The organism is Photobacterium lucens (genome assembly GCF_009873615.1).
Taxonomy (GTDB): Bacteria; Pseudomonadota; Gammaproteobacteria; order Enterobacterales; family Vibrionaceae; genus Photobacterium; species Photobacterium lucens.
The window spans coordinates 1-96,517 of record NZ_SSMG01000127.1; the positions used below are offsets into that span (position 1 = coordinate 1).

At 44.0% G+C, this 96,517-nt stretch carries 91 protein-coding genes, 1 tRNA gene, 1 rRNA gene and 2 riboswitches; of the genes, 30 read left to right on the forward strand and 63 right to left on the reverse strand.

Features of this window, described 5'->3' with window-relative positions; all coding sequences use genetic code 11:
* Positions 1–542 precede the first annotated feature (542 nt).
* Positions 543–1,001 carry an RNA recognition motif domain-containing protein gene (locus tag E5A76_RS05990; RefSeq protein ID WP_053986602.1) on the forward strand — a complete coding sequence of 153 codons (459 nt, stop codon included), beginning with the start codon at positions 543–545 and terminating at the stop codon, positions 999–1,001.
* On the opposite strand, the gene murI is transcribed toward E5A76_RS05990, so the two are convergent.
* The 3 genes from murI to btuB are packed head-to-tail and all read right to left on the reverse strand — an operon-like array spanning position 970 to position 4,411.
* A complete protein-coding gene (gene murI, locus E5A76_RS05995) occupies positions 970–1,779 on the reverse strand; it encodes a glutamate racemase (protein WP_161118390.1) in 810 nt (269 codons plus the stop codon). The genes E5A76_RS05990 and murI overlap by 32 nt on opposite strands.
* Before the next feature lie 39 nt (positions 1,780–1,818).
* On the reverse strand, positions 1,819–2,502 hold the full coding sequence (locus tag E5A76_RS06000; RefSeq protein ID WP_161118438.1) for a Dph6-related ATP pyrophosphatase: 684 nt from the start codon (positions 2,500–2,502) through the stop codon (positions 1,819–1,821).
* 49 nt (positions 2,503–2,551) lie between these two features.
* Positions 2,552–4,411, reverse strand: coding sequence for a TonB-dependent vitamin B12 receptor (gene btuB / locus E5A76_RS06005; protein ID WP_161118391.1), 1,860 nt, complete (start codon positions 4,409–4,411; stop codon positions 2,552–2,554).
* A gap of 32 nt (positions 4,412–4,443) precedes the next feature.
* A riboswitch (cobalamin riboswitch) is annotated at positions 4,444–4,679 on the reverse strand.
* A 147-nt stretch (positions 4,680–4,826) separates the two neighbouring features.
* Here btuB and trmA point away from each other — a divergent pair.
* Positions 4,827–5,933: a tRNA (uridine(54)-C5)-methyltransferase TrmA gene (gene trmA / locus E5A76_RS06010; RefSeq protein ID WP_045064506.1), complete on the forward strand. Its 1,107-nt coding sequence runs from the start codon at positions 4,827–4,829 to the stop codon at positions 5,931–5,933.
* Between the two features lie 73 nt (positions 5,934–6,006).
* On the opposite strand, the gene E5A76_RS06015 is transcribed toward trmA, so the two are convergent.
* Together E5A76_RS06015 and fabR are read right to left on the reverse strand one after the other, a co-directional pair.
* Positions 6,007–6,387 (reverse strand): YijD family membrane protein, encoded by a 381-nt coding sequence (locus tag E5A76_RS06015; RefSeq protein ID WP_107167136.1) that lies wholly within the window; start codon positions 6,385–6,387, stop codon positions 6,007–6,009.
* A gap of 27 nt (positions 6,388–6,414) precedes the next feature.
* Complete coding sequence (gene fabR / locus E5A76_RS06020) at positions 6,415–7,047, reverse strand: HTH-type transcriptional repressor FabR (protein WP_008985935.1); 633 nt, start codon at positions 7,045–7,047, stop codon at positions 6,415–6,417.
* Between the two features lie 299 nt (positions 7,048–7,346).
* On the opposite strand from fabR, the gene sthA reads away from it, so the two are divergent.
* Positions 7,347–8,762: a Si-specific NAD(P)(+) transhydrogenase gene (sthA, locus tag E5A76_RS06025; RefSeq protein WP_161118392.1), complete on the forward strand. Its 1,416-nt coding sequence runs from the start codon at positions 7,347–7,349 to the stop codon at positions 8,760–8,762.
* Between the two features lie 63 nt (positions 8,763–8,825).
* On the opposite strand, the gene cysQ is transcribed toward sthA, so the two are convergent.
* The 14 genes from cysQ to gspC form a co-directional block, all read right to left on the reverse strand.
* Positions 8,826–9,659 (reverse strand): 3'(2'),5'-bisphosphate nucleotidase CysQ, encoded by an 834-nt coding sequence (gene cysQ, locus E5A76_RS06030; RefSeq protein WP_161118393.1) that lies wholly within the window; start codon positions 9,657–9,659, stop codon positions 8,826–8,828.
* Positions 9,660–9,662: 3 nt separating this feature from the next.
* Entirely contained in the window at positions 9,663–10,220 is a 558-nt protein-coding gene (nudE, locus tag E5A76_RS06035; protein ID WP_161118394.1) for an ADP compounds hydrolase NudE, read from the reverse strand.
* Between the two features lie 168 nt (positions 10,221–10,388).
* Complete coding sequence (locus E5A76_RS06040) at positions 10,389–11,147, reverse strand: type II secretion system protein N (protein ID WP_161118395.1); 759 nt, start codon at positions 11,145–11,147, stop codon at positions 10,389–10,391.
* A gap of 2 nt (positions 11,148–11,149) precedes the next feature.
* On the reverse strand, positions 11,150–11,632 hold the full coding sequence (locus E5A76_RS06045; protein WP_053986610.1) for a type II secretion system protein M: 483 nt from the start codon (positions 11,630–11,632) through the stop codon (positions 11,150–11,152).
* Positions 11,632–12,927: a type II secretion system protein GspL gene (gene gspL, locus E5A76_RS06050; RefSeq protein WP_316247322.1), complete on the reverse strand. Its 1,296-nt coding sequence runs from the start codon at positions 12,925–12,927 to the stop codon at positions 11,632–11,634. Before gspL ends, E5A76_RS06045 begins: the two co-directional genes overlap by 1 nt.
* Entirely contained in the window at positions 12,896–13,915 is a 1,020-nt protein-coding gene (gspK, locus tag E5A76_RS06055) for a type II secretion system minor pseudopilin GspK (protein ID WP_053986612.1), read from the reverse strand. The genes gspL and gspK overlap by 32 nt, the downstream gene beginning before the upstream one ends.
* Positions 13,912–14,556: a type II secretion system minor pseudopilin GspJ gene (gene gspJ, locus E5A76_RS06060; RefSeq protein WP_161118397.1), complete on the reverse strand. Its 645-nt coding sequence runs from the start codon at positions 14,554–14,556 to the stop codon at positions 13,912–13,914. Before gspJ ends, gspK begins: the two co-directional genes overlap by 4 nt.
* Positions 14,543–14,902 carry a type II secretion system minor pseudopilin GspI gene (gene gspI / locus E5A76_RS06065; RefSeq protein ID WP_053986614.1) on the reverse strand — a complete coding sequence of 120 codons (360 nt, stop codon included), beginning with the start codon at positions 14,900–14,902 and terminating at the stop codon, positions 14,543–14,545. The genes gspJ and gspI overlap by 14 nt, the downstream gene beginning before the upstream one ends.
* Entirely contained in the window at positions 14,892–15,476 is a 585-nt protein-coding gene (gene gspH, locus E5A76_RS06070; RefSeq protein WP_053986615.1) for a type II secretion system minor pseudopilin GspH, read from the reverse strand. The genes gspI and gspH overlap by 11 nt, the downstream gene beginning before the upstream one ends.
* A gap of 12 nt (positions 15,477–15,488) precedes the next feature.
* Positions 15,489–15,932 (reverse strand): type II secretion system major pseudopilin GspG, encoded by a 444-nt coding sequence (gene gspG, locus E5A76_RS06075; RefSeq protein WP_053986616.1) that lies wholly within the window; start codon positions 15,930–15,932, stop codon positions 15,489–15,491.
* Between the two features lie 19 nt (positions 15,933–15,951).
* Complete coding sequence (gene gspF, locus E5A76_RS06080; protein ID WP_008985947.1) at positions 15,952–17,178, reverse strand: type II secretion system inner membrane protein GspF; 1,227 nt, start codon at positions 17,176–17,178, stop codon at positions 15,952–15,954.
* Positions 17,178–18,680: a type II secretion system ATPase GspE gene (gene gspE / locus E5A76_RS06085; protein WP_107167127.1), complete on the reverse strand. Its 1,503-nt coding sequence runs from the start codon at positions 18,678–18,680 to the stop codon at positions 17,178–17,180. Before gspE ends, gspF begins: the two co-directional genes overlap by 1 nt.
* Positions 18,680–20,713 (reverse strand): type II secretion system secretin GspD, encoded by a 2,034-nt coding sequence (gspD, locus tag E5A76_RS06090; RefSeq protein WP_161118398.1) that lies wholly within the window; start codon positions 20,711–20,713, stop codon positions 18,680–18,682. The genes gspE and gspD overlap by 1 nt, the downstream gene beginning before the upstream one ends.
* A gap of 50 nt (positions 20,714–20,763) precedes the next feature.
* On the reverse strand, positions 20,764–21,660 hold the full coding sequence (gene gspC / locus E5A76_RS06095) for a type II secretion system protein GspC (RefSeq protein ID WP_161118399.1): 897 nt from the start codon (positions 21,658–21,660) through the stop codon (positions 20,764–20,766).
* A 283-nt stretch (positions 21,661–21,943) separates the two neighbouring features.
* Between gspC and hslR the strand changes: the two genes are divergently transcribed.
* The 4 genes from hslR (at position 21,944) to E5A76_RS06115 (ending at position 27,529) form a co-directional block, all read left to right on the forward strand.
* The gene (gene hslR, locus E5A76_RS06100) at positions 21,944–22,354 is read left to right on the forward strand and encodes a ribosome-associated heat shock protein Hsp15 (protein ID WP_053986620.1); all 411 of its coding nucleotides are present in this window, start codon (positions 21,944–21,946) and stop codon (positions 22,352–22,354) included.
* A 176-nt stretch (positions 22,355–22,530) separates the two neighbouring features.
* On the forward strand, positions 22,531–23,409 hold the full coding sequence (hslO, locus tag E5A76_RS06105; RefSeq protein ID WP_053986621.1) for an Hsp33 family molecular chaperone HslO: 879 nt from the start codon (positions 22,531–22,533) through the stop codon (positions 23,407–23,409).
* 317 nt (positions 23,410–23,726) lie between these two features.
* Complete coding sequence (gene pckA, locus E5A76_RS06110) at positions 23,727–25,358, forward strand: phosphoenolpyruvate carboxykinase (ATP) (RefSeq protein WP_161118400.1); 1,632 nt, start codon at positions 23,727–23,729, stop codon at positions 25,356–25,358.
* 173 nt (positions 25,359–25,531) lie between these two features.
* Positions 25,532–27,529 (forward strand): AsmA family protein, encoded by a 1,998-nt coding sequence (locus E5A76_RS06115; protein ID WP_161118401.1) that lies wholly within the window; start codon positions 25,532–25,534, stop codon positions 27,527–27,529.
* Here E5A76_RS06115 and E5A76_RS06120 read toward each other — a convergent pair.
* Genes E5A76_RS06120 through E5A76_RS06130 form a run of 3 tightly spaced genes read right to left on the reverse strand, consistent with a single transcriptional unit; the run spans position 27,481 to position 29,795 of the window.
* Positions 27,481–28,404 carry a bifunctional GNAT family N-acetyltransferase/hotdog fold thioesterase gene (locus E5A76_RS06120; protein WP_107167121.1) on the reverse strand — a complete coding sequence of 308 codons (924 nt, stop codon included), beginning with the start codon at positions 28,402–28,404 and terminating at the stop codon, positions 27,481–27,483. The two genes, E5A76_RS06115 and E5A76_RS06120, sit on opposite strands and share 49 nt — an antisense overlap.
* Before the next feature lie 44 nt (positions 28,405–28,448).
* The gene (gene dtd / locus E5A76_RS06125; protein WP_161118402.1) at positions 28,449–28,886 is read right to left on the reverse strand and encodes a D-aminoacyl-tRNA deacylase; all 438 of its coding nucleotides are present in this window, start codon (positions 28,884–28,886) and stop codon (positions 28,449–28,451) included.
* The gene (locus E5A76_RS06130) at positions 28,887–29,795 is read right to left on the reverse strand and encodes a virulence factor BrkB family protein (RefSeq protein WP_161118403.1); all 909 of its coding nucleotides are present in this window, start codon (positions 29,793–29,795) and stop codon (positions 28,887–28,889) included.
* A gap of 176 nt (positions 29,796–29,971) precedes the next feature.
* Between E5A76_RS06130 and E5A76_RS06135 the strand changes: the two genes are divergently transcribed.
* Complete coding sequence (locus E5A76_RS06135; protein ID WP_107167120.1) at positions 29,972–30,610, forward strand: DUF2959 domain-containing protein; 639 nt, start codon at positions 29,972–29,974, stop codon at positions 30,608–30,610.
* A gap of 191 nt (positions 30,611–30,801) precedes the next feature.
* Here E5A76_RS06135 and typA read toward each other — a convergent pair whose 3' ends face one another.
* The gene (typA, locus tag E5A76_RS06140; RefSeq protein WP_161118404.1) at positions 30,802–32,631 is read right to left on the reverse strand and encodes a translational GTPase TypA; all 1,830 of its coding nucleotides are present in this window, start codon (positions 32,629–32,631) and stop codon (positions 30,802–30,804) included.
* Between the two features lie 579 nt (positions 32,632–33,210).
* Here typA and glnA point away from each other — a divergent pair.
* The 5 genes from glnA to add all read left to right on the forward strand — a co-directional run bounded on the left by glnA (position 33,211) and on the right by add (position 39,072).
* Positions 33,211–34,620 (forward strand): glutamate--ammonia ligase, encoded by a 1,410-nt coding sequence (gene glnA / locus E5A76_RS06145; RefSeq protein ID WP_008985960.1) that lies wholly within the window; start codon positions 33,211–33,213, stop codon positions 34,618–34,620.
* A gap of 146 nt (positions 34,621–34,766) precedes the next feature.
* Positions 34,767–35,339 carry a DUF4124 domain-containing protein gene (locus tag E5A76_RS06150; protein ID WP_161118405.1) on the forward strand — a complete coding sequence of 191 codons (573 nt, stop codon included), beginning with the start codon at positions 34,767–34,769 and terminating at the stop codon, positions 35,337–35,339.
* 117 nt (positions 35,340–35,456) lie between these two features.
* Positions 35,457–36,515: a nitrogen regulation protein NR(II) gene (gene glnL, locus E5A76_RS06155; protein WP_187695565.1), complete on the forward strand. Its 1,059-nt coding sequence runs from the start codon at positions 35,457–35,459 to the stop codon at positions 36,513–36,515.
* A gap of 19 nt (positions 36,516–36,534) precedes the next feature.
* Entirely contained in the window at positions 36,535–37,950 is a 1,416-nt protein-coding gene (gene glnG, locus E5A76_RS06160) for a nitrogen regulation protein NR(I) (protein ID WP_107167116.1), read from the forward strand.
* Positions 37,951–38,067: 117 nt separating this feature from the next.
* Positions 38,068–39,072, forward strand: coding sequence for an adenosine deaminase (add, locus tag E5A76_RS06165; protein WP_107167115.1), 1,005 nt, complete (start codon positions 38,068–38,070; stop codon positions 39,070–39,072).
* Positions 39,073–39,159: 87 nt separating this feature from the next.
* Here the strand turns inward: add and hemN are convergent, their stop codons facing one another.
* The 5 genes from hemN to E5A76_RS06190 all read right to left on the reverse strand — a co-directional run bounded on the left by hemN (position 39,160) and on the right by E5A76_RS06190 (position 43,914).
* Positions 39,160–40,533: an oxygen-independent coproporphyrinogen III oxidase gene (gene hemN / locus E5A76_RS06170; protein WP_161118407.1), complete on the reverse strand. Its 1,374-nt coding sequence runs from the start codon at positions 40,531–40,533 to the stop codon at positions 39,160–39,162.
* 137 nt (positions 40,534–40,670) lie between these two features.
* Complete coding sequence (locus E5A76_RS06175; protein ID WP_081001617.1) at positions 40,671–41,153, reverse strand: DUF2489 domain-containing protein; 483 nt, start codon at positions 41,151–41,153, stop codon at positions 40,671–40,673.
* Positions 41,154–41,156: 3 nt separating this feature from the next.
* The gene (gene yihI, locus E5A76_RS06180; protein ID WP_053986632.1) at positions 41,157–41,702 is read right to left on the reverse strand and encodes a Der GTPase-activating protein YihI; all 546 of its coding nucleotides are present in this window, start codon (positions 41,700–41,702) and stop codon (positions 41,157–41,159) included.
* The gene (locus E5A76_RS06185) at positions 41,702–42,343 is read right to left on the reverse strand and encodes a class I SAM-dependent methyltransferase (RefSeq protein WP_161118408.1); all 642 of its coding nucleotides are present in this window, start codon (positions 42,341–42,343) and stop codon (positions 41,702–41,704) included. The genes yihI and E5A76_RS06185 overlap by 1 nt, the downstream gene beginning before the upstream one ends.
* 947 nt (positions 42,344–43,290) lie before the next feature.
* Positions 43,291–43,914 (reverse strand): c-type cytochrome, encoded by a 624-nt coding sequence (locus tag E5A76_RS06190; protein WP_053986634.1) that lies wholly within the window; start codon positions 43,912–43,914, stop codon positions 43,291–43,293.
* 157 nt (positions 43,915–44,071) lie between these two features.
* On the opposite strand from E5A76_RS06190, the gene yihA reads away from it, so the two are divergent.
* The gene (yihA, locus tag E5A76_RS06195) at positions 44,072–44,737 is read left to right on the forward strand and encodes a ribosome biogenesis GTP-binding protein YihA/YsxC (protein ID WP_053986635.1); all 666 of its coding nucleotides are present in this window, start codon (positions 44,072–44,074) and stop codon (positions 44,735–44,737) included.
* Between the two features lie 703 nt (positions 44,738–45,440).
* Here yihA and E5A76_RS20820 read toward each other — a convergent pair.
* Both E5A76_RS20820 and polA read right to left on the reverse strand, forming a co-directional pair.
* Positions 45,441–45,488, reverse strand: coding sequence for a hypothetical protein (locus E5A76_RS20820; RefSeq protein WP_438616993.1), 48 nt, complete (start codon positions 45,486–45,488; stop codon positions 45,441–45,443).
* 193 nt (positions 45,489–45,681) lie between these two features.
* Positions 45,682–48,453 carry a DNA polymerase I gene (polA, locus tag E5A76_RS06200; protein WP_161118409.1) on the reverse strand — a complete coding sequence of 924 codons (2,772 nt, stop codon included), beginning with the start codon at positions 48,451–48,453 and terminating at the stop codon, positions 45,682–45,684.
* 423 nt (positions 48,454–48,876) lie between these two features.
* Here polA and E5A76_RS06205 point away from each other — a divergent pair, with 423 nt between their 5' ends.
* Positions 48,877–49,080 carry a hypothetical protein gene (locus E5A76_RS06205; RefSeq protein WP_161118410.1) on the forward strand — a complete coding sequence of 68 codons (204 nt, stop codon included), beginning with the start codon at positions 48,877–48,879 and terminating at the stop codon, positions 49,078–49,080.
* Positions 49,081–49,227: 147 nt separating this feature from the next.
* Here the strand turns inward: E5A76_RS06205 and E5A76_RS06210 are convergent, their stop codons facing one another.
* From E5A76_RS06210 to recQ, 4 genes are all read right to left on the reverse strand, one after another.
* Complete coding sequence (locus E5A76_RS06210; protein ID WP_161118411.1) at positions 49,228–49,671, reverse strand: GNAT family N-acetyltransferase; 444 nt, start codon at positions 49,669–49,671, stop codon at positions 49,228–49,230.
* A 77-nt stretch (positions 49,672–49,748) separates the two neighbouring features.
* Positions 49,749–50,453 (reverse strand): 7-cyano-7-deazaguanine/7-aminomethyl-7-deazaguanine transporter, encoded by a 705-nt coding sequence (locus tag E5A76_RS06215; RefSeq protein WP_161118412.1) that lies wholly within the window; start codon positions 50,451–50,453, stop codon positions 49,749–49,751.
* A gap of 134 nt (positions 50,454–50,587) precedes the next feature.
* Positions 50,588–50,893: a DUF3630 family protein gene (locus tag E5A76_RS06220; protein ID WP_161118413.1), complete on the reverse strand. Its 306-nt coding sequence runs from the start codon at positions 50,891–50,893 to the stop codon at positions 50,588–50,590.
* A 339-nt stretch (positions 50,894–51,232) separates the two neighbouring features.
* Positions 51,233–53,083, reverse strand: coding sequence for an ATP-dependent DNA helicase RecQ (gene recQ / locus E5A76_RS06225; protein WP_161118414.1), 1,851 nt, complete (start codon positions 53,081–53,083; stop codon positions 51,233–51,235).
* 206 nt (positions 53,084–53,289) lie between these two features.
* Between recQ and rarD the strand changes: the two genes are divergently transcribed.
* Entirely contained in the window at positions 53,290–54,213 is a 924-nt protein-coding gene (gene rarD / locus E5A76_RS06230) for an EamA family transporter RarD (protein WP_161118415.1), read from the forward strand.
* Positions 54,214–54,330: 117 nt separating this feature from the next.
* Positions 54,331–56,094, forward strand: a complete 1,764-nt coding sequence (gene ggt / locus E5A76_RS06235) for a gamma-glutamyltransferase (RefSeq protein WP_161118416.1) — start codon at positions 54,331–54,333, stop codon at positions 56,092–56,094.
* Positions 56,095–56,194: 100 nt separating this feature from the next.
* On the opposite strand, the gene uvrD is transcribed toward ggt, so the two are convergent.
* Positions 56,195–58,366 carry a DNA helicase II gene (gene uvrD / locus E5A76_RS06240; protein ID WP_008985978.1) on the reverse strand — a complete coding sequence of 724 codons (2,172 nt, stop codon included), beginning with the start codon at positions 58,364–58,366 and terminating at the stop codon, positions 56,195–56,197.
* Positions 58,367–58,585: 219 nt separating this feature from the next.
* Here uvrD and E5A76_RS06245 point away from each other — a divergent pair, with 219 nt between their 5' ends.
* The 4 genes from E5A76_RS06245 to E5A76_RS06260 are packed head-to-tail and all read left to right on the forward strand — an operon-like array spanning position 58,586 to position 60,966.
* Entirely contained in the window at positions 58,586–58,849 is a 264-nt protein-coding gene (locus E5A76_RS06245; protein ID WP_053986643.1) for a BufA1 family periplasmic bufferin-type metallophore, read from the forward strand.
* A complete protein-coding gene (gene bufB / locus E5A76_RS06250; RefSeq protein ID WP_161118417.1) occupies positions 58,850–59,764 on the forward strand; it encodes an MNIO family bufferin maturase in 915 nt (304 codons plus the stop codon).
* A complete protein-coding gene (locus E5A76_RS06255; RefSeq protein ID WP_161118418.1) occupies positions 59,691–60,518 on the forward strand; it encodes an HvfC/BufC N-terminal domain-containing protein in 828 nt (275 codons plus the stop codon). Before bufB ends, E5A76_RS06255 begins: the two co-directional genes overlap by 74 nt.
* Positions 60,511–60,966 (forward strand): DoxX family protein, encoded by a 456-nt coding sequence (locus E5A76_RS06260; RefSeq protein ID WP_161118419.1) that lies wholly within the window; start codon positions 60,511–60,513, stop codon positions 60,964–60,966. The genes E5A76_RS06255 and E5A76_RS06260 overlap by 8 nt, the downstream gene beginning before the upstream one ends.
* Before the next feature lie 53 nt (positions 60,967–61,019).
* On the opposite strand, the gene yigB is transcribed toward E5A76_RS06260, so the two are convergent.
* The 6 genes from yigB to lptM all read right to left on the reverse strand — a co-directional run bounded on the left by yigB (position 61,020) and on the right by lptM (position 65,696).
* Positions 61,020–61,748 (reverse strand): 5-amino-6-(5-phospho-D-ribitylamino)uracil phosphatase YigB, encoded by a 729-nt coding sequence (gene yigB / locus E5A76_RS06265; protein WP_161118420.1) that lies wholly within the window; start codon positions 61,746–61,748, stop codon positions 61,020–61,022.
* Positions 61,749–61,778: 30 nt separating this feature from the next.
* Positions 61,779–62,687 (reverse strand): tyrosine recombinase XerC, encoded by a 909-nt coding sequence (gene xerC, locus E5A76_RS06270; RefSeq protein WP_107167100.1) that lies wholly within the window; start codon positions 62,685–62,687, stop codon positions 61,779–61,781.
* 2 nt (positions 62,688–62,689) lie between these two features.
* Entirely contained in the window at positions 62,690–63,394 is a 705-nt protein-coding gene (locus E5A76_RS06275) for a DUF484 family protein (protein WP_161118421.1), read from the reverse strand.
* On the reverse strand, positions 63,391–64,221 hold the full coding sequence (gene dapF, locus E5A76_RS06280; protein WP_023931294.1) for a diaminopimelate epimerase: 831 nt from the start codon (positions 64,219–64,221) through the stop codon (positions 63,391–63,393). The genes E5A76_RS06275 and dapF overlap by 4 nt, the downstream gene beginning before the upstream one ends.
* A gap of 37 nt (positions 64,222–64,258) precedes the next feature.
* Positions 64,259–65,509: a diaminopimelate decarboxylase gene (gene lysA / locus E5A76_RS06285; RefSeq protein ID WP_161118422.1), complete on the reverse strand. Its 1,251-nt coding sequence runs from the start codon at positions 65,507–65,509 to the stop codon at positions 64,259–64,261.
* A gap of 70 nt (positions 65,510–65,579) precedes the next feature.
* Positions 65,580–65,696: an LPS translocon maturation chaperone LptM gene (gene lptM, locus E5A76_RS06290; RefSeq protein ID WP_008985988.1), complete on the reverse strand. Its 117-nt coding sequence runs from the start codon at positions 65,694–65,696 to the stop codon at positions 65,580–65,582.
* Between the two features lie 78 nt (positions 65,697–65,774).
* Between lptM and cyaY the strand changes: the two genes are divergently transcribed.
* Positions 65,775–66,086 carry an iron donor protein CyaY gene (cyaY, locus tag E5A76_RS06295; RefSeq protein ID WP_008985989.1) on the forward strand — a complete coding sequence of 104 codons (312 nt, stop codon included), beginning with the start codon at positions 65,775–65,777 and terminating at the stop codon, positions 66,084–66,086.
* Between the two features lie 99 nt (positions 66,087–66,185).
* Here cyaY and E5A76_RS06300 read toward each other — a convergent pair whose 3' ends face one another.
* Entirely contained in the window at positions 66,186–68,741 is a 2,556-nt protein-coding gene (locus E5A76_RS06300; RefSeq protein ID WP_161118423.1) for a class I adenylate cyclase, read from the reverse strand.
* A 395-nt stretch (positions 68,742–69,136) separates the two neighbouring features.
* Between E5A76_RS06300 and hemC the strand changes: the two genes are divergently transcribed.
* From hemC to E5A76_RS06320, 4 genes are read left to right on the forward strand one after another with little or no spacing between them, the layout of a single operon-like run.
* Positions 69,137–70,069: a hydroxymethylbilane synthase gene (hemC, locus tag E5A76_RS06305; RefSeq protein ID WP_053986652.1), complete on the forward strand. Its 933-nt coding sequence runs from the start codon at positions 69,137–69,139 to the stop codon at positions 70,067–70,069.
* Positions 70,069–70,815, forward strand: coding sequence for a uroporphyrinogen-III synthase (locus E5A76_RS06310; RefSeq protein WP_161118424.1), 747 nt, complete (start codon positions 70,069–70,071; stop codon positions 70,813–70,815). The genes hemC and E5A76_RS06310 overlap by 1 nt, the downstream gene beginning before the upstream one ends.
* A gap of 14 nt (positions 70,816–70,829) precedes the next feature.
* On the forward strand, positions 70,830–72,185 hold the full coding sequence (gene hemX / locus E5A76_RS06315; protein WP_161118425.1) for a uroporphyrinogen-III C-methyltransferase: 1,356 nt from the start codon (positions 70,830–70,832) through the stop codon (positions 72,183–72,185).
* The gene (locus E5A76_RS06320) at positions 72,185–73,369 is read left to right on the forward strand and encodes a heme biosynthesis protein HemY (protein WP_161118426.1); all 1,185 of its coding nucleotides are present in this window, start codon (positions 72,185–72,187) and stop codon (positions 73,367–73,369) included. Before hemX ends, E5A76_RS06320 begins: the two co-directional genes overlap by 1 nt.
* Before the next feature lie 346 nt (positions 73,370–73,715).
* On the opposite strand, the gene E5A76_RS06325 is transcribed toward E5A76_RS06320, so the two are convergent.
* Together E5A76_RS06325 and E5A76_RS06330 are read right to left on the reverse strand one after the other, a co-directional pair.
* A complete protein-coding gene (locus tag E5A76_RS06325; protein ID WP_161118427.1) occupies positions 73,716–74,168 on the reverse strand; it encodes a hypothetical protein in 453 nt (150 codons plus the stop codon).
* Positions 74,169–74,289: 121 nt separating this feature from the next.
* The gene (locus E5A76_RS06330; RefSeq protein ID WP_053986657.1) at positions 74,290–75,063 is read right to left on the reverse strand and encodes a class I SAM-dependent methyltransferase; all 774 of its coding nucleotides are present in this window, start codon (positions 75,061–75,063) and stop codon (positions 74,290–74,292) included.
* Between the two features lie 162 nt (positions 75,064–75,225).
* On the opposite strand from E5A76_RS06330, the gene asnC reads away from it, so the two are divergent.
* Complete coding sequence (gene asnC / locus E5A76_RS06335; protein WP_008985997.1) at positions 75,226–75,687, forward strand: transcriptional regulator AsnC; 462 nt, start codon at positions 75,226–75,228, stop codon at positions 75,685–75,687.
* 66 nt (positions 75,688–75,753) lie between these two features.
* Here asnC and hemB read toward each other — a convergent pair whose 3' ends face one another.
* The 9 genes from hemB to rmuC form a co-directional block, all read right to left on the reverse strand.
* The gene (gene hemB, locus E5A76_RS06340; protein ID WP_008985998.1) at positions 75,754–76,803 is read right to left on the reverse strand and encodes a porphobilinogen synthase; all 1,050 of its coding nucleotides are present in this window, start codon (positions 76,801–76,803) and stop codon (positions 75,754–75,756) included.
* Positions 76,804–76,862: 59 nt separating this feature from the next.
* Positions 76,863–77,642 (reverse strand): 3'-5' ssDNA/RNA exonuclease TatD, encoded by a 780-nt coding sequence (gene tatD, locus E5A76_RS06345; RefSeq protein WP_187695567.1) that lies wholly within the window; start codon positions 77,640–77,642, stop codon positions 76,863–76,865.
* Between the two features lie 143 nt (positions 77,643–77,785).
* Positions 77,786–78,550, reverse strand: coding sequence for a Sec-independent protein translocase subunit TatC (gene tatC / locus E5A76_RS06350; protein WP_161118429.1), 765 nt, complete (start codon positions 78,548–78,550; stop codon positions 77,786–77,788).
* A gap of 11 nt (positions 78,551–78,561) precedes the next feature.
* Positions 78,562–78,900 carry a Sec-independent protein translocase protein TatB gene (gene tatB, locus E5A76_RS06355; protein WP_023931280.1) on the reverse strand — a complete coding sequence of 113 codons (339 nt, stop codon included), beginning with the start codon at positions 78,898–78,900 and terminating at the stop codon, positions 78,562–78,564.
* 3 nt (positions 78,901–78,903) lie between these two features.
* Positions 78,904–79,170 carry a Sec-independent protein translocase subunit TatA gene (tatA, locus tag E5A76_RS06360; RefSeq protein WP_107185557.1) on the reverse strand — a complete coding sequence of 89 codons (267 nt, stop codon included), beginning with the start codon at positions 79,168–79,170 and terminating at the stop codon, positions 78,904–78,906.
* A gap of 84 nt (positions 79,171–79,254) precedes the next feature.
* Positions 79,255–80,892 carry a ubiquinone biosynthesis regulatory protein kinase UbiB gene (gene ubiB / locus E5A76_RS06365; protein ID WP_179946558.1) on the reverse strand — a complete coding sequence of 546 codons (1,638 nt, stop codon included), beginning with the start codon at positions 80,890–80,892 and terminating at the stop codon, positions 79,255–79,257.
* A gap of 7 nt (positions 80,893–80,899) precedes the next feature.
* Positions 80,900–81,502 carry a ubiquinone biosynthesis accessory factor UbiJ gene (locus E5A76_RS06370; RefSeq protein WP_053986659.1) on the reverse strand — a complete coding sequence of 201 codons (603 nt, stop codon included), beginning with the start codon at positions 81,500–81,502 and terminating at the stop codon, positions 80,900–80,902.
* A gap of 7 nt (positions 81,503–81,509) precedes the next feature.
* Positions 81,510–82,265, reverse strand: coding sequence for a bifunctional demethylmenaquinone methyltransferase/2-methoxy-6-polyprenyl-1,4-benzoquinol methylase UbiE (ubiE, locus tag E5A76_RS06375; RefSeq protein WP_053986660.1), 756 nt, complete (start codon positions 82,263–82,265; stop codon positions 81,510–81,512).
* A 131-nt stretch (positions 82,266–82,396) separates the two neighbouring features.
* Entirely contained in the window at positions 82,397–83,932 is a 1,536-nt protein-coding gene (gene rmuC, locus E5A76_RS06380; protein ID WP_045066398.1) for a DNA recombination protein RmuC, read from the reverse strand.
* Between the two features lie 215 nt (positions 83,933–84,147).
* Here rmuC and E5A76_RS06385 point away from each other — a divergent pair, with 215 nt between their 5' ends.
* Positions 84,148–85,044 (forward strand): DMT family transporter, encoded by an 897-nt coding sequence (locus E5A76_RS06385; protein ID WP_161118430.1) that lies wholly within the window; start codon positions 84,148–84,150, stop codon positions 85,042–85,044.
* Positions 85,045–85,089: 45 nt separating this feature from the next.
* On the opposite strand, the gene E5A76_RS06390 is transcribed toward E5A76_RS06385, so the two are convergent.
* A complete protein-coding gene (locus E5A76_RS06390) occupies positions 85,090–86,301 on the reverse strand; it encodes a multidrug effflux MFS transporter (RefSeq protein WP_161118431.1) in 1,212 nt (403 codons plus the stop codon).
* A 322-nt stretch (positions 86,302–86,623) separates the two neighbouring features.
* Between E5A76_RS06390 and E5A76_RS06395 the strand changes: the two genes are divergently transcribed.
* Positions 86,624–88,411: an aminopeptidase P family protein gene (locus E5A76_RS06395; RefSeq protein WP_161118432.1), complete on the forward strand. Its 1,788-nt coding sequence runs from the start codon at positions 86,624–86,626 to the stop codon at positions 88,409–88,411.
* A gap of 52 nt (positions 88,412–88,463) precedes the next feature.
* Here E5A76_RS06395 and thiH read toward each other — a convergent pair whose 3' ends face one another.
* The 7 genes from thiH to E5A76_RS06430 form a co-directional block, all read right to left on the reverse strand.
* A complete protein-coding gene (gene thiH, locus E5A76_RS06400; RefSeq protein ID WP_161118433.1) occupies positions 88,464–89,576 on the reverse strand; it encodes a 2-iminoacetate synthase ThiH in 1,113 nt (370 codons plus the stop codon).
* A 9-nt stretch (positions 89,577–89,585) separates the two neighbouring features.
* Complete coding sequence (locus E5A76_RS06405; protein WP_144448326.1) at positions 89,586–90,350, reverse strand: thiazole synthase; 765 nt, start codon at positions 90,348–90,350, stop codon at positions 89,586–89,588.
* Between the two features lies 1 nt (position 90,351).
* On the reverse strand, positions 90,352–90,564 hold the full coding sequence (thiS, locus tag E5A76_RS06410; RefSeq protein WP_144448325.1) for a sulfur carrier protein ThiS: 213 nt from the start codon (positions 90,562–90,564) through the stop codon (positions 90,352–90,354).
* A complete protein-coding gene (locus E5A76_RS06415; RefSeq protein ID WP_161118434.1) occupies positions 90,565–91,350 on the reverse strand; it encodes a HesA/MoeB/ThiF family protein in 786 nt (261 codons plus the stop codon).
* The gene (gene thiE, locus E5A76_RS06420; protein ID WP_161118435.1) at positions 91,340–92,557 is read right to left on the reverse strand and encodes a thiamine phosphate synthase; all 1,218 of its coding nucleotides are present in this window, start codon (positions 92,555–92,557) and stop codon (positions 91,340–91,342) included. The genes E5A76_RS06415 and thiE overlap by 11 nt, the downstream gene beginning before the upstream one ends.
* Entirely contained in the window at positions 92,558–94,480 is a 1,923-nt protein-coding gene (gene thiC, locus E5A76_RS06425; RefSeq protein ID WP_161118436.1) for a phosphomethylpyrimidine synthase ThiC, read from the reverse strand.
* Between the two features lie 119 nt (positions 94,481–94,599).
* Positions 94,600–94,697: riboswitch (TPP riboswitch) on the reverse strand.
* Positions 94,698–94,821: 124 nt separating this feature from the next.
* A complete protein-coding gene (locus E5A76_RS06430) occupies positions 94,822–95,244 on the reverse strand; it encodes a universal stress protein (protein WP_161118437.1) in 423 nt (140 codons plus the stop codon).
* Positions 95,245–95,449: 205 nt separating this feature from the next.
* Here E5A76_RS06430 and crcB point away from each other — a divergent pair, with 205 nt between their 5' ends.
* Positions 95,450–95,833, forward strand: coding sequence for a fluoride efflux transporter CrcB (gene crcB, locus E5A76_RS06435; RefSeq protein ID WP_008986017.1), 384 nt, complete (start codon positions 95,450–95,452; stop codon positions 95,831–95,833).
* Between the two features lie 214 nt (positions 95,834–96,047).
* On the opposite strand, the gene E5A76_RS06440 is transcribed toward crcB, so the two are convergent.
* A tRNA-Asp gene (locus tag E5A76_RS06440) sits at positions 96,048–96,124 on the reverse strand.
* Between the two features lie 136 nt (positions 96,125–96,260).
* Positions 96,261–96,376: ribosomal RNA gene (rrf, locus tag E5A76_RS06445) — 5S ribosomal RNA — on the reverse strand.
* Positions 96,377–96,517: the final 141 nt, after the last annotated feature.

A 96,517-nucleotide genomic window follows, 5' to 3' on the forward strand; every position in this document is an offset into this window, starting at 1 on the left:
ATTGACTGTGCTGATACTTACGTATCAATTGGTCACTAGTATCATTGATAAATCTTTTTGACTAATCATTCAACGAGCGCCCACACAGATTGCATGGTCAAATTGTTAAAGAACGTTGACTACTCAACACTTCGTATTGGTTAGGGCTGCGCATTATACTCAACCTTTAACTATAGTCAAGAATAATTTTTAACTTTAAAACTTATTCTTGACTACCTTTGGCTATCCCAAAGATTTAATCACGATGCGAAATTGTCATCTCGAAAACTTTGAACTCGATCATTTGTTTGTTCGCGCTCCGTTTCGATGGAGCGGCATTATAGAGACTTCGATCACTCTGACAAGTGTTTTTTTAAAAAAAGAATGTATTTGATTGTTATTTCATCTAATGTGATTGATATGCTTGTAATTACAACATTTGCTCCACTGGTTGTTCACCCGCTAGTAATTACAACTCAATGAAAGTAATATCATTGTGAGTTCGATGTTAAAAGAAACAATAACGCATTCTCCTTCCATTTGACGATGTAGCTTAATTAAATATGAAATCAAATAACCAAACCATAATAACCGCTGTAGCCATTGCTATTATCGGTGCCTTAATCTTTAGCTTTATTCATATCCCATCCTCTATTAGCTTTGCTTTAGGTGCTGTACTGACTGGATTAGCACTTAACTTTATGCAAAACGCTAAAAAACCTTCAATGACAGAAACAGAAACTTCTCAAAGCAGCAAAACACTTTATGTCGGCAACCTTCCTTATCGTGCTAATGAGACAGACGTTAAAAACTTATTTGCTGAACACGGTGATGTTTTCGCTGTACGCCTAATGAAAGATAAGCGTACAGGTAAACGTAGAGGGTTTGGCTTTGTGGTAATGAATAGCGCAGATGCTGACGGCGCAATCGAGCAATTAAACAATAAAGAGTATGGCCAACGTACACTGAAAGTACGCGAAGCTAATGAACCTAAGAATACGGATACTGTAGAAACTGAATAGTACCAAGGTGCATTGCTTTTAAACTCTTGTTCAGCGCCGTTACACTTTGTGTAACGGCGCTACTGTATGTAGCGTTCTCAACCTGTGTATCTCTGTGCATCCCTTCTTCATCCGTAAGCTCTAGTAATGAAGCTACACGGTTGGCAATAGCTTTTCCTGAATCGACTATATGGACATCATTATTTAAAACAGCTTGTATCTCATCTTTGATTAGTGGGAAATGAGTGCACCCTAAAATGATACTATCTACTTGCTGTTGCCACGGCGCTAATATCTCACTTAACTCATCCAGTGAGATTGCTTCACCACGTAGTTTTTGCTCAGCCATTTCTACCAAACGCGTAGAGCCGATCATTTTCACTTCACAATCGCTAGCAAATTGGGAGATTAACTGCTGTGTATAGCTACGCTTAACGGTAGCTGGTGTTGCCAATAAACCAATCACTTTGGTTTGGCTTAACTTAGCAGCAGGTTTTATGGCTGGAACTACACCAACAACAGGGATGGTAAGATATTTGCGCAAAGTAGGAAGAACAATGGTACTTGCCGTATTACAAGCTATAACCACTAGATCTGCCTGATACTGTTCTACCAATGTGGATACAATGTAATTGGTTCGCTCAATTAAAACGTCATCAGGTAATTCGCCATACGGAAATGCGGCATTATCAAATGCGTAGATATATTGTACTTGCGGTAAAAGATCGTAGATTTCTTTATAAACAGATAAACCACCTACACCAGAATCAAAAATAACAATCTTTTTCACACGTACCATACCTAATGAACATTACTCCCTATCATGATACTGCTAACTCTAGTCAGAGCAAACTGTCCTGTCACTTAACTGATAGCGCTGATAATAAAATCGTTCGGTTTTATCTATTCCCTGCCATTCAACCTCAAGTGGTGCTTGAAAATAAGGAGCATTCATCACTAAGGAATGAAACTCGCCATTCTCGCCACACGGATCAATATAAGCAGGCAATTCTTCAAGTAACTCTTGATCAAACCATCGACCACAATACTGAGCCCCACACTGGCTAGTATCAACTGTCACAAGTTTGGTTTTAATACCAATTGTGATCATCTCTGTTGCTAACTTATGGCTAGATTCTCCCATTAGCGGGAATACACATTGCCACCCTTCTGGCTCTATATATTGTTTTCGATAATCCGCAATACCGTTACAGAACATATCCCTAAAGGCGACAGCCTGAATATTTAATCCACTGGCTTTTAATCCATTGATCACTGTTTGTTGATATACCTCATTGGAAGGAAACACTTGTGGTAGCTCAATTAGGATCAAAGGTAAGCCAATAAGCCTGGCTTGCTCTTTTAACACGTCAATCGGAGTGGCCTGAAAAGGAACTTCCTCACCGACGTACGTTGTATAAAGCCCGACGACGTTATAGTGAGGATCATTGAGTAAGCGCCATAAAGTTAATGCCGCATCTTTACCTGACGACCAACTGATAATTACATTTATTTTTTTCATCATAAAAAAGACCGCTATTGAAGCGGTCTTTGTCTTAAATATTCACAGATTAAAATTGGTAATTGATGCTCGTATAGTAAGTACGTCCCGGCATTTCATAACCACCAGCCGTCTCGTATTGCTCATCCAGTAAGTTCGCAACACGACCTTTGAGTGCTAACTTCGGCTGTAACCAGTAAGTCAGCGCTAGATCCCATGTGTCGTAAGCAGGCAATTCACCTGTTGGACCATATTGATCAGGTCGTTTACCGTGGTATTGGTAAGTCAGCGCACTATCAAGATCGCCAAAGCTTGCTGTTCCAACCCACTTAAATGAGAACTTCTCACGGCGATCTAAACGTTCACCTTTACTATTACGCGGATCTTTAAAGTCAAAGTTTAGCTGATGCGATAAAAAGCCGGTATCAAAGTCGGCTTCCACCTCAATACCTTTGATCTTGCTCTTTCCTGGTTCGTTATAGTACTTCCAAGACGTGTTATTAAAGCCAATCAGGTTATCAATTTCCATACGGTAACCCGTTACGGCTAAATCAATCAGACTGTAATTCGCTTCAACGGCAATTTCAGCATTCTTTGATTTTTCAGGGCTTAACGTGTCAGTACCATAAGAAGGCGAATATAGCTGGTATAAGTTAGGTGCTTTAAATGCGGTGCCATATGAGGTGCGTAATTGTACTTCATCCGTGATGTACCAACCACCAGCCACGTTATAAGTAAACTGTGAACCGTATTGCTGGTTATCATCTAAGCGCAAGCTTGATTCTAGTGAAAAGTCGTTAACGTTCACTAAACCAATACCGTAGACACCTGTATTATTACGGCTAAATGCATCCGTCGATAACTTGTCTTTCCAAGACTCTTTGCGCCAATCAACCCCACCCACTAACTGTAGATTATCGTTAACGGTAAAATGGTTATTCCACTGTAGATTACGTTGCGTGAATTTCTCATCTTGGCTTGCGATAACCGGTGTCGTTGTCGCTGCTTTGTTGTAATCGTAATTCGTTTGATGTTGGTAATCGGCAATAATCTTTGATTGGTATCGACCTAAATCAAGATCCAATCCTGCGCTGTAATCAAATAGCTCAGGTTCAGATTGCATGTATTGGTGTACTGGCTCACCAGTGGAGAAATCAACGTATGAGCTATCGTATTGATATTGGTTTTTATACCAACGTGTTGCGACAAAACCTTTCAAGGTGTCGCTAAAGCGCTGATGATAAGCAATCATCGCATTACGGCTACCAAAACCATGCTTATCGCCATCATTGATACCAGGTTGTGGTTTAACGTTATAGCCTTCATCATCTTCATAGCCGGCAGCTAACTGTAGTAAGCCATTATCACCGACTTTATATGCCCCTGATGCACTTGCTTCTTGGTAATTATGACTACCAATGCCCACATTCAGTTTGGTTTTTGAAGGAGTATCTACGTCAGCCAGCGTAATAATATTGATCACACCACCAATAGCTTCTGAACCATAAAGTGCGGCACGTGCACCACGGGTAAATTCAATACGCTCGACTTGTGTCAGTGGAATTTGGTTAAAATCCACCGCCCCTTTTGCCGCGCGTGCCATACGAATACCATCGACCAGTACCAATACTTGATCAGAATTAGTACCACGCACCATGATGCTGGCCAGTTGTCCTCGACCACCATTTTGAGTCACTTGCACACCCGGTAATAAGCTGATCACTTCGGTCAGTGTTTTCGCTTGTACTTTATCAATGTCTTGACGAGTAACGACATTAAAAGGGGCTAGAACGGAAGTAATAGGCTGCTCAAAACGGTTAGCCGTAACGACCATAACATCATCAGCTTGGGTTTTATCGTCTGCTGCAATGGAAGAAAAGGATGGGAAATACACCGACGTCACCGCCAGTGCCAAAAGTGTTTTTTTCATTTTAGAATCCTAAGTCGCGTTTATAACAAAGCAAAAGTGCTTTACCGCTGGTTGGTATTCGGACTTAAGAGCATGACCGATAAGGTCGCCTAGGCATCAACTTCCCATCTCAACTACACTTGGATCAACATCCTATATTGATCATGCAGTTAAAACAGTGTTTGGAGGACATCCATGTGCGTTCGTTCTCTATTACCGCTGCGCGTCAGTTACGGATTTTCACCGTATTCCCGTACCATCCTGGTTAACCAGCGCAGCGCAAATGCTAGAGATGTAAGCGTTTTATGTCTAGCTTTCTTTGCTATTAGTTATAAATAAATTACGCGATAAAGACTTTTTCTTGGCGTAACACTGGACATCACGGGGCAATACAATAAAATCTGCGCTCTTATTTTGAGCAGTCGAGGCATACACTATGACATCTACCATCCTTAACACCGCTGATTACCAGCAACAGTTGGATGAAAAGGCAGAGCGTATTCAAAACATTTTCGCTGATTTTGATACTCCTGAACTCGAGGTGTTTGCCTCCCCTGCAGAGCATTACCGCATGCGTGCAGAATTCCGTGTTTGGCATGAAGGTGAAGATCTTTTCTACATCATGTTCAACCAAGAAACACGTGAAAAATACCGTGTTGATCAATTCCCTGCAGCAAGCCGTTTGATCAATGACTTAATGCCAATGTTAGTGGATGCGATCAAACCTATCAAAGCACTACGTCACAAGCTTTTCCAAGTTGATTTCCTATCTACCCTAAGCGGTGAGATCTTAGTATCTATGCTTTACCACCGTCAGCTAGATGATGAATGGACAGCAGAAGCGAAGCAATTAAAGCAACGCTTAAACGATGAAGGCTTTAAGCTAAACATCATTGGTCGTGCACGTAAGATGAAAATCGTACTTGATCAAGACTACGTGATTGAACAGTTAAAAGTTAACGATCGCACATTAACTTACAAGCAAGTAGAGAACAGCTTTACCCAACCTAACGGTGAAGTAGCGCAGAAGATGCTTGAATGGGCAGTAGACTGTACTCAAGACAGTGAAGGCGATCTATTAGAGCTTTACTGTGGTAACGGTAACTTCTCTCTCGCTCTTGCACAAAACTTCGAACGCGTTCTAGCTACCGAACTTGCAAAGCCATCGGTTGATTCTGCGCAATACAACATTGCTGTGAACAATATTGATAACGTGCAAATCATTCGTATGTCAGCGGAAGATTTTACTGATGCAATGGAAGGCAAGCGTGAATTTCGCCGTTTGAAAGATCAAAATGTGGATCTTCAGAGCTACAACTGCAACACGATCTTTGTTGATCCACCGCGATCTGGCATGGATGAAGGCACCTGCCGTATGGTGCAAGGTTATGATCGCATCATGTACATCTCGTGTAACCCTGAAACACTAAAAGAAAACTTAGATATTCTTGGTGAAACACACCGTATTACACGTTTTGCCCTATTTGATCAGTTCCCATATACCCACCACATGGAAGCGGGTGTATTGCTAGAGCGTAAATAAGTCGCATCTTGCAGAGAATAAAAAAGGCGCTGAATGCGCCTTTTTTCTTACATACTTTTTATCGTACTAAAGATTATTTTGCTTCCACTTCAGGCTTCGCTTTTTTATCCATGATGCCCATTTTGTAGCTAACCCAAAATAGTAATGCTAACGCAATCATCAATGGTAGGAAGTTAGAGCCCATCTCCGGCATTGCTGCACGTAAGAAAGCAGAGTAGCCAAATGCCCCCACAAAGAAACACGCAGTCGCAATCGCAGGCGTGCCTTCCGTCATCGGCTTACGTAAGTATTCTTGGTATAAACAGTAAACGGCTAACACAAAAGCAAGCACTGGGAAGATAGAAAACGCCACGCTGCTTGATGTTAGTACTGACCATGTTGCGTAACCGCACACACCAGCAAGTAATGATAGAACTAAAGTTTTACGCTCTGATTTAACTTGTTGCTTGTCCATATCCTTCACCACAAAATCGAAATAAGGTTATAGTTTTTGCCTGAGCTCACGACGCTCACGCTCTTTTCGGTACCAGTAAGCACCCTTTGCAATCATTCTTAATTGCATGATCAATCTTTCAGCATGCTCAGCACGAGCATGGCTATCGAGATCTAACGCTTCTGCCCCTGAGCTAAAGACGAGTGTTACAGATGCCTCTGCTTGGGTATACGCTTCTTCATGCGTTACCCCAGTTTTGGCCTCAAGATACTCGGTTAGTTCAGCGACAAAATGTTGTATTTCACGAGCCACTGCGGCACGAAATGCTGTCGATGTCCCGGAACGTTCACGTAATAGTAGACGAAAGACGTTAGGGCTACTTTCGATAAACTCCATAAACGTCTCAACAGAGGTACGGATCACACTACCTTCTGTTGCAATACGTTGGCGAGCTTGTCGCATTAACTGGCGAAGGATCAAACCACCCTCATCCACCATTGTTAAGCCTAACTCATCCATGTCTTTAAAATGACGATAAAACGACGTAGGGGCAATCCCAGCTTCACGAGCCACTTCTCGTAAACTTAAATTAGAAAAACTTCTATCGGCACTAAGCTGACTAAACGCAGCATCAATCAGTGAACGACGAGTTTTTTCTTTCTGTTGAGCCCTGATCCCCATGGACATCTGATTCTCTGTTATTTTCTTACCATCATACGCTGCATAAGGATAAACAGCGTTAGAAAAGCCATATAGTACTGACTCATAGCCCATCACGCAAAGCTAGATTAACATCATTTAATCATCGACTTCACAATCTATCACGATAAAACTGGGTACCAACACGGGCATTGATAACGTTCAACAAGCAATAGAGCGTGATCCCTCACTAGCTCTGACTATCTATTGATTCTCCTATTGATTACAAATCGTTACACTTACGATGCAAAAATGTTACCAACCCAAATAGGAATAGTACGATGACGGATACGCAGTACAGTAATAACAGTCATTTCGATGTGATTATTATTGGTAGTGGCCCTGGTGGTGAAGGGGCGGCAATGGGACTAACCAAGGCAGGTTTCAACGTCGCTATCATTGAACGCGAAGACAGTGTCGGTGGCGGCTGTACTCACTGGGGCACCATCCCATCAAAAGCGCTGCGTCATGCAGTCAGTCGTATTATTGAATTTAACCAAAACCCACTGTACTGCAAAAACAACTCCACGCTGCATAGTACTTTTAGCCAAATTCTGGGGCATGCTGAAGTGGTAGTGAATAAGCAAACACGTATGCGTCAGGGATTTTATGATCGCAACCAGTGTCAGATCATTCATGGCGAAGCCCGCTTTATTGCTAGCCATGAAGTCGCTGTAACTACGACTGACGGCAGTCTAGAGCATTACAGTGCTGATAAGTTCATTATCGCTACAGGATCTCGTCCATACCATCCTGAAGGCGTTGATTTCGATCATTCACGTATCTACGACAGTGACTCCATCTTACGTTTAGCGCACGATCCTCGTCATATTATTATCTATGGTGCGGGGGTGATTGGCTGTGAATATGCTTCTATCTTCCGAGGATTAGGAGTAAAAGTTGATTTAATTAACACCCGTCAACGCCTGCTTGAGTTTCTTGATAATGAAATCTCCGACTCGCTGTCTTATCACTTATGGAACAATGGCGCGATGATCCGCAATGATGAGATTTTCGAGCATATTGAAGGCACAGATGACGGTGTGATCTTACATTTTCAATCCGGTAAGAAGATGCGTGCCGATTGCTTGCTCTATGCGAACGGTCGAACCGGTAATACTGATAAACTCGGCTTAGAGCATGTTGGCCTAACACCTGACTCTCGCGGGCAACTAAAAGTAAACCGTAGTTATCAAACCGATGTCGATCATGTTTATGCGGTGGGTGATGTGATTGGTTACCCAAGCCTTGCCAGTGCCGCTTATGATCAAGGGCGATTTGTTGCCCAAGCGATCAGTACAGGACAAGCACAAGGTCAGTTAATTGATCATATCCCAACAGGCATTTATACCATTCCAGAGATCAGCTCTGTGGGTAAAACCGAACAGCAATTAACCGCAGAGAAAATTCCGTATGAAGTGGGACGTTCTCAGTTTAAGCATCTCGCCCGTGCGCAAATTGCCGGCACAGAAGTGGGGAGCTTGAAAATTTTATTCCACCGAGAAACCAAAGAGATCTTAGGTATTCACTGCTTTGGTGAACGTGCCGCAGAAATCATTCATATCGGACAAGCGATCATGGAGCAAAAAGGCGAAGGCAATACCATTGATTACTTCGTTAATACTACCTTTAATTATCCAACCATGGCAGAAGCCTACCGTGTCGCAGCCCTTAACGGCTTAAACCGCTTATTTTAATAACGGCGAGTTTAATAGCAGATAATAAAAAACGGAGCGATGTCGCTCCGTTTTTTGTTTTCTTTAATCGGCATTCATCATGCGATCATCGGGCTCTAAGATCTCAGCCCATGGTAAGCCTTCATCACCTAAGGTAATAAAGTTTGGATTCTCTAACGTATTACGCTCGTTGTAAGACAACGGGGTTAAATGAGTATTAAGAATACGACCACCCGCTTCTTCCACAATACATTGCGTTGCTGCGGTATCCCACTCTCCTGTTGGCCCTAAGCGTAAGTAACAATCCACTGCGCCTTCTGCCACTAGGCAAGATTTCAAAGCAGCAGAGCCTAATGGCACCAGCTCATAGTTATAGCTTGGATCTAAGCGTGAGGTAATTGAGCTAATGTCTTGTCGACGGCTGATCGCCACCACGATAGATTTGGTATTTTCTTCATGATGGTGGGTCGCCAGTTTTACCGTCTCACCTTCTGCGCTGATCTTATATGCTCCTTTATCGGCATAAGCGTAGTACGACACACCAGAGACTGGCGCATACACCACCCCCATCACTGGGCGATTGTCTTCTACCAAGGCAATGATTGTCGCAAAGTCACCACTACCCGCAATGAACTCTTGGGTACCATCAAGCGGATCAACTAACCAATAACGTTTCCATTGGCTACGCTCCGCTAAAGGTACCCCAGCATCTTCTTCCGATAACACAGGAATATCTGGCGTTAACTCTGTTAAGCGCTTCATCACTAATTTATGCGCAGCAATATCGGCACTGGTGACTGGCGTATTATCGTCTTTGATCTGTTTCTCAAACTGACCACGCTGGTAGATATCTAAAATAATCTGTCCTGATGCACGAGCTATATCAATCACATCAGGCAGTAAATGAGAATACGCCATACCTTACTCCTCTCGAGCTAATTGCTTTAACGCTAAAAACAATGCGGTAATGCTGCGAGCTTCAGCAAAATCAACATGGGTAACTAGCTCTTCCGCTTGGGCTAATGGCCAACGAACAATGTCTAACGGCTCAGGCTCGTCTCCTTCCAGTTTTTCTGGATACAGATCTTGCGCTAAAAATAATGTCATGCGGCTAGAGAAATACGATGGTGCTAAGACCACTTCTTTTAATGGCTGAAGCTTGTTCGCACCAAAACCGATCTCTTCTTTCAATTCGCGATTTGCCGCTTCAATCGGTGTTTCACCTTGATCAATGAGTCCTTTAGGAAAACCAAGCTCATAACGCTCAGTACCTGCTGAGTACTCACGGATCAACAATAAGTCACCTTGCGCTGTGACGGGAACAATAAGCACCGCATGACGACCACTTGGCTTCATTCTTTCGTAAGTTCGCTCAACCCCATTTGAAAACCGTAAATCCAACGATTCGATTTTAAACAGTCGAGATTGCGCTACAACCTCAGCAGATAAGATCTGAGGTTTCTCTTTACTTGTCGCCATCTTAAAGCCCTATTTCAGTTATCGCGAATAAGAATATTGTTTTATCTCTAAGCTTCATTAAAAGCTAAACGTCGCCATAAATAAAGAGGCAGCCTAAATAGACTGCCTCTTACTATGAACTTTGTGATTAATAACCACTACATAATGCACATAAATGCGATGTTATGATCACAAGCGACCGGAGTAATTGATCTTGTATTGCCCTTTAGAGTCAGGCTCACCTAACCATTTTAATTGCTGAGATAATTGCTCAGGGAACGTCGCTCCCGGCTTAAACCAGCCTGATAAGGTATAGCTGTTATTCTTAGCAAGGTGAGCTTGCCAATCACTGCTAACATCTGCAGATGACTGCGCTGCTTTTGCTGCAATTGCACCTTCCTGACAACTGAGATCAGCAAAAACGGGTCCAGGATTGATATTGCCCATTGGTGACGATGCACTACCTTCTGCCCATGCCAACGTCGCATTTAACGTTTTACAATATGGCGCAGTATAAACATAGTCACGAACCGTTAACTCTAAGTTACCCGTAAGTGTTACAGGTACAGCAGCGTTAGCATACTTCATTGCATTTGCTACTGGCACGGATACCAATAGCTTTTTCGCAAAAGGCCCTGCCATACTGTAACCCACAGTACCACTGCCTTGTAATTGCATATCACTGCCTTGACCAAAACGCACATTAAAAGCCGCTTTGCCCGTAAACAGGCTACCTACAGACATATCCCATGACACTTGACCTAAGTTTTGATTTTGCCAAACCAAATGACTAGCCGAGCCTTGCCACACCGTCCCTTTAATACCTGTTAGTGATAATCCAGCCACTTTTGGTGCTTGTTGCCACGCCCAGTTTGCAGGTACGTGTGCAATCGCACTGGCAATAAATACCAAACCAAATGTTGTGCCAATAGCGAGTTTAAATTTCACTCTTAACCTCGTCCTAACTGTAAGCGATTCACTTCAACCATGCCGTTTTGATCGGTTTTTGAAATATCAATAAATTGGGTTTCAATACCAAAGTTATCTTGCAGGTAAGACAACCAATTCAGTAGTGCATTAAAAGGAACAGGTTTTACCCACACTTGAATTGCATCATTACGCGGTTGCATACGGATCACTTCAATTTTAAAGCGCTCAGTGGTTTCATTCACCACCTGGTTAAGCCCTTTATCGCTGACATTAACCGTACCGCCAGCACGCTTATAAGCGTTAATTTTATTGGCTTTATCTTCTACCCACGACAAAAGCTGACGCTCACTTTGGATACGACTTTGCGCCATCTCAGTACGTTGATTTAATGGCTGCCAGAAACCCCAATACAAGATTGCGAGCAATAATGCTCCACCAGCACCAAGCATCAGGTATTGCTCACGCTGACTCAGGGCTTTCCACCATGACTTGATCTCTGCCATTATGCTTTTCTCCTTAGCACGACGGCACCGCTCACTAAGCCACCTTCTTTACTTAGCTGACCTTGCTCGACGTTAAACTCTTTCGTTAACACGCTGCGTAATTTCTCAAAGTCTTGGAAATCAGGTGCAGTTGCTTGTAAGCGCAATTCTCCACGATTTTGATCGTATTTAAGGTTTACAACCTTCACGCTTGGCACTTGTGAGAACGCAGGCTTAAGCTCACCTAACCACATTAAAATACCACTGTCTGAACCTTTACCACCTAAACTTTTCAGTGCTGCATTCATCTGGTTTTTCAGGTAGCTCTGCGATGGAATACGCTTAAACTGCGGCAACACTTGGCGGAAGATACGTTCACTCTCAGTGCGGTACACTTTCGCTTGTTGCTCTAATTGCTGCAACTCCATCACATGTTGGCCTACCATTGCAGCTAAGACTAAGCTCGCTGCAATCGCCACTTTACGCCACGGTCTTAAATGTTTACGCCAAGCCGCTTGTGGTTTGTAAGGCCCTGAAAGTAAGTTAACTTTACTCTCTGCCGCACCTTGCGCTAATAATTGCATCACAAGCTCAGGAGTTTGCGCTTGCCAACGTCCACTGATCCCCTCTGGTGCTGGTGTATAGTGGTACACAACCACTTGGCTCGGTGGCGCAGTTAACTCTGAAGAGGCAGATTCAATCGCTTCGGACTCAGTCTCTTCGGATTCTTCATCGTCTTCTTCTGCAGTTGCCAATACTGTTGGCGCTTTTTGTGCACTGATCCACGCATCTAACCAGCTTGTCTCTGCACAAATACCCATAACTTCCGATTGACGGATCAACCATTGCCCTTCGATTTCAGCAGCACTATAGCCATTATCGAATAACGGTAAACATAAACAATCAGGCAATAATTTTTTCAGCTCAAAGCCACGCTCTTTAAACGCAGCCAGCCATTGCTCCATCTTTTCATGTTCAATAATGGCAACCGTTGCTACGTCTTCTTCACGGCGTAACAGCTGCACATGCAAGTTGTCCACATCCTGCGCCAATTCTTCTTCTAAGAGATAAGGTAAAACGGCGGTCAATTGGCGGCTACTGCCTGCAGGAATAGTGACTTGGGTTAATAGCATTTCACTGGTTGGGACTAAACCATAAACTGGACGAGAACCCGCATATTCCACTAACTGATCTAATTGAGTGATATCAGCCAATTGGCCAGATGCTATCACCTCATTCTGTTGTGGCGACCAGACCAGCCATTGTGCCGGCATCTCAGGCCGACTACTGAGCCTTATCGTCAGAAATTCGCTCACGGATTCCTCCATAATGGCGACGCACTACCGTCACCTTGTTATTATCATCTCGTTTAAATAGCGTCACCGCACGAAGTCGGGCACGATCTATTTGTATCTCAGCATCTAATGAAAAATAGTTACTGCTTACTGTTAAATATTGTTCTTTTTTCTTTTGATCAGCCGATTCTTTTGAATCGACTTGCGGTAGCACCTTCATAAAGTCTTCGACGCTATCCCAGCCTTTACTGCGCGCATCACGATCTTTAATGATTTTCTGCGCCTGATCTAATGACAGCTCTGGCGAAAATAAGGCTGAGAGCAATACCGCTTGCTTCTCTGTAATAGTATTAACGTTAAGCTTAAATTCCTTGGTTGGCAGAGCACAGACTAAGCCTTTTATTTGATTATAAATATCAGCACTAACGCCATTAATCGCACGTAACTCACTGCGATCAGCGAGCCAACCGTTAGGCGGTAAGTAAGCCGGTTGAAAACCTTCATAGGTGCTATCTTCACCACCATAACTTGATTGCACCGTTGAGTTTTCGTCAATAAACTCCCAACTTGAATCTGCAATTTCTTCCGCCTGATAATCATCAACACCACTGTCGATCATCACGTTTTGAAAGTACGTCACCAAAAACGGTTTTTTACTACCATCAGCTACTGGCTTTACCGCACCTAATGCATTGATGTTAAAACACGCTTGTTTGTCCGTCATGCTACCTGTGACAACAGCGCCATCTAACGGATAGGTTTTATCTTCAATCGCCCATGGCTGGGTTAAATCAATGATCTTGCTGTCTTTGAAAGTCAGCGCTAACCCTTTAGCAGCAAGTGCCTCTACCCCTAAGCTATACCAGTAGGCTTGCTGATGTTGAATCTGGTTTTCAACACGATGAAAGTTATGCTGCAGGCGACCTGTCATTTGCACCGCAATCAAGCTCATCATTGCTACTAGCAACAGCACCACAATCAGTGCAACACCACGTTGTTTCTTCATCATTGCTCTTGCTCCGACTCTTTCGGTAATGCCGAGCTTGGAACAAGGTAAATTCGCTCAATGTCACCCAAATCTTTTAACGTCATGATGACTTTAATGCCTTCAGGCAAGGTATTTTCTTTATTCCACTTCTCATGCCATTTCTTGTCGTAATAAAACTCAAATTTAAGTTCAGTTACGCCAGTTAACAGCACTCTCACTAATGGTTTTTCACCAACCACTGTATCGGGGTAGCGGAACCATACTCGCTCTAACTTATCGTCTTCGATACGATAGCCAACACGGGTAATGTCGCCACGTGGAAACATCGCCTGTGGGTTCTGCCAACCAGAGCGAATAAACATGATCCCTTCACTGCTGGAATCAAGTAAGTATTCACTAGCTTGAAGTAGCTTATTACTTGGCGGCTCACCATCTAAACGACTTTTTCGAGCAACGATTTGACGAAAATCGTTATCCATCATAATGGTAGCGCGTTGAATATCTTTCAGTCGTTGATTGTGATCTTGTGATTGGGCATCACTGCGCATCACGTTATTCATCACTTGATACGCAGAGAGACTCAACATGGCAAACACCGCAATCGCCACCAGCACTTCAAGTAAGGTAAACCCTTGTTGAGAACGATGATTAATTTGCGACATAGGTTTTTACCGTTATGACTGAATGTTCGCGTTGTGGATCACTCGCCACTGAGATCTCGATTTGTTTCAATAATGCTTGCTGAGTTTTCACGCTTTTTACAGTCCAATACCACTCACGCCCTGCCATCATCGACTTACCAGTCTTACTTGAACTTGGGTACTGACCACTCAAATGCAATTGCGCTAATTCATTATCCGCTACCATTGCGGCAAAGGTTTTCTCTTCTAAATAACCTAAGGTGTTAATGTGCTGACTGACTGCTTTCATAATACTGAGGGCTGCAACCGCAAAAATGGCTAATGCCACTAACACTTCTAATAAGGTAAAACCTTGCTTACTTTTCACGTTGTGTTGCCTGCTCTAATGTTTCACCTGGCTTCAGTAACACCAAGTTACCCACCTCATCAGCACTGACTCGCCAAAACTGATTTTCACCGTCAACCTCAAAACTTAAGGTGAAGGGGGTGTATTCACCACTCGCCATCACCACGATTTGCGGTTTTATCTTTTTCTTTTCTTCGTCTGACTTTGTAAATAAGTCCTCATTTTTAAATAAGGAATCTGATTTAAAAAGGCGGTCTTTGTCTTTCCATGCACCACCGATTTCAACGTTAGCGGTAATGGCTTTATCTAATTTCACATCGGTATAGAACTTTGCTCCTTCCAGTGGTTGCCAGCCATCTTGGGTTAATTGAACAAAGTGATATTGGTGTGGCTCAACACGAATGCCGTAGTCCACACCATTAAGCATTGCATCCTCGCCCAACAATTGTGCGAGATGATGAAAGCGTACTGCTTGCTCTTTCACTTCATCACGTTTGTTATCTGGCAATGTCGAGATCACCGCAACCGCACTGGTTGCGAGCAACACCAACACCAACATGATCTCAATGAGAGTAAAACCTGCACTACGCTTCATCTTTTCTACTTACTACTTATTCTTGTAATCCAACATGTTCCAGTTACCGATGTCTGTATTCACACCGTCACCACCTTCTTGACCATCAGCACCAAGGCTGAAAATATCAATTGGGCCGTGTTCACCTGGCATTACGTATTGGTACTCATAACCCCATGGATCTTTAGGTAGACGCTTAATGTAGCCACCGTCACGGTAGTTACGAGGCTCAGGAGAAGACGATGGCTTAGTTACCAATGCTTCTAAACCTTGATCTGTGGTTGGGTAGACGCTGTTATCTAACTTGTACATTTCTAAAGACTGTTCAAGCGCACTGATATCCGTAACCACTTTTTGTTGGTCAGCTTTTTCTTTGTTACCTAACAGATTGGGTACCACTAAACTTGCTAATACGCCCAAGATAACAATTACCACCATTACTTCTAATAGGGTAAAACCACGTTGCTTTTGTTGCATTAAAACCTCCAAGGTAAAACTACATCCCAACCATGTTGTTCAGTTCAATAATTGGCATCAGGGTTGCGATAACAATAAACATTACCACCCCAGCCATGGCGACAATCAATAATGGCTCAAATACACCAAGCGCCATATTAACGAGCGATTCAAAATCGCGATCTTGGTTATCTGCCGCGCGGGTTAGCATTTGCTCTAACTCACCACTTCGCTCACCACTAGCGATCATGTGTAGCATCATCGGGGGGAACAATTTGGTTTGCTCTAGCGATACACGAAGGCTTCCTCCTTCACGTACGTTATCTGCTGCCGCTAAAATCTTTTTATTTACATATGTGTTCGTCATGACATCGGATGCCACTTTCATTCCATCCAATAATGGAATGGCACTCGAGGTACAAATCGAAAGGGTTCGTGCAAAACGTGAGGTATTTAAACCACGCGCCACTTTACCAATCACGGGCAAACGTAAAATGCCGCGATCCCACTTCATTCGGTAATTAGGTTTCTTCAAAGCAGTTTTGATCAACGTTATAATGGCAACGATCACCAACACCACAATCAATCCCCATTCTTGAACAAAGTTACTCGCCGCTAACAACACCTCAGTAATGGTCGGTAGCTGTTGTCCCATTTGTACAAACTGATCAACGATTTTAGGTACTACGGTTGCCAGCAAAAACGCCACCACAGAAACCGCAACTAATGTCAGCATGATTGGGTAAATCATCGCTTGTTGCAGCTTGCTGCGCATTTGCTGACGGTTTTCAGTGTAATCGGCTAGACGGTTTAAAATTGTGTCTAAGTGACCCGATTTTTCACCTGCCGCTACCATGGCACGAAACAGCTGATCGAAGATATGAGGAAACTCTGCCATGCTATCGGCAAGGGTGTAACCTTCGACAACCCGTGAACGTACAGCCAATAAGATATTCTTCAAACGAGGCTTTTCATTTTGCTCTGCCACCGCTTTTAAACACTCTTCTAATGGCATCGATGCTTGTACCAATGTGGCTAACTGTCGAGTGATCAGCGCCAATTCATTGGTACTAATGCCACGTTTTAAGGTGAATTTCTTACTCGCCGTATTTTTACTGCGGCTCTGACCTGAGGTTTGATTGACCTCAATCGGTACCATGCCTTTTTCACGTAATTGCTGACGCACTTGACGCGCGGTATCACCCTCAATGACGCCTTTTTTCTGTCGGCCTTTGGCATCTAACGCTTTATATTCAAATGCCGCCATTAGCCCTCCTTAGTTACACGCATCACTTCTTCAAGTGTGGTGATCCCTTGGCGCACTTTACTCAAACCATCATCACGAATACTTGGCGTATTTTGACGAACATACTTTTCAATGGCTTGCTCGCCTGCCTCACCATGGATCAACTCTTGAACTTGCTCATCCACCAGCAACAGCTCGTGAATACCAGTACGACCACGGTAACCTTTGTGGTTACAGTGCTCACAACCCCCCGGCTTATACAGCGTTAATTGATCGGCTTCCGTGAGATTAAACAGTTTCTTCTGCTGGGTATCGGCTTCATAAGGCTGACGACAATCAGAACATAAGGTACGTACCAGACGCTGTGCCAATACCCCAAGCAATGATGATGACACCAAGAAGGGTTCAATCCCCATATCACGTAAACGGGTGATGGCACCTACCGCAGTATTGGTGTGAAGGGTTGATAACACCATGTGACCGGTTAATGACGCTTGAACGGCAATTGCTGCGGTTTCTAAATCACGGATCTCACCAATCATCACTACATCTGGATCTTGACGAAGGATGGCACGCAGGCCACGAGCAAACGTCATATCCACTTTGCTGTTCACTTGGGTCTGCCCAATACCATCGATATCAAATTCAATCGGATCTTCAACCGTTAAGATATTGCGCTCTGCACTATTAAGCTCTTGCAAGCCGGCATATAGCGTGGTGGATTTACCAGAACCTGTCGGGCCTGTGACCAAGATAATGCCATGTGGACGTTCGATGATTTTTCTAAACGACGCATGGTTATTGGGTGTCATACCCAGGCTATGCAGATCAAGACGGGTGGCGTTTTTATCAAGCAGACGTAATACCACACGTTCGCCGTGAGAAGATGGCATGGTCGATACACGCACATCCACGGCACGACCACCGATACGCAATGAAATACGACCATCCTGTGGAATACGTTTCTCTGCAATATCAAGCTTTGCCATTACCTTAATACGCGATACTAACAACGGCGCTAGTTTACGGCTCGGTTGTAGTACTTCACGTAACATGCCGTCGATACGAAAACGGATCGACAGCACTTTTTCAAAGGTCTCAATATGAATATCAGATGCACCTTCTTTAATTGCTTCAGCCAACATGGCATTGATCAATTTAATGATGGGCGCATCGTCTTCCGATTCCAATAAATCTTCTGTTTCAGGCAACTCTTCAGCAAGAGAGAAGAAGTCATCACTGTCAGAGCCTAAATCTTGCATTAACTGTCGCGCTTCCGATGAATCACGTTGGTAGGCTTCTGTTAACTTCTGCTCAAACTCACTTTCACTTAATTCAATGGGCGTAAAACAGCAACCAAGCACACGACGGACTTCAGCAAGTACCGCAGCAGAAAGTTGTCCACTGAAATAGAGTTGCCAACCTTGCTCGGCAGCTTCCACCACCACATGGTGGCGTTTAGCAAAAGAGAAAGGTAATCGGAACGTTACCGTTGATTCTGTTTCTAAAAACCCATCAGCCATTAGTGCTTCTCCAACTGAGAAACAAAGGCACGCACTTCAGCAGGCAGATCCATATCATCACCGTACTTAGGCAGTACAGGCATATCAGCATCCATTAAACGCATGCCTTTATCTGCTTGGTATAATTGCTGGGCACGAATGTAGTTGTACTTACGCTGAGTTAAACCATCAGCACTCATTCCATCACGTAAAATCGTTGGACGAATAAATACCATTAGATTGGTTTTTTCTGTTTGATCGTTGGTTGAACGGAACAGTGCACCTAATACAGGAATATCACCTAAAATTGGCACTTTCTGCTCTGACTCAAGAGTCTTCTCTTGCATCAATCCACCCAGCGCAATCATATTGCCGTCTTTTACCAATACTGATGTGCTTAATTCACGCTTATCAAAACGAATATCAACCGCACCGTTAGCATCAGCAACTTGTGACACGACTTGTTCAATCTTCATTTGAACCGAGTCACCCTCGTTAATTTGCGGCGTCACTTTCAGCTGAATACCGACATCTTTACGCTCAACCGTGGTAAACGGATTATCGTTGTTTGAACCTGTTTGTGAGCCTGTCGTAACCGGTACTTCCTGACCTACCGAAAGGTTAGCTTCTTGGTTATCAAGCACAGTGATATTCGGTGTTGAAAGCACATTTACGTTTCGGTTTGCTTGCACCGCTGTTACTAATGCAGTCCAATCACCTAATGCGATAGCCGCAGCAGCACCTTTCACACCACCAAGGAAGGCTGCCATTGGTGCTAAATCACCACTTTGTGTGGTCACGATAGGCGGTAATTGCTCACCAGTATTTGGATCGGTGCGGTTTTGTGTTGTCGTTTTATCTTTCGCTTGCTCTTGCGCAGATAACAAGCCTCCAATTGGCGCACTGGTGTTACCAAACTGGATCACACCGCCATCTTGTGAGCCCCACTGCACGCCAAAGTCCACACCCGCACCTTCTTGTACTTCTACAATCATGGCTTCGATATGAACCTGTGCACGACGAATATCTAGTTGAGAGATAATCGACTCTAGACGCTTCATTACATCACTTGGCGCAGAAATGATCAGCGCATTTGTCTCAGGATGCGCGGAAATCATCACTTCATCTTTGCTTGAACCACTCTTAGCTGCTTGAGGTGTATTGCTCTTATTGGCTGCTTGGATATTTTCAGAGACACCTTTTAGTACATCGACCATGTCTTCTGCTTTGGCGTATTTCAGATAGATAACACGGCTATTACCGCTGGCTGCCATTTCTCTATCTAACTTATGAATAAGTGCTTTAAGGCGGTCACGCACTTTAGGATCGCCTGAAATCAGCACTGAGTTAGTACGCTCATCAGCCACCACTTTCGGGATCAAAAACTCTGGTGTTGATTTGGCGTCAGCACTTTTATTTAGCGCTTCAACAATGCGTACCATTTCAGCCGCAGATGCGTTGTTAAGAGAAACAACCGTAATGTCTTTGTTACCAGCACGGTCAACGCGTTCAATGATATCGGCAAGGCGATTAACTACCGCAGCACGGCCTGTGATCATGATGATATTGGCAGGATCGTAGTGCACAACGTTACCCGCACCTGCATTATCATTTAGCTGGCGAAGTAATGGGGAAAGTTCACGAACAGAAACATTCTTGACGGCAATAACACGAGTTACTACGGCATCGCCTGGGACGTTACTGTCGTTAGCACCAACCACAGGGATCGCTGAGGTTTTCGCATCTTTATCACGAATAACTTTCAGCACGCCATCTTCCATCTCGACCACAGCAAAACCATACACTTCTAGTACGTTAAGGAAGAAGCGGTAGTATTGCTCATCATTTAATAGGTCGTAACTACGTACGTTTACCTGACCACGAACCGCAGGATCGATGATGATGGTCTTATGAAGCGAACGTCCAACAATATTGATGAACTCTTGAATGTCTGTCCCTTTAAAATTGGCACTTAGCTCATCAGCCATTGCCGAGCTACAAAGTAAGCTACTTGCAGCTAACCACAGGGCGCTTTTCCCCATTAATTTTTTCACAAAAAACTCCTGCGTTTATCGCATATTTATTTCAAGCTAGGCACTGTCTTTTATTGCAGCTCTATATGGATATCATGTACTTGACCATCACGTTCAACCGTCAAAGTAAAATCTGTTGCTGATGATAGTTCAGCCCATAGTTTTGCCATTACGCTTGGATCAGTCAGGCTATTACCATTAATACCAACAGCTAAATCATTCGGCTTTAGACCCACTGCATCAAATAAAACTCTATCTTTACCTGGATTCACTCGGTAACCCTCAACGTCATCCCCTTTTTTCACTTGAGAAAGACGAATATAGCTAAAGAGTGTTTGTGGTTGGGCTAAGATCTTTTTCTTAATTTCAGCAAGCTTTTCAGCATCACCCGTCGTCGCCATTGATTCTGCACGAACAGATGTTTTCGCTGTATGACTTGCGTTATCTGTTGGTTTTGAGAATTTTAAACCTTCTAACATGACAGTTTCATCACGACCGCTGTTACTAATGATAACTCGATCGTTATAAACTGCTTTTAATGTGACACGCGTACCATCAATCACTTCATTCACAGCATACGTATTTTGTTTGCCATTATTGGTGATCACTGCAAACGCAGCCTTTGGATTCGTACTAGCAAGGACACCTACCAATTTCAGGCTCAATCGTGTCTGTGGCGCATCTTTCTTGACAGTGGTTTCTACCGGCTTTGGCTGTTCACTATATTTGCCGAATAGATTCATCGACAATAAATTGCCAACATTTACCCCTGACTCAGTCGCGCTAACATTCACTGACTTAGCTTGCCATGGGGCAACCGTGGCTGGCGGTGCGAGTAACATCCACATAATACGACCAGAAATCCACGCTAAAATCACCACTAGAAGCCACGTTAGTAGTCGAGTAAGTGCGCGCTGAGAAATCGGACGCTTTGCGGTCATCGAAGGCAACCATGTAGGTACTTGCATAGTGGAAATCCATTTAACGAATATCGGGTATCGTATAAATCCCCCCAATATAAACAGGGGTTATAGTTAGTCAGTTTTATATGATCTCTTTTTAACATCTTGATTTCTATTCATTCTTTGTAAAAAAAAGAAAATCAATTAAAAGACTAACGATTATTTGTAATAAATTCCTGATGGATGATTGAAAACCCCGATTAATATCACCATTTATTAGAAATAAGTGATAGCTGACGCTATTAAGACAATGTGATATTTTATCGCCCCTTTAAATAAAGGAACCGTTATGGGTCAAGCAACATCAGAACCTAAACAGGTTCGCCTTGATAAATGGCTATGGGCTGCCCGATTTTATAAAACTCGCTCCGTCGCTCGTGCAATGATTGACGGTGGTAAAGTGCAATATAACGGCCAACGCTCTAAGCCAAGTAAAATGGTTGAAGTCGGCGCAGAAATAAAACTGCGCCAAGGTAACGATGAGAAAACCGTTATCATAGAAAAGATCTCTGATACCCGCCGTGGTGCACCGGAAGCACAATTGCTGTATCAAGAAACAGCACAAAGTATTGAATTACGGGAACGCCATGCTCAAATGCGCAAACTCAATGCTTTTGATAATCCGAGTCCGATCAAACGACCAGATAAAAAACAACGTCGTGACATCATGAGATTCAAAAACATCAACACATCAGAATAAAAGGTTGCCAGCCTTTATCAATTCTCGTTGGTAGTAGCAAAGTGCTTTATATCAAGTAAGCCAAATGCTGGAACCATGAGTATTTATCCTGTTCATTTAAATACTGGTTATAACGCATTTAGATGCAATACCGAACATGATGCAAGGTTGGCACCACAGCTGGAGATAAAGAGAAAATGACTAAAGATTATTTAAACCGTTACCTATTTGATGGCGTGTCAGTACGTGGTGAATTAGTACAGCTTGGTGATACTTACCAACAAATCATCTCAAGCACAGAATACCCTGCACCAGTAAAAACACTGCTGGGTGAACTACTTGTTGCAACTAGCCTACTTACAGCAACATTGAAGTTCGAAGGCTCTATTACCGTGCAAGTGCAAGGTGATGGTCCAGTTAGCCTTGCGGTTATCAATGGCGATCAAAACCAGAAGCTACGTGGTGTTGCACGTTGGGAAGGCGATGTTAAAGAAGGTGGCTCTATCCATGATCTAATGGGTAAAGGCTACATGGTGATCACTATCATCCCTACTCAAGGCGAGCGTTACCAAGGCGTTGTTGGTCTTGAAGGTGACACACTTGCAGAATGTTTAGAAGCATACTTTAAAAACTCTGAGCAGCTAAGAACACGTATCTGGCTACGTACCGGTGAATTTGAAGGTCAACCAAAAGCGGCAGGTATGTTGCTTCAAGTAATGCCTGACGGTCAAGGTAGCGAAAGCGACTTCGAGCACCTAGAAACCATCACAGAGACAGTGAAAAACGAAGAGCTATTTGGTCTAGCTGCACAAGATGTATTGTACCGCCTATACCACCAAGAAGAGGTGAAGGTGTTCGAACCTCAAGAAGTCTCTTTTGAGTGTGGTTGCTCTCGTGAGCGTAGTGGTTCGGCAGTGATCAGCCTACACCCAGATGAGATTGAAAAAATCTTAGCTGAAGACGGTAAAGTATCACTTCATTGTGATTACTGTGGTACTGATTATGACTTTGACAGCATTGATATCGCAGCACTTCGTGAGAACGCAACGAAGGCAGACGACAGCCAAGTACATTAATTCTAGCTTCATATTAAGCATGAAACATAATTACAAAACCGGCATAACAGCCGGTTTTTTTATACCTAAAAATCAATTTCATTCCCATCCACTGAAAGTTAACCACTAAAAACCGCTGCTTTTTTCACCAAAAATAATAACTCTACCCTCTAGCTTTATCGTTTAACCGCCCTGTAAACTAACTAAAAAACACCAAAATCACATTTTCAATAACCTTAATTTAAATATGGTTATTTTATGATGAATGTCCCTGATTTAGCCCTTTATGGTTGCTAGCATGGTTAATAGTTAAACAACATCTTACCCAAGGAGCGCCAATGAACACGATGTGTGTCGATAATAAGGTTGCAACAAACATGGATCTATCCCAGTACGGTATACTCAATGTTACAGATGTAATTCGTAATCCTTCTTACGAAATGTTGTTTGAAGAAGAAACGAAAGCAGAACTAAAAGGGTTTGAGAAAGGCATTGTCACCGAATTAGGTGCCGTTGCTGTCGATACAGGGATCTTCACCGGTCGTTCACCACAAGATAAATTTATTGTGAAAGATGGCACCACGAAAGATACCCTATGGTGGTCAGATCAAGGCAAAAATGACAATAAAGCCTTAAGCCAAAGCGCTTGGAATAATCTAAAAGCCCTCGTTACGACACAACTGTCTAATAAGCGTCTTTTTGTGGTAGATGGATATTGTGGCGCTAACCCAGATACACGTTTATGTATTCGTGTGATCACTGAAGTAGCTTGGCAAGCACACTTCGTCAAAAATATGTTTATTCGTCCAACTGAAGCAGAGCTCGCCTCCTTTGAGCCTGACTTCGTGATAATGAACGGCTCCAAATGTACTAACCCTAAGTGGCAAGAGCACGGCATGAACTCCGAAAACTTCACCGTGTTTAACCTTTCAGAAAAAATGCAGCTGATCGGCGGTACTTGGTACGGTGGTGAGATGAAAAAAGGTATGTTCGCGATGATGAACTACTTCTTACCGCTAAAAGACATCGCCTCTATGCACTGCTCCGCCAACATGGGTGAAACAGGTGATGTTGCAATATTCTTTGGTCTATCAGGCACAGGGAAAACCACCCTATCAACAGATCCTAAACGCGCCTTGATCGGTGATGATGAGCATGGCTGGGACGATAACGGTGTATTCAACTTCGAAGGTGGTTGTTATGCCAAAACCATCAACCTCTCAAAAGAAGCTGAACCTGATATCTACAATGCCATTCGCCGTGATGCGTTATTAGAAAACGTGACGGTGCGCGGTGATGGATCTATCGATTTTAATGATAATTCGAAGACAGAAAACACCCGAGTGTCTTACCCGATCTATCATATCGATAATATCGTTAAGCCGGTTTCAAAAGGTGGTCACGCGAATAAAGTGATCTTCTTATCGGCAGACGCTTTTGGCGTGCTACCGCCAGTATCGAAACTTACCCCAGAGCAAACTAAATACCACTTCCTATCCGGCTTTACCGCAAAATTGGCGGGCACTGAGCGTGGTATTACCGAGCCAACCCCAACCTTCTCTGCCTGTTTTGGTAATGCATTCCTGACCTTGCATCCAACTCAGTACGCAGAAGTTTTGGTAAAACGTATGGAAGCTGCAGGCGCTGAAGCCTACTTGGTTAATACCGGCTGGAATGGCACAGGTAAACGTATTTCGATTCAAGATACCCGTGGCATTATCGATGCGATTTTAGATGGCTCGATTGATACTGCGCCAACCAAGCAAATTCCGATTTTCAACCTCACCGTACCAACAGCGCTACCTGGGGTCGATCCTGAAATTTTAGATCCTCGCGATACCTATACCGACCCACTGCAATGGGAAAGTAAAGCAACAGATCTAGCCAGTCGCTTTATCGCAAACTTTGAAAAGTACACCGATACCGCAGAAGGCGAATCTTTAGTAAAAGCAGGGCCGCAATTAGATTAAAACCCAATATCAAGCCCCTACTTGTTAGGGGCTTTTTTCTACTTACTTAGCACTGCACCATGATGTTGTACGAAAACCAAACTGACACCACTTGCCAATCTGTACTATTTGCGCCAACCTCATAATAGATAATAATTATCTTAATATCGTTTATGGGTTTTCAAGGATGAATTATGCGTTGGATAGCCAAAGTCATTGTCACAGTATTACTTTTGTCAGGTCTATCTTTAGCAGCCCTCATTACGCTCTTACAAACCCGCCATGCCACGCCTATTATCAACCATGCATTGGCCTTGTTCTCGGATTACCAATTAACGGATACCGACATTCAATACGACATTCAGCGTCCATTGGAAGTCATATTGCACAATCCAACACTGACAGAAAATCAAACTCAATTACTGTCAGCTAAACGCATCACATTGTCGCTATCATCTCGCTCTTTTGCTTTAAAACAAACCATCTTTGCGAATGTGGTGATCAATGGCATTGAAATGGATACACAACAGCTCAGTGCTTTTAAACATTTATCCGATATATCCATTGATCGCCTAGCGATAAATGATCTCAACCTCAACACCGCCAACATGACAATCAAGCATGCTCAGCTACAGCTTGATAACTGGCAATATCGCAGCACTAATTTACCTTGGTGGAAACAGTTTGATGGCGTCTTTCAATTAAGTGCACCTGAAATGACATGGCACCATCTCAGCCTTAATAACGTGCTTTTAAATGGTAAAAAGGATCAGCAACTGTGGCACTTATCGGGTTATTCTGGTCAGTGGCAGCGCGCAAAATTCAATGGACAAGCCCAGTATGATGAGCGCTCACAGCAACTCACACTTGATCAAATCACTATTACCCAATTACACCTGCAACAATCACAACCACTGCCAGCGTGGGAGCAATGGATCATTGATGCTACCCCTATTGAGCATATCGTGATCAAGCGTGCCGACATGCTTGATACCAGCATTGAGCAAAGGACATGGGCTGCTGATAACATTAATTTATCGTTAGAAAATTGGTCGTGGCCGCAGAGCTACTGGGAACAAGATGATGCTCACCTATCGGTAAGTGCGACGAATGCTAAATGGCAAGATATTGTCTTAGAGCAACCAATCATCGATTTACACTTCACTCCAGAACTGATGACTAGCCAAGGCATCTCTGCCCAATTGCTTGGGGGTTATATGCGTGTCGATGGTGCATTATCACCTGATGCTATCAAGCTAAAAGCGCTCACCTTGTCTGGTTTAAAGGGGCTACTTCCACCGCATTGGCAAGAGAAAGCACTCGCGTTGGTATCAACTCTTTCTACGTTCACCATTGATAATGTTGATATTAATAACCTACAACTCACTTCCACCGATGCCACACTACCTTTCCAACTAGCAGGAATTAATATCGAAGGGAAAAATACGGTTGTAAAACACAACCAGAAATGGGGACTATGGCAAGGTGATATTCAAGCCAGCCTTGGGTTTGCCAGTATCAATCAGATCATTTTCACCGATCCCATTGCTGAGATGAGTAGTCACAATGGTGATTGGAAAGTCAGTAAGCTTGTTTTGCCATTCAATCATGGCATGTTAACTGCCGATGGAGAAATTCAATTAGCGGAAAAAGGGAAGCCTTGGCAATTATCAGTAACCAATGACAGCGTACCAGCTAATGTGATTTATCGTTGGCTACGACTCCCCTTGCCATTAAATGGTGCGATAGATGGCACCATGAAAGCACACGGCCTGGCTGATAATCAGCGTAGCTTTAACTACAGTCTTTCAGGACAAGCTGATCTAACATTTAGAGATATTCAGCTAGATAACATTGCGCCAACCCAGCTGTTTTCAGAATGGAGTAAAAAAAGCGATTTACTCGACTTAGTATTGCCAAAATACAGCAGTGATCTTGCTAATAATCATCAAACATTAACTCTGTTACCACTGCATATCACGGCAGACCGAGGAAAAATTACAGTGCCCACTTGGCTTGCCAGTAATGAGCACTTTAGCTTGTCACTCTCAAGCCAATGGGATTTAGCAACGCCAAAACAGCAACAGATGGAATGGGTATTAAAAGAAGACTGCCAACAACTAGAGCGTCGTTGGCAAGCAGGTCAAAGAGAAGTGAATTCGTTTTCAACGTGTAATGGCAATATTAGGTAAGTACCGGTAAAACAAGAAGCAACATTATTGCCACTATAAACATTTACATCGACACTGATGCGCCCTTTTCGACCTTTAGCTAAACGATCGATATCACCACGTAAATTCTCCACTGTACTGACGGCTTTTGGTCGTTCAGTCACAGGAGAGGAATAACGAATATGGCTATCGACTAAGATGATATTACCTTCCAAGCCACGCTCTTTAAGCAATAACCAAATAAAGCCCCAACCAGCCAATGTTGCCATCGTGAAAATACTCCCGGCGAACATAAACTCATTGGGGTTTAAATTGGCGTTAAATAGCGCACTCACTTCAAACCGATAACCCGTATATTGGTTGATTTTAATTCCCATCTTATCGCTGATCGGGATCTGCTGTTGCCACAAAGTCTGTAGCTCATGGCACCAATCAGGATGGCGAACCACTTCATTAAGCGGCTCTAAATGTTTAAGCATTTGCTGATGGCGAACAGGACCGCGTTCATCACTTAGCTCACCCTCACTGGCAAAACCATTTTTTAAATAAAACGGAATAGCATCTTCGCGCGCATTACACACCATACGCTTCGCACCATCTTGTCGAGCAAGCGATTCCAGCGCCATTAAAATCAAACCGCCAAGGCCATGATGGCGCACCTCAGGATCAACCGCCATAAAACGCACTTGCCCTTCATTGTCAGGCGTTAAATATAAACGCCCAATCGCCACCACCTGATCACGGTTATTGATGATCATACGATGCTCACTCAAATCATCATACGCATCACGCTCAGAGCCTTTTGGCATCTGCCAAGGCTCTCGTAGCATTCGCCAACGAAAATGGTAATAATTCGCCAATTGCTCATCTGTTTGAGGCGTCACGAGTCGAAACATGAATTCCCTCTCTTTCCATTCTCGGTTTGGAGTATTTGCTTATGTTAAACTTGTAGCCAGAACGTCACAGGACCATCGTTATTCAATGCCACTTGCATATCAGCAGCAAAAATACCTGTTTCAGTTTGAATTTCTTTAGCCTTACATTGTTCGACAAAGTATTCGTAAAGACGTTCAGCTTCAATAGGTGCAGCACCGCTTGAAAACCCAGGACGCATGCCTTTTTTGGTGTCTGCCGCTAAGGTAAATTGTGAAACCACCAACACGCTGCCACCCGCTTGCTGCACGTTTAAATTCATCTTGCCATCGTCATCGCTAAAGACGCGATAACCTAAAACTTTATCACGCAACTTTTGCGCTTTTGCTTCATCGTCACCTTTTTCGACACCAAGCAGTACCAATAAGCCCTTACCTATCGCTCCGGTAATGTGACCATCAACAGTCACGCTCGCTTCACTTACACGTTGGATCAGTGCAATCATTTACGCTTCCTCTTTCTTGCTCGGCTCAACGCTCTGCGGTTTATCTTCGTGGTGCAATGGTAACTGACTCGATTGCTCCCAGAAACCACGTTCACCTAAACTTGCCGTAATTTCTGCTCCCAGCAACACAATGCACCAACATAAATAGATCCAAACAAATAAGATAGGAATGGCTGCCAGTGCGCCATAAATCATTTGATAAGAATGGAAATGCGCCAAATAAATCGCAAAACCTTTTTTACTCAATTCAAATAAAATACTGGCACTTAACCCGCCGATCAGGGCATGACGAAACGTCACTTTGCAATTAGGAACTAACAAATACAGCAATAAAAATGCCAAGCTCGACATCATGGAAGGAAACCAGCGCAATGACTGTTGTAATACGCCATGTAACGCCTGATGTTCCAGTAATGCCAGTGAGCCAAGGTATGAGCTAACCGCGATACTAGAACCTAACAGAATCGGTCCGAGGGTCAAAATCATCCAATAGATAGAAAATGAAATGATCCAGCGACGTTTCTTTTTTATTCGCCAGATATAATTAAGGGAAGTATCTATCGATGAAATCAACATCATTGCGACCACAAACAAAGCCGCAACACCTACAGCAGTCATCTTACCTGCATTGGAAACAAACTCGCTGAGGTAAGTTTTCACTACCGCCCCCGCCGCAGGCACAAAATTCTCAATCACAAAATTTTGCAGTTGCTCGCCAAGCCCAGCAAAAACAGGGACCGCAGATAGCGCCGATATCACCACCGTGATCAATGGCACTAACGACAATAATGTCACATAAGCCATAGAGCCAGCAGTCACGGTTAAGCGATCATGATTCACTCGCTGGATTAAATACGTAAAATAATCCACCATCAGACGGATTCTTGGACCAAATTGCAACTTCGCCATTTGTTTGTTGTCTGCCTTATAACTTTGTTCTATTAATCATATACATTTAAAGAAAAGACATTAAATTCCGTCTACTCTCAATTCATTCTTTGCGTCTTATCAATCCAACTTTTGCACTCCGCCCATTGTGTCGATTGATAGTTAACAAACGCTGCATGTCTTACTAGGAGCATAACATGCCTTATTTACTCGCTATTTTACTTAGTGTCAGCCTACTTTCGGGTTGTCAGTCAGCTTACTACTCCGCCATGGAACAAGTAGGCGTCCATAAACGTGACATCATGGTTGATCGCGTTGAAGACGCAAATGCCGCACAACAAAATGCGCAGAAGCAATTTACCAGCGCATTAGAAGGGCTAAAAGCATTAAATAACTTTCACGGTGGTGAGTTAGAAGCCGCTTATAACGACGTTAACGATCAATACAAAGACAGCGAAGCTGCCGTCAATAAAGTAAAAGATCGTATTGCTGCGATTGAAGATGTGGCAGATGCACTGTTTGATGAATGGAACGATGAACTTGCGCTTTATAAGAGTGCAACGCTGAAACGTGATAGTGCAAACAAGCTACGCGCAACTAAAGCACAATATCAAAAGATGCTAGCAGCAATGAAACGTGCAGAGCAAAAGATGGAGCCTGTATTAGATACGCTTCGTGACAACACGTTATACCTAAAGCATAACTTAAATGCAGCAGCGATTGGCTCGCTACAGGGTGAATTCAACTCACTACAACGTGAAATTCAACAAGCAATCCGTGATATGAATAGCGCGATTGCAGAATCTAACCGTTTCATTGGTCACCTTAAAAAGTAACACAAACAATAGTGAGTCAACTTAGGTTGGCTCACTGCCTACTCCTTTCATCTCTCAAGCGACACACTCTTTCTTACTCCTACTTTCTGCTTTCACTTTACTACCTGTCTTTTTCAAATCCCAGATACAACAATCCCCCGATTGTTACCAACCGAGGGATTGTTTATGAATTAATGATCAGCGTTCAGTAATTACTTAGTACGGCTTGCACGCTTACGATCGTTTTCAGTAAGAAGCTTCTTACGAATACGGATGCTTTCAGGCGTTACTTCTACTAGTTCGTCATCATCGATGAACTCTAGTGCTTGCTCAAGTGTGTACTTGATAGCAGGAGAAAGTACCTGAGCTTCGTCAGTACCAGAAGCACGAACGTTAGTTAGCTGCTTACCCTTCAGACAGTTAACTGTTAGGTCGTTAGAACGGTTGTGAATACCGATGATCTGACCTTCGTAAACTTCGTCTGCGTGCTCAGCGAATAGACGACCACGCTCTTGTAGGTTAAATAGAGCGTAAGTTAGCGCTTTACCTGTTGCGTTAGAGATCAGTACACCGTTGTTACGCTGACCGATTGTACCGCCTTTGTGTGGGCCGTAGTGATCAAACGTATGGTAAAGAAGACCTGAACCTGAAGTTAATGTCATGAACTCAGTTTGGAAACCAATCAGACCACGAGAAGGCATCATGAAGTCCATGCGAACACGGCCTTTGCCATCTGGTGCCATATCAGTTAGTTCACCTTTACGAAGACCGATGTTCTCCATGATACCGCCCTGATGCTCTTCCATCACGTCGATAGTCACAGTTTCAAACGGTTCTTGTAGCTCACCATTCTCATCACGCTTGATGATAACTTCTGGACGTGACACTGCTAGCTCGTAGCCTTCACGACGCATGTTTTCGATCAGGATAGATAGGTGAAGCTCACCACGGCCTGATACGCGGAATTTATCTGGGTCAGTTGTTTCTTCAACGCGAAGTGCCACGTTGTGAACAAGCTCTTTCTGTAGACGCTCAAGGATGTTACGTGAAGTTACGAACTTACCTTCTTTACCAGCAAACGGAGAGTTGTTTACTTGGAAAGTCATGGTTACTGTTGGTTCGTCAACAGATAGCGCTGGAAGTGCTTCTGGTGTGTTCACATCACAAATAGTGTCAGAAATCTTAAGCTCACCAAGGCCAGTAATCGCGATGATGTCACCTGCTGTTGCTTTTTCAACATCGTGACGCTCAAGACCTAAGTAACCTAGTACTGTACCTACTTTACCGTTACGCTTAGTACCGTCAGCACCTACCACACATACTTGTTGGTTAGGAACAACAGAACCACGAGTTACACGGCCAACACCGATAACACCAACGTAAGAGCTGTAGTCTAGCTGAGAAATCTGCATCTGCAGCGCGCCTTCAACGTCAACGTTAGGCGCTGCTACGTTGTCAACAATCGCTTGGAACAATGGTTCCATGTTCTCGCCAGTTTCGCCTTCTTCCATTGTCGCCCAACCGTTTAGTGCTGAAGCGTATACCACTTGGAAGTCTAACTGTTCGTCAGTTGCACCTAGGTTATCGAATAGGTCAAATACTTGATCCATAACCCACTCAGGACGTGCACCTGGGCGGTCAATTTTGTTGATTACAACGATTGGCTTAAGACCGTGTGCGAACGCTTTTTGCGTTACGAAACGAGTCTGAGGCATTGGACCGTCAACAGCGTCAACGATAAGAAGTACAGAGTCAACCATCGACATGATACGCTCAACTTCACCACCGAAATCGGCGTGTCCTGGGGTATCTACGATGTTGATGCGGTAATCATTCCAGTTAATCGCTGTGTTCTTAGCTAGGATCGTGATACCACGCTCTTTTTCGATGTCGTTAGAATCCATTACGCGCTCTTCGGCTTCGCCGCGAGACTCTAACGTGCCAGACTGCTGAAGCAGTTTGTCAACCAACGTTGTTTTACCGTGGTCAACGTGCGCAATAATTGCGATATTTCTTAATTTATCGATCTGTGGATTAGACATGGGTTCACATTCACTCAGAACATGCAGCATCTCGACTAGAAGCTACTTGATTAAAAAAACGGCTCATAATCTAACAGATTTTACGCCAAAACCCACGAAATATGTGATTTATATCACCAGCTTTTTTTCAGCCATGCGCTAGAGCCGCATTTTTACTCGCTTTTTTGCTAAATTTTATTTTTTCCAAACCTTGTATTCAGCCCCTAAATACCCCTAAAAACTGACTTTTCTTCATAATTCACGCAAAATCTTCCCCAGACAGAACATAAGTCTCATTTAACAATAAAAAAACACTTTTTTAGGAACATTATGAATTGACAATAATTTTTAACATCGCGATAGTAAGCATGTTCTATTATTGTTAATAACAGCCAAAACGCACCAAAACAGTGCATTGATGTTTCATAATAGTGCAAGAATGGATTTATTAAGTCTTAGAAATGCGCAAGAAACCACATTTTTAAGGCTTTTAAAAGTTGGCATGGTTTTAGCTAAAGAGTATTCAGCTCTGCTCATTCCATTGATGAGCAATCATAGATTTGCGGCCATGCCCTTATATAACACCGGAGGTTACTCAAGATGTCAGTAGAAAACGTACTAGCGCTGATCCAGGAAAACGAAGTTAAATTTGTAGACCTACGTTTTACCGATACGAAAGGTAAAGAACAGCATATCTCGATCCCAGCTCATCAAATTGATGCTGATTTCTTCGAAGAAGGTAAAATGTTCGATGGCTCTTCAGTTGCAGGTTGGAAGGGTATCAACGAATCAGACATGGTAATGATGCCTGACGCATCAAGTGCTGTGCTAGACCCATTTACTGAAGACGCTACACTAAATATCCGTTGTGATATTCTAGAGCCAGCTACAATGCAAGGTTACGACCGTGACCCTCGCTCAATTGCTAAGCGTGCTGAAGAGTTCATGCGCTCTACAGGTATCGCAGATACTGTACTTATCGGTCCAGAGCCAGAATTCTTCCTATTTGACGATGTGAAGTTCAATACTGACATGTCAGGCTCTTTCTTCAAGATTGATGACGTAGAAGCGGCATGGAACACAGGTTCTGATTTCGAAGGTGGTAACAAAGGTCACCGTCCTGGCGTTAAAGGTGGTTACTTCCCAGTAGCACCAGTTGATTCATCACAAGATATCCGTTCTGCTATGTGTCTAATCATGGAAGAAATGGGTCTAGTTGTTGAAGCACACCACCACGAAGTAGCAACAGCAGGTCAGAACGAAATCGCTACACGTTTCAACACGCTAACAACAAAAGCGGATGAAATTCAAATCTATAAGTATGTTGTTCACAACGTTGCACACGCATTCGGTAAAACAGCGACTTTCATGCCTAAGCCACTAGTAGGTGATAACGGTTCTGGTATGCACGTTCACCAATCTCTAGCAAAAGACGGTGTTAACCTATTTGCTGGTGACAAGTACGGCGGTCTTTCTGAAACTGCGCTTTACTACATCGGCGGTATCATCAAGCACGCACGTGCAATCAACGCATTCGCAAACCCAGCAACTAACTCATATAAGCGTCTAGTTCCTGGCTTCGAAGCACCAGTTATGCTTGCTTACTCAGCACGTAACCGTTCTGCGTCTATCCGTATTCCAGTAGTACCAAGCCCGAAAGCACGTCGTATCGAAGTTCGCTTCGGTGATCCAGCAGCTAACCCATACCTAGCATTCGCAGCAATGCTAATGGCAGGCCTTGACGGTATCCAAAACAAGATCCACCCAGGCGAAGCAATGGATAAAGACTTGTACGACCTACCAGCAGAAGAAGCAGCTGAAATCCCAACAGTTGCAGAATCGCTACAAGGTGCACTACAAGCACTAAGCGACGACCGTGAGTTCCTAACGTCTGGCGGCGTATTCTCTGATGACTTCATCGATTCTTACATCGCACTGAAATCTCAAGACGTTGAGAAAGTAAACATGACAACTCACCCACTAGAGTTTGAACTTTACTACTCTGTTTAAGTAATCACTTAATTACTAAACATTAAATACTTAGGCCTGCTTCACAAGCAGGCCTTTTTGATCTTGTTGTCACTCACAAACCAACGACAATGAAGTATCTTATTCACGACCACTGTGGATCGTGCAAACAAACTTGGAGTTAACGGATGAAACTCTCTCGTTTTTTTAAGCTACTCGGCTCTGTGCTTATTGCCCTAATATGGACAGCCGCAAGTTCAGCCCAAGCCTCTACCATCTACTCATGGACAGATGAAAATGGCGTGGTGCATTTTACCGATCAACCTCAAACACCCGATGCCACCGCTTACCCTTTAAGCGTGACCGAAGTCAGTGGCAATATTGAACAAACCGCAGATGCCATTGCCACTCAAACCACTGATGTTGCCGTGGTAGAAGAGCCAGAAAAAACCATTACTTTAGTCTCGCCAATGCATGAGCAAACCATTCGTAATAACGAAGGTATCATCAATATTCATGCCGTCACCAACAGTAAACTTAATAACCAAACCCAAGCGCAATTGGTGTTAGATGGCGTGGTGAAAGGCGATCCTCAAACTGAACTCACTTGGACATTAGATAACGTTGATCGTGGTAGCCACCAGCTACAAATTCAACTAGTTAAAGGCGGCAAGGTTATTGCATCATCAGACAGTATTACTGTTTATCTGCATCGAGCCACAGTGAAGGCAAACAAGCCAAAGCCAGTACAGCCTCGCTAACCCACAGTTTCACCAATTAACAGTGCCCGATCAGCAGTAAACAGGTTACACTCAAATGCACCAAACTGGTGCATTTGACCGAAACAACCATCATCATGGTTGTAGTAATCAACAAGGATGCTGATTGTGACTGCTGCATTTACCCCTGTAATTATTGATAACCTTGTTACTGCTGTGCTTCTGCTCGATGAAGCTCTCACGATAAGATTCGTAAACCCTGCAGCAGAGCAACTCTTATCTTCAAGTAAGCGTCGCCTACTCGGCACGGTTTTACCTAATTTATTACAACACTCATCACTTGATCTCGATTTACTGTCCGGCACACTGCAAAGCGGTCAAGGTCTCGCTGATAGTGATGTCACTTTTGTCATTGACGGGCAACGTTACTTGCTCGGCTTAAATGCCAGCCCTATTTCATGGCAAAAAGAGCTGTTCGTGATGCTGGAACTAAAGCCCATCGATCAACAGCGCCGTATCAGTCAAGAGCTCACTCAGTTAGCTCAACAACAAGCAGCTAAAGAATTAGTCCGTGGTCTTGCCCATGAAATTAAAAATCCACTAGGCGGACTACGTGGTGCGGCACAATTGCTGGAAAAAGTCCTACCCGATCCAAGCTATACCGAATACACCCAGATGATCATTGAGCAAGCTGATCGTCTGCGTAATCTGGTCGATAGGTTACTAGGTCCTCAGCGACCTGGAATAAGAAAAGTCGATAACATCCATCTTGTATTGGAAAAAGTCCGGCAATTAGTCTGCCTTGAAAACGATAACAATATCATCATTGAACGAGACTACGATCCGAGCTTGCCCGATATTGAGATGGATGCCGAGCAACTAGAACAAGCCCTGCTTAATATTGTCAGTAACGCTGCCCATGCGCTGAAAAAACAAGGCGGTGGTGTTATTAAGCTCAAAACACGCACCGCGCACCAAGCCTTAATCCAAGGCAAATACACCCGTACCGCAGCCAAAATAGAAATTATCGATAATGGCCCCGGTATCCCAGCAGAAATCCAAGATACCTTGTTTTATCCCATGGTAACGGGTAATGCCGATGGCACTGGACTTGGGCTTTCCATTTCACAAAATTTAATCGATCAACATAATGGCAAAATCGAAGTGATCAGCTGGCCAGGACACACCAACTTCACTATCCATTTACCAATACAATAATAATTACAGGAGGATAAGGATGAGCAAAGGACTAATTTGGGTTGTTGACGACGACAGCTCTATTCGCTGGGTAATGGAAAAAACCCTTACGGCGGCAGGCATGAAATGTGAAACGTTCGCTAATGCTGATAGTGTACTTGAAGCGCTAGAGCGTAGCGTGCCTGATGTACTGGTATCAGACATCAAAATGCCGGGCACGGATGGATTAACCCTGTTGAAATTACTGCAGCAAGATTACCCACTATTACCTGTGATCATCATGACAGCGCATTCCGATCTAGATGCTGCAGTAAATGCCTATCAACGTGGCGCATTTGAATATTTGCCTAAACCGTTTGATATTGATGAGGCGGTGAGTCTCGTGGAGCGCGCTGTCAGTCATAGCCAAGAGCAAAAACGCCAGCAGCAACCAGAATCAGAAACCAAAGCAGTGCCCGAAATTATCGGTGAAGCTCCTGCGATGCAGGAAGTCTTTCGCGCCATTGGTCGCCTGTCTCGCTCATCCATTTCCGTGCTCATCAACGGTGAATCAGGCACAGGTAAAGAGTTGGTTGCCCATGCTCTGCACCGCCATAGCCCTCGCAGTAGCAATGCTTTTATTGCCTTAAATATGGCGGCAATTCCTAAAGACTTAATTGAATCAGAGCTATTTGGTCATGAAAAAGGGGCATTTACTGGTGCAAATAGTGTTCGCCAAGGACGCTTTGAACAAGCCAATGGTGGTACCCTATTTTTAGATGAAATCGGTGATATGCCATTAGATATTCAAACCCGTTTACTACGCGTGTTAGCAGACGGGCAGTTCTATCGTGTCGGTGGGCATTCTCCGGTCAATGTCGATGTGCGTATCATTGCCGCAACCCATCAAAACCTAGAGCGATTAGTGGCTGAAGGTGATTTTCGTGAAGATCTGTTCCATCGCCTGAATGTCATTCGTGTTCACTTACCCTCACTCAAAGATCGTCGCCAAGATATCCCACAACTGGCGCGTCATTTTCTCCAACGTGCTTCTAACGAACTAGGGGTTGAAGCCAAAACCTTGCACCCAGACACCACCAAGCAACTAGCAGCACTTAACTGGCCGGGTAACGTTCGTCAGTTGGAAAATATCTGTCGCTGGTTAACCGTCATGGCAAGCAGTAATGAAGTGCTACCTAATGATTTGCCGCCTGAATTACTCGAAACACCGGTAAGCCACACTTCATCGGAACAAGACACACAGCATTGGCACCATGGTTTAGAAGTTTGGGCTAAACAAGCCCTACAGCAAGGCAATGAAAACTTGCTCGGAGAAGCGCTGCCACAATTTGAGAAGATCTTACTCGAAACTGCGTTGCACCATAGTCATGGTCACAAACAAGAAGCCGCACGCTTATTGGGCTGGGGAAGAAATACACTGACTCGAAAACTAAAAGAGCTTGGTATTAACGATTAGTCGTTATAGCTTAGATGATAGTTGCAGGTGAAGACGATCACATTTAGCTGCAACTATCATGTTCAGGCTATACACTTTGCTTATACTTAACCCTCAGTTTTCACCGGAATAACCATAATGATAAACAAGCATCTTCCTTTGACGGACATTCACCGTCACCTTGATGGCAATATTCGCCCTCAAACCATCCTCGAATTAGGCCAACAATTTAATATCACGCTACCAGGTCATGATCTGGAAAGCTTACGTCCACACGTTCAAATTGTCGAAGCAGAGCCAAGTTTAGTCGCTTTCCTATCAAAACTTGATTGGGGTGTTGCGGTACTGGGTGATCTAGATGCTTGTCGCCGTGTGGCTTACGAAAACGTTGAAGACGCCCTACGTGCACAAATTGATTACGCAGAGCTACGCTTCTCACCTTACTACATGGCAATGAAACATAACCTGCCAGTAGCGGGTGTGGTTGAAGCGGTAATTGACGGCGTTAATGCAGGCTGTCGTGATTTTGGTATCAAAGCTAACCTGATCGGTATTATGAGCCGCACCTTTGGCGTTGATGCTTGTCAGCAAGAGCTAGACGCACTGCTGGCTCATAAAGATAAACTGGTTGCGATTGATCTAGCTGGTGATGAATTAGGTCAGCCAGGCACACAGTTCAATACTCACTTTAAACAAGTACGTGATGCTGGCTTACGTGTAACGGTTCACGCAGGTGAAGCAGCGGGCCCTGAAAGCATGTGGCAAGCAATCAACGAGCTAGGTGCAGTACGTATTGGTCATGGCGTTAAAGCCATTCAAGATCCAAAGTTAATGGATTACTTGGCTGAACATAAAATTGGTATTGAATCGTGCATCACCTCAAACATTCAAACCAGCACCGTCAGCAACATTAAAGATCACCCAATCAAGCCTTTCCTTGAGCACGGTATCTTAGCAAGCTTAAATACTGACGATCCTGCAGTTGAAGGTATTGAATTACCTTATGAGTATGAAGTAGCGGCTCCTGCTGTTGGTTTAAGCCAAGCACAAATTGAGCAAGCACAGCGCAACGGTTTAGAAATCGCTTTCTTAACTGAAAGTGAGAAACAAGCCCTTCGAGATATGGCTGCAAAGCGTAGCTAATTGCCCACCACATTAGCAACCAAAAAATAACCCAAAGCCCCATCCGAGCAGTGCTGGAATGGGGCTTTTTCAGCAAATTTAATAAAATTAAATCACGCGTGAGAACTGTTGCTGACGAGCACGATCGCGTAAGTATTTATCGAAACACATACAGATATTACGGATCAATAAACGACCTTTCAGTTCAACAAAGATATGTTGTTCATCGACTGAAACCAACTCATCGTTGATAAAGGTTTTTAATAACGCTAAATCTTCAGCAAAATACTGATCGAAATCGATATTAAATTCCGCTTCAATCGCTTTTTTATCTAGTTGGAAGTTACAAATAAGGGCTTTGATCACTTCACGGCGTAGTAAGTCGTCTGCATCTAACGAGACTCCTTTCCACAGTGCGTTTTGTTTTTCTTCAATGTCTCGGTAGTAATGCTTTAGCTCTTTTTGGTTTTGCGCATAACAATCACCAATCATAGAAATGGCTGATACCCCCATCCCTAATAAATCACATTCACCTTGAGTGGTGTAACCTTGGAAATTACGGTGCAAAATACCTTCACGCTGGGCAATCGCTAACTCATCATCAGGTTTTGCAAAGTGATCCATACCAATGAATTGATACCCAGCCCCAGTTAGGGTCGCAATCGTGTCTTGCAGAATACCGAGTTTTTCTTTGGCACTAGGTAATAACTCTTCACTGATCTTACGTTGTGCTGCAAACAGTTTTGGCATGTGGGCATAGTTAAATACCGACAAACGACCAGGATTCATCTTCAGCACTTGCTCTAGGGTTTGAGCAAACACCTCGCGATTTTGCAGTGGTAAGCCGTAAATCAAATCAAGGTTAGTTGAACGGAAGCCCAGTTCACGCGCACGTTCAACCATCGCAAAGATAAACTGCTCGTCTTGCTCACGGTTTACTAGCTTTTGCACGTCTTTATTAAAATCTTGCACCCCGATACTTAGGCGGTTAAAGCCTTCACGGCGTAAGTGATCAAGAATATCGAGTTCGATTTCACGAGGGTCAACTTCAATACTGATCTCAGCATCATCATCAAAATTAAACGATGCACGTAGGCTGTTCATTAAACGGCTAATTTGCTCAGCTGTTAAGAAAGTCGGTGTGCCGCCGCCCCAGTGTAATTGGCTTACTTGGCGATCACCTAATAGCGTTGCACGTTGTTTGATCTCTTGCTCTAGCGCATCAAGGTATTGGTCGGCTTTGTGTTGATGACGAGTAATAATTTTATTACAGCCACAGTAGTAACAAAGCTTGTGACAAAACGGGATGTGAATATAAAGTGATAACTTACGATCTGGGTATTGCTTACATGCCATCTCAAATTCAGCAGAGGTAAAGGCTTCATTAAACTCTAACGCAGTTGGGTAAGAGGTATAACGTGGGCCTGAATAATTATATTTTTCAATCAGGGCCTGATCCCAAATAATCTGCTCATTTGACATGACATATTTCCAATATTGTAGGGAGAATTAAGAGTTAACTGTGCCTATCGTATTACCAATTCAGCACTGACAGTTTATAAGACAATACAACCATCGCCTAATCAGATTCAGCGATGGTTGTAATCGTTCAGATCAAATCATGAAGACTTTGTTGACAGGATAGCGTCGAGCTCTACCGCAATGGTTTCTTGTAGTCGAGTCTCAGCTTTCATTCGCTCGAGATCAAAACGCATCCGTGTACGTTTCTCTGTTTGTTGACGGGCTTCACCACGTGGCATGTCTTTCACTACCTCGTATAGCTCATAAATTGCAGGGTAAGTCGCAGAAAAATCTACGCTCTTATCCGCCTGCAAGGCTTCCATCAACTTATACAAACGAATCGCCGCTTCAGACAAATCACACTGTCCTTGTTTGGTGGCTGCGGCAATAACAAATACGCTCTCTAAAATCGTATTATTACGCGTTTCAATAGCCTCTTTTTGTTGCTGTTCAGCACGGGCTAAAAAAACTTTATGGCGTTGATTTTGTTGGTATAGCTTAACTAATAAAAAGCCAGCATACATACCAAGCGCGGTCACAATTGTGCCACCAATAACAAGCAGAAGCGTCAAATCCTGCAACGGTTACTCCTTACCGAACTTATCTAAATCCATGTTTTCAAATTGATCGAGTAAATCATCGTCCGACTTCGCCGCTGGGCGGTAATCGTCTTCTTCGAACAATTCAACTTCATCTTCTTCCATTAAACCAAGCTGCTTCATTAGCTGCTCGATGCGATCAAGTTTTTGATCGACTTGTTTTTGCAAGCCTGCACCTAACTTCTCGCCTGCATCTAGGCGATCAAGTAGTACCATTAGCTGTGCATCGTTTTCTAGCATCGCTAATTCTTGCTCAGCAGAGAGACGACGTTGCTGTTTGGTCATTGGCTTTTTCGGCTCAACAATCAAAGGTACTGGTTTTTTACTACCTAAACGTGGGTCTTTCTTCTGTGCAGCATTACGCTGTTTTGCATCTTCTGCAGCAGAATGGCGGCTACCAGTTTTTAAGCCTTTACGCTTACGTGCTTTTTGGCGTTGACGAGATTCAATCTCGATTTGGCTTGGGGTTTTATCACGGTATACCGCTGGGCCTTCAGAGCCAACCTTACGGCCTCTTTTCTTACGGGTCATTACTGGGTTTTCCTCAGCAAAATCACATCATTACCAACAAACTCAACTTCTAAGCCATCACGTTTAGCTAAAAAGCGAAACGTATCACGGCTAAAAAAGCTGACGTGGGTTGGATCGTTCTTATAATGCCAGTGTTTAAAACCGTCGGCATCGGTTGCTAGCTTTGTCATCAAACCAAGCCAACCGCCCGGTTTGATCATACTCAGCAGCAGCCCCCATTCCTTCGCAGGCTGATAAAAATGTTCAATGGCCTCTGTACAAGTGACAAAGTCATATTGACGCGTTAATACACTCGGATCCGGTGCAAAATACGGGTCATAGATCGCCATATTATATCCCATTTCTTCCAACATAATCGAAAGCGTGGGACCAGGGCCACTACCAAAATCTAATCCCTCAGAGGCACTAGCAGGTAAGCGTTCCACAAGTGGTGTTGCAACACGACTTAAAAATTGGCGATAGCCCATATCTTCAGGGTTATTTTGGTGCTGATCGTAAACCGCTTTTTCTTGCTCTGGCGTAAGTTGTGCGTTCGGATCGGCAAAAATCAACGCACATTGCTGACAGCGAAAGTAGCTACGGTTTTTATCTTCTGCAAATAACACATGCTGTTCACTATGACACAGTGGACAAAGTTGCATGATCACTCTCCGGTGTTGCCGATTATTAGCAAAATCGGAACTGGTGTAAAATCGAACGGGCTATTCTATACCCAATCGCACTGAAGATGTAGTTTTGCTGACTAATTGTGCAATTTAATCTGTAAATACGAGAAAGGTAGATAAAAGATCAGCAAGTTAATTGCTGTTAGTGGAAGTTTTCAGAGATCAGAAAAGAAAAAAGCGACAGGTTTTCACCTATCGCTCTATGTGAACCACTGGTTCCATATTCTTTCTAGTCGATCCTAACTAGCGTGTAACATCCCGGTTAAGCAAAGTTCCATTTGTTATTGATGCTTTCCTTGCGAACTTTGTTGTTCGTCATCATCCTGATGAATTTTACTCTTCCATGTCCTATCCGTAGCGTTTCAACTCATCCTGAGTTGGCGATCCCTTTCGCTCATTATCTTCCTGATAATAATTCCACCATCCATGTGTGTACGTTATCCATTTCGTACATTGTATTGCTCAGACATCTTGTCTTTGCAAACCTTATCCTTAAGTGTCGTCCTGACAATCCAATTCGCGTCTTGCGTCAACCCTAGTCATCCTAACTAGACTTCCTGTGAATCCTTCGAGCTCCTGCTCATGCCATCCTAGCGCTTCCATCCAATGCCGCTCTCCCTGTCGACATGAGATAATTTACCTTAATCTATTCTTGAAACAATGTGCCGATATCACACTTTAAATAGTGAAAAACACCAATCTAACGCAACCCATTGTTATTAATAACGATTACATTTTTGAGCACAAAAAATAGAGCAAAATAAACCTGTACGAATGGCAGATCTCTCACAAGCTGTTGAGCAAATAAGACAGAGACAAAAAATGGCTCTGAACAAACGTTGAGAAAAACGATTAAAACAGCAACATAGCGACAATAAAAAAGCAGCCATCTGGCTGCTTTTCTTAAATCGTATTAAAGATGATTAATGTAATCCACCGACATATTGTGACAATGCATTAATCTCTTCATCACTGAGCTTCGCAGCCACTGAACGCATCATCGCATTCATGTCGTTGGCACGATCGCCAGAGCGGAATTTCTCAAGCTGAAGTTTCACATACTCTGCATTCTGACCCGATATTTTAGGGAAACCAGATAAGCTGGTGCCATTACCACGAGGACCATGACAAGCAATACAGGCAGCGACACCACGCTCGGCATCACCAAAACGGTATAGCTGTTGTGCTACTTCAATCGACTCTTCAGAAGAGGTGTTATCTGAAATTGGCAAAGAAGAGAAATAAGCAGCAAGATCAGCCATATCTTGATCAGTTAGTGCTGCGACCATACCGCCCATCACAGGATCGTTACGACCTTGTTTACCGCCAGTCGACATTGCCAACTTAAACTCTTTCAATTGTTTTTCAATGTATGCAGGATGTTGTCCAGCCAGTTTCGGGTATTGCTGCATCGCTGCGGCGTTACCATCAGTGCCGTGACAAGCTGCACACGTTGCGGCTTTCGCTTTACCTGCTTCGATATTGCCTTCTTCGGCCATCGCCGAATAACTAGCAAGAAGGGTTAATATTAATATTAATTTCTTCATGACATTCCATTTATAATTATAGGGCTTCCACTACCACAAGTAATGCTTAGTTACATGGTATACAATACGACCACAAACCAAGCTCGGTTTAACATATTTTACACAATTTCACATAAAAGTAATCAGTCGACTACATGAAGACTTGACGGAGTTAACAGTGAATCAACCTCTCAACTACAGAAATACAAGTTTTATCACAAGTGCACCGGATATTCGTCACTTGCCACAAGATGCAGGCGTTGAGATCGCATTTGCTGGTCGCTCCAATGCGGGTAAATCAAGTGCACTAAACCGTATTACGGATCAAAAGAACCTTGCTCGTACTTCTAAAACCCCAGGCCGTACTCAGCTGATCAACATGTTTGAAGTTGTTTCTGGCTGTAACTTGATCGACTTACCGGGCTATGGCTTTGCTCAAGTACCACTTGAAATGAAGTTAAAATGGCAAAAATCGCTAGGTGAATACCTGCAACGCCGTGAGTGTCTGCAAGGCCTAGTGGTACTAATGGATATCCGTCACCCAATGAAAGATCTCGACCAACAGATGATCAGTTGGGCAATTGAAAGCCGTTTACCAGTATTAGTACTACTTACTAAAGCAGACAAACTGAAAAGTGGTGCGCGTAAAGCACAAGTGCTAAAGATCCGCCAAATGACACTAGAATTCGGTGGTGATGTGCAAGTTGAAGCTTTCTCTTCACTAAAAGGTATCGGTGTGGATCAAGTTCGTCGCAAACTTGATGAATGGTATGCGCCAGAATTAGAGCGTCAACGTGTACTTGCCGCTGGCGATGATGAATTCCCAGAGCATGACGCAGAATAAGATTTAAATGCCTAGCTCTAAGGAAGGAGCTAGAAAAACTCCCCACCATCATGGTGGGGCAATGGGAGAGAAATAGGAGGTCGTTTTAGTTTTGTGCAACGACCATGAATGATTTCCCTTCACGACGCAATCCCTTCCCTTTAACTGACTCCAGTTGCACTAATTTTTGAGACTCTCCACCCGTTATATTACCCAGTCTCAATATAAATGTTCTCTATCCTTGCTTTCATTAGCACATTATTTTCTTAACAAAATAACAACGTAAAATGTTAATAAGCTGATTTTTATTTTGGAAGTTTATTACAAACCTGCCATCCTAAAAAATAAGCAAAAAAAAACCACTCCCAAAAGTTCAGGAATGGTTATTTCATGGATTTGTTGCTGAGTTGATAATCACACCAGCTCTTAACAGCAAATATGAACAAGAAGCTGTATTTAGTATAACGCCTGTTTTTATTTTTTAAAGTATTTACTCTAAAAAACTAACGAAATCATCATCAGTAAAAATATAAAATGGGTAATTAACAGGCTAAATAGCTCGCAAAAACCATATTTAGTCCATTTATTGATGATAAATAGTACAAAAACGGGCAGGTGTAATAAAGAAGGAAAACAATAAAAGAGAGAGATGAAGCGAGATGGAAAAGTTGACTAGCGCCCAATAAAAAACGCCCCGGTCCAAAGTGAGACCAGGGCGGCTGAATCAGCCAAATCCAATAACGTGAAACAAAAGGTCTGAAAGATAGAACATCTTACCTCTGTACCCTACGTCTGTAACTGTATATCAAATGTGCAGTTTTTGGAACCCCTTGATGTAGTTTTTTTTCACTTTGTTGTAAGTAAATTTTACATTTGCGTTTTTATTGGGCGCTTATTTTTAACAAAAAAAATAGCCAGCGAATGGCTGACTATTTAATGATAAGTTTGATGATTACAACTTGTTCTTAGTGCGCTTGATCCCAGTTATCACCGAAACCTGCATCAGCGATCAATGGCACGTCTAATGTAGCTGCTTGCTCCATCAATGCTTTCACTTCAGCTGTTACCGATTCCAGTGCAGATTCTTTCACTTCAAACACCAATTCATCGTGTACTTGCATTAATAAACGGACTTCATCTTGAGGTTGTTGCTGTACCCAATTATCAACTGCAATCATCGCAAGTTTAATAATGTCGGCAGCCGTACCTTGCATTGGGGCGTTGATCGCTGCACGCTCTGCTGCTTTACGACGTAGACCATTACGAGACTTAATATCAGGCAAGTACAAACGACGACCAAATAACGTCTCAACATAACCTTTTTCTGACGCCGTATTACGAGTGCTTTCCATGTACTCCAGCACACCAGGGTAGCGCTCAAAGTACACATTCATGTAATCTTGCGCTTCGTTACGTCCCATATCTAGCTGCTTCGCCAAACCGAATGCACTCATGCCATAGATCAAACCAAAGTTGATCGCTTTGGCACGACGACGTTGCTCACTGCTTACCTGCTCAATATCTAAGCCAAGGATTTCAGCAGCTGTTGCCGCGTGGATATCTTTGCCATGACAGAAAGCATCCAACAGCGCTTTATCACCTGATAAATGCGCCATGATACGTAATTCAATTTGTGAATAGTCGACCGCTAAGATCTTGTAGCCACTTTGTGCCACGAACGCTTGGCGAATACGGCGGCCTTCTTCATTACGTACTGGAATATTCTGCAGGTTTGGATCGCTTGATGATAGACGACCTGTTGCTGTAACAGCTTGATGGTAAGAAGTGTGAACTCGACCCGTTGCAGGGTTAACCATCTTAGGTAGTTTATCGGTGTAAGTAGATTTCAGTTTTGCAAGTCCGCGATATTCTAAAATCAACTTAGGCAATGGGTAATCAAGCGCCAGCTCTTGTAGCACTTCTTCATTGGTTGAAGGTGTTCCCGATGGCGTTTTCTTCAGAACCGGTAAGCCCATCTTCTCGAACAGGATCGCTTGCAGCTGTTTTGGCGAGCTTAAATTAAATTCTTGCTCAGCGAGCTCAAACGCTTTTTTCTCAAGCTCATCAAGACGTGCTGCAATTTCTGTCGATTGAGCACCAAGCAACATGCTATCGACATACACACCCGTACGCTCCATACGTGAAAGCACAGGCACTAATGGCATTTCAATAGTTTCAAAAACGTGCTTAAGCTTGTCGTCAGCTTCCACTTTTGGATATAACGCATTGTGTAAACGCAGAGTAATATCAGCATCTTCTGCCGCATAAGGACCTGCTTGCGCTAAATCGATCTGATTGAACGTAAGCTGTTTTTTACCTTTACCGGCGATCTCTTCAAAACTGATGTTCTTATGCTCTAAATAACGCAGTGCTAGGCTATCCATGTCATGACGACCAACAACACTGTTAAAGACATAAGATTCCAGCATGGTATCAAACACAATACCCTGCATTTCTATGCCGTAACGCGCCACAATGCTGGCATCAAACTTTAAGTTCTGACCAATTTTGGCTTGGTTTAGATCTTCAAGCAGCGGTTTTAATTGAGCGAGAACCCAATCACGATCAAGCTGTGTTGGTGCATCAAGGTAATCATGAGCCACTGGCACATAGGCCGCTTTACCTTCTTCAATGGCAAAAGAAACACCGACCACATTGGCGGTCATGTAGTCCAAACCATCGGTTTCAGTATCAAAGGCAAAGGCTTTCGCTGCTTTTAATTGTTCAAGCCATACGTTGAAAGCCGCTTCATCAAGAATGATTTCATAACCACTGCGATCAATGGTTGGGGCAACCGCTTTTTTCTCAACTGGCGCATTGCCAGATTGTTCATCTGCAACAATACGGCCATCGCTACCTTCTAACATTTCGGTTAGCCAACGACGGAACTGCAACTTACCAAACAACTCAGTTAAGGCGTCAGTATCTGGCACACCTTTACGTAGTTCATCAGGTTTAACATCAAGCTCAACATCTAATTTGATCGTCGCAAGCTTGTATGACATGTAAGCGGCTTCTTTATTATCAAGCAGCTTTTTTGCCATGGTTTTAGAACCACGGAAACCCAACGGCGCAATGTCATCTAAGTTGTCATACAGCGCATCTAAACCACCGATGCCAGTTAATAATGCTTTTGCGGTTTTCTCCCCCACACCCGGGACACCTGGAATGTTATCCACTTTATCGCCCATCAGAGCCAAGTAGTCGATGATCAACTCAGGACCGATCCCAAACTTATCCACAACCCCTGCAGGATCCATCACCACATCAGTCATGGTGTTGATCAAGGTAATATTTTGATCCACCAGCTGTGCCATATCTTTATCGCCTGTACTGATGAGTACTGGCATACCTTGCTGTGAGGCTTGAGTCGCCAACGTACCAATCACGTCATCGGCTTCAACACCTGAAATCGAGATCAACGGTAAGCCCATGGCTTTGATCACAGCATGTAGAGGCTCGATCTGACCACGAAGATCATCCGGCATTGGAGGACGATTAGCTTTATATTCAGGGAACATATCATCACGGAAAGTTTTACCTTTCGCATCGAAGATCACCGCAATATGCTCTGTAGAGAACTGGCGTAACATACTACGCAGCATATTCACAACACCATAAACAGCACCAGTAGGCTCGCCGTCAGAGTTGGTAAAATTAGGTGCAGCATGGTAAGCACGATAAAGGTATGAGGATCCATCAATCAGGATCAATGGATTTTCTGGAATAGTTGCCATAGGGTTATTCTTATATCCAAGCGATAAGTCGTTCAAGTTAGCTCTATTATCGACCATATTAGGCGCTGAGCGACAGAAAAAATGCAATAACTCATAGAATGCCATGCCCTGAGGCAAGTGTTAACCAATGATTTCTACAACCCTTCCGTTTTCTGTGGATAACTTTGTTAGTATTTAATTTATGCCAGTTGATCGTTTTTTGCATAATTTTAAAAAGTTAGAATGATTTTATTTTTTATCATACACTTATGCGTTAACGGCAAATTAGATCCTCGATCCCAATTTGATCAATCATTGTGGAAAACCTTCTTTGGATAAACTTTTATCCCCTAATAATCCAATAAAAATCAGACGATTTGCTTAGTAACAACGCCAAAACGAAAGGAATTGCGGTAATTTTAAGCGAGTAAAGGCTTTTACAGCGTGAGTTATCTGAAAATCTATCGTGGTATGACGTTGATAAATGTTATGACGATCCTATCAATGTCAGTCATGCATCAAAGCCGAAAAAACGATCAAACAAGTGGAAGAAGACGAGAAAAGAAAAAGCGACGCTACGTAATGTGGCGTCGCTCAGCAGAAGTGGTGTTCGGTTATCAGCCCTACACTAATAACACGCTACCTTAGCTGTAGTACACTGGAAGCAATGTGAGCAATGTCGTGCCATCAAAACGATATGATTATGTTCCATCCCTATCGCCTGATTGCACGTTAATAATAACCATTCTCAATTAACTTGCAAGTACTTTATTGAGAATAATTGTCATTTAGGCGTTATTTTTTAACCAATACTTTGCGAAAGTGTAATCGATAATCCAGCACTCCCTCTTTTTTTTCTATATCTTCAATAAGATAGCCATTTCGCATTAATAATCTCGCCATTGCAGGAAAGCGGTTTCTCGATTTGACCGTGAGTTGTTGATAGCCCTGCTCAATAACCCACGCTTCTTGCGCTTCTAACAATGCTTGTGCCACCCCGTGACCACGCCCAGCAGGCAATACGCCACCGAGCCAGCTATAAAATACTTGCTTATCTAGCGCATAACCTATTTTCACTCCAACTAACTGTTGTTGGTTTTCAGCAACTAAGATCAAAGCTGGTTTGGTTGCTAAACGCGCCGTTAACTCCGCCAAAGAAATAGGAGCGGCAAATTCCACAATACGATGGAGCACCGCAAGGGCTTCTTCGATGCTTGCTTCTCTTATCTGCAAATCCATGTTGTTATTCTCCATCATTGAAGTGAAAAAAAGCCGATCATGGGATCGGCTTGGTAATCTTTATTTCATCCCAATCATTATTGATTGGTTTTCGCTGCCACGAAAGGCTGTGGCGATACTGCGGTTAGTTTACCAATTAAGTAATTGAGCAAGACACCGTACATCGGCACAAACAAACCTAAGCTGATGATCAGTTTAAAGCTGTAATCTACCAGCGCGATTTCCGTCCAGTTTGCTGCCATAAATGGATCTGGGCTATGGTAAAACGCAATACCGAAGAAAGCGATGGTATCAATAGCATTACCAAAAATAGTAGAAGCCGTTGGTGCTACCCACCATTGCTTTAACTGACGTAGACGGTTAAACACCGACACATCTAAGATTTGCCCTAACAAGTAAGCCATAAAGCTTGCAATCGCAATACGAGCAACAAACAGATTAAACTCACCTAAGTGACCTAACCCTTGATATTCACCTTGGAAAAACACGACCGATAAGACATACGACACCACTAAAGCGGGCATCATGACGCGAAAAATGATCTTACGTGCCATGCCTGCTCCAAAAATGCGGACAGTCAAATCAGTAGCAAGAAAGATAAAAGGAAAAGTAAATGCGCCCCATGTGGTGTGATAACCAAATACGGTAAACGGGAGTTGCACTAAGTAGTTACTTGATGCGATCACCAAAAGGTGAAATAGCACTAAGTAGCCTAAAGCTTTACGTTGTTGTTGCGGAGTAAAAGAAGGTGTTGCGTTAGATTGAGATAAAGCAGTCGTCATGTGAGACCTTTTTGTCAATGGGGGGAGGGAACCCAAACATACTTTGTTGCCAGCGTTTTATCGCCAACAACGACCAGGTCGGCGATTATACAGAAACCAGCTTGCTTGCCTAGCTTTTGATCTTACCAGCAAAATTAATTTAATAAGCTCGCAATAAAGGTGAGTGTTTCTTCATCGTCGTCACTCATAGCTTCAAGCCATAACGCCCCACTGTAATGCTCACCTTTTAACAGCAAACGACAACCTTCAAAATCAATCAACCAAATATGCAGATCTGCATTGCTCTCTTTCTCTACCACAGTCGCATCAATGGCGAGTAAGAAGGATCCTGCGATCGTATCAAAACTATCGAAATCAAATTCAGGACTTTTAATCGATAAAAAACGTGCGTCGCGATCAAACTGACGAATACCGAATAGGTGACTTGTTACTGCTGTCATCATGACTCCTATTTATACCCAAGTGACTTGGGTCTATTACTTTAAATAGTGGCTTTCAATCCCTGTTAGCCCTTGATGTAACCAAGTGTTAATTAGCATTACAAAGGTTAAGGTTGCTCTAGTATTCCACTTCTCATCATGGTCTTATTAGGCTGCTGCTAGAGCACGTTATCGCGAGTCCCGTCGCATGACCTAGCAGTCCGGTGAAATGAATATTCCACCAAATACGCAAGCTGTTTTGTCGTGACCAAACACCCTATTAAGGCTGTTTCTTTAACGCATTCTAGCCGGGCTTACCATGAGCCCGGTTTTTTTATACCTGTCTTTTATGCTATCTGCTTAGTGTGGCTCATCAATCGCCAGTAAATGATCGCGGATCAAACCAAGAAACACCTCACCATATTTCTCAAGTTTTCGCTGCCCAACCCCGTTTACTGCCAGAAAATCGCCGTTTGATGTCGGTAATCGCTCTGCCATTTCCATTAAGCTAGCATCATTAAATACCACGTATGGTGGCAGATCTTCTTCATCAGCAATGGCTTTACGCAATTTACGCAACTTGGCAAAAAGCTTTTTATCGTACTGACGATTCACCAACTTGTTCACTTTCATCGTACGGGCAATGTTATCCAGCCGAGGTACTGCAAGCTCTAAGCTGACTTCTGCACGCAATAAAGGACGGGCTTTTTCCGTTAGCTGCAACACCGAGTTACGACTAATATTTTGAGTTAAGTACCCTAAATGAATTAACTGGCGTAATACACTAACCCAATACTCATGGCTGTAATCACGACCGATGCCATAAGTGCTGAGTTTGTCATGTCCATGCTCTCGAATGCGTTGGTTTTGCATCCCACGCAGCACTTCCACAATATAGGTAATACCAAAGCTTTGCTGCACACGGTAGACACAAGATAACGCTTTTTGCGCCACCTCCACCGCATTGAAACGCTTAGGCGGATCTAAACACACATCGCAGTTACCACACGGCTCATCACGGTGCTCACCAAAATAATGCAATAATACCTGACGACGGCAGGTTTGCGCTTCGGCAAAAGCGCCCATCGCATTGAGTTTATGTCGCTCAACATCTTTTTGTTGCCCTTCTGGCTTTTCATCTAAGCAGCGACGTAACCACGCTAAGTCAGCAGGATCGTAAAACATGACCGCTTCAGCTGGTAAGCCATCACGCCCTGCACGCCCTGTTTCTTGGTAATAGGATTCGATATTGCGGGGAATATCAAAATGCACCACAAAACGGACATTGGGTTTGTTGATCCCCATGCCAAAGGCAACGGTAGCCACCACAACATGAATATCATCACGTTGAAAAGCCTCTTGCACATGTACACGTTCGGCATGCTCAAGCCCAGCATGATAGGCTTCGGCACGAATACCATTGTCTCGCAACTTCTCGCTGATCTGCTCTACCTTTTTACGGCTATTACAATAAATGATACCGCATTGGCCTCGCATCCCTTCGATATAGCGAATGATTTGCGTCAGCGGCTTGTGCTTTTCCCACAAGGTGTAACGGATATTCGGACGATCAAAACTGCCCAAATACTCATGGGGCTTCGATAAGCCCAAACGCTGGATAATGTCATGACGGGTGGTTTCATCAGCGGTCGCAGTAAGTGCCATCACGGGCAGGTTATCAAACGACTGCTTCAGCAATCCTAACGCCGCATATTCAGGTCTAAAATCATGTCCCCATTGGGAAATACAGTGGGCTTCATCGACGGCAACCATGGCAAGCGGCACATCACGCAAGCGATCAATAAAGTCGTGGGTTAACACGCGCTCCGGTGAGACATATACCAGTTTCACGTTGCCGGCTTGCATCGCTTCAAACACCGCAAAAATGTCATCACGGCTCATGGTGGAGTTAATGTAAGCGGCAGCAACACCATTGGCTTTGAGTTGGTCGACCTGATCTTTCATCAAGGAGATCAAAGGGGAAATAACCAAGGTTACTCCCTCTTTTAATAAAGCAGGGATCTGGTAGCACAAGGATTTACCACCGCCTGTTGGCATGATCACCAAACAATCTTCATCACGGTTAACGGCATCAATCACATCCTGTTGACCCACGCGAAATTGCTGGTAACCAAAAACATCTTGGAGAACAGATTCACAACAAGGAGCAGATAACGCAGAACAAGGTTCACTGTGACAAACGGATGACATGGTAAGGCTCTTGGCTAAACAGGGCGTTCATTCTATACCTAAAGTCCCCATTGATGCGAGGCACTAACTGGGCTATCAATGAAAAACGCAGCCCTGTTTTTCTCTAACCTTTTCTCCCACAATAAAAATAAATACTGGAATAATCACCACTTCACTATATATACTGCTAAAGAATAAAATTTAACCAACTTTAGATTTGGAGTTTCATGGAAGAGAACAACAATCTAGCCAAACGTGGCATTATTCTCGCCATTGCGGCCTACACCATGTGGGGCATCGCACCGATTTATTTCAAATCACTATCACAAGTCACTGCCTTGGAGATCCTGAGCCATCGGGTGATTTGGTCATTCTTTTTTCTCGCCCTGCTTATCATCATTGGTCGTCAACGCCATCGTGTTAGCGCGATCTTAAAGCAGCCCAAAACCCTCTTTTTGCTCCTCATCTCTGCTCTATTAGTCGGCTGTAATTGGCTCATTTTTATCTGGGCAGTGAATAACAATTATATTTTGGATGCCAGCTTAGGGTATTACATCAACCCACTGCTCAACGTGTTGCTTGGAATGCTTGTGTTAGGGGAAAGATTACGCCCGCTGCAATGGGGAGCGGTACTGATTGCTGCCATTGGCGTGATTGCAGAACTGATCCAATTTGGCTCACTCCCTTGGATTGCTTTTGCCCTTGCGATCAGTTTTGGCTTTTATGGGTTGCTCCGTAAGAAAATCAATATTGATGCTCAAACCGGTCTTTTTATTGAAACTTGTGTGCTGCTACCGCTAGCAGCCATTTACCTTATCTTTATTACTGATAGCCCTACTGCCAATCTTGGTCAAAACCCACTAAATCTAAACCTACTCTTACTGGCCGCAGGGATTGTGACCACCTTACCGCTACTGTGTTTTACTGGCGCTGCCACCAAATTGAGATTCTCGACCTTAGGTTTCTTTCAATATATTGGCCCAAGTTTAATGTTTATTCTCGCCATTTTTCTTTATCAAGAACCGTTTAAATTAGAGCATGGGCTCACCTTTGGCTGTATTTGGTTCGCCCTGTTGTTATTCAGTGTTGATGGTATTCGTACTCACCGTTTACAGTCATCTGGGGGGAAACGACACCGCAAAGCACCGTGATGTGAAAGATCATTTGATATGTATGATATATCTCTCATTTTTATTACCTAAATCTATAAATTTAAAGTATAAAATAGTGTTCAGTTACGTCATTTAGCCCACTCAGAAGGATCATCTATGCCAAGGTTTGCCCCACCTTTTGCCCTGTTATTGAGTGCTTGTTGTTTTTCATTACCTGTTTTTGCCAATGAAGCATCGCAAGCCTCTGATAATATTGAGCCAGAGCCAACCATTAGTCAGCAATCTCAGCAGCTAGTGAAGGGTAAAGAATGGATGATCGCCACTGCTAATAAATATGCCAGCGAAGCAGGAGCTGATGTTTTAAGTAAAGGCGGCAGTGCAGTGGATGCGATGATCACTGCACAATTGATTTTAGGCTTAGTAGAGCCTCAATCGTCAGGCATTGGTGGCGGTGGGTTCTTGGTTTATTGGGATAACGACAACAACCAAATGACAACCTTTGATGGTCGAGAAACCGCACCTTTTGCTGCCACTCCCCGTTTGTTTCAAGACAATCAAGGTAAACCGCTAAAATTCTATGATGCAGTAGTTGGTGGGCGCTCTGTCGGCACACCGGGCACCATTAAACTCTTGTGGCGAAGCCACGAGCAGTACGGCAAATTAGCGTGGAAGAGCCTATTTTTACCGGCGATTAAATTGGCAAAAGATGGCTTTATTGTTAGCCCTCGATTAGCGGCAATGGTTGAGCAAGATGCACAGCATTTAAGTCGTTATCCAGCAACCAAAGCCTACTTTTTTGATAATGATGGCAACCCTATAAAAGCAGGTACTAAGCTAACAAACCCAGCTTATGCTAACACCTTACGCCAAATTGCTGATTACGGCCCCAAAGCGTTTTATCAGGGTGATATTGCCCGTGATATTGTCGAAGCCGTACAGCAAGCAGAAGGCAATCCCGGGGTATTAAATACCATGGATCTTGCCAGCTATAGCGTCAAACAACGAGAGCCTATTTGTGCTCCTTATCGTCAATATCAAGTGTGTGGCATGGGGCCACCAAGCTCTGGTGCACTCACTTTAGGGCAAATCTTGGCAATGCTAAACCATTATCCGCTGGCGAAATTAGGCGCTGATAATGCCGAAAGCTGGCGCTTAATTGGTGATGCCTCACGCCTTGCGTTTGCCGATCGTGGTCGCTATATGGCTGACAATGATTATGTACCCATGCCAACCCGAGGCTTATTAGATCCAACTTACATAGCGCAACGTGCGGCATTACTGCAAGGCAAGCAAGCATTAACCAAGGTAGAGCCGGGCACACCACCATGGAATCATGCGCAGAAACAAACGAGTAATGAGGCGATTGAGCTGCCATCCACCACCCATCTCTCTATTGTTGATAAAGAAGGTAATGTGGTATCGCTCACCTCTACCATTGAAAACAGCTTTGGCTCACGTTTGATGGTCCGTGGCTTTTTACTTAATAACGAGCTCACGGATTTCTCATTCCGTAGCCAAATTGATGGTGTCCCTGTTGCCAATCGCATTGAGCCGGGCAAGCGTCCACGCTCATCGATGACACCGACAATAGTGATGAAAGATAATCAACCGGTACTAACCATTGGCTCACCGGGTGGCAGCCAGATCATCGGTTATGTCGCCAAAACGCTGGTCGCTTACCTTGATTGGGGCATGGATTTACAGCAAGCGATCAATCTACCGAACATGAATAACCGTTTTGGCACCTTTGAATTAGAGCAAAACACCGCAGCAACTGCGTGGGCACCGAAACTCGAAAAACTGGGTTATAAAACGCAAATCAAAGATCTGAATTCGGGTATTCAAGCCATTAGCATTGCTCCAGAGCTACTCACCGGTGCCGCCGATCCACGTCGAGAAGGCAAAGTGATCAGCCGATAATCCCACGTATCCATCATCAAAAAATCACAAAAAAGCCCAACACCGAAATGTGCTGGGCTTTATTTTCTTTAAGTGATTAATGCTCGCTTAACACTACTTATTACATTGGTGTTAGCTTCGCGTACTGGGTCACCAGCCATTTAATGCCTTCACCATTAAACGCAACTTGCACACGACTTTGTGCGCCACTGCCTTCAAAATTAATGATGGTGCCTTCACCAAATTTAGGATGCTCAACACGCTGACCTAAATTAAAGCCCGTCTCATTAAAGTTGTTATTGACTTGCGCTTGGCTAAAACGACCACTGCTGGCTGGACGTGATACTTGCGCTTTCATTCGCACTTCTTCTACGAACTGCTCGGGAATTTCACGAATAAAGCGTGATGGTTTATGGAAGTTATCTTTACCGTATAGACGACGCATTTCTGCATAGGTGATATACAGCTTTTGCATCGCACGGGTCATACCCACGTAACACAAACGACGCTCTTCTTCTAAACGTCCCACTTCTTCGGTGGTGCGTGAACTTGGGAACATGCCCTCTTCCACACCAACCATAAAGACCACAGGGAACTCTAGACCTTTGGCGCTGTGCATGGTCATCAGCTGTACCGCATCTTCAAAGTCATCCGCCTGACCATCACCTGCTTCTAACGCCGCATGGGCTAAGAACGCCGCTAATGGGCTCATGTCTTCAGCTTCTTCTGGGATCTCAAACTGACGGGTCGCGGTCACCAATTCTTCTAAGTTCTCAATACGCGCTTGTGCTTTTTCGCCTTTTTCTTGCTCATACATCGCACGTAAACCGGAATTGCGGATCACTTCGTCAGTTTGTTGGTACATAGGCAATTCAGCGGTGTCGTCTTCAAGTGCATTAATAAGCTCAATAAAACGACGTAGAGCATTACCCGCACGACCCGCTAATACCTGCTCTTCCAGCAGCGCAATACTTGCTTGCCACATGGTTAAACCACGATCGCGCGCTGCTAAACGAATGGTTTCTAAGGTGCGATCGCCCAAACCACGAGTTGGGGTATTAACCACACGCTCAAAGGACGCATCATCGTTACGGTTTGAAATCAAACGCATGTAAGACAAAGCATCTTTAATTTCTTGGCGCTCGAAGAAGCGCATACCACCGTAAATACGATACGGCAGACCTGCTTGAATTAGTGCTTCTTCCAATACGCGAGATTGGGCGTTACTACGGTACAAGAAAGCCGTTTCGTTTAAGCTACCGCCTTGATCACGCCACTCTTTGATTTTGCCCACCGCAAAGCGTGCTTCATCAAGTTCGTTAAACGCAGAGTAAAGCGAAATCGGCTCCCCTTCACCGCCTTCGGTCCACAGCTTCTTACCCATGCGCTCATTGTTATTGGCGATAAGTTCGTTAGCTGCATTCAGAATATTGCCTGTTGAGCGGTAGTTTTGCTCAAGGAAAATCGACGACGCTTCGTTAAATTCATTTAAGAAACGTTGAATATTTTCTACTTTCGCTCCACGCCAACCATAGATCGACTGATCATCATCACCGACAATCATCACATGGCAATCAGGCCCTGCCATTAAGCGTAGCCACGCAAACTGAATGCTGTTGGTATCTTGGAACTCGTCCACCAAAATATGCTTAAAGCGCGCTTGATAGTGTTCACGAATATGCTTGTTATCACGCAATAACTCGTAAGATCGCAGCAATAACTCGGCAAAATCTACCATACCCGCACGATCACAGGCTTCTTGGTAAGCGCTATAAATACGCAGCCAAGTTTTCTCTACCGGATCGTTATAAGTCTCGACGTGCTTAGGACGTAAGCCTTCATCTTTTTTGGCATTGATGTACCACGCCGCTTGACGGGCAGGCCAATGTTTTTCATCTAAATTCTGCGCTTTGATCAAACGGCGCAATAGACGCATCTGATCGTCAGAATCGAGGATATTGAAATCTTCGGGCAGACGAGCATCAAGATAATGAGCACGCAACATGCGGTGACATAAGCCGTGAAAAGTACCATTCCACATCCCCGCACTGGAGCCTTGCATTAACTCATTAATACGACCACGCATTTCTGCTGCCGCTTTATTGGTAAAGGTCACCGACATGATCGAGTACGGTGACGCTTGCTCTACCGATAACAACCAAGCAATGCGATGAACCAGCACACGTGTTTTACCACTGCCTGCACCCGCTAGTACGAGGTGGTTACCCAACGGTGCTGCCACCGCTTCTCTTTGTTTATCATTGAGCCCATCTAATAGGAGTGAAACGTCCATCGCTATCTACTGGTTATTTATACAATGGTGATGATTATAACAGCACGAAAAAAGATTGCCTCGATATCTTCATCTTTCCTGCCTTACTCTACCATTTACAATCTTTATAATTTTTTTTCGCAATAAAGTGACAACTTCCCCTTTCCTATAAGACAAGAGCGTTTTAACGCCAACCAAGAAAAGTCTCGTCACCACCGACCAATGTTAAGAGGAAGTATTATGAACAAGGTAAACAAGTTAGCATTAGCATCAGCAATGACAGGTTTAATCGCATTAGCCGGTAGTGTTGCCTCTACCTCAGCCGTGGCTGGAGAAGCGAAAGAAAAATGCTATGGCGTAGCAAAAGCAGGAAAGAATGACTGTGCCACCAAAACCTCATCTTGTGCGGGCACATCAAAAGTAGATGGTCAAAAAGATGCCTTTATTGCAGTACCGAAAGGCATGTGTGCCCGCCTTCACGGTGGCTCTACAGAGTCAGCATAAATGAATAACTCAAGGTTAACGGATCTGATTGGGGTGGGCTTACGCTCACCGCATCATCAAAATTTTATCGAGCAGTTGCCAAGCGTGGGCTGGTTAGAAATTCATAGTGAAAACTTTTTTAACCGCCATACACCACAGTATCAGCAACTCATGACAATCATGAAGCATTACCCAATCAGTTGTCATGGTATTGGGTTATCACTGGGCTCTGCCGATCCGATTAACCTTGAGCATATAAAACAACTCAAACAACTGATTGAAGTCGTAAACCCAATCATGGTTTCCGATCACCTCAGTTGGAGTTCAATTGACGGTCAATATTTTAATGATTTACTGCCGTTACCTTATACCGAACAAGCGTTAGATCTTTTTTGTCAGAAAGTTGTGCAAGTTCAAGACTTGCTTAATCGACAACTACTTATTGAAAACCCATCCAGTTATCTCAGCTTTGCACATTCTGTCATACCTGAATGGGAATTTTTAACCGCCGTACAACAACGCACAGGATGTGGTTTGTTATTGGATTTAAATAACATTTACGTCAATAGCTTTAACTATCAGTTTGATTGCCAAACCTACTTAAATGCCATTAACCCAGAAACAGTAAAAGAGATCCACTTAGCAGGCTTTACCGTCAAACACTTTCCGCAAGGAGAGATCTGGATTGACACCCATAACCAGCCTGTTAGTGAGCCAGTGTGGCAACTTTACCGTCAATGGGTAGAGCAGCACGGTAAACATTTTCCCACCTTGATTGAATGGGATGCGGATTTACCACCATTAGAAAGATTACTCGCTGAAGCGGCTAAAGCTGACGTTATTCTTAAACGAGAACATCATCATGAAATATGCTGTAAAGAACAATCTTCACCACATCCAACAATCCTTTGCCAAAGCCCTGCAATATCAAGATAGCTCGGTGTCTCAAGCGATCAATGCCAACCACTTTAGTGCTGAGCAGCGACTACAAATTTATCGTAATAATTTTATTCTTAGTCTCACCGAGATCTTAGCGGCCGTGTATCCCACTGTAAAAGCCATGATTGGACATGATTGTTTTGTCCAATTAGCAAGGCTACATATTCTTCATTCACCACTGAATGAAGGTGATGTCTGCATGTATGGTGAAGGGTTTCATGTCACGATCGCAAAAAGCCCAACGGTCAATAAAGCTTTGCCTTATCTGGTCGATCTTGCGCAATTGGAGTGGTATCGAGATGTCGTAAGCCGCATGCCTACCCAGCAGCATCAATTTCCATTAGAAAAACTACAACAGCTGCAAAACAGTGATGATCTTGATGCTTTTGGTCGCCATTATTTTCATATTCCAGCTGCAACCTATGTGATGAATAGTCCCTATAACGTGGGTGCATTATGGCAACTGGTACAAAACGAGATGTTGGAAACAACACAAACAACACAAACAGCAACATCGGCTAACAACGATCCCTTTGCTGAGTTAGATATTCATCAGCCGCAAACCATCCTTATTCAGCAGCGTAACCGATACATTTTCACCCAAGGTATTTCTGCCCAGTTAGGCGCACTACTCATCCATTGCCAACAGCAAAAACCACTCAATAAAGCCTCAGATGAAATGCTAGCGCAGCTACCTTATTTACTTCAGTACCAATTAGTTGACGATATCTTGGAGGCTAACGATGGATAGTTTTATTCGCCGTATCGATCCCGTATTTTCATGCTTAACCACGCCACTGATCCCTGTGCTTTTGCTCTTTACTCGGCTATGGGTCGCATGGGTCTTTTTCCAATCGGGCATGATCAAGTTTTCTAGCTGGGATAGCACCTTATACCTATTTGAAAACGAATACCAAGTTCCCTTTATGCCTTGGCTATGGGCCGCCTATATTGGTACTGCCGTTGAAGTAATTGTGCCTATTTTTCTTACGCTAGGGTTATTTACTCGACCAATGGCGCTGTTACTTTTCGTGTTCAATGCCATAGCCGTGATCTCTTACCCGGTATTATGGGAGCAAGGATTTTACGATCACCAGCTATGGGGAATGATGTTATTGGTCAATATCATTTGGGGGGCGGGCAGCTTTTCATTAGATCACTTTCTCAATCGCCAAACTCCTCAACATTCATCTTGTTAACCAAGTCCAAACATGAAAAAAGCGACCAATGGTCGCCTTTTTATTCCACTTTATTATTGTTCGAGTCCAACTATCGTCAGAAGTTGTGAGAGCTGTGAGATCTCGACATCAGGCAACGTCAGTGCTTTCGATTGCTGTAAAATGGGCTTGTTTTGATCGTTAAACCAACAGGCTTGAAAGCCATGTTGTTTCGCGCCATAAACATCTGTTTTTAGATGATCGCCCACATGTAAAATCGAAGATGCCGGTAACTCTAGTGTCTGTGTCGCCAAGTTAAATAAATCCGCTTCAGGTTTGGCTAAGCCATCTTTCCCAGCTTGAAACACCTCAACAAAATACGGCGCTAAACCAATTTTTTTTGCATCCACATTGCCATTGGTTAACCCAACTAAAGGAAAATGCGTACTTAACGCTTTCAATACTCGGTGCGTTTCATCAGGAACATCAACTTGATTACGCACTTCAAGTGCAACCTCAAGTCCTTGTTGTGCCAATGCTTCAGCTTGTTTTAAACGAAATCCAAGCTGCATTAACCCAATCTTTATGGTTTCTACTCGCCACGCACTGACATCATGCTTAAGCATGGGATCAAGGACTGCCAATTGCTGTTTCAAACGCACCCATGGAGTAATATCACTCAGCGCATGCGGCGGGACTATCTGCGATAGCCACATAAACATCGCTTTTTCGACCCGAGCAATAACCGGACGATTGTCATATAAGGTATCGTCAAGATCGAAGGAAAATGCACGAATTGGCGTTAATTGACGGTAAAAATGCATGATATCTCTTTAATTAGCTGAAAATGACAACTACTTGCTACGTTTCTTCGCCCGAGGATGAGCTTCATCGTACACTTTTGCCAAATGTTGGAAATCCAAATGAGTATAGATCTGTGTGGTCGATAGATTCGCATGTCCAAGCAGCTCTTGTACCGCACGAAGATCACCACTGGATTCGAGCATATGGGTGGCAAAGCTGTGACGTAATTTATGGGGGTTAATATGGCTTGATACCGCCTGTTTTTGTCCCCATTCCGCCATCCTTTTTTGCACATTACGAGTTGAAATACGGTGTCCGAGTTTAGACACAAATAGCGCTTGTTCATCAGCTTGAGCGATTGAATCACGAACCTTTAGCCACTTTGCTACCCACTCACGAGCAAGCCCTGAAAACGGTACAATACGTTCTTTATCACCCTTACCGATCACCCGTAAATCCCCTTTGCTCAGGCTAATATTACGCAGATCGATACCGACTAATTCAGATAAACGCAAACCCGCACCGTACATCAACTCCATCATGGCTCGATCACGGATAGCTAAGGGATCGTCTTCATTTACATCTAGCAGTTGATTCATTTCATCAACATCGAGGTTTTTCGGCAATGGACGGGATTTACGTGGCGCAGCAACCCCCTTAGCAGGATTGGCTTTTAATACGTTTTGATGAACAAGAAAATCAAAAAAACTCCGCAATGCAGAAAGGCGCATGGCTAAACTGCTGGCCTTTAAGCCATCACGCATCCCTTTACTGGCAATTTGACGTACCCAACCTGCATCGACTTGCTGCCAACTCTCGACCTTTAACTCCACTAATTGCTCTGCAATACGGGTTAATTGACGCTTGTAGTTTTGCTGGGTATGTAAACTGAGTTCACGCTCACTACGTAAATACTCGTAGAAACGCTCAAGGGGTTGTTCCAAATTGCGGGGTAACATAGCTAGTCAATAACCTCACGGGTATATTGCCAATGCTCTATCAGGTGACTAATGGTTGTCGCTAATTGCTCAACAAACAAGGTATCCATCTCAGGTTGAAAGTGCCCACCATCGGCACTAGCAAAACTCAACACCCCATTGGCAGCTGAGCGACCTAATGGCAATACAATAAATGAACCTAACTGGGGCGGATGAGCAAACAATAATTCAGCCTCAGGACGACGTAAACGGCCTAAATAAGGGCGATCCTGCATCAAGCGAGAGCGATAAAAATCATTAAATCGGTGACGCGCTAAATACAGCAGTTCATCATCCGTGTCGAACAAACGCAGACTAACCGACAACTGTAACTGCGCGGCTAACACTTCAACAATAGTGAGTACCTGATAGATATTATGGCATTGTAATAATTGTATTTGAGCATTCGAGAACATCACCGACAATTCACCACTTTTCGTAGCATTTGCTAGCAATGTTGCTTGCTGTTGCTCTAATTCAGCAATCCGTAGTCGCAGCCGCTCAAGTTGAATATCGACTAAAGAGACCGTACCACGAGCTTGATGGGGGATCCGCACCTCACTTAACCATTCCGCTTGGTGTGAGAAAAAAGTGGGATTATTTCGCAAATAAGTGAGTACTGTTTGCTCATTCAGCACCTCGTTCAATTCATCCCCTGATGAACAAGTTTGCTGAGAAAGTGTTGTCATAGATTAAACTGTCCGTCAAAAACGTGTGCCGCAGGCCCGGTCATAAATAATGGTTTTCCTTCACCAGCCCAACGAATGTGTAAATCACCACCCGGCAGTGATACTTTCACATTTTCATCCAATAAGCCTTGGATTCGACCAATCGCTACTGCCGCACAAGCACCGCTACCACAGGCTTGTGTCTCTCCTGCACCACGCTCATACACCCGCAAGCGTACATTGTTGCGATCCAGCACCTGCATAAAGCCAGCGTTTACTCGCTCAGGAAAACGTTCATGAGATTCCAGTAATGGACCTAATGTATCTACATCTGCAGTATCGACGTCATCCACAACGGTGACACAGTGAGGATTACCCATGCTTGCGGCGCCACAAAACAGCGTTTGATCACCAGCACGTAAGATATAGGTTTTTTCAGCCTGTTTAGCCTTCATCGGGATCTTATTTGGCTCGAAAATCGGCACACCCATGTTCACTGTCACTTGATTATCGTTTTCAAGTTTCAGGATCATTTTGCCCGCTTTAGTACTGACCGAAATATGGTATTTATTGGTTAAGCCCTTCATCGATACAAAACGCGCAAAACAACGGGCACCATTACCACACTGCTCTACTTCACTACCGTCAGCATTAAAGATACGGTAATGAAAATCGGTTTCTGGATCGTAAGGCGGTTCAACCACTAATAGCTGATCAAAGCCAATACCACGATGGCGATCCGCTAAGCGGCGGATCGCATCTGGTGAAAAAAATACATTTTGTGTCACGCAATCAACAACGACAAAGTCATTGCCTAACCCATGCATTTTGGAAAAATTAATCTGCATGATGTTCCTTAATTTTTATTCTTCGTTGCAGCCATGATCACTCAACAATGTGCTCTAGTTGCCACAACTGCGCTAGCGTTTCACGTTCACGAACGAGATGTACTTGCTCACCATCCACCATCACTTCTGCAGCACGAGCACGGGTATTGTAATTTGATGCCATCACAAAACCGTATGCCCCTGCTGAACGCACCGCCAGTAAATCACCTTGCGCTAAACACAAGCTGCGATCTTTACCGATAAAGTCGCCGGTTTCACAAATAGGGCCCACTAAGTCATACACCAGAGCTTCGCCTTGACGCGGGATCACCGGCACAATGTCTTGCCATGCAGAATACAGTGTTGGGCGGATCAAATCGTTCATTGCCGCATCGACAATGGCAAAATTCTTATGCTCGGTATGCTTTAAGAATTCGACTTTGGTCAGAAGAACGCCTGCATTTGCCGCAATAGCACGACCCGGCTCAAAAATAAGCTCTAACTCTGGGTAGTTTTCTAAACGCCCCAATAGCGCTTTAGCATAATCGGCTGGAAGTGGTGGTTGCTCGTCGCTGTACGTCACCCCCAAACCGCCACCGAGATCTAAGTGCTCAATGGCAATCCCTTCAGCTTTTAGCTCATCAACTAATGCTAATAGACGATCAGTCGCGTCAATAAACGGGGTGATTTCGGTAAGCTGAGAGCCAATATGACAGTCCATCCCCACCACTTTCAGGTGTGGCAAGCTGTGCGCTAAGCGATACACTTCAACCGCTCGCTCAAAGGCAATACCAAACTTGTTATCACGCAGACCGGTTGAAATATAAGGGTGAGTTTTAGCATCAACATCTGGGTTAATACGCAGTGAGATAGGTGCAATCATACCTAATTGCTCAGCCACCAGATTAAGACGCTCTAGTTCAGGTTCTGATTCAACATTGAAACACTTAATACCTAACTCAAGTGCACGTTTCATCTCTGCAGAGGTTTTACCCACGCCAGAGAACACCACTTTCGCCGGATCGCCACCAGCGGCAATCACACGCTCAAGCTCACCTTGCGACACAATATCAAAGCCCGAACCTAAACGAGCTAAGACATTTAGCACGCCAAGATTAGAATTTGCTTTTACCGCATAACAAATAAGGTGAGGCTGCGTTGCTACAGCATCATCGAAGGCTTTCCAGTGACGCTCTAGCGTTGCACGAGAATAAACATAAAGTGGCGTGCCATATTGTTCGGCTAATTGCGCCAATGGTACGTCTTCAGCCCATAGCTGATCGTTTTGTTGGTAATTAAAGTGATCCAATGTTTTATCTTCCCTGTTGAGTAGCTGCTTTCAATTGCCACACTGTTCAATATCAGTGTTTATTTATCTTTTACTTTGCTTGTTCTTGCTGTGGTGCATCTTTCGGCATGTAGAGTGCCCCACTCTGCCCACAACCTACTAATGTTACGGTAGCCAACACAAAAATTGCTAATAAACCTTTACGCATAATTCAAAGCCAGTGATTATCAAACCAATGCCCTCTATAATCGCACCAAGAACAGGAAAAGCAATAGGACACAATAGGATGAATGACACTGAATTTCACCAATTAGCCGATTTAGCACTAATGCAAATCGAAGAAGGTATCGATGAATCCGGTGCTGACATTGAGCCAGAGACGACAGGCAATGTACTAACGCTAGAATTTGCTAACCGCAGCCAAATCGTTATTAACCGCCAAGAACCGTTACATGAGCTATGGCTAGCGTCAAAAACAGGCGGTTACCACTTTAAATATAACGGTAGCGAATGGCGTTGTACCCGCAGTGATGAAGAGCTATTTTCACTACTAAAACGTGAATGTTCTGTTCACGCCGGTGAAACAGTTGATTGGTAATGCCATCTGCCTATGCCACGGCAATAAATACCTATAAAAAAAGCCTTCATGTTGTGAAGGCTTTTTCATTTCAATCGCAAAAACGATCGAATATATGGCTTAACTATTTAGCATACCTGTAGAGCTCGCACCAAGATCCGGCTTTTTACGTGGCACTTGCCCACTCTTAAATGGCAATACTTGTAGCTTGCCATCATCGCTATGTACGATGTCGTAGAATTGCGGCAAGTTAAAGTTAATAAAGTTAGTTGCACTAAAGCGATCTTGCGCCGAAGTGTAAAAACGGTTCACGCCGTGCACCATCTCATCTTTATCACCACTACACTGACGGTACACTTCCATCTGGTTAGTTTCATCTAAGATATAGATGTTGTAGCCCTGCTCACAATCTTCAAAGAAGAATTGGATCAAACCTTCACTGGCGTACGCATCAACAATCTGTGGTGGATGCGGCTCATCCATTTTACCCATGACCACATGCGGTACTTCACTGACTTTATTCGATGAAATACAGCTATAGAAATCCACTGGGTTTTCCAAACGTTGGACTGATACACCACGACGTTCAAAGAATAATCCAAAGGTTTCCTCTGCGATACGGATCGCTTTAAATCGACGACGTTTCTCTTCTTCTACCGGTTTTAGACGCATTTCAATGCATTCTGCCACCAATTGGTACACCAAGTTACGGATCAAACCACGCATGTGTTTGCTGTAACAGAACACGTCAACCGCTTCAGGCGGGATCGCATCATGGTGCATTTTACCCAGCATGGTTTTCAGTGCATCTAACATCGCGTTGTCGCCGCTAAAGTTTAGCGTACGTACTTCATTCCACGAGTTACGGTAGATTAAATCCACACTACCGACTAAGCATTTTTGCTCAGGACCGTAACTGAAAATATCTGTCGTTTTAAAATCAAACCGTACCGAGCGGTTTTTTAACTCGTTTGTTGGATCGTTTTCTAAATTGATAAACAACCCTAACTGACGGATTTCACACGGGCTCGATAACGCCTGCAAACTTGGATTTGGACGACGAATTGGGAAAGTGTTACGAATATCGCTGACCAATTGATACAGTTTGTCTAAATCAAAATCAGCATCACGCACCACAGTATGAAGGTGAGTGGATTCTGTCAGCAGGCCGTTGAAATAACTCCACGCCACTAATTTTGATAAATAACGGTTATGCTCCAGCGAAGGTTGTCCCATGATCAAAAACGGGTCAATCGGCTGTTTATATAGATACCAACCGGCAGCATTACTACGCCCTTCAGGCACCTGAATAAAGGTAATGTCTTCTTCGTGTAAATCTGGTGAAATTTGCGGATTAAGCAGCGTCACTTTACCTGGCAGCACCTCAAATGCCGCATACAGTTTACGCGCCAAGATACTGATATCTTCAGGACTGATCGCAGAAGTAATGTTGTTACGACGCGCAAAACGGATAAGATTTCGATAGCTGAGCATTAACGCATCAAGCAGCTCATTATGGGCTTCTTTAACCTGCGCGACTTTCCAATCACGGCGGTGATCAAGCTCTTTGATAACGCTATCAGACCACTGCCATTGCTCGGTTAAATGTTTGAGCACTCGGCGACGCCAAGGCACAGAGCCTGCACTTGGTTCACGAGACAACTTTTCGTGAGTCTTTAAATAGAAACAGCGACGCACCAGATCAAGACGACGGTGATCGTCAATACGCTCAAGGTAACGCGTGACTTTTTCTAGCATTAAATAGTAAGCATCCATGCAGTATTCACTGCGATCTTCGGCGAAGAAACGACGCTTACCATCCAAGCTTAATAACTGGGTATGTGGGTATTCCCAAGAATACGCTTCCAGCAAAATGGCCTTTAATACCGACTTATAAGGTGAGTCGATACTTTTATAAAGCTGCCACAAACTGGAGCCAAAGTACTCTTCTGCAGGAATACGAGTTAAGCCACCAAAATCAATCCACTCATCAAGATTAATGTATTCTTGCTCAACAATATAAGCCACATATTGTTCATAGCACTCTTCCATTTCTGGTGGCACCATAAACCATAATAGTGGCAGCCCCGCTAAACACACAGCAGAGCGATAGAATTCGTCTAATAACAGTAAATGCTGGCTCGAACCACAGTTCTCACCTGTCATGGCTTCTGAGAAATTATGACGGAATCGATTTTCATCAATTAAAAAGAAGTTAGCTTCAACACCTTGCTCCATCGCCCATTCAGAAACAAGACGGCACTTGCTATCAAGCGTAGTACGCTCAGCAGGAGTAAGAGAAGTTCGGATACAAACCCAGATATCAAGATCGCTAGTTAAGCTTTGCCCCATAGACGAGGTACTGCCCATGGCATACAAGCCAGTGATAGGACATTCGTTATCGTTAAGCAATAGAGGTTCGACCGAGAGGTCGGCAGAATGGGCGCAATCATTCACGAACTGTTGTTGAACATCGCTAACAACAAATTTCGCGATCCCTTGCGGTACCTGTTGGTCAAGAAAACCAGGCAAAGCAGGGTGATTGTAATGAAGTAAGACAGGCAACAAGTCGAACACTTGCACTGATTGAGCACTCATCGCTAACTTTGCTCGCTCGATACGAACATCTGTTAATGAATCAAGCCTGCCTTTCAGCGTCTTAATATAATTTTGCAAATTACTCTTCCAAGAGCTACCAGCGTTGAAGCACCCCAAATTTTGCCATTAGGAAAATAAGGGCAGTGTTAAATATGAGCAAAAACGTGATCAATGTAACACTTTTAATACCCATGGTAAAGATAATGCCAATCGGGGTAATGCAACAATTCTGTATGGTTCATCCTTAAACTGTTACCTCAAATTAGTACAATGCTGAGTTACCGCCAGTCGATGGCAGATCATCAATTTATCATTTAAGGTAGATGTGATTAATATCACATTTTTTTAAACTATTAGCAACACAATAATATGCATATACTCGAATGAACAAGCAAATTATCATCGAGACGTCGCTAATGGTACGATGTGCCTAATAAAAGAATTATAACCTTGTATATGGATCCCCAATACTTATGACCAGTCAACCTATCCGCATTGCAACACGCAAAAGCCCACTGGCTATGTGGCAAGCAGAATTCGTAAAAGCAGAGTTAGAGCAAGCACATCCAGGCATTGTTGTTGAACTTGTCCCAATGGTGACAAAAGGCGACATCATTCTAGACACTCCACTGGCAAAAGTGGGCGGTAAAGGTCTATTTGTAAAAGAATTAGAAGTGGCGATGCTTGAAGGTCGCGCTGATATCGCAGTGCATTCAATGAAGGATGTACCAGTTGAATTTCCTGAAGGCCTTGGCCTAGTGACCATCTGTGAGCGTGAAGATCCACGTGACGCATTTGTGTCAAATAAATACAACAGCATTGACGAGCTACCACAAGGTGCCATCGTCGGTACATCAAGCTTACGTCGTCAATGTCAGCTACGCGCACAACGCCCAGATCTTATCGTTAATGATCTGCGTGGTAATGTGAATACACGCCTACGTAAACTCGATGATGGCGAATACGATGCCATTATCTTAGCCTGTGCTGGTCTTAAGCGTTTAAAAATGGACGATCGCATCCGTAGCGAAATAGCCCCAGAAACAAGCCTACCAGCGGTGGGGCAAGGCGCTGTAGGTATCGAATGTCGTTTAGATGATACCCGTGTACGTCAGTTGCTTGATGCACTTAACCACCAACCAACGGCGACACGTGTTTTGTGTGAGCGTGCGATGAATAACCGTCTACAAGGTGGTTGTCAGGTACCAATCGGTAGTTATGCTCTACTAGAAGGTGATGAAATTTGGCTACGTGCCCTTGTCGGTGAGCCTGACGGTAGCAAGATTGTTCGTGCAGAAATTCGCGGTCCTATTGCACAAGCTGAGCAGCTAGGTACAACCCTTGCCGATCAACTTCTTGCAGATGGCGCAAAAGAGATCTTAGATCGCTTATACGGTAACGCATAATGACAGTGCTGATCACCCGCCCAGCTCCCGATTGTTATCAATTGGCTGAGCAACTGAATGCTACGGCGATCAGCGCGCTTGCCCAACCCCTGTTAACCTTAAAAGCCGGTGATGGACTTCCATCATTATTGCGACAACTCAATGAATTAACTGCTGGTGACTATATTATTGCAGTCAGCCATCATGCGGTGGCATTTGCGCACGATTACTTGATATCACAAGGTGCAGCATGGCCAAAAAACGTGCATTATATAGCAGTTGGCCATAAAACTGCCGCAACTTTGACAAAGTTAAGTGGTCAACAAGTATCATCACCAGCACATCGCTGTGATAGCGAAGGCTTACTCGCCTTACCCGAACTGGCTAATATGGCTGGTCGTAATGTCCTTATCTTACGCGGTAATGGTGGTAGAGAGTTGATCCATCAGGCACTAACAGCACGTCAGGCCGTAGTTAACTATTGCGAAACTTATCAGCGATGTTGGCTGGATCTCGATGGCGAGAAGCTAATACAACAGTGGCAACATCAACATGTGGATACTCTGGTGATCACCAGTGCCGAGCAACTGGTTTTTTTAACTCAGAAGATCCCAACCCAACATTTGACTTGGTTTTTCCATTGCCACCTTCTCGTCCCAAGTCAAAGAGTGGCAGAGCAAGCAGCAACGCTTGGCTTTGTGAATATTTCCACCGTGGGCAGTGCTTCTAATCACGCACTGTTCACGTTCCTAAGCAACTTTAGCTAAACGGAATAATTAGGATGACAGACAAATCTAACAACAATAAAGCAGCGGAACAGTCAAAGCAGGATAAACCAACCAGCGCACAAACTGCAGCGCCTGCTAAAGACTCATCAACAACAACCAATCCAACAAAAGCACCTGTAAAAGCTGACAAAGCAGAAAAAAAATCAGGTAGCAAAACCGGTTGGGTTGCGATTGCATTAGTTCTCGCGCTAGGTGGTGGTCTGTACTACCACGGTCATCAGCAAGGATTGCAGCAGCAACAGCATATTGATGCGCTACAACAGCAAATTGCTGGTATGAAAGCCGCTATGCAAAACGAACAAAAAGAAACGATCGGTATGATTAACGGTGGTTTCCGCAGTACTGAAGCAAGCTTTAACCAGCAGCAAAAATCCATTGATGCACTACAAACCACAGTCGCAGAACTAAAGGGTAATAATCCTAACGATTGGCTACTGGCTGAAGCTGACTACTTAGTGAAAATGGCAGGTCGTAAACTATGGCTTGAGCATGATGTAACCAGTGCAACCCTGCTACTTGAAGCCGCTGATCATCGCATTGCAGAGCTTAACGATCCAAGCTTGAAGAATCTTCGTCAAGCAATGAGCAACGACATCACTACACTGAAATCATTAACAACAGTTGATCGTGATGGTCTAGTACTGCGCTTAACAAGCTTAGAAAATACGGTTGATTCACTACCACTTGCTAATGCTATCTTGCCGAAAGCAGAAGCTGAAGAGCAAGCAAAGACAGTAAGCCAATCGGTTGATGATTGGAAAACAAACCTAATGACATCGCTGAAAAACTTTGGCGATCACTTCATTACTTACCGCAAGCGTGATGGCAACGTAGTACCACTACTATCACCTAAACAAGATTTCTACTTACAGCAAAACATCAAAAATAAGCTAGAGACAGCGATCAATGCGGTTTACCGTGAGCAAGGTGAGGTTTACAAGATTTCGCTAGAAACAGCGAAGAAATGGGCTGAGCAATACTACGATATGTCATCGCCTCTGACACAAAACTTCATCAAGAGCCTTGATCAACTCGCGCAACAGCAAATCACGGTGAACTACCCTGAGCAACTGCAATCTCAACCAATGATCACTAAATTAGTGAACCAAGTGCTACGTAATAAGATGGCAACCATTGGTGATACAGCACAACCGGTTAAACAAACGAAACCTGCGGTAAAGCCAGCACCAAAAGCGAAAGCGCCTACAACAGCGCAAAAGCCTGCGGCAGAAGAGCCAGCTCAAGCCAAGCTGGAAACTACAGTAACTCAGCCAGCTGAAACGAAAAACCCAGGTGAGAACAAAGCGAAGGTAACCTACAGCACGGAAACCACAGTGGAGGCCAAATAATGATCAAATTATTGTTATTGGTTATCGCACTGATCGCCGGTATCGTCGTAGGTCCTGAGCTTGCAGGTAACCAAGGTTATGTTCTCATTTCAGCAGCAAACCAAACCATTGAAATGAGTTTAACAACGCTGATCATTTTGATTGTGGCGTTATTTGCAGTGTTCTTACTGCTTGAGTTCATTCTAAAGCGTCTGTTCTCACTTGGTAGCTCAACCCGCGGCTGGTTCAGTGGTCGTAAAGTACGTAAAGCGCGTATCCAAACCTCAGAAGGCTTATTGAAAGTCACTGAAGGCAACTGGAAACCAGCAGAGAAGTTATTGGCAAAATCAGCTAAATACAGCGATGCACCATTGCTTAACTACCTAGCAGCCGCAGAAGCAGCACAAGGCTTAGGTAAAACAGAGCAACGTGATGAGTACCTAAAACAAGCTGCGGAATTAGATAGCCAAAACCTAGCAGTGGCATTAACCCGTGCCAAGCTTCAAATTCGCCAACAACAATTTGAGCAAGCACTGGCAACCCTGCAAGAAGTCCAACAAGAGCACGCTCGTAATCCTATCGTGCTAGGTCTACTGCAAGAGTGCTACTTAAAGCTTGAAGATTGGAAATCGCTACTCACTTTGATCCCTCAGCTTACTAAAGCAGGCGTGATCACCGCAGAAGAAGCTGCGGCTCTTAATGAGCAAGCACAATGCGGTCAAATGCAGTACCTTAGTCAACAAAATGGTACTGATGGTTTAGTGGGTTACTGGAACAACATGGGTCGTAAAGACAAACAGAATCCAGCACTCGTGGCATGCTTCATCAAGCAAATGATGGCACGTCATGCCGATAACGATGCTTACCCTGTTCTTCGTGATGCGCTGAAGAAGAGCCAAGATGAGCGTTTGATCAGCCTTGTGCCTCAGCTAAACTTGCCAGATCGCCACCCTGCAATTGTGAAGTTACAAGAGTTACTACGCCATGACGGTAACAATGCAGCGACACACAGTGCACTCGGTCAGATGTTAATGGCAGAAGGTAACTGGCAAGAAGCCAAAGATCATTTTGAAAAAGCTGTCGCAGTACGTCCTGACATGACTGACTACGCTCACCTAGTGGCAACACTTGAGCAGTTAGATGACAAACAAGGCGCCGCAGCCGCTTCTCGCCAAGCATTAGAATTAGCTCAACCAAGCAAATAAGCTTCACTAGCTTACATTGAAAAAGCGTCCGAAATGGACGCTTTTTTTTCGCCAAATCAAAGATAAGTAACATTTTTAATAATTAAATGTTTCTATATGTAAACAGCCATTTCAAGGTATATCTATCCCATTGTGATAATTGCTTAAAAACGCTTCAATAGCATCTCCATTTCCTTAACATTTGGATAACTAAGCTATGGATATGCTTCCTTGGTTAATTGTTTCAGGTATCGTGATTTCAGTAATTGTATGCGTAATGACCGCTGTACTAATTAAAAACGCTGACTAATATACGAAGCCATAAAAAAAGCCTCCCAGAATGGAGGCTTTTTTGTTAGATCTGAATTTATAATCCCAGCGATTTTTTGGCTTTCTTTAGCTGCTTTTCAAACTTTTTCACGGTTTTCGCCGCTTTTTTTAACTGCTTATTTTTCTTCTTCGCTAACTTCTTCAGTTTTTTCGCTTGCTTTAGCTTTAAGCTATCAGGCTCTAAAGCTTCTTCTGCAATCACAGATACCATTTCAATATGACTTTGCCCGACAGCCGTCGGTGCTGGCAAATTATGAATATTAGGCGCTGTGATAGCCTGAGGAGCTGGCGGCACAGCAAGCTTTGCAACACGACGAGGAGCAGCCTTTACAGCACTAGTCAGACGGCTAGGTTTACACAAATAATCTTTATCACTCGCCACACGAGTACAACTTGCACACATGTAATTTGGCTCGCTCACAATCTTACTGATAGTTGCAAACTGATCGGCAATTTCTGCTCGGCGATATTTACATAAGGTCTTAGCCATGAATGCTCCTCTAGCCAACAACGAACCTTTTTATCAACATTAAACGATAATGATTCGTAATACCAGTGATGCATTGCGATTTTATTTGCCCTATTTGTAACTATTTATTGGTAACAATCACTTAGGCTTTCATTGCTGCTTTTACGTAAATATCAAAGCGGTTTTTCTTGGTCTCAATTGCCATTGAAGGTTTCGCTTGAGCGAGAAACTCAGCATAATCTGGGCGTTTCACTACCACACGTTTAGTGGCTAGCGCATAAGCCGGCTCAAATAAACCATCGGCATCTAAATCCGCACCTACTAAGGTTTGGAAAACGCGCATTTCTTTTTTCACTAACGCTGATTTTTTCTTATGCGGATACATAGGATCAAGGTACACCACATCTGGTGCTACAAAATCTGGATCTTCAGCAAGGTTCACCAAAGCATCATGGCTAGAAGCATGTAATAGCTGCATACGCTCGCTAACCCATGCACCAATTTCAGGATCGGCTTTTGCGCGCATCAAACCATCATCAAGCAATGCAGCGACCACAGGATGACGCTCGACTAACTGCACCTTACACCCCAGTGTCGCTAACACAAATGCATCACGACCAAGTCCTGCTGTGGCATCAAGCACGGTAGGATTCACTCCACCTTTTAGGCCAACCGCTTTCGCAATTGCCTGACCTCGACCACCACCAAATTTGCGACGGTGTGCCACTGCGCCACTAACTAAATCAACAAATACTGCGCCAAGTTTTGGCTCATCTAACTTACGAAGCTCTAACTGCTGAGCGGTTAGCACCAACGCAAAACAGCTATTTTCATCATGGCTTAACCCCCAACGTGAGGCTAATTGATCTAACTCAGACTGACGTTCAGGAACTTCACAAACTAAGGCAAGCTGCACAGCATTCTCCGGTATAAAAGCAACATCTGGATGTGACCACACACCCGATCATAGGGCGCGGATTATAGCACTACAATTGTACCTTTGCTCTGGTATCACACCATCAAATAAGTATAAGATACGCCAACAAACCCGATTTTCTGCGTAGTGAAAGGAACGATTATGACGCCATCCATTCGTATCGATGATTTAGATCGCGATATTCTTAATGCCTTAATGAATGACGCCCGTATTCCTTACGCTGAAATGGCGAAACGCTTTAACGTAAGCCCTGCCACCGTGCATGTACGAGTCGAGAAAATGCGCGCAGCGGAAATCATCACCGGAACCGAGGTGATCATAAACCCGAAATTATTGGGCTATGATGTTTGCTGCTTTATTGGCATTAACTTAAATGCTGCCCGTGATTATCACTCAGCCCTTGCCAAGCTAAATGAGTTAGATGAAGTGGTTGAAGCCTATTACACCACTGGAGCTTATAACATCTTCGTTAAATTGATGTGCCGCTCAATTGAAGAGTTACAGTATGTGCTTATTGATAAGCTGCAAGCGATTGATGAAGTGCAATCCACTGAGACCCTTATCTCACTGCAAAACCCGATCAACCGTAATGTGAAACCATAAAAAATAGCTTTCAAACGACAATAAAAAAGCGAGCATCATGCTCGCTTTTTAGATCTGGAATATCGCTTATTCAGGCTTTTGCGTTAGACATTCGCCACGCGCTGCGCCTTCTTGAGCTAACCACTCAGCAACTGTTTTCGCAAAGTAAGTTAAGATACCATCCGCACCTGCACGCTTAAAGCACAGTAGTGATTCCATGATGGTTTCACGCTCTTTAAGCCAGCCATTTTGAATCGCTGCCATGTGCATCGCATACTCGCCTGAGACTTGGTAAGCATAGGTTGGTACTTGCAGTTCACTCTTCACACGACGAACCACATCAAGGTAAGGCATACCAGGTTTCACCATCACCATATCAGCGCCTTCATTGATATCCATTGCCACTTCTTGCAATGCTTCATCGCTGTTTGCAGGATCCATTTGGTAAGTCTTCTTATCGCCACCTTTTAGGTTGCCAGAAGAGCCAACAGCATCACGGAAAGGACCGTAGTAGTTCGACGCGTATTTCGCAGAGTACGCCATGATTTGGGTATTAATATGACCCGCTTCTTCTAATGCTTCACGAATCGCACCAATACGACCATCCATCATGTCTGATGGTGCAACCACGTCAGCCCCAGCTTCTGCGTGTGACAATGCTTGCTTGATCAAAACTTCTGTCGTGATGTCGTTTAGCACGTAACCTTCATCATCGATGATGCCGTCTTGACCGTGAATGGTGAACGGGTCAAGGGCGATATCGGTGATCACGCCAAGCTCTGGCACATGCGTTTTCAGCGCGCGCACTGCCGTTTGAACTAAGCCTTCAGGGTTGTAAGCTTCTTCTGCTAACTCTGATTTAAAATCTTGAGAAACCACAGGGAAAAGTGCAATCGCAGGAATGCCTAACTTAGCAAGGTATGCCGCTTCTTCCAGTAGCAGATCAATCGATAGACGCTCAACACCCGGCATCGACTCTACCGTTTCACGACGATTTTTGCCCATCAACACAAACATTGGATAAATCAAATCATTCACTGATAGTTGATTTTCCGCCATCAAACGACGGCTAAAGTCATGCTTACGCATACGGCGCATACGACGACCAGGAAACGCACCTTGAATAGATACTGACACGACAAACTCCTCGCTAAAAAATAGGATTAGATAATATCACTCAGACTGACGAATGTGGCTTAAATCGAAAAAAAAGCCTGACTATTAACATAAGACTGCGCAATGACGTGCTCTGCGGTTTCACCACGACACTCGGCGATCACGGCAGCAATATGTGGTAAAAACTTTGGCTCATTACGGCTCGATTTTGGTTTCGGACGATAGTCTCGTGGGAGTAGGTACGGACAGTCGGTTTCAATCATTAAGCGGTTTGTAGGAATATGGCGTACGACTTCGCGTAGCTCTTGTCCACGGCGCTCATCACATACCCAACCCGTAACCCCTATGTGTAAATCAAGATCTAAGCATTCCTTTAACTCTTGCTCAGAGCCAGTAAAGCAATGCAGTACTGCCGCAGGTAATTTATCTCGCCAAGGCGTCAAGATTTCAATAAAACGTTCATGGGCATCACGGCAATGCATAAATACTGGCATATTCAGCTCAGCCGCTAACGCCAGTTGCGCTTCAAAGACCGCTTCTTGCTGTGGTCGAGGAGAAAAATCACGGTTGAAATCAAGCCCACACTCGCCAATCGCCACCACTTCAGGTTTTGCAGCTAAAGCTCGAATATCGGGTAGCGACAGATCAGTCACTGACTTTGCATCATGAGGATGAACCCCAGCGGTTGAATAGCAGTAGTGCGGCCATTGCTGCGCCATTTGTTGCGCCTCAATGCTCTCTTCAATACTGGTGCCCGTAATAATTAAATGCTTCACACCCGCTTCTTGAGCTCGCGTGATCACGTCCGCACGGTCTTTATCAAAACGGCTATTTGTTAAGTTCACACCAATATCTATCATCTGTTTATCCATTCTCTGCGCAGTAATATCTACAAGCTCAGTATATCGAGCCTGTTCTCTCAGTGCCAAACCCATATTTTAGGTATAAAAAAACCGACACTCGGGTCGGTTTTTTTCATCATCACATAGTACAAAGTACTACTTTACTGTTGCTCTTCGTGCTCTTCCGTATCATCGTACTCATCATGATCACGTACATAGAAACGTGAGAAGAATAAGCCAACTTCAAACAATAAACACATAGGTACAGCCAACAAGGTCTGAGAAATAATATCAGGCGGTGTTAACAGCATACCAACGACGAACGCACCTACGATAATGTAAGGACGCTTGCTACGTAGAGATTCAGGATCGGTTGCACCGGTCCAACACAACAGAATGATCGCTACTGGAATTTCAAAAGCAATACCAAACGCCATAAAGAGCGCCAGAACGAAGTCCAGATAATTTGCAATGTCCGTTGCCACCTCTACCCCTTGTGGGGCGACGCTGGTAAAGAACTTAAAGACCAATGGGAACACAACGTAATAAGCAAATGCGACACCTGCGTAAAACAGCAAGGAGCTGGAAAACAGCAAAGGCATGATCAGCTTACGCTCGTGCTTGTACAAACCAGGCGCCACAAACGCCCAAACTTGGTACAAAATCATTGGCACAGCAATAAACACTGAGGTAACTAAAGTCAGTTTTATCGGTGTAAAAAACGGTGATGCCACATCGGTCGCAATCATGGTTGCACCAGCAGGCATACGCTCTACTAACGGTGCAGCCAAGAAGGCATAGATGTCATTGGCAAACCATACTAAACACAGAAAAACCACCAGCACGCTCATGATAGAACGCAGTAGTCGCGTACGTAGTTCAAGTAAATGACTAAATAGCGGCTGCGTATCTTCGACAGTCGACATAGTGATGTAATTTATTCCTGCTTGTGTGAAGTCGTTGCTGAGGTTTGCTCGCTTTTATCAGCATAAGGGCGCTGAACATCTGAAGCCGCTTTTTTAAGCTCATCTACAGAGTCTTGCAATTCCGGCGCTAAGTCCTTCATCCCCATTTGTTCGGCTTTTTTCAGATTTGCCTGCAATTCCTGAATTTTCAGTTCTTGCGATAGTTCATCTTTAACCGAGTTTGCCATATTACGAGCAGCACCTATCCACTGCGACACAGTACGTATCGCAACGGGTAGACGTTCCGGCCCCAGTACTACTAATCCCACCACGGAGATCAGCACTAACTCCCAGAACCCGATATCAAACACGTGTTAAACCTGCTCTTTGTCTTTTTGACTAGTTGTCGTCTGATCCGCTGGCTTGTTCTCGTCAGCAATTTTCTTTTGCTCGAAGTCAGCATCGTTGTTGTCTGACTCTTTTTTCGCAGCAGGTGCAGCTTCATCATCGCTGATTGCTTTTTTGAAGCCTTTGACTGCAGAACCTAGGTCACCACCTAGAGTACGAAGTTTCTTCGTTCCGAACAGAAGAACAATGATCAGGGCAATAATTAATAATTGCCAGATACTGATACCACCCATGCTTGTTTTACCTCAGCTTTATGTGGTTAATAACGAAAGTGCGTTTATCAACGCAACTATAAGTATAGGCGAGAGCCAAACCGATTATTTTCGGCAGGTACGCCATCCTAGTAACCAAAATAAACCACCGACACCGGCAGATACTGCTGGGTAAGTCGCTACTTGATCACCAAAGAGTATTGCAGCACACACCATAAAGGTGGCGCCGATACCAAAATAGAACCTTGCCTGGTTATGAGTGCGTCGATTCTCCATGAAATTATCATAGAGTTTATCGATCCGCTGATTCATTACCTTGCCTTGGCGCAAGCTGTCATAAAGTAATTCTGGCAGTTCAGGCAATTTTTCAGCCCAAAATGGTGCTTTACTTTTTACCGCTTCAATAATGGCTTGAGGGCCAACTTGACGCGACATCCAGTTTTCCAAGAACGGCTTGGCTGTTGCCCACAAATCAAGTTGTGGGTACAACTGGCGTCCTAAGCCTTCAACATACAACAAGGTCTTTTGTAATAGGACCAGTTGTGGTTGCACTTCCATATTAAAACGGCGAGCAGTATTAAACAGGTTTAACAACACATGACCGAATGAAATTTCGCACAGTGGCTTCTCAAAAATAGGCTCACACACAGTACGAATTGCAAATTCAAACTCATCCACATTGGTATCATGTGGAACCCAGCCTGAATCGACGTGTAATTCTGCAACCTTACGATAATCGCGATTAAAAAATGCCAATAAATTTTCAGCTAAATAACGCTTATCTTCTCGGTTTAACGTCCCCACAATGCCACAATCTAACGCGATCCATTGGGGATTTTCCGGGTGCTCATAAGAGACAAAAATATTACCCGGATGCATATCAGCATGGAAAAAACTGTCACGAAATACCTGAGTAAAGAAGATATTTACCGCATTTTCAGACAGTAATTTTAAATCCGTGCCGTTCGCTTTTAGCCCCTCAACGTCAGAAACTTGGATACCATAAATACGTTCCATGACAAGAAGATTAATACTGCTGTAATCGGTATAAACTTCCGGTACATACAGTGTGTCGTCCCCTTCAAAGTTACGACGGAGTTGAATGCTGTTGGCCGCTTCACGCATTAAATCAAGCTCATCGAGCAAGGTTTTTTCGTATTCACGGACCACTTCAACAGGGCGTAGTCGTCTTGCTTCTGGCTGGAGGCGAGAAACTATCTCTGCCATCCTGTACATCAGCTTAATATCAGCCTCAATAATTGGCTTAATATCAGGACGAATGACTTTAAAAACAATTTCTTTGCCGTTTTCTTTTAATGTGCCGGTATGCACTTGAGCAATCGATGCCGAAGCGAGTGCGACTTCATCGAAATCATCAAACCATTGCTCTAACGGCCCACCTAACGCTTGCTCAATAGTACGTTTTGCTAACTTACCATCGAATGGCTCAACTTGATCTTGCAGCAGAGCCAGTTGATCGGCGATATGCGGTGGAAACAAATCGCGACGCGTTGACATCATTTGACCGAATTTGATCCAAACAGGGCCTAACTCTTGCAACGCTAAACGTAATCGCTCACCCAATGGTTTATCTGGATATTCGTTTTTGATCCAAAACAGCGATTTACGTAGTTTCTTTGGAAGTTCAGTGCGCGGATCGACAGGGATAAAGTCATCCAAGCCATAGCGCAGTTGTACTTGAATAATACGGTACAGCCGTTTTATTTCTGAGTAACTCATCATTGCCAATTTATCGCTCAAGTAACTGGTTCAATCGGGCTTCAAAACGGGCAACATCTGATTTCAAGTCATCAACTTGATCGCAGAAATGCATCATTTCTAAAGGCTGGGGTAACAATCGCCATTCCTCTGTGATCACTTCAGCAAGGTCGCGTTGGCGATTTTTAATCCCTTGGCGAATAAATCGACTGCCTGACTTTACACTACTGACTAAAGTATGAGCAACTACATCACCAGTATATTCTGATAACTTGTCCTCAAAATCAGGTTTTAACCCGCTTAACAAACTGGAAAAGTGCTGTGCTAATTGCAGATCACCATCTAATGCCAACTTATCAGCTTTGATCAGCTGCGTTAGGTTGGCTTGTTGACGCAACTCAGGCAGAACCGACAGGTTTAATGCTAATTGGCAATCCACCTCACCTTCAAAGCCAGCCAACACATCCACTTGATGGCTAAAGACAAAATACATTGTCTTATTAAATTCATTCAGCTTAACGCTGATCACTTTGCCACGTAAACGAGTAAGACGACGCTGACTATCAGCATCGTCTTTAATTAATTGATTCAGAGCTGTTTCAACCGCACCGGTAACAAACGCATCTATTGGCATAGGATCCTCAGAACTTATAACCACGGTGCAAGGCAACAATACCGCCCGTTAGGTTGTAGTAGCTTGTTTGATCGAAACCTGCGTCATCCATCATTCCTTTCAAAGTGTCTTGATCAGGGTGCATGCGGATAGATTCAGCAAGGTAACGGTAACTTTCAGCATCATTAGCAATGATCTCACCCATTTTAGGTAATAGGTGGAATGAATACGCATCGTAGACTTTTGATAATGGCTCTAAAATTGGCTTAGAGAATTCCAATACTAATAAACGACCGCCTGGTTTTAGTACGCGGTACATTGAGCGCAGCGCTTTTTCTTTATCTGTTACGTTACGTAAACAGAAGCTGATAGTAATACAGTCAAAGTAATCGTCAGGAAACGGCAGCTCTTCCGCATTAGCTTGAACATATCCCACGTTACCCACAATACCGCTATCACGCAGTTTGCTACGGCCAACTTTCAACATTGAGTTGTTGATATCAGCCAAAATAACTTGACCGGTTTCACCCACGATACGTGAAAATTTCGCCGTTAAGTCACCAGTACCACCACCTAAATCCAGCACACGTTGACCTTTACGAACGCCACTACAGTCAATGGTGAAACGTTTCCAAACGCGGTGAATACCCATCGACATCAAATCGTTCATGATGTCGTACTTTGCTGCAACCGAGTGAAAAACCTCAGCAACCATGGTTGCTTTCTCTTCTTTGGCGACGGTACGGAAGCCAAAGTGAGTCGTATCTTGTGTGGTGTCCGTCATGTTCAATCCGTTTATAGATACTGATGACGCTTGGCGTCTACTTACGCAACGTCACCAGTATTAAATGCATTTATTCAACTGGGCTTAGTGTACTTGATGGTTGCTCTTTGCTCAAAGCGCTTTGCCCATCATTATGATAAATCCCCTTCCGAGGGCGCGGTAATATGAGAAAAGCCTCGGTATTCCGTCAGGTTAGATTGTGATTTTTCCACCAGCGGAGCACTAATATCACGTTTCACTTCAACCCCTAGCTGTTTAAAACTTTCTGCTTGGCGGATCACGTTGCCACGGCCTGTTGCCAGTTTATTCATCGCCCCTTGGTAGCTTTGATTCGCTTTTTCTAACGACTGCCCCATAGCTTCCATATCGTTTACAAATAAGCGTAGCTTGTCATAAAGCTTACTGGCACGCTCTGCGATCTCTTTGGCGTTTTGATTCTGTCTTTCATTACGCCACAAGTTATTAATAGTACGCAGTGCCACTAATAGCGTGGTTGGACTGACCAACATGATATTAAGATCCATCGCATCACGAATAAGCGCAGGATCAGCTTCAATCGCTGCTTGGAACGCAGGCTCAACAGGAATGAACATCAACACATAATCAAGGCTACGAATACCATGTAATTGATGGTAATCCTTACGGCTTAGCCCTCGCATATGAGCACGCATGGAAGCAACATGCTCACTCATGGCAAGCTCTCGTTCGGCAATGGTGTCAGCATTAAAGAAACGTTCATACGCTACCAGTGACATTTTCGCATCCACGACGACGTCTTTCTGTTGTGGTAAATGCACCACCACATCGGGTTGGTAACGCTTACCCTCTTCATTTTCTAGGCTAACCTGAGTTTGGTATTCATGCCCTTCACGAAGTCCTGAATCAGAGAGTACCCGAGCCAACACCACTTCGCCCCAGTTTCCTTGGGCTTTGTTATCTCCTTTTAAGGCTTGGGTTAGGTTAATCGCCTCTTGTGCCATTTGCTCATTAAGCTGTTTAAGACTATTTATTTGATGCACTAAGGTATGGCGCTCACGAGACTCTTGGGTAAAGTTATCATTAACCTGCTTTTTGAAACCTTCAAGTTGCTCTTTGAGTGGGCTTAAAAGCGTCTCTAAGCTCATCTTATTTTGCTCATCCACGGTTCGTGTTTTTTGCTCAAACAGACGATTAGCTAAACTTTCAAATTGAATGCGTAGACGCTCTTCGGCATTTTCTAATAGCTTAATTTTTTCATCCGCGGCTTTTTGCTCTTCAAAATGGCGAGCATCTTGCTCACGCAGATCGGCCTCTAACCCTGCATTCGCTAAACGAGCATTATCCAGTTGCTCTGATAAGTACTGCTTTTCATTTTGCAGTGCTTCAAAGTGACGCATCTTCTCTAATGCGGCAGCTAAGCGACCATGCATTTGACGAATTTCATGGGTCAGCCTGTCACGATCATCATCAAGCTCTTCCAGCTCTTGGTTACGTTCAGTTAATTGGCTTTGTAACTGCTGCTCTCGACTTTGTGCTAAACGTGCATCAGACTCTGCTTGCTGCTCAACTAACTGCAAAGTTTGTTCAAATCGCCCTTTATACCAGAATGCGGTGATCACACTGGCAACCGTTGCCCCTAACAATGTTGCTAATGCCGTGATAACGCCACCGCTTAACCATTCTGCCATCGTAAATACTCTATCTTCCTGACGGTTTATTTCTGTAATAAGGCTAAGTGGATACTGGATAAATGTCCAGCTAACGAGCATAACTCGCCATATTTATTCAACAAGCAAAGAGATTTGTTTGCAGTCGATCACAAGGTGTTATTGCCCTTGCTATTCAGCTATAAGATCATCTCCTACACTGTTTTCTTTTCACGTTTGCTTAATAATGGAATGTAATGAACGAACGTCTCGCCTTGGGCTATGGCATGGGAGCAGTGTTACTGTGGTCGACTGTCGCAACCGCCTTTAAAATCACTTTAGATTACTTTTCACCCGTACAAATGATGGTGATCGCCAGTACGGTTTCAGCGCTGGCACTCATCGCCATTGCTTATTATAAAAATACGCTCCACCAGCTAAAACAGACCTTTATTAAGCGTCCACTTTATTACCTCGCGCTTGGGCTGATAAATCCCTTTGCTTATTACTTAGTCTTATTTGAAGCCTACGATTTACTGCCCGCCTCACAGGCACAGCCCATCAACTACAGTTGGGCGATCACCTTAACCTTAATGGCAGCTATTTTTTTAGGGCAAAAGATTCAACGTAAAGATTGGATTGCTTGCGTACTGGGATATGGCGGTGTGGTGGTGATTGCAACTCAAGGCAATATTGCTGCCTTGAATTTCACCAGCCCGTTAGGCGTTGCGTTAGCATTATTTTCGACCCTGTTATGGGCAGGCTATTGGATTTTAAATACTAAAAACACTGCCGATCCAATCCTTGGCTTATTACTGGGCTTTTTAGTTTCACTGCCATTTTCTATTGGCTTGAGCCTGTATCTTGGCGGTTGGCAAAGTGTACCTTGGCAAGGCTGGGCAGCGGTCACTTATGTTGGTTTGTTCGAAATGGGGATCACCTTTGTTTTATGGCTCAATGCCCTACGGTTAACCCGTAATACGGCTAAGATCAGTAACCTGATTTTTATCTCGCCATTTATCTCTTTATTGCTACTTGCCACCATCATTGGCGAAACTATTCATCCATCTACATTGATCGGATTAGTGTTGATCATTGCAGGTTTAATCATCCAACAATGGAAAACGAAAAAAGCAGTTACCGTCGAGCCTTAAACGAAAAAAGCCTGTCATCTGACAGGCTTTTTCATCTTTAGAAACTTATTCGTTCACCGTTGCCGACATAGAATGCCAACGACGCCCAATTTTCGATGCCAGAATGACTAACCCCGGAACCAATAACCACATTTGCAATGTCATCAACATAGGTGACGAAAGATCTAAACGTTGCAGCAAGCTAACCATTACACCTGAGCCACTCATTTGGAACAAACCTAATAGCGCCGCTGCAGTTCCAGCACGATCGCCAAACGGTGCCAACGCCTTACCTGCCGCAGATCCTAAAACAAATGCAAAACCGAATGAGCACACAAAAATCGGTACCATAAATGCCCATGCTTGTTGTAGCGGGCTTAATACCAACATCATAGCGCCAGCGATCATTAAGACAATCAAACCAGTACGTAATGTTCGACGAGTACCAAAGCGATCTATAAACTTAGGCGCAATCATACACGCAATGATATTGAGTGCCGCATTAATACCAAACCACATTGTAAACTGGTTCATGTCTTGACCAAGGTGATTCATCAACCACACTGGGGCTGATGTGACATAAGCTAAGATCACAGCCATAGCTAACATACATAACGACGCATGAAATAAAAACGTCGGTTCACGTAGTACAGACCAGTAACGACTTAAACTAATGGTTGAGCCTGATACATCTGAGTGTGCTGGGCGTGTTTCTCTAAATAATGCCACCACAAACAGACCTGCGACTAAAGCAAAGCCCGCCATAAAACTAAAGTTTGAACGCCAGCCAAAATGGTGAGTTAGCCAAGTGCCTAAAAGAGGAGCTAGCGCAGGAATAAAACAAATCGCACCGTTTAAATAGCTGATCATACGACCGCTTTTTTCAGCGCCAAAACTATCACGAACCGCTGCAAACGCTGCAACTGACGTCGCACACGCGCCGAAGCCTTGTAGCAAACGCGCCAACAACAACAGATCTAAGCTTTGTGCTAAATACGCCATGGTCGAGCTAAAACCGTAGATCACGATACCGCCTAAGGCGATAGGTCGACGACCAATACGATCCGCTAATGGGCCTGCCAATAACTGCCCTAAGCCCATGCTAAACATGAACCAAGTGACGGTATCTTGCACACGAGTCGGATCAACCTGAAACGTACTTGCCATTGCAGGTAATGCCGGCAAATAAATATCAATCGCTAAAGGGCTAAAGAGGACTAAAGTTACCATTAAGGCAACAAGCCGAGTATCGGCAGAAGGTGAATTCGGTGTTGTCATGCTGCGTTCCTAAAAAATGATCGCGCAAGTCTACGGATTTCTCATAATGAATAAAAATGGTTTATTTTCAAAACCGCTTTTCCAAATTGGAATCCACCAGCTTTTAACGTTTATCAATCAATCCTCGGCTGGAATAATGAATAGTCTGTCATTTGTTATTGAGACAATTGAAGCGCATCGATAAACAAGCTAACGTAACAATATTAAGCCTGAATAGCTGAAAATATCACGACACCTAGCATAACCTCGGTGTTGTTGATGCTATTTAGGCACATTTGACCTAACTACCCTTCGATGGTGGTTTCTTGACAAGGACCTATACATGCAAGCAGTTATCGCACAACGTATTGAGCAGATCCGTCAGTGGCTTGAAGCAGAGCAACTCGATGCCCTACTGATCCCTCATGAAGATGAATATCTTGGAGAGTACATTCCCGATCATAACGAACGCCTTCATTGGTTAACCGGTTTCACAGGCTCAGCAGGTGCTGCCGTGATCACTCGTGACCGTGCTGCCATGTTTGTTGATGGTCGTTATGTTGTGCAAGTTCGCAAGCAAGTGCCGGGTGATGTGTTTGAATATTGCCATTTGATCGAGCAACCACCTGTGCAATGGGCATTAGAAAATCTAGCCGCAGGTAGCAAAATCGCCATTGATAACCGCCTACACAGTGCGGCATGGCTAAAAAACACTATCACAGCCCTTGATGGTGAGTTAGATCTGGTAGCGGTTAACGAAAACCCAATTGATGAATTATGGTTCGATCGCCCAGCACCTAAACTGTCGGATGCCGAATTAATGGGGCTAGAGTATGTGGGTCAATCAAGCGAAGAGAAGCGTGAACAAATTGCCGCACTACTTAAAAAACAAAAAGCGGATGCTGCTTTTTTAAGCCAACTTGATAGCATTGCTTGGCTACTCAATGTCCGTGGTGATGATGTGCATTGTCTACCCGTTCTGCTATCAGCAGCTGTGATCCACAGCGATGCATCGGTGGATTTCTACATCGATCACCACCGCCTACCAGAAGGTTTTGCTGCACATGTCGGTAACGGGGTAAATATCCGCGAGCCAGAACAACTCGCAGCAGGTTTAGCGGCATTTGCAGGCAAGCGTGTACTGTTTGATTCAGCGAACAGTAACGCATGGGCGGCTCAGCAATTAACGGATGCTGGCGCACAACTTATTGAAGCGGCAAACCCAACGCTATTACCGAAAGCGGCGAAAAACACGACTGAAATTGCTGGTATGAAAGCCTGTCACATCCGTGATGGTGTGGCGATTGCCAAATTCCTCGCATGGATTGATACACAAGTTGCGAATGGCAATCTATTAGATGAAGCCGCACTTTCCGATCAACTTTGGCACTTCCGTCAGCAAGATCCAACTTGTCGTGATGTCAGCTTTGATACGATTTCAGCATCTGCTGGCAATGCGGCTATGTGTCACTACAACCATATTAACCAGCCACAGCCAAGCAAACTGCAAATGGATACGGTTTACTTGGTCGATTCAGGCGGTCAATACCCTGACGGCACGACCGATATCACCCGTACTATCGCTATCGGTAACCCGGGCGATGAAGTAAAACAAGCCTTCACATTAGTACTAAAAGGCCATATTTCATTGGCTTCGGCACTTTTTCCGAAAGGCACAACAGGCTCTCAGCTTGACGCACTCGCGCGTCAGCATCTATGGGCGTATGGTTTTGATTATGATCACGGTACAGGTCACGGTGTTGGTCATTTCTTAAGTGTTCACGAAGGCCCACAACGTATTGCAAAAATGTACAACCCAACAGCATTACTGCCGGGGATGGTATTATCTAACGAGCCAGGTTATTACCGTGCAGATGCATTTGGTATTCGTATCGAAAACCTTGAACTGGTCGTCGATATTGAAACGCAAGGTGACATGAACGTGATGGGCTTTGAATCATTAACGCGTGCGCCTATTGATAAGCGTTTGATCGAGCCAACGCTACTAACTGACGTAGAGCTTGCATGGCTTAACAACTATCACCAAACCGTGTTTAACGTGATCAGCCCATCGCTGACAGGTAGTGATCTTGAGTGGCTAACACAAGCAACATCACCGCTAAGTCGTTAACGCTCCAATAAGAAAAAGAAAAGCCAGTACACATCAGGTACTGGCTTTATTTTTATCCCGAGTATGCAGGGTGCCAATCTTTCCACACCACTTCAAACCCCTGTTGCTTAACCGCGGTAGCGACATCTGCGACCGAGCGTTCATCACTGATCGCAAATTGTTCTAGCTCTAGCGTGTCATCAGCATATCCGCCCGGTTGGGTTTTAGAGCCCGCCGACATACTAGTGATCCCCAAAGGCAATACGTTATCGCGAAAATGCGGTGATTCTCGAGTCGATAACGACAGCTCGACTTCAGGATTAAACAACCGATAAGCACAAATCAATTGCACCAGTTGGCGATCCGTCATCACAGATTTTGGCTCTAATCCACCAGTACAGGGTCTTAAACGTGGGAATGAAATCGAATAGCGGCTTTGCCAATAGGTTCGCTCAAGATAAGCCAAGTGACTGGCAACAAAAAAACAATCCGTGCGCCATTCTTCCATGCCGATCAAAGCCCCAATCCCAATCTTGTCTATTCCTGCTTTTGCTAACCGATCAGGTGTCGCTAAGCGGTATTCAAAATTGGTTTTATTACCTCGCAAATGATGTTTCGCATAGGTTGGTGCATTATAGGTTTCTTGATACACCATCACCGCATCTAGACCAAGTTGGCGCAGCTCTTGATACTCATCTTGCTCAAGTGGCTGTACTTCCATTGCCAAATAACTGAAGTGCTGTTTAATTTGAGGAAGCGCATCACGAAAGTAATTCATACCAACTTTGGTTTGATGCTCGCCTGTAACCAGTAACACACTATCAAAATTTAGCGCTTTTATTGCCTCACACTCTCGTTCTATTTCCTGACTATCTAAGGTACGGCGTTTAATGCGATTTTCCATCGAAAAACCACAATAGGTACACGCATTGGCACACAGATTCGAAAGGTATAAAGGCACATAAAAACTCATAGTATGACCAAACCGCTGGCGGGTTAGCATCGCAGAGCGTTGTGCCATTTGCTCTAAGTAAGGCTCTGCCGCAGGTGAAATTAAAGCTTTAAAATCTTCTAAATCTCGCTTTGATTTGCCTAAAGCACGCTCAACATCGGTAGCCGTTTTGGCATAAATCGACAAACGGATATCATCCCAATCCATTTGCTGCCAAACATCCACAAAGCTCATGCTGGCTCCTTACTCATTAAGAAATGCCGTTAATGGGCTTGATGCAATAGCATGGTTCACCTTACCAGCAAGACCCGCTTCATAGGCCATGCGACCACTTTCCACGGCCAATTTAAAGGCTCGCCCCATTGCAATAGGATCACTTGCCGCAGCAATAGCTGTATTGACTAGTACCGCATCTGCGCCCATTTCCATCGCTTCTGCGGCATGAGAAGGCGCACCAATGCCCGCATCCACCACCACAGGTACTTGCGCTTGATCGATAATAATGCGCAGAAAATCGCGAGAAACTAGCCCTTTATTCGAGCCAATTGGCGCTCCTAATGGCATCACGGCAGCGCATCCTACCTCTTCTAATCGCTTACAAAGCACAGGGTCGGCATGACAGTAAGGCAACACCACAAACCCTTCTTTTACTAGCTGCTCTGCCGCTTTTAGCGTTTCAATCGGATCGGGCATCAGGTATTTCGGATCAGGGTGAATTTCTAATTTTAGCCAATTTGTCCCTAACGCTTCTCGAGCTAACTGCGCAGCAAAGATCGCTTCTTTAGCATTTTTTGCCCCTGACGTATTAGGCAATAAATTCACCCCTGCTTGGATCAGTGGCGCTAAGATATCGTCATCACGCTCAGCGATATTGACCCGCTTAAGTGCCATGGTCACCAGCTCTGAGCCTGTCGCTAAAATCGATTCAGCCATGACATCACGATTGGCGTACTTACCGGTTCCGGTAAACAGTCGCGATGTGAATGTTTTATCTGCAATGGTCAACATGTTAACCTCCTGCTATCGCTTGAAATAATGCGATCTGATCGCCATCAGCAATGACGGTTGTCGACCATTCACTGGCTGCAACAATACGCTGATTTATCGCAACCGCTGTACCTTGTATGGGTAAATCTAACTGCCTAACAAATTGATTAACAGTTTGCTCTGATTCGCAAGACATAGGTTCATCGTTCAGCCAGATAGTTATCATGGTGGTCATTTATCCAACCTCCCTTTGATCTTGTAAGCCACACACTAGGCAACCAGAAGCAGTATCAACTGATACCTGCTGCCATTTACCCGTTAAGCCATTAAATTGCTGCAATAGCCCAAATCCAACATTACCAATACCAGTGATCGCTTTTATCGCTGCCAATGCTTGTAAGGTGCCAATGGTGCCAACAACAGGCCCCATCACGCCATTACTACGACAATTTTGATCTTGTGGTGGTGCTTCAGCACTTAATGGAAACACACATTGATAACACGGTGAGATCTGCCTGAAATCAAAGGCTAATAACTGTCCTTGCCAACCAATAGATGCACCAGCAATTAGTGGTGTTTGATGCTGATAACAAGCTTGATTAACGGCATAACGAGTCGCCCAGTTGTCACTGCAATCGAGCACAATATCAGCCTGTTGTACTTCCATGGCAAGTTGAACACCTGCAAGCTTGGCTTTTACTGCACGCATTCGTACCAATGGGTTCAATGCTAAAAGCTGATCGCAGGCTGCTTGCGCTTTATTAAGTGATACATCGGTTTCTCGATAAATCACCTGACGCTGCAAGTTTGAACTATCAACCTCATCATCATCTGCAATCACCAGTAAGCCAACACCAGCAGCGGCTAAATACATCGCTGCTGCTGAGCCTAAACCGCCCGCGCCGACGATCAATACCTTGGCATTGTTAAGTGCAAGTTGCCCCTGCTCTCCCATGTCTTCCAGCATGATTTGTCGGTTATATCGAATAAAAGCAGTATCAGAGAGTCTGTCAGTTGTCATACATCACCTCCCGCTCAGATAAGCATTGATTGAGTTGTTCGACGGCAATAGCAGGTTCGCTTGACTGGGTGATCGCACGTACCACCGCAACACTACTCACCCCTGTGTCCCAAACCACTGGCACACGCGATAAATCAATGCCACCAATCGCCACCGTTGGAAACGCATTGCCAATCAATTGTTGATAAAGCTTTAAGCGGTGAACACCTTGCGGTAATGACGGCATTTGCTTAGTTGTAGTTGGGTAAATATGACCGAGGGCGATATAACTTGGATTAAATGCCATCGCACGTAGGATCTCGTAATACCCATGGGTTGAGATCCCCAAGCGAAGGTTGGCTTGTTGAATAGCATTGAGATCAGCAACAGCTAAATCTTCTTGTCCCAAATGCACGCCAAAAGCACCATGCTCAATAGCCAGTTGCCAATAGTCATTAATAAAAACCTGTGCATTTGCCTGCTGACCTAACGCAATCGCATGAGCAATATCTTGCTCTAAATCTTGCGCATTCGAATCTTTAATCCGCAGCTGAGTCATTTTCACATCCAATTCAAGTAACTGCTTAACCCACTGGATCGAATCCACCACCGGATATAACTTCAGTTTCTCACTATCAACAGGTGCAAAAGCTTCAACTGGCTGACATTGATCTTGCCAATCAATAGCTGACAGCTTTGGAAAATTCGTACAAATGATGTCAGGAAAGGTGTCACGCTCAATCGGCCATTGCCCCATCTGCGTTGATTGAGCATAGGCTCTTGCTAGCACTAATGCGTCTTCCAATGGGTAATTCAGCGCAAGTGCTGCCAGCAACATCGCTCTCTGTTGTGTTTGATCACCACACTCAACACTAAAGCAACCACGTACGTCACCATCGTGATGCCAAATATCAAGATAGCCACCGTTAACCGGCAAGCCACATACGACTAAATCTGGACGAGCCTGCACTTTCGCCTTGATCTGCGATAGATCCATATCAGAAGAGATCCATTGATCTTGAATCGCATAATCAATGGAGACAGTGGAGAAGGCTTGTTCAAAGCCCACTCGCTTCGTCTTCGATGGCGTCGCTACCTCAACCCAAGCTTGGCTTGAAGGCATTAGCATGACTTGCTCACCTAACTGATACTCTGCAGCTGTGGCTAATAAGGGCTCAATATGCATAACCAAGGGCGATAAAGCCTTCGGTAAGCTTAATGTGCTCATTTAGCACTCCTCTTTCGCAGGGTGATAAAGCTCGCTACCTTTCTCACGGAATTCTTGTGCTTTTTGCTGCATGCCCTCTAACTGATCGTCTAATAGCTTGATTGCTAGCTCATCAGATCGTTCAAGATCTTTTGCATAATCACGTACTTCTTGAGAGATCTTCATTGAGCAGAATTTAGGACCACACATTGAGCAGAAATGGGCAATTTTGCCTGACTCTTGAGGTAGAGTTTCGTCGTGATATGCACGAGCAGTTTCAGGATCTAAGCCGAGGTTAAATTGGTCTTCCCAACGAAACTCAAAACGTGCTTTTGATAAAGCATTATCACGCACTTGTGCACCGGGGTGTCCTTTTGCTAAATCAGCGGCATGAGCACATAGCTTATAAGTAATAAGACCAACTTTTACATCTTCTTTATTAGGTAAGCCTAAATGCTCTTTAGGTGTCACGTAACAAAGCATTGCACAGCCATACCAACCGATCATCGCTGCACCAATGCCCGAGGTAATATGATCATAGCCCGGTGCAATATCGGTGGTTAGCGGGCCTAAGGTATAGAATGGCGCTTCATGACAATGCTTAAGTTGCTCTTCCATATTTTCTTTGATCATATGCATTGGCACATGTCCAGGACCTTCAATCATGACCTGAACATCATATTCCCACGCAATCTTTGTCAACTCACCTAAGGTACGTAGCTCGCTAAACTGCGCTTCATCGTTTGCATCAGCGACGGATCCCGGACGTAGGCCATCACCCAGTGATAGTGAAATATCGTATTGCGCACAGATCTCACAGATCTCACGGAAGTGCTCGTAGAGAAAACTTTCTTTATGGTGTGCCAAACACCACTTGGCCATGATAGAGCCGCCACGGGATACAATGCCTGTTACACGTTTCGCCGTCATTGGTATATAACGAAGCAGTACACCAGCATGGATAGTGAAGTAATCCACCCCTTGCTCAGCTTGTTCTAGTAATGTGTCACGGAAAACGTCCCAGTTAAGGTTCTCAGCCACACCATTCACTTTCTCTAACGCTTGGTACATAGGTACCGTACCAATCGGCACAGGGCTGTTGCGGATGATCCATTCACGGGTTTCGTGAATATTACGCCCCGTAGAGAGATCCATTACCGTATCGCCTCCCCAACGAGTTGACCAAACAAGTTTCTCAACTTCTTCTTCAATCGATGAGCTCACCGCTGAGTTACCAATATTGGCATTCACTTTAACAAGGAAGTTGCGACCAATGATCATTGGCTCGGTTTCTGGGTGGTTAATGTTGGCAGGAATAATCGCACGTCCTTCAGCCACTTCTTTACGCACGAACTCAGGGGTAATTTCTTTTGGTAAGTTGGCACCAAAGCTAATGCCTGGATGCTGTTGATTTAATACTTCATCACGGTATTTCGCACGCCCCATATTTTCACGGATTGCGATATATTCCATCTCAGGAGTAATAATACCTTGGCGCGCATAGTGAAGTTGTGTCACGCACTTTCCTGCTTTTGCCCGGCGGATCGGTGCACGTTCACCAAAGCGTAAATCATCTAACGTCTTATCATCTAAGCGTTCGTTAGCATAATCAGAACTTAAACCGTCAAGGAGCTCTGTATCGTCACGATCTAAAATCCATTGTTCGCGAACGGTAGGCAAACCGCTGTAGATATCAATCGTCTTATCCGGATCGGTATAAAAACCCGAAGTATCGTAAACACGTACAGGTTCGTTTGGCTCAAAGATCGGGGATTCCTTGCTGCCACCAACCAAACTATCAGCAAGGGTGATTTCACGCATAGGTACACGGAGATCAGGTCGACTTCCCTGCACATACACTTTTTGTGAATTTGGGTATGGTTGAACCGTTAATGATTCAATAAATTGTTTCGCTTCCAGTCTCGCTTGCTTGCGATTCGACATAGCAGTTTCCTTGATTTTTCAATGTAGGGGAAAATGCTTGGCGGATGGGCGTAAACAAGAGGTGTGTACTTTATGTACAACTATGCAGATGCGTACAGTGATCCTAGAAGATATGTAGCAGAAGACATTCTCTTGTTCCCTTCGCAGGTATTAGCCTGATCAGGTTCAACGGATCCCGCAATGCGGTCTCAGCCATATGGCACTCCGACAAGTAGCAACGAGTATAGAGAAGCTGTAAAAGCGCAACAACCTTTATACTGAGAAAAAATGTGAAAAGTGACAGATAACAAAAAGCCGTGTATCAACACGGCTTCTTATTACATTCAGCATATTGCTCAAGATTATTGTGAAATTAATACATCACAATTAAGGTGATTCGCTAAAGAATCGCTTAAGTCACCAAAGAGGTGGAAAGTCGATTTGTGATACCCAGTGATCACAAGGTTCGCATTAAGCTCCTTGGCTAAGGCTTCAATATGTTTAGCTACATCACCATCTGCAGTATGAATCGCTTTAGCCTTGTAAGAAGAAGCAGCAATGAGTTCAGACAACTCTTTCATACGCTTTTTGGCAATAGCGTCATGCTCTTCTTGTAATTCAACTTCAACATCAATAAAGCTGACGTTGCCAATCCCTGGTTCAACATAAGCAACATGTAAATCAGCGTGATTCTGCTCAGCAATAACGCCAGCTTTCACCATCAATTTATGCGCATTTTTATCTTCAGGGTTAACCGCTAATAACACAGTTTGGTAAAGTGACATATCTAGCCTCCTTGAGCTAAGGCTCATTACAAATTCAACAATTGTGATTATGATGCTATAAATGTAGGTATACAACTAACGATGTGGCTGACGAATTAATATTCGATTGAATCAATGATTGCAATATTGGAGAGTTCTCACCTTTCTAACTAGCGATTATCATGACCGCTTTCTATCATTACCTGAAAATATAAACGAGATCCCAATGAGCCAATATTTATTACTAGGATTCATCGCGCTTGGTGGTGCATTCGGTGCCTGCTCACGATACCTAATTTCTGAGCTATGCGTAATGCTATTTGGCCGTGGCTTCCCATACGGTACTTTAACCGTAAACGTGCTGGGCTCCTTAATCATGGGGTTATTGATGTCTGCACTGAATCAAGGAATGATTGAAGCTGCGCCATGGCGACCAATCATCGGCTTGGGCTTCCTAGGTGCATTAACTACGTTCTCAACATTCTCAATGGATAACGTAGTACTTATGCAGCAAGGCGAATTCTTTAAAGCTGGTTTAAACATTTTACTTAACGTTATTGTCAGTATCGCCGCATGTTATGTTGGTTACCAAATCATGATGAAAAGCTAACTAGCAGACATAAAAAACCGCCTATTAGGCGGTTTTTTATGTCTTACATCTAGGATACGTAAACTTAAATAGCAATTTACCCAATAGCACGACATACCATCATTTATATCAAACTCAAAAAACTGCATCTTAATCATGCTTTATAGACAATCGAAAAGTCTAAATCGATAAATGCAAAAAAGCCCCGCTATTTCTAGCGAGGCTTCTTAATAAGTGGCGGAGCGGACGGGACTCGAACCCGCGACCCCCGGCGTGACAGGCCGGTATTCTAACCAACTGAACTACCGCTCCGACGAACATGGATGTTCTAATATCGCGAAGCCATGGATGGCTAAGAGCGATAACACCACATGCGATATCCATAGTTCAAATAGATATCTATTTTTTGCTTTCATCTTTTTCTTAAAAAGATGAAAACGAATAGGAAGCCTGGCGATGTCCTACTCTCACATGGGGAGGCCCCACACTACCATCGGCGCTATTACGTTTCACTACTGAGTTCGGCATGGGATCAGGTGGGTCCATAATGCTATGGTCGCCAAGCAAATTCGTTACAATCTTAGAAAGCTGATTCTCAAACACACGTTCAAGTGTTCTTGGAGTCCGTATAAAACCCCTTGGGTGTTGTATGGTTAAGCCTCACGGGCAATTAGTATCGGTTAGCTCAATGCCTCACAGCACTTA

Bases quoted from the DNA above. Each gene is read 5' to 3' on its own strand.
- E5A76_RS06215 (WP_161118412.1), bottom strand. From the start codon at position 50,453: ATGACGACTGCTTTATCTCAATCTAACGCAACACCTTCTTTTACTCCG.
- E5A76_RS06405 (WP_144448326.1), bottom strand. From the start codon at position 90,350: ATGTTGACCATTGCAGATAAAACATTCACATCGCGACTGTTTACCGGA.
- hslR (WP_053986620.1), top strand. From the start codon at position 21,944: ATGGGTCAAGCAACATCAGAACCTAAACAGGTTCGCCTTGATAAATGG.
- gspC (WP_161118399.1), bottom strand. From the start codon at position 21,660: ATGCAAGTACCTACATGGTTGCCTTCGATGACCGCAAAGCGTCCGATT.
- polA (WP_161118409.1), bottom strand. From the start codon at position 48,453: ATGGCAACTATTCCAGAAAATCCATTGATCCTGATTGATGGATCCTCA.
- E5A76_RS06260 (WP_161118419.1), top strand. From the start codon at position 60,511: ATGGATAGTTTTATTCGCCGTATCGATCCCGTATTTTCATGCTTAACC.
- rmuC (WP_045066398.1), bottom strand. From the start codon at position 83,932: ATGGCAGAATGGTTAAGCGGTGGCGTTATCACGGCATTAGCAACATTG.
- ubiE (WP_053986660.1), bottom strand. From the start codon at position 82,265: ATGACGGACACCACACAAGATACGACTCACTTTGGCTTCCGTACCGTC.
- thiS (WP_144448325.1), bottom strand. From the start codon at position 90,564: ATGACCACCATGATAACTATCTGGCTGAACGATGAACCTATGTCTTGC.
- ggt (WP_161118416.1), top strand. From the start codon at position 54,331: ATGCCAAGGTTTGCCCCACCTTTTGCCCTGTTATTGAGTGCTTGTTGT.
- hemX (WP_161118425.1), top strand. From the start codon at position 70,830: ATGACAGACAAATCTAACAACAATAAAGCAGCGGAACAGTCAAAGCAG.
- ubiB (WP_179946558.1), bottom strand. From the start codon at position 80,892: ATGATGAGTTACTCAGAAATAAAACGGCTGTACCGTATTATTCAAGTA.
- E5A76_RS06015 (WP_107167136.1), bottom strand. From the start codon at position 6,387: ATGGACAAGCAACAAGTTAAATCAGAGCGTAAAACTTTAGTTCTATCA.
- thiC (WP_161118436.1), bottom strand. From the start codon at position 94,480: ATGTCGAATCGCAAGCAAGCGAGACTGGAAGCGAAACAATTTATTGAA.
- hemC (WP_053986652.1), top strand. From the start codon at position 69,137: ATGACCAGTCAACCTATCCGCATTGCAACACGCAAAAGCCCACTGGCT.
- gspH (WP_053986615.1), bottom strand. From the start codon at position 15,476: ATGAAGCGTAGTGCAGGTTTTACTCTCATTGAGATCATGTTGGTGTTG.
- E5A76_RS06325 (WP_161118427.1), bottom strand. From the start codon at position 74,168: ATGGCTAAGACCTTATGTAAATATCGCCGAGCAGAAATTGCCGATCAG.
- fabR (WP_008985935.1), bottom strand. From the start codon at position 7,047: ATGGGGATCAGGGCTCAACAGAAAGAAAAAACTCGTCGTTCACTGATT.
- E5A76_RS06390 (WP_161118431.1), bottom strand. From the start codon at position 86,301: ATGACAACACCGAATTCACCTTCTGCCGATACTCGGCTTGTTGCCTTA.
- E5A76_RS06245 (WP_053986643.1), top strand. From the start codon at position 58,586: ATGAACAAGGTAAACAAGTTAGCATTAGCATCAGCAATGACAGGTTTA.
- lptM (WP_008985988.1), bottom strand. From the start codon at position 65,696: ATGCGTAAAGGTTTATTAGCAATTTTTGTGTTGGCTACCGTAACATTA.
- E5A76_RS06385 (WP_161118430.1), top strand. From the start codon at position 84,148: ATGAACGAACGTCTCGCCTTGGGCTATGGCATGGGAGCAGTGTTACTG.
- E5A76_RS06115 (WP_161118401.1), top strand. From the start codon at position 25,532: ATGCGTTGGATAGCCAAAGTCATTGTCACAGTATTACTTTTGTCAGGT.
- E5A76_RS06185 (WP_161118408.1), bottom strand. From the start codon at position 42,343: ATGCAACTTTGTCCACTGTGTCATAGTGAACAGCATGTGTTATTTGCA.
- yigB (WP_161118420.1), bottom strand. From the start codon at position 61,748: ATGCATTTTTACCGTCAATTAACGCCAATTCGTGCATTTTCCTTCGAT.
- E5A76_RS06310 (WP_161118424.1), top strand. From the start codon at position 70,069: ATGACAGTGCTGATCACCCGCCCAGCTCCCGATTGTTATCAATTGGCT.
- typA (WP_161118404.1), bottom strand. From the start codon at position 32,631: ATGTCTAATCCACAGATCGATAAATTAAGAAATATCGCAATTATTGCG.
- E5A76_RS06370 (WP_053986659.1), bottom strand. From the start codon at position 81,502: ATGCCAATAGATGCGTTTGTTACCGGTGCGGTTGAAACAGCTCTGAAT.
- E5A76_RS06150 (WP_161118405.1), top strand. From the start codon at position 34,767: ATGAAACTCTCTCGTTTTTTTAAGCTACTCGGCTCTGTGCTTATTGCC.
- tatD (WP_187695567.1), bottom strand. From the start codon at position 77,642: ATGATAGATATTGGTGTGAACTTAACAAATAGCCGTTTTGATAAAGAC.
- dtd (WP_161118402.1), bottom strand. From the start codon at position 28,886: ATGATTGCACTGATCCAACGTGTAAGTGAAGCGAGCGTGACTGTTGAT.
- rarD (WP_161118415.1), top strand. From the start codon at position 53,290: ATGGAAGAGAACAACAATCTAGCCAAACGTGGCATTATTCTCGCCATT.
- tatC (WP_161118429.1), bottom strand. From the start codon at position 78,550: ATGTCGACTGTCGAAGATACGCAGCCGCTATTTAGTCATTTACTTGAA.
- E5A76_RS06190 (WP_053986634.1), bottom strand. From the start codon at position 43,914: ATGAAGAAATTAATATTAATATTAACCCTTCTTGCTAGTTATTCGGCG.
- E5A76_RS06120 (WP_107167121.1), bottom strand. From the start codon at position 28,404: ATGTTTCGACTCGTGACGCCTCAAACAGATGAGCAATTGGCGAATTAT.
- tatA (WP_107185557.1), bottom strand. From the start codon at position 79,170: ATGGGTGGTATCAGTATCTGGCAATTATTAATTATTGCCCTGATCATT.
- pckA (WP_161118400.1), top strand. From the start codon at position 23,727: ATGAACACGATGTGTGTCGATAATAAGGTTGCAACAAACATGGATCTA.
- murI (WP_161118390.1), bottom strand. From the start codon at position 1,779: ATGGTACGTGTGAAAAAGATTGTTATTTTTGATTCTGGTGTAGGTGGT.
- glnG (WP_107167116.1), top strand. From the start codon at position 36,535: ATGAGCAAAGGACTAATTTGGGTTGTTGACGACGACAGCTCTATTCGC.
- gspF (WP_008985947.1), bottom strand. From the start codon at position 17,178: ATGGCGGCATTTGAATATAAAGCGTTAGATGCCAAAGGCCGACAGAAA.
- hslO (WP_053986621.1), top strand. From the start codon at position 22,531: ATGACTAAAGATTATTTAAACCGTTACCTATTTGATGGCGTGTCAGTA.
- E5A76_RS06210 (WP_161118411.1), bottom strand. From the start codon at position 49,671: ATGGATTTGCAGATAAGAGAAGCAAGCATCGAAGAAGCCCTTGCGGTG.
- gspJ (WP_161118397.1), bottom strand. From the start codon at position 14,556: ATGTCGCAAATTAATCATCGTTCTCAACAAGGGTTTACCTTACTTGAA.
- E5A76_RS06430 (WP_161118437.1), bottom strand. From the start codon at position 95,244: ATGTCACTTTACCAAACTGTGTTATTAGCGGTTAACCCTGAAGATAAA.
- yihI (WP_053986632.1), bottom strand. From the start codon at position 41,702: ATGACCCGTAAGAAAAGAGGCCGTAAGGTTGGCTCTGAAGGCCCAGCG.
- nudE (WP_161118394.1), bottom strand. From the start codon at position 10,220: ATGGCGACAAGTAAAGAGAAACCTCAGATCTTATCTGCTGAGGTTGTA.
- uvrD (WP_008985978.1), bottom strand. From the start codon at position 58,366: ATGGACGTTTCACTCCTATTAGATGGGCTCAATGATAAACAAAGAGAA.
- glnA (WP_008985960.1), top strand. From the start codon at position 33,211: ATGTCAGTAGAAAACGTACTAGCGCTGATCCAGGAAAACGAAGTTAAA.
- gspG (WP_053986616.1), bottom strand. From the start codon at position 15,932: ATGCAACAAAAGCAACGTGGTTTTACCCTATTAGAAGTAATGGTGGTA.
- cysQ (WP_161118393.1), bottom strand. From the start codon at position 9,659: ATGGCGTATTCTCATTTACTGCCTGATGTGATTGATATAGCTCGTGCA.
- dapF (WP_023931294.1), bottom strand. From the start codon at position 64,221: ATGCAGATTAATTTTTCCAAAATGCATGGGTTAGGCAATGACTTTGTC.
- trmA (WP_045064506.1), top strand. From the start codon at position 4,827: ATGACATCTACCATCCTTAACACCGCTGATTACCAGCAACAGTTGGAT.
- sthA (WP_161118392.1), top strand. From the start codon at position 7,347: ATGACGGATACGCAGTACAGTAATAACAGTCATTTCGATGTGATTATT.
- btuB (WP_161118391.1), bottom strand. From the start codon at position 4,411: ATGAAAAAAACACTTTTGGCACTGGCGGTGACGTCGGTGTATTTCCCA.
- recQ (WP_161118414.1), bottom strand. From the start codon at position 53,083: ATGTCATCCGTTTGTCACAGTGAACCTTGTTCTGCGTTATCTGCTCCT.
- E5A76_RS06415 (WP_161118434.1), bottom strand. From the start codon at position 91,350: ATGACAACTGACAGACTCTCTGATACTGCTTTTATTCGATATAACCGA.
- E5A76_RS06220 (WP_161118413.1), bottom strand. From the start codon at position 50,893: ATGACAGCAGTAACAAGTCACCTATTCGGTATTCGTCAGTTTGATCGC.
- E5A76_RS06135 (WP_107167120.1), top strand. From the start codon at position 29,972: ATGCCTTATTTACTCGCTATTTTACTTAGTGTCAGCCTACTTTCGGGT.
- crcB (WP_008986017.1), top strand. From the start codon at position 95,450: ATGAGCCAATATTTATTACTAGGATTCATCGCGCTTGGTGGTGCATTC.
- cyaY (WP_008985989.1), top strand. From the start codon at position 65,775: ATGAATGACACTGAATTTCACCAATTAGCCGATTTAGCACTAATGCAA.
- bufB (WP_161118417.1), top strand. From the start codon at position 58,850: ATGAATAACTCAAGGTTAACGGATCTGATTGGGGTGGGCTTACGCTCA.
- glnL (WP_187695565.1), top strand. From the start codon at position 35,457: ATGCTGATTGTGACTGCTGCATTTACCCCTGTAATTATTGATAACCTT.
- thiH (WP_161118433.1), bottom strand. From the start codon at position 89,576: ATGAGCTTTGTGGATGTTTGGCAGCAAATGGATTGGGATGATATCCGT.
- E5A76_RS06000 (WP_161118438.1), bottom strand. From the start codon at position 2,502: ATGAAAAAAATAAATGTAATTATCAGTTGGTCGTCAGGTAAAGATGCG.
- E5A76_RS06255 (WP_161118418.1), top strand. From the start codon at position 59,691: ATGAAATATGCTGTAAAGAACAATCTTCACCACATCCAACAATCCTTT.
- asnC (WP_008985997.1), top strand. From the start codon at position 75,226: ATGACGCCATCCATTCGTATCGATGATTTAGATCGCGATATTCTTAAT.
- gspK (WP_053986612.1), bottom strand. From the start codon at position 13,915: ATGATGAAGAAACAACGTGGTGTTGCACTGATTGTGGTGCTGTTGCTA.
- E5A76_RS06395 (WP_161118432.1), top strand. From the start codon at position 86,624: ATGCAAGCAGTTATCGCACAACGTATTGAGCAGATCCGTCAGTGGCTT.
- gspE (WP_107167127.1), bottom strand. From the start codon at position 18,680: ATGGCTGATGGGTTTTTAGAAACAGAATCAACGGTAACGTTCCGATTA.
- xerC (WP_107167100.1), bottom strand. From the start codon at position 62,687: ATGTTACCCCGCAATTTGGAACAACCCCTTGAGCGTTTCTACGAGTAT.
- add (WP_107167115.1), top strand. From the start codon at position 38,068: ATGATAAACAAGCATCTTCCTTTGACGGACATTCACCGTCACCTTGAT.
- E5A76_RS06130 (WP_161118403.1), bottom strand. From the start codon at position 29,795: ATGGCGAAGTTGCAATTTGGTCCAAGAATCCGTCTGATGGTGGATTAT.
- E5A76_RS06045 (WP_053986610.1), bottom strand. From the start codon at position 11,632: ATGGCAGAGATCAAGTCATGGTGGAAAGCCCTGAGTCAGCGTGAGCAA.
- E5A76_RS06320 (WP_161118426.1), top strand. From the start codon at position 72,185: ATGATCAAATTATTGTTATTGGTTATCGCACTGATCGCCGGTATCGTC.
- E5A76_RS06275 (WP_161118421.1), bottom strand. From the start codon at position 63,394: ATGACAACACTTTCTCAGCAAACTTGTTCATCAGGGGATGAATTGAAC.
- thiE (WP_161118435.1), bottom strand. From the start codon at position 92,557: ATGAGCACATTAAGCTTACCGAAGGCTTTATCGCCCTTGGTTATGCAT.
- E5A76_RS05990 (WP_053986602.1), top strand. From the start codon at position 543: ATGAAATCAAATAACCAAACCATAATAACCGCTGTAGCCATTGCTATT.
- hemN (WP_161118407.1), bottom strand. From the start codon at position 40,533: ATGTCAAATGAGCAGATTATTTGGGATCAGGCCCTGATTGAAAAATAT.